This is a genomic window from Acinetobacter suaedae, from assembly GCF_008630915.1.
GTDB classification, from domain to species: Bacteria; Pseudomonadota; Gammaproteobacteria; order Pseudomonadales; family Moraxellaceae; genus Acinetobacter; species Acinetobacter suaedae.
Genome location: NZ_CP043909.1, coordinates 2,305,683 through 2,421,025, shown reverse-complemented (window position 1 = coordinate 2,421,025; position 115,343 = coordinate 2,305,683). Strand labels below are relative to the sequence as shown.

The 115,343-nt window shown below is 39.5% G+C and carries 93 protein-coding genes, 3 tRNA genes and 6 pseudogenes (2 of these 102 cut by a window edge); 64 read left to right on the top strand and 38 right to left on the bottom strand.

The genetic code is table 11. The annotated features are described in order from the left end of the window. Nucleotides 1–191, bottom strand: partial view of a LysR family transcriptional regulator gene (locus F2A31_RS11180; protein WP_150027791.1) — the 5' portion only. The gene continues 790 nt to the left of window position 1, outside the view; only the first 191 of its 981 coding nucleotides appear in the window; it begins with the start codon at nucleotides 189–191; its stop codon lies beyond the left edge, outside the window. 82 nt (nucleotides 192–273) lie between these two features. Between F2A31_RS11180 and F2A31_RS11175 the strand changes: the two genes are divergently transcribed. From F2A31_RS11175 to F2A31_RS11140, 8 genes are all read left to right on the top strand, one after another. Next, entirely contained in the window at nucleotides 274–1,530 is a 1,257-nt protein-coding gene (locus F2A31_RS11175; protein ID WP_150026441.1) for an acyl-CoA dehydrogenase family protein, read from the top strand. Then, nucleotides 1,530–2,591, top strand: coding sequence for a phosphotransferase family protein (locus tag F2A31_RS11170; RefSeq protein ID WP_150026440.1), 1,062 nt, complete (start codon nucleotides 1,530–1,532; stop codon nucleotides 2,589–2,591). The genes F2A31_RS11175 and F2A31_RS11170 overlap by 1 nt, the downstream gene beginning before the upstream one ends. 20 nt (nucleotides 2,592–2,611) lie before the next feature. Beyond that, entirely contained in the window at nucleotides 2,612–3,304 is a 693-nt protein-coding gene (locus F2A31_RS11165; RefSeq protein ID WP_150026439.1) for a histidine phosphatase family protein, read from the top strand. 85 nt (nucleotides 3,305–3,389) lie between these two features. Continuing rightward, nucleotides 3,390–4,154, top strand: a complete 765-nt coding sequence (locus F2A31_RS11160) for an SDR family oxidoreductase (protein WP_150026438.1) — start codon at nucleotides 3,390–3,392, stop codon at nucleotides 4,152–4,154. Nucleotides 4,155–4,254: 100 nt separating this feature from the next. Next, a complete protein-coding gene (locus tag F2A31_RS11155) occupies nucleotides 4,255–5,163 on the top strand; it encodes an SDR family NAD(P)-dependent oxidoreductase (protein WP_150026437.1) in 909 nt (302 codons plus the stop codon). 1 nt (nucleotide 5,164) lies between these two features. Further along, nucleotides 5,165–5,641, top strand: a complete 477-nt coding sequence (locus tag F2A31_RS11150; protein ID WP_150026436.1) for a MaoC family dehydratase — start codon at nucleotides 5,165–5,167, stop codon at nucleotides 5,639–5,641. A gap of 12 nt (nucleotides 5,642–5,653) precedes the next feature. Continuing rightward, a complete protein-coding gene (locus tag F2A31_RS11145; protein WP_150026435.1) occupies nucleotides 5,654–7,477 on the top strand; it encodes an acyl-CoA dehydrogenase in 1,824 nt (607 codons plus the stop codon). A 306-nt stretch (nucleotides 7,478–7,783) separates the two neighbouring features. After that, nucleotides 7,784–8,968 (top strand): acetyl-CoA C-acyltransferase, encoded by a 1,185-nt coding sequence (locus F2A31_RS11140; protein WP_150026434.1) that lies wholly within the window; start codon nucleotides 7,784–7,786, stop codon nucleotides 8,966–8,968. Between the two features lie 183 nt (nucleotides 8,969–9,151). On the opposite strand, the gene F2A31_RS11135 is transcribed toward F2A31_RS11140, so the two are convergent. The 5 genes from F2A31_RS11135 to F2A31_RS11115 form a co-directional block, all read right to left on the bottom strand. Then, entirely contained in the window at nucleotides 9,152–10,126 is a 975-nt protein-coding gene (locus F2A31_RS11135) for a hypothetical protein (protein ID WP_150026433.1), read from the bottom strand. Nucleotides 10,127–10,229: 103 nt separating this feature from the next. Then, entirely contained in the window at nucleotides 10,230–10,949 is a 720-nt protein-coding gene (locus F2A31_RS11130) for a TorF family putative porin (protein WP_150026432.1), read from the bottom strand. A 91-nt stretch (nucleotides 10,950–11,040) separates the two neighbouring features. Continuing rightward, a complete protein-coding gene (locus F2A31_RS11125; protein WP_150026431.1) occupies nucleotides 11,041–12,435 on the bottom strand; it encodes an MFS transporter in 1,395 nt (464 codons plus the stop codon). 143 nt (nucleotides 12,436–12,578) lie between these two features. Beyond that, the gene (locus F2A31_RS11120; protein WP_228715663.1) at nucleotides 12,579–12,932 is read right to left on the bottom strand and encodes a RidA family protein; all 354 of its coding nucleotides are present in this window, start codon (nucleotides 12,930–12,932) and stop codon (nucleotides 12,579–12,581) included. A 77-nt stretch (nucleotides 12,933–13,009) separates the two neighbouring features. After that, entirely contained in the window at nucleotides 13,010–13,852 is an 843-nt protein-coding gene (locus F2A31_RS11115; RefSeq protein ID WP_150026429.1) for a phytanoyl-CoA dioxygenase family protein, read from the bottom strand. Nucleotides 13,853–14,532: 680 nt separating this feature from the next. Between F2A31_RS11115 and F2A31_RS11110 the strand changes: the two genes are divergently transcribed. Both F2A31_RS11110 and F2A31_RS11105 read left to right on the top strand, forming a co-directional pair. Next, nucleotides 14,533–15,867: an NAD(P)/FAD-dependent oxidoreductase gene (locus F2A31_RS11110; RefSeq protein WP_215899252.1), complete on the top strand. Its 1,335-nt coding sequence runs from the start codon at nucleotides 14,533–14,535 to the stop codon at nucleotides 15,865–15,867. Between the two features lie 79 nt (nucleotides 15,868–15,946). Next, on the top strand, nucleotides 15,947–16,651 hold the full coding sequence (locus tag F2A31_RS11105) for a hypothetical protein (protein WP_150026428.1): 705 nt from the start codon (nucleotides 15,947–15,949) through the stop codon (nucleotides 16,649–16,651). 154 nt (nucleotides 16,652–16,805) lie between these two features. Here the strand turns inward: F2A31_RS11105 and F2A31_RS11100 are convergent, their stop codons facing one another. From F2A31_RS11100 to F2A31_RS11075, 5 genes are all read right to left on the bottom strand, one after another. After that, a complete protein-coding gene (locus tag F2A31_RS11100) occupies nucleotides 16,806–18,080 on the bottom strand; it encodes an NAD(P)/FAD-dependent oxidoreductase (RefSeq protein ID WP_150026427.1) in 1,275 nt (424 codons plus the stop codon). A 294-nt stretch (nucleotides 18,081–18,374) separates the two neighbouring features. After that, nucleotides 18,375–19,289 (bottom strand): alpha/beta hydrolase, encoded by a 915-nt coding sequence (locus F2A31_RS11090; RefSeq protein ID WP_150026426.1) that lies wholly within the window; start codon nucleotides 19,287–19,289, stop codon nucleotides 18,375–18,377. A gap of 81 nt (nucleotides 19,290–19,370) precedes the next feature. Beyond that, complete coding sequence (locus tag F2A31_RS11085) at nucleotides 19,371–20,912, bottom strand: flavin-containing monooxygenase (protein WP_150026425.1); 1,542 nt, start codon at nucleotides 20,910–20,912, stop codon at nucleotides 19,371–19,373. Nucleotides 20,913–20,917: 5 nt separating this feature from the next. Further along, nucleotides 20,918–22,225 (bottom strand): flavin monoamine oxidase family protein, encoded by a 1,308-nt coding sequence (locus F2A31_RS11080; RefSeq protein ID WP_150026424.1) that lies wholly within the window; start codon nucleotides 22,223–22,225, stop codon nucleotides 20,918–20,920. Continuing rightward, on the bottom strand, nucleotides 22,222–23,466 hold the full coding sequence (locus tag F2A31_RS11075) for a saccharopine dehydrogenase family protein (protein WP_150026423.1): 1,245 nt from the start codon (nucleotides 23,464–23,466) through the stop codon (nucleotides 22,222–22,224). The genes F2A31_RS11080 and F2A31_RS11075 overlap by 4 nt, the downstream gene beginning before the upstream one ends. Before the next feature lie 443 nt (nucleotides 23,467–23,909). On the opposite strand from F2A31_RS11075, the gene F2A31_RS11070 reads away from it, so the two are divergent. The 10 genes from F2A31_RS11070 (at nucleotide 23,910) to F2A31_RS11025 (ending at nucleotide 33,385) form a co-directional block, all read left to right on the top strand. Then, the gene (locus F2A31_RS11070; RefSeq protein WP_150026422.1) at nucleotides 23,910–24,515 is read left to right on the top strand and encodes a TetR/AcrR family transcriptional regulator; all 606 of its coding nucleotides are present in this window, start codon (nucleotides 23,910–23,912) and stop codon (nucleotides 24,513–24,515) included. 373 nt (nucleotides 24,516–24,888) lie between these two features. Beyond that, on the top strand, nucleotides 24,889–26,259 hold the full coding sequence (locus F2A31_RS11065; RefSeq protein ID WP_150026421.1) for an NAD(P)/FAD-dependent oxidoreductase: 1,371 nt from the start codon (nucleotides 24,889–24,891) through the stop codon (nucleotides 26,257–26,259). Next, nucleotides 26,246–26,935 carry a DUF4386 family protein gene (locus tag F2A31_RS11060; protein ID WP_150026420.1) on the top strand — a complete coding sequence of 230 codons (690 nt, stop codon included), beginning with the start codon at nucleotides 26,246–26,248 and terminating at the stop codon, nucleotides 26,933–26,935. The genes F2A31_RS11065 and F2A31_RS11060 overlap by 14 nt, the downstream gene beginning before the upstream one ends. Nucleotides 26,936–27,134: 199 nt before the next feature. Further along, the gene (locus F2A31_RS11055; RefSeq protein WP_407643279.1) at nucleotides 27,135–28,349 is read left to right on the top strand and encodes an outer membrane protein transport protein; all 1,215 of its coding nucleotides are present in this window, start codon (nucleotides 27,135–27,137) and stop codon (nucleotides 28,347–28,349) included. 301 nt (nucleotides 28,350–28,650) lie between these two features. Beyond that, entirely contained in the window at nucleotides 28,651–29,514 is an 864-nt protein-coding gene (locus tag F2A31_RS11050) for a metal-dependent hydrolase (RefSeq protein ID WP_113997583.1), read from the top strand. 38 nt (nucleotides 29,515–29,552) lie between these two features. Continuing rightward, nucleotides 29,553–29,993 carry a PaaI family thioesterase gene (locus tag F2A31_RS11045; RefSeq protein WP_005091296.1) on the top strand — a complete coding sequence of 147 codons (441 nt, stop codon included), beginning with the start codon at nucleotides 29,553–29,555 and terminating at the stop codon, nucleotides 29,991–29,993. Nucleotides 29,994–30,088: 95 nt separating this feature from the next. Next, nucleotides 30,089–31,237, top strand: coding sequence for a DUF6670 family protein (locus tag F2A31_RS11040; RefSeq protein WP_150026419.1), 1,149 nt, complete (start codon nucleotides 30,089–30,091; stop codon nucleotides 31,235–31,237). Between the two features lie 42 nt (nucleotides 31,238–31,279). Then, nucleotides 31,280–31,954 carry a glutathione S-transferase family protein gene (locus F2A31_RS11035; protein ID WP_150026418.1) on the top strand — a complete coding sequence of 225 codons (675 nt, stop codon included), beginning with the start codon at nucleotides 31,280–31,282 and terminating at the stop codon, nucleotides 31,952–31,954. Continuing rightward, on the top strand, nucleotides 31,951–32,691 hold the full coding sequence (locus tag F2A31_RS11030) for an SDR family NAD(P)-dependent oxidoreductase (protein ID WP_150026417.1): 741 nt from the start codon (nucleotides 31,951–31,953) through the stop codon (nucleotides 32,689–32,691). Before F2A31_RS11035 ends, F2A31_RS11030 begins: the two co-directional genes overlap by 4 nt. A 1-nt stretch (nucleotide 32,692) precedes the next feature. Beyond that, entirely contained in the window at nucleotides 32,693–33,385 is a 693-nt protein-coding gene (locus tag F2A31_RS11025) for a Rossmann-fold NAD(P)-binding domain-containing protein (protein ID WP_171490594.1), read from the top strand. A gap of 84 nt (nucleotides 33,386–33,469) precedes the next feature. Here F2A31_RS11025 and exaC read toward each other — a convergent pair whose 3' ends face one another. Beyond that, a complete protein-coding gene (gene exaC / locus F2A31_RS11020) occupies nucleotides 33,470–34,981 on the bottom strand; it encodes an acetaldehyde dehydrogenase ExaC (protein ID WP_005091291.1) in 1,512 nt (503 codons plus the stop codon). Nucleotides 34,982–35,121: 140 nt separating this feature from the next. Here exaC and F2A31_RS11015 point away from each other — a divergent pair, with 140 nt between their 5' ends. Further along, a complete protein-coding gene (locus F2A31_RS11015; protein WP_150026416.1) occupies nucleotides 35,122–36,303 on the top strand; it encodes a helix-turn-helix domain-containing protein in 1,182 nt (393 codons plus the stop codon). Between the two features lie 133 nt (nucleotides 36,304–36,436). On the opposite strand, the gene mdh is transcribed toward F2A31_RS11015, so the two are convergent. After that, entirely contained in the window at nucleotides 36,437–37,609 is a 1,173-nt protein-coding gene (mdh, locus tag F2A31_RS11010; protein ID WP_150026415.1) for an iron-dependent methanol dehydrogenase, read from the bottom strand. Nucleotides 37,610–37,996: 387 nt separating this feature from the next. On the opposite strand from mdh, the gene F2A31_RS11005 reads away from it, so the two are divergent. Continuing rightward, nucleotides 37,997–40,462 (top strand): acyl-CoA dehydrogenase, encoded by a 2,466-nt coding sequence (locus F2A31_RS11005; protein WP_150026414.1) that lies wholly within the window; start codon nucleotides 37,997–37,999, stop codon nucleotides 40,460–40,462. Between the two features lie 73 nt (nucleotides 40,463–40,535). On the opposite strand, the gene F2A31_RS11000 is transcribed toward F2A31_RS11005, so the two are convergent. Beyond that, nucleotides 40,536–40,958 carry an Lrp/AsnC family transcriptional regulator gene (locus F2A31_RS11000; RefSeq protein ID WP_004638267.1) on the bottom strand — a complete coding sequence of 141 codons (423 nt, stop codon included), beginning with the start codon at nucleotides 40,956–40,958 and terminating at the stop codon, nucleotides 40,536–40,538. A gap of 223 nt (nucleotides 40,959–41,181) precedes the next feature. On the opposite strand from F2A31_RS11000, the gene F2A31_RS10995 reads away from it, so the two are divergent. From F2A31_RS10995 to F2A31_RS10960, 8 genes and pseudogenes are all read left to right on the top strand, one after another. Beyond that, complete coding sequence (locus F2A31_RS10995; RefSeq protein ID WP_150026413.1) at nucleotides 41,182–42,456, top strand: Glu/Leu/Phe/Val family dehydrogenase; 1,275 nt, start codon at nucleotides 41,182–41,184, stop codon at nucleotides 42,454–42,456. Between the two features lie 80 nt (nucleotides 42,457–42,536). Next, on the top strand, nucleotides 42,537–43,742 hold the full coding sequence (locus F2A31_RS10990) for an aspartate aminotransferase family protein (protein WP_004638269.1): 1,206 nt from the start codon (nucleotides 42,537–42,539) through the stop codon (nucleotides 43,740–43,742). Nucleotides 43,743–43,763: 21 nt separating this feature from the next. Next, nucleotides 43,764–44,807 (top strand): arginine N-succinyltransferase, encoded by a 1,044-nt coding sequence (astA, locus tag F2A31_RS10985; RefSeq protein WP_150026412.1) that lies wholly within the window; start codon nucleotides 43,764–43,766, stop codon nucleotides 44,805–44,807. Further along, on the top strand, nucleotides 44,807–46,276 hold the full coding sequence (gene astD / locus F2A31_RS10980) for a succinylglutamate-semialdehyde dehydrogenase (RefSeq protein WP_150026411.1): 1,470 nt from the start codon (nucleotides 44,807–44,809) through the stop codon (nucleotides 46,274–46,276). Before astA ends, astD begins: the two co-directional genes overlap by 1 nt. 33 nt (nucleotides 46,277–46,309) lie before the next feature. Continuing rightward, a complete protein-coding gene (astB, locus tag F2A31_RS10975; protein ID WP_150026410.1) occupies nucleotides 46,310–47,650 on the top strand; it encodes an N-succinylarginine dihydrolase in 1,341 nt (446 codons plus the stop codon). A 95-nt stretch (nucleotides 47,651–47,745) separates the two neighbouring features. After that, complete coding sequence (gene astE, locus F2A31_RS10970) at nucleotides 47,746–48,720, top strand: succinylglutamate desuccinylase (protein ID WP_150026409.1); 975 nt, start codon at nucleotides 47,746–47,748, stop codon at nucleotides 48,718–48,720. Nucleotides 48,721–49,031: 311 nt separating this feature from the next. Beyond that, a pseudogene (locus F2A31_RS10965) lies at nucleotides 49,032–50,388 on the top strand (amino acid permease). A gap of 272 nt (nucleotides 50,389–50,660) precedes the next feature. Beyond that, nucleotides 50,661–52,366, top strand: a pseudogene (locus F2A31_RS10960) (NAD-dependent malic enzyme). Nucleotides 52,367–52,431: 65 nt separating this feature from the next. On the opposite strand, the gene F2A31_RS10955 reads toward F2A31_RS10960, so the two are convergent. Continuing rightward, nucleotides 52,432–53,247, bottom strand: a complete 816-nt coding sequence (locus F2A31_RS10955) for an IclR family transcriptional regulator domain-containing protein (RefSeq protein ID WP_150026408.1) — start codon at nucleotides 53,245–53,247, stop codon at nucleotides 52,432–52,434. A 140-nt stretch (nucleotides 53,248–53,387) separates the two neighbouring features. Between F2A31_RS10955 and pobA the strand changes: the two genes are divergently transcribed. Further along, nucleotides 53,388–54,602, top strand: a complete 1,215-nt coding sequence (gene pobA, locus F2A31_RS10950; protein WP_150026407.1) for a 4-hydroxybenzoate 3-monooxygenase — start codon at nucleotides 53,388–53,390, stop codon at nucleotides 54,600–54,602. Nucleotides 54,603–54,673: 71 nt separating this feature from the next. On the opposite strand, the gene F2A31_RS10945 is transcribed toward pobA, so the two are convergent. From F2A31_RS10945 to F2A31_RS10910, 8 genes are all read right to left on the bottom strand, one after another. Beyond that, complete coding sequence (locus tag F2A31_RS10945) at nucleotides 54,674–56,428, bottom strand: tannase/feruloyl esterase family alpha/beta hydrolase (RefSeq protein ID WP_150026406.1); 1,755 nt, start codon at nucleotides 56,426–56,428, stop codon at nucleotides 54,674–54,676. A gap of 33 nt (nucleotides 56,429–56,461) precedes the next feature. Continuing rightward, nucleotides 56,462–56,851: a PaaI family thioesterase gene (locus F2A31_RS10940; RefSeq protein WP_150026405.1), complete on the bottom strand. Its 390-nt coding sequence runs from the start codon at nucleotides 56,849–56,851 to the stop codon at nucleotides 56,462–56,464. Nucleotides 56,852–56,889: 38 nt separating this feature from the next. Beyond that, nucleotides 56,890–57,426 carry a DUF3237 domain-containing protein gene (locus tag F2A31_RS10935; protein ID WP_150026404.1) on the bottom strand — a complete coding sequence of 179 codons (537 nt, stop codon included), beginning with the start codon at nucleotides 57,424–57,426 and terminating at the stop codon, nucleotides 56,890–56,892. Nucleotides 57,427–57,483: 57 nt separating this feature from the next. Continuing rightward, the gene (locus F2A31_RS10930) at nucleotides 57,484–58,734 is read right to left on the bottom strand and encodes an OprD family porin (protein ID WP_215899251.1); all 1,251 of its coding nucleotides are present in this window, start codon (nucleotides 58,732–58,734) and stop codon (nucleotides 57,484–57,486) included. Between the two features lie 82 nt (nucleotides 58,735–58,816). Beyond that, nucleotides 58,817–59,956 carry an acyl-CoA dehydrogenase family protein gene (locus F2A31_RS10925; protein ID WP_150026403.1) on the bottom strand — a complete coding sequence of 380 codons (1,140 nt, stop codon included), beginning with the start codon at nucleotides 59,954–59,956 and terminating at the stop codon, nucleotides 58,817–58,819. Nucleotides 59,957–60,031: 75 nt separating this feature from the next. After that, nucleotides 60,032–61,918 (bottom strand): feruloyl-CoA synthase, encoded by a 1,887-nt coding sequence (locus F2A31_RS10920; protein ID WP_171490593.1) that lies wholly within the window; start codon nucleotides 61,916–61,918, stop codon nucleotides 60,032–60,034. 83 nt (nucleotides 61,919–62,001) lie between these two features. Further along, on the bottom strand, nucleotides 62,002–63,453 hold the full coding sequence (locus F2A31_RS10915) for an aldehyde dehydrogenase (protein WP_150026401.1): 1,452 nt from the start codon (nucleotides 63,451–63,453) through the stop codon (nucleotides 62,002–62,004). A 38-nt stretch (nucleotides 63,454–63,491) separates the two neighbouring features. Then, nucleotides 63,492–64,331, bottom strand: coding sequence for a p-hydroxycinnamoyl CoA hydratase/lyase (locus tag F2A31_RS10910; protein WP_171490592.1), 840 nt, complete (start codon nucleotides 64,329–64,331; stop codon nucleotides 63,492–63,494). A 260-nt stretch (nucleotides 64,332–64,591) separates the two neighbouring features. Between F2A31_RS10910 and mhpT the strand changes: the two are divergent. The 5 genes and pseudogenes from mhpT to F2A31_RS10885 all read left to right on the top strand — a co-directional run bounded on the left by mhpT (nucleotide 64,592) and on the right by F2A31_RS10885 (nucleotide 68,253). Beyond that, a pseudogene (mhpT, locus tag F2A31_RS10905) lies at nucleotides 64,592–65,825 on the top strand (3-(3-hydroxy-phenyl)propionate transporter MhpT). Nucleotides 65,826–65,895: 70 nt separating this feature from the next. Then, the gene (locus F2A31_RS10900) at nucleotides 65,896–66,351 is read left to right on the top strand and encodes a MarR family winged helix-turn-helix transcriptional regulator (protein ID WP_150026399.1); all 456 of its coding nucleotides are present in this window, start codon (nucleotides 65,896–65,898) and stop codon (nucleotides 66,349–66,351) included. Between the two features lie 148 nt (nucleotides 66,352–66,499). Then, the gene (locus tag F2A31_RS10895) at nucleotides 66,500–66,913 is read left to right on the top strand and encodes a J517_1871 family lipoprotein (RefSeq protein WP_171490667.1); all 414 of its coding nucleotides are present in this window, start codon (nucleotides 66,500–66,502) and stop codon (nucleotides 66,911–66,913) included. Nucleotides 66,914–66,983: 70 nt separating this feature from the next. After that, complete coding sequence (locus tag F2A31_RS10890; protein ID WP_150026398.1) at nucleotides 66,984–67,601, top strand: MarC family protein; 618 nt, start codon at nucleotides 66,984–66,986, stop codon at nucleotides 67,599–67,601. 135 nt (nucleotides 67,602–67,736) lie between these two features. Further along, nucleotides 67,737–68,253, top strand: a pseudogene (locus tag F2A31_RS10885) (acyl-CoA thioesterase). Between the two features lie 123 nt (nucleotides 68,254–68,376). Here the strand turns inward: F2A31_RS10885 and F2A31_RS10880 are convergent. Next, nucleotides 68,377–68,565, bottom strand: coding sequence for a hypothetical protein (locus F2A31_RS10880; protein WP_150026397.1), 189 nt, complete (start codon nucleotides 68,563–68,565; stop codon nucleotides 68,377–68,379). A gap of 576 nt (nucleotides 68,566–69,141) precedes the next feature. Here F2A31_RS10880 and F2A31_RS10875 point away from each other — a divergent pair. The 4 genes from F2A31_RS10875 (at nucleotide 69,142) to F2A31_RS10860 (ending at nucleotide 71,896) form a co-directional block, all read left to right on the top strand. Continuing rightward, a complete protein-coding gene (locus F2A31_RS10875) occupies nucleotides 69,142–70,158 on the top strand; it encodes a CobW family GTP-binding protein (RefSeq protein ID WP_150026396.1) in 1,017 nt (338 codons plus the stop codon). 60 nt (nucleotides 70,159–70,218) lie between these two features. After that, complete coding sequence (locus tag F2A31_RS10870; RefSeq protein ID WP_150026395.1) at nucleotides 70,219–70,749, top strand: YaeQ family protein; 531 nt, start codon at nucleotides 70,219–70,221, stop codon at nucleotides 70,747–70,749. 35 nt (nucleotides 70,750–70,784) lie between these two features. Next, entirely contained in the window at nucleotides 70,785–71,126 is a 342-nt protein-coding gene (locus tag F2A31_RS10865; RefSeq protein ID WP_150026394.1) for an FKBP-type peptidyl-prolyl cis-trans isomerase, read from the top strand. A gap of 374 nt (nucleotides 71,127–71,500) precedes the next feature. Next, entirely contained in the window at nucleotides 71,501–71,896 is a 396-nt protein-coding gene (locus F2A31_RS10860) for a hypothetical protein (RefSeq protein ID WP_150026393.1), read from the top strand. A gap of 66 nt (nucleotides 71,897–71,962) precedes the next feature. Here the strand turns inward: F2A31_RS10860 and F2A31_RS10855 are convergent. Next, a tRNA-Leu gene (locus F2A31_RS10855) sits at nucleotides 71,963–72,048 on the bottom strand. Between the two features lie 198 nt (nucleotides 72,049–72,246). Here F2A31_RS10855 and F2A31_RS10850 point away from each other — a divergent pair. Then, nucleotides 72,247–74,007, top strand: a complete 1,761-nt coding sequence (locus tag F2A31_RS10850; protein WP_150026392.1) for an alkaline phosphatase D family protein — start codon at nucleotides 72,247–72,249, stop codon at nucleotides 74,005–74,007. 119 nt (nucleotides 74,008–74,126) lie between these two features. Here F2A31_RS10850 and F2A31_RS10845 read toward each other — a convergent pair. After that, a tRNA-Leu gene (locus F2A31_RS10845) sits at nucleotides 74,127–74,212 on the bottom strand. Nucleotides 74,213–74,220: 8 nt separating this feature from the next. After that, a tRNA-Cys gene (locus F2A31_RS10840) sits at nucleotides 74,221–74,294 on the bottom strand. A gap of 152 nt (nucleotides 74,295–74,446) precedes the next feature. Between F2A31_RS10840 and folD the strand changes: the two genes are divergently transcribed. From folD to F2A31_RS10825, 3 genes are all read left to right on the top strand, one after another. Then, nucleotides 74,447–75,295, top strand: a complete 849-nt coding sequence (gene folD / locus F2A31_RS10835; RefSeq protein WP_125501931.1) for a bifunctional methylenetetrahydrofolate dehydrogenase/methenyltetrahydrofolate cyclohydrolase FolD — start codon at nucleotides 74,447–74,449, stop codon at nucleotides 75,293–75,295. Between the two features lie 50 nt (nucleotides 75,296–75,345). Further along, on the top strand, nucleotides 75,346–76,014 hold the full coding sequence (locus tag F2A31_RS10830) for a class I SAM-dependent methyltransferase (RefSeq protein WP_150026391.1): 669 nt from the start codon (nucleotides 75,346–75,348) through the stop codon (nucleotides 76,012–76,014). Nucleotides 76,015–76,173: 159 nt separating this feature from the next. Then, nucleotides 76,174–76,458: a GNAT family N-acetyltransferase gene (locus F2A31_RS10825; protein WP_150026390.1), complete on the top strand. Its 285-nt coding sequence runs from the start codon at nucleotides 76,174–76,176 to the stop codon at nucleotides 76,456–76,458. A gap of 55 nt (nucleotides 76,459–76,513) precedes the next feature. Here the strand turns inward: F2A31_RS10825 and F2A31_RS10820 are convergent, their stop codons facing one another. Continuing rightward, the gene (locus tag F2A31_RS10820) at nucleotides 76,514–76,936 is read right to left on the bottom strand and encodes a hypothetical protein (protein ID WP_150026389.1); all 423 of its coding nucleotides are present in this window, start codon (nucleotides 76,934–76,936) and stop codon (nucleotides 76,514–76,516) included. Between the two features lie 287 nt (nucleotides 76,937–77,223). On the opposite strand from F2A31_RS10820, the gene glpK reads away from it, so the two are divergent. The 3 genes from glpK to glpD all read left to right on the top strand — a co-directional run bounded on the left by glpK (nucleotide 77,224) and on the right by glpD (nucleotide 81,309). Beyond that, the gene (glpK, locus tag F2A31_RS10815) at nucleotides 77,224–78,738 is read left to right on the top strand and encodes a glycerol kinase GlpK (RefSeq protein WP_150026388.1); all 1,515 of its coding nucleotides are present in this window, start codon (nucleotides 77,224–77,226) and stop codon (nucleotides 78,736–78,738) included. Between the two features lie 52 nt (nucleotides 78,739–78,790). Then, nucleotides 78,791–79,549: a DeoR/GlpR family DNA-binding transcription regulator gene (locus tag F2A31_RS10810; RefSeq protein WP_005081720.1), complete on the top strand. Its 759-nt coding sequence runs from the start codon at nucleotides 78,791–78,793 to the stop codon at nucleotides 79,547–79,549. A 239-nt stretch (nucleotides 79,550–79,788) separates the two neighbouring features. Further along, complete coding sequence (glpD, locus tag F2A31_RS10805) at nucleotides 79,789–81,309, top strand: glycerol-3-phosphate dehydrogenase (protein WP_150026387.1); 1,521 nt, start codon at nucleotides 79,789–79,791, stop codon at nucleotides 81,307–81,309. Between the two features lie 45 nt (nucleotides 81,310–81,354). On the opposite strand, the gene F2A31_RS10800 is transcribed toward glpD, so the two are convergent. Then, nucleotides 81,355–83,532: a TonB-dependent siderophore receptor gene (locus tag F2A31_RS10800; protein WP_150026386.1), complete on the bottom strand. Its 2,178-nt coding sequence runs from the start codon at nucleotides 83,530–83,532 to the stop codon at nucleotides 81,355–81,357. Between the two features lie 380 nt (nucleotides 83,533–83,912). Here F2A31_RS10800 and F2A31_RS10795 point away from each other — a divergent pair, with 380 nt between their 5' ends. Genes F2A31_RS10795 through F2A31_RS10785 form a run of 3 tightly spaced genes read left to right on the top strand, consistent with a single transcriptional unit; the run spans nucleotide 83,913 to nucleotide 92,727 of the window. Next, complete coding sequence (locus tag F2A31_RS10795; protein ID WP_150026385.1) at nucleotides 83,913–85,679, top strand: ShlB/FhaC/HecB family hemolysin secretion/activation protein; 1,767 nt, start codon at nucleotides 83,913–83,915, stop codon at nucleotides 85,677–85,679. 45 nt (nucleotides 85,680–85,724) lie between these two features. After that, nucleotides 85,725–92,276 carry a two-partner secretion domain-containing protein gene (locus tag F2A31_RS10790; protein WP_150026384.1) on the top strand — a complete coding sequence of 2,184 codons (6,552 nt, stop codon included), beginning with the start codon at nucleotides 85,725–85,727 and terminating at the stop codon, nucleotides 92,274–92,276. A 1-nt stretch (nucleotide 92,277) separates the two neighbouring features. Further along, nucleotides 92,278–92,727, top strand: a complete 450-nt coding sequence (locus F2A31_RS10785) for a hypothetical protein (protein WP_150026383.1) — start codon at nucleotides 92,278–92,280, stop codon at nucleotides 92,725–92,727. A 414-nt stretch (nucleotides 92,728–93,141) separates the two neighbouring features. On the opposite strand, the gene F2A31_RS10780 is transcribed toward F2A31_RS10785, so the two are convergent. Next, nucleotides 93,142–94,971, bottom strand: a complete 1,830-nt coding sequence (locus F2A31_RS10780; RefSeq protein ID WP_150026382.1) for a phosphoenolpyruvate carboxykinase (GTP) — start codon at nucleotides 94,969–94,971, stop codon at nucleotides 93,142–93,144. A 397-nt stretch (nucleotides 94,972–95,368) separates the two neighbouring features. On the opposite strand from F2A31_RS10780, the gene F2A31_RS10775 reads away from it, so the two are divergent. From F2A31_RS10775 to groL, 4 genes are all read left to right on the top strand, one after another. After that, nucleotides 95,369–96,307, top strand: coding sequence for a diacylglycerol/lipid kinase family protein (locus F2A31_RS10775; RefSeq protein WP_150026381.1), 939 nt, complete (start codon nucleotides 95,369–95,371; stop codon nucleotides 96,305–96,307). Further along, complete coding sequence (locus F2A31_RS10770) at nucleotides 96,288–97,040, top strand: metallophosphoesterase family protein (protein ID WP_150026380.1); 753 nt, start codon at nucleotides 96,288–96,290, stop codon at nucleotides 97,038–97,040. Before F2A31_RS10775 ends, F2A31_RS10770 begins: the two co-directional genes overlap by 20 nt. 191 nt (nucleotides 97,041–97,231) lie before the next feature. Continuing rightward, entirely contained in the window at nucleotides 97,232–97,522 is a 291-nt protein-coding gene (locus F2A31_RS10765) for a co-chaperone GroES (RefSeq protein WP_150026379.1), read from the top strand. Between the two features lie 59 nt (nucleotides 97,523–97,581). Further along, on the top strand, nucleotides 97,582–99,216 hold the full coding sequence (gene groL, locus F2A31_RS10760) for a chaperonin GroEL (protein WP_150026378.1): 1,635 nt from the start codon (nucleotides 97,582–97,584) through the stop codon (nucleotides 99,214–99,216). A gap of 73 nt (nucleotides 99,217–99,289) precedes the next feature. Here groL and F2A31_RS10755 read toward each other — a convergent pair whose 3' ends face one another. After that, nucleotides 99,290–99,664: a diacylglycerol kinase gene (locus F2A31_RS10755; RefSeq protein WP_150027779.1), complete on the bottom strand. Its 375-nt coding sequence runs from the start codon at nucleotides 99,662–99,664 to the stop codon at nucleotides 99,290–99,292. Nucleotides 99,665–99,855: 191 nt separating this feature from the next. Between F2A31_RS10755 and F2A31_RS10750 the strand changes: the two genes are divergently transcribed. Together F2A31_RS10750 and epmA are read left to right on the top strand one after the other, a co-directional pair. Then, the gene (locus tag F2A31_RS10750; protein WP_150026377.1) at nucleotides 99,856–100,923 is read left to right on the top strand and encodes a 4-phosphoerythronate dehydrogenase; all 1,068 of its coding nucleotides are present in this window, start codon (nucleotides 99,856–99,858) and stop codon (nucleotides 100,921–100,923) included. Then, on the top strand, nucleotides 100,920–101,906 hold the full coding sequence (epmA, locus tag F2A31_RS10745) for an EF-P lysine aminoacylase EpmA (protein ID WP_150026376.1): 987 nt from the start codon (nucleotides 100,920–100,922) through the stop codon (nucleotides 101,904–101,906). Before F2A31_RS10750 ends, epmA begins: the two co-directional genes overlap by 4 nt. A gap of 21 nt (nucleotides 101,907–101,927) precedes the next feature. Here epmA and F2A31_RS15820 read toward each other — a convergent pair whose 3' ends face one another. Together F2A31_RS15820 and F2A31_RS10740 are read right to left on the bottom strand one after the other, a co-directional pair. Next, the gene (locus F2A31_RS15820) at nucleotides 101,928–102,092 is read right to left on the bottom strand and encodes a hypothetical protein (RefSeq protein WP_171490591.1); all 165 of its coding nucleotides are present in this window, start codon (nucleotides 102,090–102,092) and stop codon (nucleotides 101,928–101,930) included. 131 nt (nucleotides 102,093–102,223) lie between these two features. Next, the gene (locus F2A31_RS10740; RefSeq protein ID WP_150026375.1) at nucleotides 102,224–102,841 is read right to left on the bottom strand and encodes a rhomboid family intramembrane serine protease; all 618 of its coding nucleotides are present in this window, start codon (nucleotides 102,839–102,841) and stop codon (nucleotides 102,224–102,226) included. A 153-nt stretch (nucleotides 102,842–102,994) separates the two neighbouring features. Between F2A31_RS10740 and nfuA the strand changes: the two genes are divergently transcribed. Then, nucleotides 102,995–103,633: a Fe-S biogenesis protein NfuA gene (gene nfuA / locus F2A31_RS10735; RefSeq protein ID WP_004638320.1), complete on the top strand. Its 639-nt coding sequence runs from the start codon at nucleotides 102,995–102,997 to the stop codon at nucleotides 103,631–103,633. A gap of 183 nt (nucleotides 103,634–103,816) precedes the next feature. Continuing rightward, nucleotides 103,817–105,856 carry a ligand-gated channel protein gene (locus tag F2A31_RS10730; protein WP_150026374.1) on the top strand — a complete coding sequence of 680 codons (2,040 nt, stop codon included), beginning with the start codon at nucleotides 103,817–103,819 and terminating at the stop codon, nucleotides 105,854–105,856. Between the two features lie 31 nt (nucleotides 105,857–105,887). On the opposite strand, the gene F2A31_RS10725 is transcribed toward F2A31_RS10730, so the two are convergent. Together F2A31_RS10725 and F2A31_RS10720 are read right to left on the bottom strand one after the other, a co-directional pair. After that, nucleotides 105,888–106,895 (bottom strand): hypothetical protein, encoded by a 1,008-nt coding sequence (locus tag F2A31_RS10725; protein ID WP_150026373.1) that lies wholly within the window; start codon nucleotides 106,893–106,895, stop codon nucleotides 105,888–105,890. A gap of 24 nt (nucleotides 106,896–106,919) precedes the next feature. Beyond that, nucleotides 106,920–107,927, bottom strand: a complete 1,008-nt coding sequence (locus F2A31_RS10720; protein WP_150026372.1) for an alpha/beta fold hydrolase — start codon at nucleotides 107,925–107,927, stop codon at nucleotides 106,920–106,922. A 260-nt stretch (nucleotides 107,928–108,187) separates the two neighbouring features. Between F2A31_RS10720 and F2A31_RS10715 the strand changes: the two genes are divergently transcribed. Together F2A31_RS10715 and aac(6')-I are read left to right on the top strand one after the other, a co-directional pair. Further along, the gene (locus tag F2A31_RS10715; protein WP_150026371.1) at nucleotides 108,188–108,802 is read left to right on the top strand and encodes a carbonic anhydrase; all 615 of its coding nucleotides are present in this window, start codon (nucleotides 108,188–108,190) and stop codon (nucleotides 108,800–108,802) included. Between the two features lie 84 nt (nucleotides 108,803–108,886). Beyond that, entirely contained in the window at nucleotides 108,887–109,324 is a 438-nt protein-coding gene (aac(6')-I, locus tag F2A31_RS10710) for an AAC(6')-Ighjkrstuvwx family aminoglycoside N-acetyltransferase (protein ID WP_150026370.1), read from the top strand. A 21-nt stretch (nucleotides 109,325–109,345) separates the two neighbouring features. Here the strand turns inward: aac(6')-I and F2A31_RS10705 are convergent, their stop codons facing one another. Then, nucleotides 109,346–109,969, bottom strand: coding sequence for an arylesterase (locus F2A31_RS10705; protein ID WP_171490665.1), 624 nt, complete (start codon nucleotides 109,967–109,969; stop codon nucleotides 109,346–109,348). Between the two features lie 43 nt (nucleotides 109,970–110,012). Between F2A31_RS10705 and F2A31_RS10700 the strand changes: the two genes are divergently transcribed. The 3 genes and pseudogenes from F2A31_RS10700 to F2A31_RS10695 all read left to right on the top strand — a co-directional run. Further along, nucleotides 110,013–110,717, top strand: coding sequence for an ABC transporter ATP-binding protein (locus F2A31_RS10700; RefSeq protein ID WP_150026369.1), 705 nt, complete (start codon nucleotides 110,013–110,015; stop codon nucleotides 110,715–110,717). Beyond that, a pseudogene (locus tag F2A31_RS16000) lies at nucleotides 110,714–111,347 on the top strand (ABC transporter permease); the annotation flags it as partial. The gene F2A31_RS10700 and the pseudogene F2A31_RS16000, both read left to right, overlap by 4 nt. A gap of 77 nt (nucleotides 111,348–111,424) precedes the next feature. Further along, nucleotides 111,425–113,200 (top strand): annotated as a pseudogene (locus F2A31_RS10695) (ABC transporter permease); the annotation flags it as partial. An 81-nt stretch (nucleotides 113,201–113,281) separates the two neighbouring features. Here F2A31_RS10695 and F2A31_RS10690 read toward each other — a convergent pair. After that, a complete protein-coding gene (locus F2A31_RS10690; RefSeq protein ID WP_005081774.1) occupies nucleotides 113,282–113,710 on the bottom strand; it encodes a VOC family protein in 429 nt (142 codons plus the stop codon). Between the two features lie 261 nt (nucleotides 113,711–113,971). Beyond that, on the bottom strand, nucleotides 113,972–114,775 hold the full coding sequence (locus F2A31_RS10685; RefSeq protein ID WP_008940908.1) for a rhomboid family intramembrane serine protease: 804 nt from the start codon (nucleotides 114,773–114,775) through the stop codon (nucleotides 113,972–113,974). A 98-nt stretch (nucleotides 114,776–114,873) separates the two neighbouring features. On the opposite strand from F2A31_RS10685, the gene mtgA reads away from it, so the two are divergent. Continuing rightward, a protein-coding gene (gene mtgA / locus F2A31_RS10680; protein ID WP_150026367.1) for a monofunctional biosynthetic peptidoglycan transglycosylase crosses the window boundary here: on the top strand, nucleotides 114,874–115,343 show its 5' portion. The gene runs 202 nt beyond the window's last position; the window shows 470 of its 672 coding nt (coding positions 1–470); the start codon lies at nucleotides 114,874–114,876; the stop codon falls past the right edge of the window.

The following is a 115,343-nucleotide window of genomic DNA, read 5'->3' as shown; positions in this document are numbered from 1 at the left end:
TCCCGAATAAATAATGGATCGTCAAAATGCTCTCGTAAGCGAGATAGCGCATGGCTTACAGCGGGCTGGCTTAAAAATAGTTGTTCACTGGCTCTTGTTAGATTTCTTTCTTTATAAATCATTGCAAAAACACGAAATAAATTTAAATCAATCCGAGCAAGAGAAATCACTTTATCATTAAAATTGTGCATGATTAACCATAAAATCAATTCATTTTATTCATTATACAAAGTTGGGTACGCTAAGCAAATACCAAATAGCAGAGACAACAAAATGAATTTCGAGCTTAGTCGTAAGGGACAGGAATATTTAGAAAAAACCAAAAAGTTTATGGAAACAGAAATCGCACCGATTGAAGATGAGTTTTGGAAAGAAGTACATAATACATGTGATCCAAAGGATTGGACCACATGGAAATGGCCAGTAACATTAGAAGTATTAAAAGCAAAAGCAAAAAAAGCAGGTTTGTGGAATATGTTTCTGCCTGATGAAAAATTGGGAGTAGGATTGTGTATTCAAGAATATGCACACATAGCTGAACAGACTGGACGTAGTTTTTTAGCACCAATGGTTTTTAACTGTAGTGCTCCAGACACTGGAAATATGGAGGTGCTGTGGCGTTATGGGAGTGAGGCTCAAAAGAAAGAGTGGTTAGAACCATTATTGAAAGGAGAGATTCGTTCAGTATTTTGTATGACAGAACCAGAAGTTGCTTCAAGCGATGCAACTAATATGCAAGCTACCGCTATTGTTGAAGGGAACGAAATTGTTTTAAACGGACGTAAATGGTGGTCCTCTGGTTTAGGAGATCCTAATGCTAAAATTCTTATTTTTATGGCTCATACCCCTGATCCATCTAAAGGACATCATCAGCAACACTCAATGGTTTTAGTGCCAATAAATGTCCCAGGAGTGAAAATTGAAAGAATGCTGCCAATTTTTGGTGATATTGATGCTCCCCATGGACATGGTGAGGTTAGTTTTACGAATGTTCGTGTTCCAATTGAAAACTTTATTGGCGGACCAGGACAAGGATTTGCAATTGCTCAAGGGCGTCTAGGTCCTGGACGTATCCATCATTGTATGCGTTGTGTGGGGGCGGCAGAACGGGCTTTAGAGTTAATGATAGACCGTGGAATGTCTCGAGTTGCTTTTGGGAAACCTATTCTAGAGCTAGGTGGTAATAAAGAGAAAGTGGCGGATGCACGTATTGCAATTGCTCAAGCTCGTTTAATGACCTTATATGCTGCGTGGAAAATGGATACGGTTGGTAACACAGAAGCAATGACCGAAATTTCAGCCATAAAAGTCATCGCACCTAATGTAATGCAGCAAGTGATGGATATGGCTATACAAATTCATGGCGGCATGGGGGTTTCGGATGATACGCCTTTAGCCCGTTTTTTTGGAGCTGCCCGGACATTACGACTTGCAGATGGTCCTGATGAAGTACATAAAAGGGTCATTACAAGAATTGAATTAAAAAAACGTGGTTATGGTCAAAAAAATATTCCAGGGAAGGTTGCGTAATGTCAATGATTGATATTGGAGGACGAGTACGTCAAGGTGAGGAATTAGATATTCTTGCGGTTGAAGAATGGTTGAGAAAACAGAATATTGAATTATTCGGTGTTCCTGTTGTCACCCAGTATGCAGGCGGGGCCTCAAATTGGACGTATCGTATTCAATATGAAAATCGAGATTTAATTTTACGTCGCCCACCAGCAGGCACAAAAGCAAAGTCTGCACATGATATGGTTCGTGAATTTCGTGTGCAGAAAGCTCTTAAATCACAGTATCCTCTGGTTCCTAAAATGGTCGCTCTTTGTAATGATCAGAATGTCATTGGGTGTGATTTTTATTTAATGGATCGTATAGAAGGGATAATTCCAAGAGCCAATTTGCCAGAAGGAATAAACCTTGCTCCACGCAATATAAATAAATTGTGTATCAACGTCATTGATGCATTGATTGATTTGCATCAAGTCTCTTATCAGGGAACTGATTTGGAAACATTGGGAAAAGGAGAAGGATATTGTCGTCGTCAAGTGGAAGGTTGGGACAATCGATACGAAAAAGCACGTACGCCAGATGTTCCGAGTTTTGATTCGATTCGACAATGGCTTTTAAGTAATATTCCTGAAGATGTAAAAACATGCGTTATTCATAATGATTGGCGGTTTGATAACGTCATTTTGGATCCTAATAACCCGACTGAACTTATAGGCGTTTTAGATTGGGAGATGGCAACCTTAGGGGATCCTTTAATGGATTTAGGCTGTGCTTTAGCTTACTGGGTAGAAGAGGATGATAGTGTCACTTTGAAATCAATGCGAAGACAGCCGACCCATATGAAAGGCATGTTATCTCGCAAAGAAGTAGTGCAATATTATTTTGAAAAAACTGGTCTAAAAACAGACAACTGGAAGTTTTACGAGGTTTTTGGTTTATTCAGATTAGCGGTCATTGTTCAACAAATTTATTACCGTTTTTACCATAAAGAAACGCAGAATCCAGCTTTTAAGAATTTTGGAGTTTTTGTTGAAGCGATGTTCGTACGTTGTTTACAACTTACATGGCAATCACATTAACAAGGATAAGGAAATTAAACATGGCTTTAATTACACTTGTTCGGCATGGACAAGCCTCTTGGGGGGTGGAAAATTATGATCAATTATCAATCAAAGGAACGGAACAAGCTAGGGTTCTAGGTCGAGTTTTTGATAACCAAGCAAAGCCTTTTGATCGTGCTTGGAGAGGAGAGATGGAGAGGCATAAAGAAACAGCGCAATATTGCTTGGCAGAAATGCATTCACCTCTAATGGCGATCTCACATTCAGGCTTCAATGAGTTTGATCATGAGGAAATATTACTAAATTTAGACAAGAATAAATATGCAACGAAACAGGAACTTATGCATATCATCAAGAATTCTTCAAATCCCGTAAAAACAATGGGGATAATATTTTCTGAGGCGATGCAACGTTGGCAATCAGGATTTTATGATGCTGAATATGTTGAAACTTGGAAAGCATTTCAGCAACGTTGTATACAAGCATTTACTGAAATTGTGAATGACTCCAAAGGAAAAAATGTAGTTGTTTTTAGTTCTGGTGGCGTTATATCAGTAATTATCCAATCATTAATGGGATTAAGTGATCAAGCAACTTTTGAGTTGAATTGGTCAATGGTTAATTGTGGCGTTACCCAAATTTTAAGTGACAGTAAACGTCATAATATTTTAAGTATGAATGAACATCAGCATTTCCGTGAATATGGAGTTAATTTGCTAACTTGGCATTGATGCATTTCATTAAATTATATGGACATTTATATCGTTTAAGAACTGTTCGTAAATTTTATCAGAACACGAAATTAAGGAAGTAGACATGGCAACGAATCTTTTCGATTTAACGGGAAAAATAGCATTAGTTACTGGCGCTAGCCGAGGTATTGGTGAAGAAATTGCTAAGTTGTTAGCAGAACAAGGAGCACATGTAATCGTTTCAAGTCGCAAGATTGATGATTGTGAAAGAGTAGCTGAAGAGATTAATGCAAAAGGAGGAGCAGCTGAGGCTTTCGCATGCCATGTTGGGAAAATGGATGATATTTCAATAATTTTTGAACATATTCGCAATAAACATGGGCGACTCGATATTCTAGTGAATAATGCTGCCGCAAATCCATATTTTGGTCATGTTTTAGATACCGATTTAGCAGCTTATAACAAAACAGTTGAAGTTAATATTCGGGGTTATTTTTTCATGTCAATTGAAGCTGGAAAAATGATGAAGCAGCAAGGTGGTGGTGTGATAGTAAATACTGCATCAATAAATGGGTTACAACCTGGCGATAAGCAAGGGATTTACTCAATTACAAAAGCTGCTGTAATTAATATGACCAAGACCTTTGCAAAAGAATGTGGTCCGTTCGGTATACGTGTTAATGCGCTACTCCCAGGTTTCACAAAAACTAAATTTGCGGGTGCTTTGTTCAATGATCCTGAACTATATGAAAAATTAATGAGTGATATTCCATTACGCCGTCATGCTGAGCCTCGTGAAATGGCGGGAACCGTTTTATATCTTGTCTCTGATGCTTCAAGTTATACCAATGGGGAATGTATTGTTGTAGATGGTGGGTTAACCCTATAAAAATTAGTATATTTATATACTTTTTGACTATAGGAACTCATTTTTGAAACATAAGCGTTAATGATTTCAAAATATTGATAACTATTTTAAGGATGAACAAATGATTAATTTAAAGAATCGAGTAGCGATCGTGACAGGTGCTGGTGCAGGCTTAGGAAGAGAACATGCTTTATTACTAGCTCGTTTGGGTGCAAAAGTTGTTGTAAACGATTTAGGTAGCGATGTGAATGGAAATGGTGGTTCAACAGCAGCAGCTCAAAGGGTGGTTGACGAAATTATTAATGCTGGTGGAGAAGCTTTTGCAAATGGCGCATCAGTGACTGATGCTACTCAAGTAGAAGAGATGGTAAAGGAAACAATTGCTCGTTGGGGACGTGTAGATATTTTAGTGAATAATGCTGGAATTCTTCGTGATAAAACTTTTACTAAAATGTCTTTAGAGGATTTTCGAACAGTTGTGGACGTACATTTGATGGGAGCAGTCAATTGTACTAAAGCTGTATGGGATATTATGCGTGAGCAAAAATATGGCCGTATAGTCATGACAACATCTTCTTCAGGTTTATATGGAAATTTTGGTCAATCTAACTATAGCGCTGCAAAAATGGCTTTGGTTGGTTTGATGCAAACATTATCTCTCGAAGGTGAGAAGTATAATGTTCGAGTGAATTGTCTTGCTCCAACAGCCGCGACTCGTATGTTAGAAGGGCTTTTACCTGAAAAGTCTCTTAAGGCACTGGCCCCAGGTGCAGTCAGTCCAGCAGTAGCCGTACTTGTTAGTGAAGAAGCTCCTACAAGAATGATCCTATGTGCAGGAGCTGGGAGTTTTGAAGCGGCCCATATCACAATGACTCCAGGTATTTATATCGGGAATGATGAACAGACACCGCATGTACTGGCAGACAGATTAACTGAAGTCTCTGATCGTACAGGTGAGTTTATCCCGATGACAGGTTTTGCTCAGGGTAATCTCGAACTGAAAAAAGCTGGTTTACAAGTAGGGGAATAAAATGGTTGACGTTATTTCAAATAAAGATTCACTTTCAGTTGCACAACTTTTTGATTTGCAAGGCAGTATTGTTGGGGTTTCTGACTGGATTACCATTGACCAAGCATCAATTAATGCGTTTGCAGATGTGACTAAAGATTGGCAATACATCCATGTTGATGAAGATGCTGCACGCCAAAGTCCATTTGGTGGAACAATTGCACATGGATTTCTTACTTTATCTTTACTATCTGCAATGGCAGCAGATGCGATGCCTCCTATTAAAGATTTAGTTGCCTCCATTAACTATGGAATGAATAGTGTCCGTTTTATAAATCCTGTACGTAGTGGGAAAAGGGTGCGGGGACATTTTTCGCTAAAATCAATTGTAGAAAAGGCTTTTGGCCGTTATCAAATGACCCTTGAAGTAACGATTGAAATTGAAGATGAAACTAAACCAGCACTAGTAGCAGAGTGGCTATCGCTTCTAAATTTGTAGTAGGTGTATATCATGACAGATGAACTTCTCCTCTCGCGCAGTGACTTAGATTTTCTATTATTTGATTGGTTAAAAGTAGATTTACTAAATCAACGACCACGTTTTTCTGGACAGGATCGTTTTGATTACAATTCAGTTCTAAACGTTTATGAAAGTTTAGCAAAAGATCTATTTGCTCCGCATAATAAGAAAAACGATAGTAATGAACCCATGTTTGATGGGGAAAAAGTTACAGTAAATCCAGAAGTAAGTGTTGCTTTAAGTGCTTTCTCTGATGCTGGCTTAATGAGTGCTGCATTTCCTACCGAATGGAATGGAATGAGTTTACCTAGTACTGTTGAACGAGCAGGGATGGCGTATCTTTTAGCTGCAAATACAGGTACGGCTGGTTATGCCTTTTTGACAATAGCAAATGCGAATCTTTTAATTTCTCATGGAGAAAAAGATAAAGTTGCTCCTTATGTGAATGCAATGTCTGAAGGAAAATGTTTTGGGACGATGTGTTTATCTGAGCCACAAGCAGGATCTAGTTTAGCCGATATTCGTACACGTGCTGTACCTACGGATGATGGTAGATATCGTTTGTTTGGTAATAAAATGTGGATTTCTGCAGGAGATCATGATATTTCCGAAAATATCCTACATCTAGTTTTGGCTAAAATCCCCGATGAAAATGGACAAATTCCTGCAGGAGTGCAGGGAATTTCATTATTTGCAGTTCCTCGTAAAATCCTGAATGGAGATGGTCAGCCTAGTGAACGCAATGATGTTGTATTGGCTGGTATTAACCATAAGATGGGGAATCGAGGCACAGTAAATTGTGTATTAAATTTTGGTGAAGGTCGTTATAAACCTGAGGGTGAAGCTGGAGCATTAGGAGACATAATTGGCGAGCCTGGTAAAGGTTTGGCTTATATGTTTCACATGATGAATGAAGCTCGTATTTCAGTTGGATTGACCGCTGCTGCATTGGGTTATACAGGTTACTTGCATGCCCTTGATTATTCTAAAACGCGGTTACAAAGCCGTCCAAGAGGTGATCGTAATTTAAATTCGCCTCAGATACCAATTATACAGCATGCTGATGTGCGTCGAATGCTATTGGCCCAAAAGTCATATGCTTCAGGAGCTTTAGCTTTATGTCTTTATGCAGCCCGTCTTGTTGATGATATCCACTCCGTAGAAAATGAAGAAGAGCGTCACAATCTTAATGCTTTATTGGATTTACTTACACCTGTAGTGAAAAGTTGGTCTTCTGAGTGGGGGCTGGTGGCAAATGATTTAGCCATTCAGGTGCATGGAGGATATGGTTATACGCGCGAATACAATGTTGAGCAATTTTATCGAGATAATCGTCTTAACCCAATCCATGAAGGAACGTTCGGTATTCAAGCGCTAGATTTATTGGGGCGTAAAACACGCATAAATGATGGACTCTCTATACGACTACTCACTGAAAAAATTTCTGAGACAGTTCAGAAAGGGCTATTGATAGATAAATTATCTCATCATGCCCATAAATTAGATGCTGCATGGCAGGACATTCTTCAGGTGACTAAGAAATTGCATGATTTAGACAATGTCGAAATGCAATTAGCAAACGCCGCAAATTATTTAGAAGCTTTTGGACATTTGGTAGTTGGATGGTTATGGCTAGATCAGGCAGTAACTATTCATGAAACGATTGAAGGATCATCGGATAGCGATTTCTTAAATGGAAAACTAGCAGCCTGTGATTACTTTTTTGGTTGGGAAATGCCGAAAATATCCAGTTGGTTGGCAGTGCTGGATCCAGTGGAGACAACTCCATTGAATATGCCTGAGCAATGGTTTTAGGGGATGTTGATATTTTGGTTATGCACATAAAAGAGATATATTTTTTGTGGATAAGACATGGCGTCATTGCTAGCCCATTCTAGATAATGAAGTCACAGTCTATACAATAAAATATTTTTATTTTTAAAAGAGTAGTGCTTTAAAAGTTTATAAGTCTCGTTATAAAACGAGGTAATACATTCGTTTGCCTAAAATTTATAAAAGAGCTATGTAAACTTAACGATTACTTGTGTGTAGCCAAATATCTACAAAACCTAATTTCATTGCAATATTTTTTATTCATCTAATTTTTTACAAGGAAGATCCATGATTGATGCAGTAATTGTTTCAACAGCTCGTACGCCTATTGGAAAAGCATATCGCGGTGCATTCAATAATACACATTCTCCTACTATGTTAGGACATGCAATTAAGCATGCCGTAGAGCGAGCAGGAATTGAACCAGATCGCATTGAAGATGCTGTGATTGGTTCTGTTTTAAATGCTGGTACTGCTGGTAATAATATTGCGCGAAATGGCTTATTTGCTGCGGGCCTACCAGCAGTTATTGGCGCTCAAACAATTGACCGTCAATGCGCATCTGGTTTAATGGCAATAGCGACTGCTGCCAAACAGATCATGTATGATGGCATGCAGACGGTGATTGCAGGTGGACAGGAAAATATTTCTGCTGTGCAAAATCGTTATATGGAATGGGTTAAGGCTGAGATGGACCCAAATGTATTAGCGAATCAACCAACAGCTTACATGCCTATGTTGGAAACAGCAGAGTTTGTTTCACGTAAATATGGAATCTCGAGAGAAGTTCAAGATCAATATGCCTTAGAGTCGCAACTTCGTACTGCACGAGCTCAGGCCGCGGGGCTATTTGATAATGAGATTGTACCCATTACAACACAGATGATGGTAATGGATAAATTATCAGGGACGTCATCACTAAAAAAAATAACCTTGGGTCAGGATGAAGGAAACCGTCCCACGACTACATTGGAATCCTTAACTAATTTAGCGCCTGTTGTTGAAGGTGGTGTTATCACTGCTGGAAATGCGAGTCAATTATCAGATGGTGCAAGTGCTTGTGTGGTAATGAACGGCAAATTAGTAGAGCAACTCGGAATCGAACCGCTAGGTATATATCGCGGTATGACAGTAGTTGGCAATGCACCCGAGGAAATGGGGATTGGTCCTATTTATGCAATTCCTAAATTGCTTAAACAACATGGATTATCAGTAGACGATATTGGACTTTGGGAGCTAAATGAAGCGTTTGCTTGCCAAGCTTTGTATTGTCGTGATCACCTAGGGATTGATCCTAATAAATATAATGTTAATGGTGGAAGTATTTCAATTGGGCACCCTTATGGGATGACTGGATCTCGTTTAGTTGGGCATGCCTTACTTGAAGGGAAACGACGTGGTGTGAAGTATGTGGTCGTATCAATGTGTATTGGTGGAGGAATGGGAGCTGCGGGGTTATTTGAAGTTGCATGATGCCCAATGTACTGTTTGTATCAGTATTTACTAATGATACAAACAGTATTTTTATGCATAATATTTCAATAGCTTATCTTAACTTGATTTAATAGATTTTTTATTTAAATGGCTAACGAGATTAACTCGAAAGAATAAAAAAGCAGTCGAATCTTGACTGCTTTTTTAGAAAATATTTTAATTTTAAATAGACATTTTTACAGGCGTATGCAATCCACCTGGCAGAGATTGAATACCATGGACGGCTTGTACCAAACGAGCCGCCGTTCCTGGATAAGGATCACTTGGACGAACGGTATCTAGCTTGATCTTTGAACCGTCTCCTCCAGTAATAGTAATGGTTAAGGATGACGTGAATCCATGATAATTTGCTGGAAGACCTTTCCATACTAACTTAATTCGTTCTTTACCTTCATGTTGAACAATTGCAGCTTCATCAAAACCAATACGATCGCCAATTTTGACAGGGATACCAATCACGTCTGTTACAATATCAGATATGACGAAACCACCATTACGTTCAGGCACAGTCTCTAAACCTAAAGTTTCTGCGATCATTAAGGCTGATTCTTGTAATATTGCTCCAACAGGTCCAGCCATGCCTTGTTCTGGTGGTTTACCTACACCAATTTCATGAGCTAATACTCCATACCCCCAAGTGGTTATATCTGCATAAGACTCCCCAACGATTGAAACAGGAGCAGGGAGAGCACTTGCAAATAAGGCAGGGACGACGTCTAGCCAAAAACCAGGTAACATGCCAGTTCCGACAATGCGTGAACCTGTTTCAGATGTTCGCTGTTGAAGTTGACTATACAGTTCAGGATTTAAACGTAATTTTGGATGTGCAAAACATGCATGAACAAAATCAACACCAGCATCGGCACAAATTGACATCGCTTGATATAAAATTTCACCGGATAATCCTGTATATATCAAAACATCAAATGTTCCTGAACGAATTGTACTTTCAAGATCAGTCGTCGCTACAATGCCTGTGGGTTCATTGCCAGTCAGCGTACCAATATCCTGTCCATTATGTTCAGGGAAAAATACGATAGCACTGGTGAGTAGGTGTGGGCTATGCTTTAAAGCTTTAAGTACTTCAGAGGCGGCTTTGCCTGTACCATAAATTCCTACACGTTTAGCTAATGCCATAGTAGCTCCTTATTATTTCGGTTTTTAAGAAAATAAAATTTAGACTTTTATTTCGATGAAAGGAAACCAACCCCACTTAAGAGTTGGTTTCCTTTTTTATGAATTAAAATGTTTTCTTGATCCCAAAGACTGCCGTTGCAGAACATTTATCTCCAAACGCCATGATTTGAGTGCATTCTGAGTGGGTGAGGTCGGTATCCACATACGTTAAGGTAAAATCAACGCCTTTATATTTCTTACCTAATTCAATTTTACGGGTGCTATAGTTGTGACGAATTTTTCCGTCTTCGTTAACTAATTTCATGCCTAAGTCGTTATATCCATAACGCATATCGAGCCAGACATTCTTTGGAAAGTTATGTTTATAACCAATGTAACGATATTGAGCGTTTGAATGTTTTCCCCAATCATAATAATAATTGAAGAAAGCACCATATGCGTTTGCACTAATAAACCATTCAGTTACATTACCATCTGCCCAATTCGGTAATAGGGTTTGACCTATTGATGAATAAACATAGACTTTTTCAGAAAATGGGTGAAAATAACCCACGGTATAAGCTATCTCGTATTTTGCTGGTACAACATTGACATCATAATTGGAAACTTGTGCTGAAATATCCCAACCTGATTTGTGGGCAAGGGTTACAAGACCTTGTACGACAGGTTTACCGTCACTGAGATCAAAACCTGAACGGCGATATTCAGACATCGCTGTTGCTGTAAAATTGAGGTTTAAATCTTCATTAATCTCTACTGCTTGCACTAAAGTCGAGTGTGTAATACAGCTTAAAAAAATAAATGGTAGTGCTTTTTTTAACATGATTTTATCCTTAAATATCATTTGATTGAACGAATTAATCCTGCTCGCATTCTAGAGAATGCAAGCGTTTTGTTCATATTTTTGAAGTTGTTTATTTTCCGCTAATATCGGTCTGATTTACTGATTCAAGAGAGCGATTAGTAGTTAAAGGTCCAAAGAAGATAACGGGTAGGGCAAATACGATATAGATTGCCGCGGCTGTAAACATAACACCTTGCATTCCCGCTGTCGTAAAGAGCCATGCACCGAGAACACCTGAGACAGCACCTCCAAATCGACCTAAAGAAATAATAATGCCACTTCCCAATGCGCGTAGCTTCGTCGGTATGGTTTCTGGGATGTAGGTATAGTAAGCGTTAATGACCATTCCTGTAAGAATTGAAGCAAGTCCGCCTGCAGCAATTAATATCCAACTTGTATTGGAGATTCCTAAAGCTATGAGAGGAAATGCAGCTAATGCTGACATTGCTAAAATCATAGATTTTCGTTCAAAGCGATCTAATACCACCATCGCAATGAAAGGGGTTACGCAATAAATGACATTCCACATGAAGAAAATAGAATAAGCCTTCTCTTCGGAGTATTGCAAACCATAAACTAAAGAATAGATTCCCCAATTACCAAATAAATAATATGCTAAAGTTGAGCCAAAATAGCCTAGACCAACAATCGCAATCGTAAATAATACGGCTTTATTTTTTAATAAATCTGAAAAACATGCTTCTTTAGTCTCTTCAACTGTAATGACTTCAGGTGTTTTTAATTTTTTGTTATTTAAAATTGCCTTTTGTTCAAGCTTTACAATGAGGTCTTCTGCTTGTTTGTGTTTGTTTTTGGAAATATACCACCGTATAGATTCAGGTAAACAAAAACGGATTAAGGGTGCAATTAATAAGCCAGAACTACCTACATAGAAGAGATGACGCCAAGCATTACTTCCACTATTTGGCAAATAAAATAACGCTAGAGCAGCAGCAGCAACACCTGAAATAACAAAACCAAAAGTTACGATGGATAGAAACCGTCCGCGTGTATGACTTGGGAACATTTCAGCAATGTATACGAGTAAAACTGAAGTTGCTGCTTGTACACCAATACCAGTAATTACTCTGGAAAATAACATCATGTCATAGCTTTGTGATAAAGCGGTAATGAGTGAACCAATTGAATAAAGAATAGTTGCCCAGAAAATAACAGATCGTCGACCAAATTTATCTGATAAGCGCCCACCAATAAGTGCCCCAATAATCATGCCTACAAAGAACATACTAGCAATGAATCCAATTTGCTCTGTGGAATAATTTGTATGAGCTTTAATCACTGGTGCTGCATAAGCAAAAATTGCATTATCGTAATACTCAAGCATTAGATTGACTGCTAGTAAAGTAGCCCAGAAGTAATGTATACGCATTACGGGCAGTCGATCTAAACGTGCGAGTAACTCAGCCGATAATCTTGAACCAATATAATTGTCAGAACTACTCATATAGACTTAACTCCCTGTTAATTTATTGTTTTATGAGTGGCTGTGTAAATCTTAGAAATAGCAGTTTTTTTACTTAAAATTATGCAAAAAAACTGCGTCTAAGTGTTTATTGTTTCCTTACTTATAAAAAGCTTGTGAGAGAGTTAGTCCGAACCGCATCCTATGACGGCAACAACACGAATCTCGATTTTGAACTCAGGTCGAGCGAGTTGAGATACACCTACACCTGTCCAAGCAGGAAAGTTATTAGGTAAATATTGATCTTTTACCACAATGAATTCTGCTATTTCTCCTCGTTGATCAGTATGAAACGTCATAATCTCAACAATATCTGACATTGATGCACCAGCCGCTTCAAGTACTTCTTTGACATTCTCAAAGGCTTGTTTGGCTTGCTCTGTCATGGTTTTACCAATCACACCAGTTTCAATATGAGCACCGACACAACCAGAGACCCAAATCATGTCTCCAACACGGACTGCCGAGGAAAAGTGCAATTCATTGTAGTAACGCTCTTTGCGCAGGCCGGGGTTAATTAATTGTTTTTTCAAGATATAAATCCTTTTTAATATGGTTATACAAGTTGTTGGAAGATTGGTGATCTAAATGGATCGCCATCATTTAGCTTTGCCATTTCTTCTTTAAAAAGGGCACCATTACGTGCATAACGTTCACTTGACTCAGGTAAACAACGGAAAGTCGCGTCATCACCAAAAAAACGGAATACTAGAGTATGGCGAGTCGGGAAATCTTCATCTACGCCAGCTCCTCCATGGAGTGAGTGAGGATGCAGAAAAAGAACATCGCCAGGTTCAACTGCCCAAGACATTACATCCCATGAGTTAGGATCTTTTTCTAAGTCTTTATCAATGTGCGGTAATCGAGGTAAAGTTCCGTCATCATAAACTGGGTCAGTTGGATCATCTGCATTACTAAAACTTGCTCCATCGTATTGGATGCCATTTCGTGATCCACGAATAATCTCTAGAGAGTTTTTCTTTGGAACAGATTGGAAAGAAATCCATGCATTGCCCCAATGCTTTCCTGTCAAAGGCATAACAGAGGTATCTTGATGCCATGGTCCGCGACCACTTTTACCACCTTCTTTAGCAAATACTTCTTCAGCGTAATACCAGACATGTTCAGAACCCCATAGTTCTTGAAAAATCTTGCCAAAAGGTAGAGTTAGCATAAGCTGATCCAATTTTTCTTTAGCCTTTGGGTTAGCATTATCGATATGGGTTTGTAACTTTGTCCCTTCTAAAGCACGAAAATTAAATGGACCTGGATTTGCTACATTCCATTTAAAAGCTTCATAACAGGCTTCTAACTGTTCTTTTGTTAAACAGTTCTTAAAAAGAAATGCGCCGTCATTACGAAATGCTTCAATTTGTTCAGCTGTTGGTTTAATTTCCATAAAACTTTCCTTTTTTAGTACCAGAATGATAATTCAGTAAGTTGTTACTATTACGAATATAGATGAGTGTAAAATTGGTTTAGAACCGCTTCATTTCCCCATAATCCTTATTTGTAAATTGCAACAACTCCTCGTATCCTACTTTTCATTGAGGTTAACGGTTTTTTTTTAATGAATAAAATGAATTAAATAAATGATCAATTATGCATGAAATGAATTGTCCCTTAATATTGTTGTTTTTAGGTTTTTTTTAATTAAGTGATTGATAAATATATTTTATATTTATTGGGTGCGGAGTCTTTGTTACGTTGTGCAAATTCAGGAGGAGCATCACAACTTATTTAAAAAGGAAATCGTAAAATTAATTTTTGCAATCTAGGAACATCGCTAAGATATGAAGAGAGTAAACGGAATGGTACTTTTATTCTCTTAATAAGTATTGTTTATGATTAACTATTTATATAATTCATTTCGTTTATAAAAATAAATAAATTATTCTAAGAATGAAAAGAGGTTTTTTGTAGGTATTTAAAGCTATATTTCTGAAATTAAAACAAATGATGTGCGATCAAGGATATATTGTACTTGATTTTTCTTCATTATTAATTGAAAGAATACGCTCCTGTGTGTTTGTGATAACAGGAATTTAAAATGGAAATCTAGAGTAGTGGAAGTTAAAAATGATGATTGAGTTAAAACAAAAATATACGTCAATAGGGGGATGGGAAGAAGAACCTAAGCCTTTGCAATCCGCTCTTAATAAAGATATTAATGCCGATGTTGTCATCATTGGGGGAGGGTTAGCTGGTTTATGTGCTTCTTTAGAACTTGTTAAAAGTGGGTTAAAAGTCGTTGTCTTAGAAAAGGAATTTTCTGGTTTTGGTGCCAGTGGGCGAAATGCAGGTTATTTAGGGGGGGCACTAGGACTCAAGTATGATCTTTTTTTGAAAAAAACAGGAACAGAAGGTGCAAAGAACGTTGTTGATTTTTATGAAAAAGGCGTTGATTTTGCAGAAAACATTTTTAAAGAATATACAATTGATTGTGACTATATTCAATCAGGTCTCATAAGAGCTGCAATACATGAATCTCAGGAAAAATCAATTCGAAATGATATGAAACTCGGTGCTGAGTTAGGCTGTGAAACAGAGTTTTTAGATCACAATGAAATGCGTGCCCGAGGTATACCCCCAGCCTTTCTCTTTGGTAGCTATATCTCTAGAGGAGGAACTCTGAATCCTGGAAAATATATTCAAGGTTTGAGACGTGCAGCAATTCAAGCTGGTGTAGAGCTTTATGAAAATACACCTATGGTTTCATTTCACGAAGTTGATGGTACTGTAAAAGTTAAAAGCCCAAATGGGAGTGTAAGTGCGGCAAATCTAATATTGGCTAATAATGCTTATATGCCTCAACTCGGGTTGTTGCAAGATAGGACAGTACCATTACGTGTTTCAGCAATTGAGACAATGCCACTATCACCCACGCAATTAAATGCATTGGGTTGGTATAATAGAGAGGGTATTACCACAGCACACCATATCATGGAGAGTCATAGATTAACTGCACGAAATACACTGGTTTGTACAACAAAAAAATTACATTATGTCTATGGTTCTAAGACACCCAATGAACCTGATTTTGGACAATATCGAGCTTTAAAAATAGCAATACAGGATCGTTTTCCTATGTTAAAGGATATCTCGATTAAAAGCTGTTGGAGCGGATATATTAGTTATGCCAATGATGCCTTACCTGTCGTTGGTACGATGGGTAGGCATAAAAATATTTATTATGCTGCTGGATGTGCTGGACATGGGTTGGGGACTCAAGGAATGATTGGTAATTTCATCGCTAAAAAAATACTTGGTTACGAAGAATCTATGCTTACTTTCTTGATGGCGAATAAGACACCACGAACATTACCAGAGCCTTTACGGTGGTGTGTTTTAAATGGAGCGTTGTTTGCAGCTAGTCGATTAGACGAACAGGTTAATAGAAAAGCGAGAACATAAGTTTCAAAAGAATCGGTGGGCTGTACTTTATTGAATATTTAATTTCAGATGAAACTCATTGAATTTATAGGAAAAGATTATGTCAAGAACTCGAGTTTCTACGAAATTTTTTTCTACATATACGTGTTGTATAAATGAAAAATATTTGTCAGTGAGAAAAAACAGTAGTGATAGTTGGAATAAACCTGATTTTTCGGGCTTGATTTTTTCAGACAAGGTGAAATTTTTTGAGACTAAGTTTAAAAATAAAGCATTTGATCGTTTAATGTCTGCTGAATATCATTACTTCGAAAACGACCCTTTTTTTAATATTTTCTTATTAAATAATTTGATAGGGTTTAGATCTGTTACTACTCTTTTTTTGACTGAAGTTAACAAGGTTGTACTAAAAAGGCGATTATTTGAATTTAGCGAAAGTCAATTCGAGGATATTATTTTTTTTATTCTTTTGACCAAGTATGATCTTATAAGCTTCATGGTTGAAAGAGATAGGTTTGTAATTAAAAAAATTGATGATTTAGAGTATTACGATTTACTTCAAAAATATACTTTTCTCGTCAAGGATATTGTTGTTCGTGTGGATTGTTCTCAAATATTTGAAAAATATATGATGGTTTTCCTTAAAAAAGTTGCAGCGACTAATTTTAAGTTTAATCTCATTTTTTACGATTTACAGATAATGGAGCGCTTTATAAGCAATTGTCTTGTGATGAAGGTTTTGGGAGAAGAAATTAGCTTTACTAATATGCTTAATTTGCTAGGTTGTTTTCATAATCCTAACTGATTTTAGATTGACTTAGGGAAAACACTAAAAGTGTTAATAGTTGAAAATAACGTCCAAGATTTTAAAAATAAGTATTGAGTTTAGATGCTGAATTTAATTATAGCAGATGGAGAGATTAACTCCATCTGCTTGTTTTTTTGATAAGCGCAATTTACTAAAAAACTTTTTTAAGTAAATTCTTAGTAATAGAATCTTTTTGAGACATACGATAAGTATTTTTGACGCCATGAATATTAATTTGATGTATGCGATATAGAGCTTCATATGCTTTTCTCGCAAATGTCCCATAAATATTTAAGTTGCTGAACACTTCTCCAACAGCATGATCTTGGCTGAGGGAAATGATTGAGCCTTTATCTGAAAATTTGAATAAAGGTAATGGTTTGCCGATTAACCGTTGCTCTAGTGCTTGTGCCAAGAATTCTGCTTGTTGAGAAGCGACTTGTGCCCGTGCTCCTAAAGGCGGTTTTTTTGCATCTAACTGGCAGTGAGCACAATCTCCTAAAGCGAAAATATTGGGGTCGGTATAGGTTTGTAGTGTCGCGTAGACTTTTAATCTTCCAATGTTATCTTTTTCAAATCCATCCAGTTGCTCTATTGCTTCGGTGGCTTTGATTCCAGCAGTCCAAATTTTGAGATCTGCTGATATTTTTGAACCATCAGGAAAATATATGTTTTCTTTATCTACTTTTGAAACCCTATGATTTTTTAGGATTTGAACACCCATCTGAGATAATACTTTCTCCGCTTCATTGGAGATATCCTCTGATAGGGCAGATAAAATCCGATCAGATGCATCTATCAGTATGAATTGAATACTCAGTTGTTGTGTTTCTTTGAAATATGATTTAGCTAGAGTTTCCTTTAAATGTACTAGTTCGGTAATTAGTTCAACTCCAGTTGCGCCTCCACCAACGATTGCAACATTATAAGTTTGACTCAAATCTATGAATTTATTTCTGATATCAAGATACGTCGAAAATATATATTTATAGATACTTTCGGCTTCAGATTTAGTATCTAAAAAATAACAATTTTCTTTAACACCTGGGGTATTAAAGTCATTAGATCTAGAACCTAATGAAAGTATCAAAGTGTCATAAGAAAGTTCTTCTATTTTTTTTATGTTCGGATCTATCGTGCTTGTAATTTCTACGTGAATATTTTTTTTGTTTTTATCGATATCAGCAAGTGAACCTTGAGTAAAATTATACCCATGCTCATAGGAATGCATAATATAATTAACTTCATTGTCATTGATGTTTAGGGTGCTACTTGCAACTTCATGCAGTAATGGCTTCCATACATGTGTTAAGTTTTTATCTACTAAAAGTAGAGAAACTTCTTTTGATTTATGGAAGGTATCTGCCAATTTAGTCATTAATTCCAAACCACCAGCACCACCGCCGACAACAATAATTCGATGCATTATTCTTTCCAAAGAGTCAGATTTTCAATAGATATAAAAGGTATTCATGCATCTTTCAAAATAATGAAATAGATGCATGAACTTGATCTCGAAATTGTTTAAATAGGAAGGCCTCTTAGTTCTTTACGTAGAATCTTTCCTGACAGTGATTTAGGAATTGATTCGATAAAGTCTACGATCCGAATACGTTTATGAGGTGCCACTTTTGAAGCGATAAATGCCATGATTTCCTCTTTATCAATAGTGGGTTGAAGAACTATAACTGTGTAATCAATACTGATTGCTATATCGAGCTCAGTTATGACGTCTAGGTGCTAAAGTTTTGGTTAAAAAGTTTATCTGATCATTCAACAGTTTTTCTTGCCATGATCCACTGTAAAAATCAAAATGATCGATTGGATACTCAAGTAGCTCAACTTGTCCACTTGCTAAATCTGCGGACTTTCGGGCAGCATCAGGAGGAGCAACTTGATCATTTGAACCGACTTGTACGAGTAAAGGACACAATATTTGGTTGGCGAAAGTTATTGGGCGGTTTCGTGCAACTTCTAGAGCTGTACGAGCACAAACTTCATTTCGCCATGTAGGTCCAGCCATCGATTTATATCCAGCTTCTGCACCTGGTGTACTAATCATTGCAGCAGTACCAGGTTGTCCTACGATAGGAATGAGGTGGGATTTTTGACTGAACATTGAGTAAGCTAAATCTTTTAAACCATGGCCTACCGCAACAGTTAATTGTTTTAAACCACCATAACGACAGATTTGTGTAAGCGCAGCTAAGCCATCAGTTGCAGGATTCATTGAGACTACAGCAGATATTTTTTTGTCTTGGGCAGCAACCACCATGACATGTCCACCTGAGTAAGAAGTACCCCAAAGTGCGATACGGTTTCGATCTACATTGGGTAAGCTACGTACAGCCTCAATTGCAGCATGATAATCTTCACGTTGGTTTTTATATGAAACATTCTGTCGTGGAAAGCCACCAGAGTCTCCAAAACTACGATAATCAAATATAAATGTATCAAAACCTGCTTTGCTAAATGGTTCGGCAAAATGTAATAGTCCAGTATCTTTCGTACCTCCGAAGCCATTTGCCATAATAATGCACGGGTTTCCTCTGGAACTCTTATATTTATTGGATGTCGTCGGGATGTACCATGCGGAACATGTAATTCCTTTACTGGTAAATTTAATATTTTCCATAATGTTTACCTAAATATATTTTAGTCTCTCATTTAGACCTTGGACTGGGGTTAAATAAGAGACTGGAGTTTTGATTGAGTATTAAGCTTTGATCTTCAGTTCTTCCGTCGACGGCTCTGTAACGACAGTCAGCTTTTTCTTGGGCAAAATAGTAGTGAACTGTAATGCTTTATCAACGACAGAACCTTTATTCAGTCGTTCCAAATCAAACTTGTAATCGTGTTGAAGCGTCCAATTTCCTTCAGTTCCAGCCATAGGGAACTGTGCTAGACCACGTTGAACATAACCTGGGCTCAAATCCACAAAAGGAACACGTTTCATGTCTTTATTTAGAATAATAGGGGTAAATGTTCCGTATTTGTTTTCATCCATATAGTCAAGCAAACGGCAGAAGTGCTGCCATACTAGATCGACTTTTAAGGTCCATGCGATATTGGTATAACCAAATGCAAAAGCAAAATTTGGAATATCAGACAGCATCATGGATTTATAAATGGTGGTATCTGGATAATTGATTTTTTTACCATCAACAGTGAGTTGAATCTTGCTGAATGCCAGCATATTTAGACCTGTCGCGGTAATAATAATATCGGCTTCTAACACTTTTCCTGATTTTAGCAATATGCCTTCTTTGGTAAAGCGTTCAATATGATCAGTCACCACAGAGGCTTTTCCTGAAGAAATGGCTTTAAACATATCTCCATCTGGCACAACGCATAAGCGTTCATCCCATGGATTGTATTTAGGTGAGAAATGCGTTGCGACATCAAAATCTTTAGGCAATCTGCGTCGTACATCTGCGATGAGTAAACGGCGCATCACATCAGGAAAACGACGACTTAAGTTGAACATTCCACGACTAAGTGTAATATTTTTCTTCCGAATAATTTCATACGCACGTTGAGGAGAAAGGACTTTATTGAGTGCAACTGCAATAGGGTCGACACTTGGCATCGCGATCACATAGCTAGGTGATCGTTGCAACATCGTGATATGCCCAACATCTTTAGCCATAGCAGGAATTAGGGTCACTGCTGTCGCACCACTACCGATTACAACGACTTTTTTGCCTGAATAGTTGAGGTTCTCTGGCCAATGTTGAGGGTGGATGATTTGCCCTTGGAACTCTTCTGTTCCCTTAAACTCAGGGGTATAACCATTATTATAGTCATAATAACCTGTGCCCATGAGCAAGAAACGAGAGCGTAAGGTAGTCAAACCTTTTTGATCCTTTTGTTTGACTTTAACGGTCCAAAGACCTTCACTTGATGAGAACTCAGCACTGGTTACATAGCTACCAAATTGGATATGTTGATCAATACCATTTTCTGTAATGGTCTCATGCAAATAATCACAAATCATTTGCGCGCTACCGAAAGTCCTTTTTTCAGTCCACGGTTTAAAGCCAAATGCAAAAGACTGCATATCTGAATCTGAACGGATACCTGGGTAACGGAATAGACTCCATGTACCCCCGATATCATCACGACCTTCAAGTATGGTAAAGGTTGAGTTTGGTCTATATTTCTTTAAATGGTACGCGGCACTAATACCTGCAATCCCAGCACCAATAATAAGAACTTCTGTATCCAAAGGTTGGTTTAAAGCATTTTTTTTGTTCATGGTATTCACCCTGCTAATTTATGCGTCATCGCATGTGTAATGTTGGCAGCAGCTTCAATTCCGCTTTCTAAGGCACCTTCAATTCCCCCCATGGTCATTGTTGCGATGTCACCACCTGCAAAATAAATATTTCCATGTGGTTTACGGATGAGTGGTGCAGCACCTGTCAAATTTCCTGGACGGTGATGTATCCATGTCCCTTGTGCAAATGGGTCTTTTACCCAGTTATGTGATGCGACTTCAAGCACTTCAATGTCTGGCTTAAACATCTGTAAAGCTTCTTGAACAGCTTTAATATCATTCACATCGATACTGGATTCATCAGAAATAAAACAGACTAAAAGCGAGTCATCCCCATGTTCATATTCAACGCGAACGGTATTAATTGGGTTTTGCTCAACCGGTGCGAATGCAACAAAAGGTTCAACTTTTCCACGTGCACGCACCCATAACTTAGCTGTGCGCATCGGATGTTTTGCATTAATCATGTCTTGAATAGGTTTTTTGACTTCAGGTGTGATGCTAAGGTCTGACAAAACATTCAAAGGTAGGGCAACAAGTGCTTTTTTTACCATGATTTTTTCGCCAGATTGAGTGGTAATGACAACCTGTTCGCCTTGATCATCTATGGCTGTAACTGCTGTAGAAAGCCGTAACTCAGCATTTGAATCATTATGAATAGCTCTGACCAGTTTTTGTGTTCCACCTGCAATCGGCCAAGACCCTGCAACTTCAAAGAAAGCTCCCCAATTTCCAAAATAGGTGGCTGCCCAGAATAGGATTTGTGCAACACCTTGTTCGTCCCAAGAGTGAACCAGCGTGGATAATAAGCCATCTAAAACATCACGCTCATAAGTTGATAAATTTAACGCATTAAGACGATCTCTCAAGGTTTGCTGTTCTATCGTACTCGTATCAATTGCATTGATATCATAGGGAAGAGGGAAGCATTGGCGAGCATCATTAAAAAAAAGTGTTAGTAATGGTTCAGCAATCGCTGCATATTCAGCCTGTGTACCAGTATGTAATTTGCCGTCAGCAAACCAAACCGTTTTATCCACTTCTTTAGGCGGGTTTAAACCAATGCCATAGCGTTGCAACTCTCTCCAAATATAAGGCTGTGTCCAGTGTGCATACCCACCGCCAAATTCGACTTGGCGACCAAATGCCTCACCTGTATAGGTTCGCCCACCAATACGGTCACGTGCTTCTAATAACACAACCTTATGACCGGCATTACTTAAATCCCGTGCTGCAACGACGCCTGCACATCCAGCGCCAATTACAGCAACATCATAAATACTTTTACTCATAGTACGCTCTCCACGATCTCATCACGCGGTGTACCTACACGTTCGAGTGCGGTGTAGAAAGCTTCTGGTTCAGCCCAGTCTTCTGGCGCAAAAGTCCCACTACGTTTACCCGTTTCATCGAGTGCCAATACCATGAATGCAGCACAAGCGGTACCTGTAATCGATGCCATATCTTTAAACAAGTATGGATCTTGTGTTGCTGTTCCAGTGCGTCGAATTGCGACAGCTGGTCTGCCATTTTTGGTGCCATATACTCTCGCCAATAAACCACCTCTATATTGGTAAGTTTGTCCCACAGCTGATTTTGTTAAAAACTCAATCATGGCAGAGAGTGAAGATTCTTTACGTTTAACTTGGCCCATCATGCCGCTGATCGCAGCTTTCCATCCTTTGACCGAACCTAGTCTGTTGTTGAGCAAATCCTCAAGGAAATCCACACCTTCTTTGACTGTCATTTCGCCATTGTGAACTGCTAAACCAACACCTCGTCCTAGTCCGTTAAATGGTGCTGGATCAAGACCACCAAGACAGCGGATACGTTTAGCATTCGGATATTTACGTGGCAAAGTAACTGGCTCTGGATGTGCAGTTTCATATAGAAGGATGTCAGTATTGCCGCCTAGAGGGGCATAACCAATCTCAACAAAAGTTTCATGATTGACACGTTTCCCATTTTCCCAAGTTATACAATCCCCAGCAGTAATATGAAGAAAATGCTCAAGTACGGCACGTCCAATTCCTGGGCGTTCATCGCCGACTAGCCAACAGCAATCAATGTTTTCAACAGTATCAAGCTGATTTGCAGCATCCACAACTAATACATTTGCCATACCTGGAGAAGCACCACAGCCAACATAAATTGGAATACCTGCCTCTTGGGCTTTCTTATGCAGAGTAAGTGCATGTTCAGTACTTTCAACATCATCGTCAAAATCTAAATAAGGGACTTTTGCGGCAAGACATGCTTCAATCACAGGTGCAGAGGTTCGAATGTAAGGACCAGCACCAAGTACGACCAAATCTGCACCATTAACCACGGTTTGTAGGTTTTCCTTGTCATACAAATCTAGGCGTTGTGTTGTTGCTAGACCTTGAGGAAGTTTTTCAACAAGATTTGCAAGTAATTCAGGACGAATGTCACAGAGTACAAGCTCCCAATCACCTTCGGCTTTGGCAAAACGTTCGATTGCTAGACGACACATTTCACCTGCTGCACCAATAAATACAATACGACGACTCATATAAATTCTCCTGAAATACGGCAACCATGCCGATGATGTTTTTTGTTTATGTCCATGATTCCATCGTCCTTGGAATAAACGTTTTTTGCGTTTCATTTTGCTGAATGACATTGCGAGAGAAACGCCATGGATTATTATTAATCCAACAATTACACAATGTCAATGACACAATGTAATTGTTTATTTTGGCATTAAAAAACAAATGTTTAGTATTTTTTTGCTAAATAGGGAGGAATAAATTAAGCGAGGTTTTATTTAAATACTTAATATAAATCAGGTGGTTGTTCAATATATGAGTAATATTATTCAAATAATGGATTTGTGTATTTTCATAAAAAAATTTGAGAAGAATGGAATAAATGAGCTGTTTTCAGTGAACGGACTTGTTTGCTGAAGATTGATTGCTCTACACTTACATCGTGTTAATGAAGATAAAGATATTTATGACTGCGCAACGTAGACGACCAAAGCATGATCCTAAAGAATCAGAGCGAGAAATTTTAAATGCTGCTGAAAAGTTTTTAAGTGAACGTCCTTTTCGTGAACTGAATGTTGATGAGGTGATGAAGCTTACTGGACTTAAGCGCCCAGCTTTTTATGTACATTTTCGTGATAAATACGATTTAGCCTTATGTGTTGTTCAGGATATTGGACAAGAGTTATTTACATTAGCTAATCATTGGTTAAAGGGAAATAATTTCCCTGAGGATTCTCTTCAAGCTTTAGAAGGGATTGTCAATGTTTATCAGAAACATGGTGCAGTTTTACGAGCTTTATCCGATGCTGCGGTAGCAGATGAGCGAGTCGAGCAAATTTATCGAAACTTGATACAGGATTTTATTACTGCCACAGCTCGTCACATATGTGAAGAACAGGAGAGTGGTCGTATCAGAAAAGATATGAATGTTGAGGAAACTGCTCGCGCTTTGGTCTGGTTAGAAGAACGCTATTTATCAGAAGCATTTGGTCGTACAACTCAAGCAGATCCTAAAATTGTTGTTCAGGTGCTGCATAACATTTGGCTTTCTACGCTTTATGGAACGTACTAGTATTTAAATATACGATAAATTTTGAATGATTAAAGGGATTTTTCATTCATTGTTTAATTTATATAAAGATTTATCACTTTGATATTAAAAAGATAATATTTTATTTTAATCTTGCTCTCTTTCTGAAACTAACCCATTCAAAGCTTAATGCTCTTAATTAATTACACTATGTCATTGACATGGTGTAATTGTTGTCACAATATATATTCAGCTCTCGTGTTTTTGTACGTAATGCTAAAGAACAAATGACATTTTCTCAGGGAAGAGATCATGTGAGCTGTTTGCAATTCATATCTGTTTTTAGAGAGATGAATACATTGAGGTGTTGCTATGTGCACTGAGCAAAATCGAATATCAAAGGAAGGAGCATTAGATGAATAATATTCCACATGCAAACAAATCATTCTGGCTGGCTCATTCAGGAGAATATACGCCCTCACTCCCTTTAAAAGGGAGTATCGATGTTGATGTTGTGATCATCGGTGGCGGATTCACTGGATTATCTACTGCCTACCATATACGAAAAGCCGATTCTTCTGCATCAGTCGCTGTTCTTGAAGGTGAATGTGTAGCGTTTGGTGCCTCGGGCCGTACATCTGGTTGGGTTGTGCCTGTACCTGTATTAGACCCTACTACCGCTAAAGTGTTGTATGGAAAAGAAAGGTTAACTGAACTTCAAAATTTCGCTTGGGATGGTCTGGATTATGTCCAAGATCTGATCAAACGTGAAAATATGGACAGTGACTTTGAAATGCCTGGTGTGACATTTACGACATTTCGTGGTCATGAAAAAAGATTAGAACAATTTACCAAATACTGGCACGATCAGCCGCGTTCTAAAGATAGCGTTTTTCTCGATAGAGCAGCTGTAAGTGAGGCACTAAACAGTGACGCGTTTTCAGGTGGGTGTCGAATGCCTCATTCTGGGCAAGTTAACCCTGTAAAGCATTCACGTGAGTTAAAGCGAATTGCAGAATCGGCTGGCGCACAAATTTTTGAACAAACACCAGTACTGGATATCGAAGATAAAGAAAGTTTCTTTATTCTGAAAACGCCAGAAGGTGAGGTGAGAGCCAAGCACATTGTATTAGGAACCAATGGTTTTACGCATTTATTACCACCCGAATTAGGTCTTAAACGCGCACAACTTCCAATGTTTGTTTATCAACTCATTACTGAACCTTTAACTGATGCCGATTGGAAAGCATTGGGATGGAAACAGGGACAGTTTTATGACAAGACGACCTATTGCCCTCCGACATGTAGAACCACGGTAGATGGACGTTTGCAATTTAACCTATGTGATATCTATGTCGGTAAAGGGCGGTCTATGGACGAAGCTCAGAAAGTGCAGTTTTACGATGCAGCTGAGCGAATGTACAAAAAGATCTTTCCTGCATTTCAGAAATTAAAAGTTGCTCAACGTTGGAGTGGGGCGTGTTCGATTCCTTTTGATGTCAGATCTCAAGTCGGTACTCTACATAATGGGCGTATTTCCTACGCGTATGGATATAGTGGTGCAGGTGTCATGATGTCACAAAATTATGGTCGAGTTTTAGCTGATCTCGCACTGCAACGTAAAACTGAGCTGACAGAGCATTGGTTTGTAGCGACTGAAGAAAAAGGACATGCCAAATTAAAGCGTTTTCCTTTAATACCAGGACTTATTGCTGCGTTACGGACTTATTTTGAATATGAGAGAGTATCTGCACTTTCTAGGAGAAGACGCCTTGGACTCGATTAAACAACAAGACGATGGGCGAGTATTTACAGCGTGGATTGCTTTAATCGGTACAGTGATGGCGGCCACCTGTTTACTTTGCTTTCTTGCAGTTACAGGTTTTGATTTGCACCAAATATTTAAACCTGAGTTTGCATTAACTTTGTCAGCAAAAGATCAAGCACTTTTCAGAACATCCATGATTGTCGATTGTTTTGGCTTCTATCTCCCCTTTTTGGTGGTGGGTGTATACCTGTGGCGTAAATTTCGTCCATCTGGAGGATTATTATCCGATACCGCAATTTTATTCCTTGTGATTTCAACCATGTTAGGGATAACGGGTGCAGTTTTACAAGCATCAGTATTAGGTTTCCTCTCTGAAACTTATTTAACCGGCGATCAGGCTGCTCAACAAGCTGCTGGAGTGGTGTGGGCGACAATTTCTCAAGGTTCTCAAAATGGCCTATGGCCAATGGAAGGACCGACAATTGGATTTTGGGCGATCATCAATGGATTACTTTTGAGAAAACACAACTCAGCATTAGGCTTACCGTTGATTCTTGTTGGACTAGGTTATGTCTCATTTGCTGCACTGCTTTTCTCAGGTTTCCCACAAGCCGCTTTATTGCTTGAACTCTTCTTATTACCACTCCAAGTGGTGTGGTTAGGTATTTTTGGATTGAGCTTATTGCGAAGATAGAACGAGAAAATTTTAGAGTCATATAGTGATGTATGACTCTAAGAAAATAAGTATTTTAATGTTTAGGGATAAAACAATGAAAAAAGATATAGGTATGGGTAAAGCATCAACTCAATCAATGGATGCAGTTTTAACATGTACAGATAGTACTCAAATGCCAGAGAGTAGTTCACTGAAGTTAAATCCGATCTTACTTGGGATGCTTAGCATATTCTTCAGCAGTATGAGCCATGCTTCAGCTCTTGAACAATCTGGACAATCTATCCTGCCATTTTTAGAAGATGGGAATTATGCAGAAATCAATTTATTTGCGGTGGATTCCTCTGTCTCAGGTGTAGTCAAAGACCGTCCTGATTTAGTCCGAGAAAACCAGAGTCGTGATACGGGTGATATTGCACAAAGCACCCAATTTTATACCGCTGCGATCAAGTTACAATTAACAGATCAATTGAGTTTTGGCGTACTTTATGACCAGCCTTTTGCAGCGAAAGTTGCCTACCCGCAACGTTCAAATAACAGTTATTTTGATAATGACTTTTCTCAACAGGGAACTTCTGTAAAAGTTGACTCTCAAAGTATCAGCATGATATTCGGTTATTCACCTGTAAATAATTTTCAGGTGTATGGTGGACCTGTTTATCAAGAGATCAAAGGTCAGGTTGCGCTTAGAGGTAACGCCTATACTGAAGCCTATAACGGATATAATGCAAATTTCAAAAGACAAGGTGAAGTCGGTTGGCTAGTCGGGGGAAGTTATCAAATCCCAGAGATCGCACTCAAAGCAGCGGTTACCTATCGTTCGAAAATTAAATATAGTGTTCAAGTCGATGAAGATATGCTGGGTGAACCACTTCAGTTGACAGCATCAGAGAAAACCAAATTAGAAACCCCTCAATCATTAAACATCGACTTTCAAACTGGTGTTGCTGAAAAGACACTTGCGTATATGAATTTAAGATGGGTGAATTGGAAAAAGTTTGATACGAGTCCAGCACAGTTTACAGCACTCTCAAAAATCATTATGGAAGAAGCCACGGAAGGTGCCTATACCAAAGGTTTTAAATTAGATGCCTATCAGAAGGACCAATATAGTGCGACGATCGGTGTTGGTCATCAACTGACTGAAAAATGGGGTATTGCGACTGATGTCAGTTGGGATTCGGGAACAGGGAATCCTGCTTCGACACTTGGACCCGTAAAAGGATCTTGGTCGCTTGGTTTGGGTGCTCAGTTTAACCCTGCACCGAACTACTTTATTGCTGCGGGGATGAAATATTACTGGTTGGGAGATGCGAAGTCTGAAGACGGCACTTATTACTTACCTATAGAAGGAATAAAACCGATTGCAGAGCAAGCTGAGTTTAAAAATAATCATGCAATTGCTTATGGTCTGAAAATTGGTTATCGCTTCTAGTTGATTTGGGACAGCTCATTAGGGCTGTTCCTATTTTATATTACTTCATAATTTTTAATAAATTTTTCTGTATTGATCTTTTAAAGGTATTAAATATCTTTTGATAAAATCAGTTTTACGCCGAAATCATAGACTAAATTTTAGTCTCTTATCTTTTGAGGAATGAGACAGTCATTTCAGGACAAGTTGCTTGTTTAAGATATGAACGACATTGACAAGATCACCCTACATAGCTATTTTGCTTTATAAGTTCTTTTTTGGAACTTGTTAATTTGAGCTAAAACTCTTGAGGTGAACAGTAATGTCGTCAGTGTTGAAAGAAAAATCAAAGCAAAAAACACCTGCATCATTTCCAGTACGTCGTATGGACTATGAGTTTCAGGATATGCCTAAGTATTGGTGTAATAACGAGCCAACTTTTACGCATTATTTCACTGGCTTATCTACGCTATTTCCAGAAGGTGAGTCCTATTTCGTTCGTTCAGTTCGAGCTTTAAGAGCTGAGGTTAAAAATAATGAGCAGCTTGATCGTGATATTGGAGCTTTCATTGGTCAGGAGGCAATGCATTCCAAAGAGCACCATGCCTTTCATCAGAGTGCGCAGCAATATGGTTTAGACCCTGAATCATTAGAAAAAATGACAGGTATTGTTCTAAAAGCGATTGAACGTACTTTTCCTAAAAAGTGGAATTTATTGGTCACCGTTGGTCTAGAACACTACACCGCCGTTTTGGTGGTGGAAATGATGAAAGACGTGAACGAATTAATGACAGATGAAACCATCCGCAATTTATGGTTATGGCATAGTGTTGAAGAAACTGAACATAAAGCAGTTGCCTATGATATGTATGAATATCTGTATGGTAAGGGTTTAGATGCTTATATTCCTCGTATTGCTATTTTTACCTTTAGTTTAGCCATGATTACGGTGATGTCGACGCTATATCAGGTAGTACTTTTAAAACGTGATCGTCAATTATTCAATTTAAATTCTTGGCGTAAATTTATGCATCATGGTAGAGAAAAATATAAAGTTTTTATTCCAAAATTTTTAGATTATTACCGCTTTGATTTTCATCCGAATGATACAGATGAATCTGAAATCGTGGCGCAAACCAAAATAAAAATTGGTTTGTCTCCAGAACAATCAACCTTTATTCATTAAAAAAAATCTTTAGTTTTTTCATCAGATAGGTAACAGGTATGAATCCATCAAATATGACTGGTTTAGAACTTATGCAAGCATTTCAACAAGGCTTAGTACCCGCACCGGGTATTGCGAAAACCATGGGGATGGACGGTGTTGGAGAGGTTGAGTTTGGTCGCATTGTTTTTATTGCGACCGCAGATGAACGTCATACCAATCCACTAGGTGGTGTGCATGGTGGCTTCGCTGCGACTGTATTGGACTCGGTCACAGGATGTGCAACACATACGGTGCTTGCAGCAGGTGAAGGATACGGCACGACTGATTTAGCGATCAAAATGTGCCGTCCGATGCCCTTTAATAAAAAGTTAATTGCTGAAGGTAAGGTCATCAATGTGGGAAAGAATTTGGTGATTTCAGAAGGTTATCTTCGCGATGAAGAAGGTAAATTGTATGCTCATGCGACAGCGACCAATATGATTATTCGTCAAAAATAATCAATAAAAAGAAGGTTTAAAAACCTTCTTTTTCAATTTTAGCAATGTAATTGTTCAATGAGAAATAAAGCGTTTTTGATAAATTGAGAATAAAAATGATGTCTAAACAAATTCAATCAGATGTTCCCGTTACGATCACAGGGCGAATGCTGCCAAATAGTCGTAAAACTAATCATGGGCTTAAAGATCATGCCATCGGTTTATTGACAAAGGGTGTCGGGCGCATCATGGGTGTTGCTCGTCCGAATCAAAATATTCCATATCCGAGTCCAGATTTTTATCAAGCCATTAATAATCCTTTTCCATTTAAAGGCACTCATTTTGGCATCATGATTGCTGATTTGCCTGCACCACATTACTTTTTAAGTTTTGCTTCGATTCTTGGCATGCTTGGAATAAAAGTGGTGGATGCTGATGCTTATGTTGACCCCAAAGACGGACCACTCAATACAGCGGTTTTGGTTCATGGTACTGCGCTAGCAAATAAAAATGCTTTTTCGAGCTATTCGATTCAGCACGATATGCAATTCGATCCACAACATAATTTAATTAGATTTGGTGACAATGCAGAAATATTTGGACAGTATCCTCATTTTCGATTGATAAGTCGCAGGGAGGATTTTGCTGTTGATTTAAAGCTTACAGCCACAGGTGCAAATTCTTGGTTTGCTCACAGCGCGATTTACCAGCACATGAGCCTGTTGATGAATTATGAGGGTGAAATTACCTATCAGGATCAGACGCAAAAGGTATCAGGTTTAGCCACATGGGAACATTGGAAAGCACCTTCATTGGCTTATCCATTGAATAAAACCATTCCAAAATGGTTGAAGATCCCAGCAGATTTCTTTACCTATCAAGTTTTGACGATTGATGCAACCACACAGCTCTTGTTGGGTTATGTCACTATTTTAGACCATTCAGTTGCAGCATTTGCGATGTTAAGACAAGCAGATGGAACAGCAGTTCATTTAGATGCAGACGTACATTTTGAAGTCTTGAGTTTACAAGCCGAAGCCGCGCAGGGGCAAGACGGCAGCTTAATGAGTTTGCCTGAAACATTTAGATGGCAAGTCATCGATAAGCATAAAAACTTACTTTTCGATATCCATGCTACTGTCGATACGCCAATGCTTTTTGGTCTAGCGACGGGCTATGTTGGTGGATATCACTGGCATGGTAGTAGATCAGGAGTTGCTACGCAGGGGCGTGGTTATATTGAGTATATTGATCGGCGTGACTAATCTGATCGTGATTAAAACATCAAGCCAAAGGAAAGAAAAATAATGGTTACTTTACATCAGTGGGAAATTTCACCTTTTTGTCAAAAAGTAGCAAGAATGTTGAAATTTAAAGGGATTGAATTTGAAACCATCAATTATAACGGTGTGTTGGGGGCTAAGGTTCCAATGTTGAGTAAGGTCGGGAAAGTACCTGTACTGGATATTAATGGACAGCGGATTCAAGACAGTACCCGTATCGCACGTTATTTGGATGACACTTATCCTGACTTCCCACGTCTTTATCCGCTAGATCCGATACAAAAAGCTTATGCTGAGTTGTGGGAAGACTGGGCAGATGAATTATTGTATTTCTATGAGATCCACTTTCGAGTGAGTGATGCTGATGCTTTAGATCATGCTGTAGCAATCAGTGCGCAAGGTCGTCCGAAGCATGAAGTGATTTTGATGAAACCCTTATTGAAGTCCGCACTCAGTTTTCAACTGAAAATGCAAGGTACCGGACGTATGGCAAAAGCCGATATTGAAGCAGAGTTTATTCGTCATTTAGAACGTATAGAACTGGTACTGAGTGCTACGGGTTGGTTAGTCGGGGATCAAAAAACAGTGGCCGACATTGCAGTTGCTTCACAGCTTTTAGAGATTGTCCGAACCAGTAAAGTGTGGGGAGCAAAAATTAACAGCTATTCTAATATTGCAGCTTGGATCAAACAGATATGAGTACGCGAGTCGCTGTTGTCGTTGGAGTCGGGGCAGAGCAAGGGATTGGGGCTGCTATATCACGACGTTTTGCTCAATCGGGGTTAAAGGTTTATGTGGTAGGACGAACGCTCAATAAATTACAAGCAGTGACTCAAACGATTGCTGAGCAAGGTGGGAGTGCTGTCGCTTATTGTTTAGATGCAGAAAATGATCAACAGATTCAATCTTTATTCGATATGATCATTGCAAATAATGAACTGCTAGAAGTTGTTGCTCATAATGTAGGTGGCAATATTCCATCCTTGTTTTTAAAAACGCAGTTGTCCTTTTTCTCAAAAATGTGGCGCTCGACTTTTTTGTCTGCTTATTTGGTTTCGCAGTCTTGTTTGAAGATTTTTGAACAGCAACAAAAAGGAACTCTGATTTTCACAGGTGCGAGTGCATCAATGCGTGGTAAACCGTTTTTCGCTGCTTTTACCATGGGTAAATCAGCATTACGTGCTTATGCACTTAATTTAGCAAGTCTGTATAAGTCGAAAAATATACATATTGCACATGTAATCGTAGATGGCATGGTCGATGGAGATCGGGTCAATAAAGCCTTATTCGGACTTGGACGTTTAGCAAGATTAACGCGTGGTACAGGCGGCTTAAATATTGAGGCAATTGCAGATAATTATTTAATGCTGTATCAGCAAAGCAATGATTTATGGACATATGAATTAGATTTACGCCCGTATCAGGAGCGCTTTTAAAATGATGAATAAGCTAGGACGATTATTTAAATCATCACAAAATGCTCAACGTTGTATGGTGGTCTTTGGTGAAAATATTGAGTTGTTGAGCCAAGCCATTATCAATCTTGATTCAGATCATTCATTACATATTTTTCAAGTGACACATGATCCATCTCAGCACGATTTAAAGATTATCAGTTCTGAAAATCAAAGCACAATTATTCGATTGAATGTCTTGCTGAGTGGCTCATTAAAAAGTTTAGTCAAATATATTCAACAACAGGGCTATAAGATTGAATTATGTATTATCCAGCCGAAGTTTGGGTGTACTGATCATATCAATACTGTATCTTCTGAAATGATTGAAAACTATTGGCAAGTTACAGGTCTAAATGCAGCCAGTGTTTCGCAAGCTATGATTGCAAACATGCTTAAACAGCAACCTGGAACAGTGATTTTCCTTGGTGCAAGATCAATGGGTGCGGAAAAGAAAGCAGATTTATTGACGATGAGTATGTTTGCCAGTATTCGAGCCTTATCACAGTCATTGGCAAGAGAGTTTCATCCTAAAGGAATTCATGTGGCTTACTGCACATTAGAAAAATGGGATGATCAGGATCAAAAGTTGATGCAATCGATTGCTCAAGTGTGTTGGCATTTACATCAACAACCGAAATCCACTTGGTCACAGGAACTCAGTTTGACGAGTTAATTGGCGGCGAAAATTATAATTGACCTATGAAAAGAGCAAATGTGAAATAACATTTGCTCTTTTTTTGAGGAATGAAATGGATAATTAGAAGAATCCAGCAGGTTTGGTTGAGTAGCTCACCAAAAGATTCTTGGTTTGTTGATAATGATCTAACATCATGCGGTGGTTTTCACGACCAATGCCTGATTTTTTATATCCACCGAATGCCGCATGTGCAGGATAAATATGATAGCAGTTGGTCCATACACGACCTGCTTCTACCGCACGACCTGCGCGATATGAGGTATGTGCAGAACGTGCCCAAACACCTGCACCCAGACCATAGATAGTTTCATTTGCGATTTTAATGGCTTCATCAAAGTCTTTAAATGTCGTTACTGAAAGCACAGGACCAAAAATTTCTTCTTGGAAAATTTGCATACTGTTATGACCTTTAAACACTGTTGGTTCGATATAGAAACCCTCACCGACTTCTTGTCTCGCACTACCACCTGTCAACAGCTCAGCACCTTCTTCACGCCCTGTACTGATGCAGCGTAAAATTTTCTCTTGTTGTTCAAGGGAAGCTTGAGCACCAATCATGGTTTCAGTATCTAAAGGATGTCCTACCTTGATTCGCTTGACGCGCTCAATGGCTTTTTCTAAAAATGCATCTGCAATGCTTTCTTGAACCAAGGCACGAGATGGGCAGGTACATACTTCACCTTGGTTTAGGGCAAACATGGCAAAGCCTTCTAGCGCTTTATCCAAGAAATCATCTTCTTTATCCATAATATCTTCAAAGAAAATATTCGGAGATTTACCACCCAGTTCGAGTGTCACGGGAATAATGTTTTCTGTCGCATATTGCATAATCAACTGTCCAACTTGAGTTGAACCTGTAAATGCAATTTTAGCGATACGAGGACTGGTTGCGAGAGGACGACCGACTTCAGCACCATAGCCATTGATGACGTTCAACACACCTGCTGGTAAAAGATCTTGAATGAGTTCGAGGACCAATAAAATTCCAACTGGAGTTTGTTCCGCAGGTTTTAAAACCACGCAATTTCCTGCTGCAAGCGCAGGAGCAAGTTTCCAAGCTGCCATCAAAATCGGGAAGTTCCATGGGATAATTTGACCGACCACACCCAACGGCTCATGGAAATGATAGGCAATGGTATCTTCATCAATTTCTGAAATGCCGCCTTCTTGTGCGCGGATACATCCTGCAAAATAACGGAAATGATCAATTGCCAATGGAATGTCCGCTGCTAGTGTTTCACGAACAGGTTTTCCATTGTCCCAAGTCTCTGCTACCGCAAGCATTTCAAGGTTTGCTTCCATGCGATCAGCAATTTTAAGTAAGATATTTGAACGGAATGTTGGAGAGCTTTTATTCCATTCTGCTTTAGCTTTGTGTGCTGCATCTAGTGCCAGTTCAATGTCTTCGACAGAAGAGCGGGGTATCTTTGTAAACACTTTGCCATCGACAGGCGAAACGTTATCGAAGTATTCTCCTCTAGTAGGAGCGACCCATTGACCACCAATGAAATTTTCATACTGTGGTTTAAACTGGACTTTTGAATTAGGTTGATTCGGATCGATGTAACGCATATAAATATTCCTTTGCTTATAATTGATCTTAAGCATCTACAGCTTTGGTATAAGGTACTTTTGTACGCTATTTCACTAGGATAGATCGGTGAAGGTTGGAGAAAGGTTGGAAACCATGCTCAAGTGTGAGGGATACACAAATGTTTACAAAACAAGAGCTAATACGGCAAAGACAGTCTATTGATCAGTTAAAGCAACAAAATAGTTTGTCTCCCCAAAGCGCTGAGAAATTAGAGCAGAGTATTGCGAGTTCTTGGCAGCGATCTGTATCGTCTTCAATTCCGAAAGAGCGTCTTGCAGCACCTTTACTTAGTCAAAATAAGAAAAATTCAAGTAGTTTGGATAAGGCTTTAAATGCTTGTGCTAACGAGTTAAGTCATATTGCAGCGCAGTCATCGATGGTGATCGCTGTGGGGGATGTTGGAAGTACCATTATATGGACAGCTTCAAGTACGCAAATGCAAAGTGCTGCTGAAAAGGTGCATTTCATTGCAGGTGGGCAATGGGCAGAGGAGGTCGTCGGTACCAACGCCTTAGCGTTATCGCTTAAAACGCAACAATCCAGTTGTGTGTTTTCAAATGAACATTATATGGAGTCGATTCATGATTGGGTTTGTTATGCCGCGCCGATCATTGATCCGTATTCTAAGCAAGTCTTAGGTGTAGTGGATTTATCAACCACTTGGAAAAAACATAATAGTTTAGGCGTATTAGCTGTTGAACGTTGCGCCTCGATTATTCAAACGGCACTGATCGAACAGCAACGACAACATTTATACATTCGTGCTTTTTCGACACCGCAGATTTTCTTTAATGGTAAATCGCTGGTTCTTACGCCACGCCAAATTGAGATTTTGGCAATATTGGTATTGTGTCCAAATGGCTTAAATCTAGAAAAATTGCATCAAGCTTTATATGGTGAACGTAAAGTGAGTATCGGCACTTTAAAAGCTGAAATGTCGCAACTGAGAGATATCTTAGGCGGAATGCTAGGTTCAAGACCATACCGTTTATTGGCTGATGTAGAAGCAGATTTTCTTTTGGCTGAACAAGCACTTGATTCTGGATATGTGGCTTCTGCATTGCAGTTATATAAAGGTGTTTTTCTCGCTAAAACTGAAAGCCCATTTTTATGTGCATGGCGAGATTGTTTAGAGTCGCGTTTAAGTGATGCGATCTTTAAAACCACAGAAACGGATTTATTATTGAAACACGTGGCTCATTTTCCTGAAGCAATCGATGCCGTTGAGCGTTTAATGGAGTTATTGCCGGCAGAGCATCCTGCGCATTTATCATTGAATAAGTTTAAAGATCTATTTTGAAATCATATTGCTTAAAATTAAGTGCTTGAATAGAGTAGTCAATTATAAAAAATGGGAATATAACCAATTTTATATTCCCATAAAAAGTAAGCCAATTGTGGGAGTGCTTTGGCTCACTTTGGGGAGGAAAGTGTTATAAAGCTGCTTTGAAAATCTCAACCACTTGGGCATGTGTGGCTTTGCGTGGGTTGGTTAGCATACAGGCATCTTTTTGTGCATTTTCTGCCATGATTGCAAGATCTTCGGTTTTTACACCAAGCTCAGTTAAGCCAGAAGGAATACCAATCGAAGCGGAGAGTTCTCGAATTGCATCAATTGCAGCGTATGCTGCTTCAGTTTCAGTAAAACCGTCTGTATTGACGCCCATCAATTCTGCAATTTTTGCATAACGATCTTGGCAAGCAATGAGGTTGAATTCGCAAACATGAGGTAAAAGCACTGCATTGCATACGCCGTGTGGAAGATTATAGAAACCACCTAGTTGATGTGCCATTGCATGAACATAACCGAGAGAAGCATTGTTAAACGCCATACCTGCTAAGTATTGTGCGTAACTCATCGCATCACGTGCTTCAATATTTTCACCATTGGCAACAGCAGGGCGTAACCATTGACTAATCATGGTGATGGCTTTCTCTGCACAAGCATCGGTAATCGGATTTGCAGCGGTAGAAACATAAGCTTCGACAGCATGTGTTAAGGCATCCATCCCTGTTGCAGCAGTTAAGCCTGCTGGTTTAGCAACCATGAGCTTAGGATCATCGATTGCGATTAGTGGTGTACAACGCCAATCGACAATTGCCATTTTGACATGGGTGTCAGTATTGGTAATGATACAGAAACGAGTCATTTCAGATGCTGTTCCCGCTGTGGTATTGATTGCAATAAGTGGCGTCATTGGCACGGTACTTTTATCAATACCTTCATAATCACGAATATGCCCACCACCAGCGGTGACTAAGCCAATGCCTTTGGCGCAGTCATGTGAAGAGCCGCCGCCAAGAGAAACAATAAAATCACAACCATTGTCGTTATATGCTTGTACACCATTATGGACATTAATATCGGTTGGGTTAGGTTCAGCACCTGAAAAGATATGACTATCTACATCTGCATCTTTTAAATATTCTGAAATTGGTGCCGCTACACCAAATTTAAATAAGCCTTCATCGGTGACAATGAGTGCTTTTTTGGCACCAAGATTTTGAGCTTTAATTCCAATTTCTTTGGCACAGCCAGGTCCAAAAAGTGAGACGCAAGGGATATAAAAACCGTTAGTTTGATCTGCAATATTTTTAAAAGCCATGGAGCGATTCCTTCTTCCATAATCCATTGTTTATTATTCAGTGATTTCATCACTGTAGGCTTAGTATGCAAGGGTTGAAAATTTTTCCTACCTACCAAATACCTACCAAACGATATTTGTAGTTAAAATATTGAATTTATTTAGATGTTTTAATGTTTTTGAGCGTTGAAATAGGTTGCATTGAAAAGTTAATGATTATGCAACAAAGCCTTTCATCTCTGTGTGGTTGTGTAATATTTAGTAGCTTATCCTGAAAATAATAAAACGCACTGTACAATCAAATTTCACTCTTTTTTCACACTGAACTTAATACGTTTAAAAAAATAGTAAAGCATAAATATTTAATCACATTTCCTCTTAATTCAAGTTGAAGCCAAAGGAGTAACCATGACTCTATTATTGATATTGCTTAGCTTGTTGATTCAGTTTGCTGTGTTGTGGGCTGTATTTTATTTCAAACTTAATCAAACAATTGGCAGCCTTGTTTCTATTGTGACTGCCATCATCTGTGCTGTTTTTATTACGTTGTGGAGTTTATTGATTGGGATACCAATTATCCTAATAAGTACCGTCATACTAATTCCTGTATTGCGTGAAACACTAATTAGTCGTCCTGCATTTGATCTTCTTTCAAATGCGATGCCAAGTATGAGTACGACTGAAAGAGAGGCACTGGATGCAGGTACCAGTTGGTGGGAAAAAGAGCTATTTATGGGGGAGCCTGATTGGGAGAAATTTGATCAATATCCTTATCCAAAGCTTTCAACTGAAGAACAATCTTTTTTAGACAATGAAGTTGAGCAACTGTGTTCAATGCTAGATGAATGGCAAATTCATCATCACCAAAAAGATTTGCCGCTAGAAGTTTGGCAATTTATTAAAGATAAAGGGTTTCTCGGTTTAATTATTCCAAGAACATTTGGTGGTAAAGAATTCTCTGCTTTTGCACAAAGTCGCATCATGAGTAAGATTGCGTCACGATCCTTAACCGCAGCAGTAAGCTGTATGGTCCCTAACTCTTTGGGTCCAGGCGAGCTGTTGTTGCACTACGGAACCACTGAACAGAAACAGCGTTATTTACCGGGCTTAGCTGATGGTACAGAAGTACCTTGTTTTGGTTTAACTAGTCCTGAAGCGGGTTCTGACGCAGGTGCAATCCCAGATACAGGTATCGTGTGTTATGGAAACCATGATGGTCAAGAAGTCCTTGGTTTAAAAATGAATTTTTCTAAACGCTGGATTACTTTGGCTCCAATTGCAACCGTGATAGGTCTGGCGTTTAAGCTCTACGATCCAGATGGATTATTGGGAGATAAAAACAAAGTTGAATATGGAATTACGTGTGCCTTAATTCCTTCCAGCCATGAAGGAATTAAAATCGGGGCAAGACATCATCCCGGTGCTCCTTTTATGAATGGTACGGTTGAAGGGACTGATATCTTTATCCCGATCGATTGGATTATTGGTGGTCAAGAGAATGCCGGTAAAGGCTGGCGTATGTTGATGGAGTGTCTCGGTGTTGGACGCGGCATTTCACTGCCTGCATTAGCGACGGCTGCAGGGGAGATGGGTTATCTTTTAGTAGGAGCATTTGCGAGTATCCGACAACAATTTAAAATCGCCGTCGGGCATTTTGAGGGCGTACAAGAAGCGACCAGTGATATTGCCAGTGATGCTTATATGCTCGAATCATTTAGATATCTAGTGACATGTGGACTCAATCAGGGCGGAACGCCAGCAGTAATGACTGCCATGGCGAAGTATTACGCTACGGAAACCATGAGAAAAGTGATTAATCATGGTATGGATGTGGTCGGCGGTCGTGCAATTCAGCTTGGACCACGTAACTTCCTTGCGTTGACCTATCAGTCTATTCCAGTGGCTATCACGGTTGAAGGTGCCAATATTTTGACACGCTCATTGATGATTTTTGGTCAAGGTTCGATGAGATGTCATCCATACTTGTTTGAAGAATTGCAATTGTTGCAATCAGAAGATAAAGCGGCGGCACTTAAACAATTTAGTCCATTGTTGTTTAAGCATTTGGCTTATACCTTTAATCGTGGTGCTAAAGCGGTGGCATTTGCTATCACGGGAGGATCTCGTGAAGGCTCTAAGCAAGCTGACGATTTTTCAAAACCGTATTATGCGGTGATCAATCGAATGAGTGCTGATTTTGCACTGACCGCAGATATGGCATTGGGTATTTTAGCTGGTGATTTGAAACGTAAAGAAATGCTTTCTGGACGCTTGGCGGATATCCATTCACATCTATTTATTGCGACAGCGATTTTAAAATACTATGAAAATGGTCAACGCACAGCGTCTGATCAAAAACATGCTGAATTGGCATTGAATAAAGCCTTGTTTAATGCACAGGAAGCATTTTTCGGATTCTATGATAATTTCCCAATGAAAATTGCCGCGAAGTTGGTGAAATTGGTATGTTTCCCATTTGGTCGCCCAATTGCTAAACCATCTGATCAGTTGAAGCAGGACGTAGCTCAATTGCTGTTACAGGAAACGCCATTTAGAGCAGAGCTGAAAAAACATGTGTATTACAACACGGATGAAAGCGACGTGATGGGACGTATGGAGTCTACTTTCCAAATGTTGTTAGCAATACAGCCACTTTGGAATAAGTTTAAAAAAGCAGAATCCAAAGATCAGTTTAAAGGGCTGTCATTTGAGGAGCATATTGCAGATGCCGTTGCTGTCGGTTTTATTAATACCACAGAGGCAGAACAGCTGTTGAAATACAATGCTAAACGTTATGACAGTATGCTGACGGATGTTTTTGATGAACATTTAGAAAAGGATCTACCCTTAGAAAATCCACATTTAAAAACTTAGTCTAAATTAACATTGGAGCTACCAAGCCGTTTGATGCCATATCGTATCAAGCGGCTTTTCACTTGATAAGGATTTAAGTTTTATACGTAGAAAGTAAAATACTGGTTTCACTATTGTAAATCCCTGAAATATTTCGGATTCGTTCGAGTGCCTTATCGAAGTTGATTAAACTGTCAGATTCTAACTCGACCAAAATGTCCCATTTACCATTGGTGGTATGTAAGCGTTCAACGGCGGATTCTAAACGTAGTTCACGAATCACAGCTTGGGCTTTGGTGCCTTCGACCATAATACTCATCCATGCTCGAATCACATTTCTTTCAGCATTTGGGCGAAAACGGATGGTATAGCCCGTAATCACACCAGTAGATTCCATATATTCAATACGCTTTTGCACAGTTGCCCGTGAGACACGTGCTTTAGCCGCCAAGTCGGTAATAGACATACGCGCATTGTCTTTTAGTAATCCTAGAATAATATGATCTATATTGTTCATTTTGATATTTTCTATGTGCAAATTGATAAAAATTAATTCATTTTAATCATTAAAAGCAATTTTGTGAATCAATTTGATTCTTAATAATAATGAGTATATGAAGCCCAAAACATTTTTGGCGTGATGTGGCTGCGCAGAATGTGCATCAGGGATGAAAGGGCAGGAAACCCTAAATGAAAAGGGAATCTGTAAAAACAGGGATAATTGATTAATTAAGGAATAGATGATGTCTTTATCATATACGGATCAAAATAGCGGTGCTTGGCAAACTTATCTCACTCAAATTGATCGAGTGGCGCCATATATTGACGCAGATCTAAGCAATTTTATTAATACGCTAAAAACGCCTAAGCGTACATTAATTGTTGATGTTCCTATTGTCATGGATGATGGCTCGATCCGTCATTTCGAAGGTTATCGTGTTCAACACAATTTATCTCGCGGTCCGGGAAAAGGTGGTATTCGTTATCATCAAGATGTTGAGCTCAATGAAGTCATGGCCTTATCTGCATGGATGACCATTAAAACCGCCGTACTTAATCTCCCATTTGGTGGTGCAAAAGGTGGTATCCGTGTCAATCCAAAAGAATTGTCTCCGCGTGAGTTAGAGCGTTTAACTCGCCGTTTTACCAGTGAAATCAGTCCAATCATTGGTCCTCAAATTGATATTCCAGCGCCAGATGTTGGTACCAATGCCAACATTATGGGTTGGATGATGGACACCTATTCAAGTATTAAAGGTCATACAGTTACAGGTGTAGTGACGGGAAAACCTGTGCATTTAGGTGGTTCTTTAGGTCGTGTACGTGCGACAGGTCGTGGTGTATTTGTGACTGGTTTAGAGGTTGCAAAGCGTATTGGCTTAACGATTGAAGGTACCAAAGTTGCTGTACAAGGCTTTGGTAATGTGGGTAATGAAGCCGCTTATTTATTTAGCCATGCTGGTGCAAAAGTGGTGTGTGTACAAGACCACACAGGCACGATTTTTAATGCAGATGGTTTAAATGTAAAAGCATTACAAAAGCATGTCACTGAGCATGGTGGTGTGATGGGATTTGCTGAGGCAACAGTCATTTCGAATGATGAGTTCTGGAATGTCGATATGGACATTCTGATTCCTGCGGCATTAGAAGGCCAGATTACAGTTGAGCGTGCTCAGAAACTAAAAGCCAAAATCGTATTGGAAGGTGCCAATGGTCCAACCTATCCAGAAGCAGATGATGTGTTTATCACACGAAATATTGTCGTGGTCCCAGATGTGATTTGTAACGCTGGTGGTGTGACCGTCAGTTATTTCGAATGGGTTCAAGACATGGCGAGTTATTTCTGGACCGAAGATGAAATCAATGAACGCCTCGATAAATTAATGATTCAAGCAACGGCAGATGTTTGGGAAATCGCACAGCATAAGGCATGTAGTTTACGTACCGCTGCTTATATTTTGGCATGTGAGCGTATTTTAAAAGCGCGTAAAGAACGCGGTATTTTCCCAGGTTAATAAATTTAGTACATCAGCTTAAAACTGGGCTGTGATATTTAAAAACAGCCCAATGATCAAACAGGAAGTGAGTAAATAAAATGAGTAATGTCACGATTACACGTAGCAACTTTAATGACTGGATGGTTCCGGTTTTTGCACCAGCAAATTTCATTTTAGTGCGTGGTGAAGGCTCTCGTCTGTGGGATCAAAATGATAAAGAATATGTTGATTTTGCAGGTGGAATTGCCGTCAATGCATTAGGACATGCACATCCTGTGGCAGTCAACGCCTTAACTGAACAAGCACAGAAGCTTTGGCATATTGGCAATGGCTATACCAATGAACCAGTTTTACGCCTTGCGAAACAATTAGTGGATAGTACCTTTGCAGATAAAGTATTTTTCTGTAACTCTGGTGCAGAAGCCAACGAAGCCGCATTAAAACTGGCTCGAAAAATTGGTTTGCTCAGTGGCAATCCTAACAAAAAGAATATCGTTGCATTTAAAAATGCTTTTCACGGTCGTACCTTATTTACCGTTACCGCTGGCGGTCAACCGAAATATTCACAAGATTTTGCGCCATTGCCTGAAGGTATTGAACATACCGCATTCAATGATTTAGAAGCTGCGAAAGCAGTGATTAATGAAAATACCTGTGCGGTGATTGTTGAACCAATCCAAGGTGAGGGTGGTGTTGTTCCTGCTGATCTTGAGTTCTTAAAAGGTCTACGTACGCTGTGTGATGAAAAAGGTGCAGTGCTGATTTTTGATGAAGTACAAACTGGTGTTGGTCGTACAGGTTCGCTCTACGCTTATATGAATACAGGGGTAACGCCAGATATTTTAACCACCGCAAAAGCATTGGGTGGTGGTTTCCCAATTGGTGCCATGATTACAACAGATAAATACGCCAATATGTATGCGGTGGGTGATCACGGTACAACCTACGGCGGTAATCCATTGGCCTGTGCTGTTGCTGGCGCTGTATTTGAGTTCATCAATACGCCTGAAGTCCTAGAGGGCGTGAAACAACGTCATCAATATTTCGTAGATGCATTAAATAAATTGAATGCTGAATATGATTTGTTCAAGGAAATTCGTGGTCAAGGCTTATTGATTGGTTGCGTTCTTAAAGATGAATATGCAGGTAAAGCAAAAAACATCGTGACCTTGGCAGGTGAAGAAGGTCTTTTAGCACTCGTTGCTGGCGCAGATGTGGTGCGTTTTACGCCATCATTGATTATCTCTCAGCAAGATATTGATGAAGGTCTAAGTCGTTTTGCTCGTGCTTTAGCACGTCTTTAATCTATTTGTGAGCATCTAACCATGATGATTGTTAGACATGCAGCGCATCGGGACTTAGATGATATTTATCGTTTAGCGCAACGAGCAGGAGAGACAGGCATTGGTCTGACCTCCTTGCCACGTAATAAAGAGATCTTGGCCGAACGTATTACACGGACAACCCGTACTTTGGCTGGTTTAGCTGAAAAGTCAGATGAGAGCTATTTATTTGTACTTGAGGATACCAGTCTACAAAAAATTGTGGGAGTGAGTGCGATTGAAGTTGCGGTGGGTTTAAATGAACCATTCTATAACTTCCGTGTGGCAACACAGGTGCATGCCTCGAAAACCTTAAATGTATATAAGGCCTTAGACACGCTCTTTTTAAGTAATGATCATACGGGTTGTAGTGAGCTGTGTACGTTATTCCTTGATCCTGATTATCGAAAAAATCAAAACGGTAAGTTTCTTTCTAAGGTTCGTTTTCTATTTATTGCCGCATTTCAGTCACATTTTAAAGCAAGATTGATTGCGGAGATGCGTGGTTATTCTGATCAAAATGGATATTCACCATTTTGGAATGCTTTGGGATATCACTTCTTTAATATGGATTTTGCGACCGCAGATTATTTGAGTGGCATTGGACAAAAAGTTTTTATTGCTGAGTTAATGCCAAGATTTCCAGTGTATGTGGATTTATTACCGGCTGAAGCTCGTGCAGTCATTGCGGAAGTTCATCCTCAAACCCTTCCTGCTGCGAAAGTATTGATGTCAGAAGGGCTTCAATATCAAGGCTATGTCGATATTTTTGATGCGGGGCCAACCTTAGAGGCCAATACTGCCGATCTACGTGCAGTCAAAGAAAGTCGTTTACTCACAGTCAAAATCACTGAGCAAATTGAAACGACAGATATTCACTATTTGGTTGCCAATGACCAATACCAAGATTATTGCGTGCTGTTGATCAATAACTGCGTCTCAGAGGGCGATACTTTAATGGTCACACCAGCACAAGCTCAAGCACTCCATGTTAGAGAACAGGACGAAGTGCGAGTTTTAGCATTAGATAAAATGGAGAATCACTAATGTCACAAGGTGCATTATTAATCAATGGTGCTTGGGTACAGGGAAAAGGTACAAGCTTTATTAAAACCAATCCTGTGAGCAATCAACAGATTTGGGCGGGTCACGAAGCCAATGTTGTTGATGTTGATACAGCGTGTGCGGCAGCAAGAGACGCTTTCCCTACATGGGCACGACTTGGATTAGAGCAACGTATTGCCATTATTGAACGTTTTGCGAGTTTACTTGAACAAAATAAAAATCAACTGGCTCAAGTGATTAGTCAAGAAACCAGTAAACCACTTTGGGAAACCTTGACTGAAGTCCAATCGATGATTGGGAAAGTCGCGATTTCAATTCGTGCTTATCATCAACGTACGGGTTTTAGTGAAACTGAAATGCCAGATGGCATCGCATCATTGCGTCATCGTCCTCATGGCGTACTCGCTGTATTTGGTCCCTATAATTTCCCTGGGCATCTCCCGAATGGTCATATCGTACCTGCATTAATTGCGGGTAATACGGTGGTATTTAAGCCAAGTGAACTTACGCCATGGACAGCAGAAGAAACTGCAAAATTGTGGCAACAGGCTGGATTACCAAAGGGTGTGCTCAATCTCGTACAAGGTGGTCGCGCTACAGGTGAGGCATTAGCTGCTGCTGAGCAAATTGACGGTTTACTGTTTACAGGTAGCGCCAACACAGGCTATCACTTGCATAAACAAATGGCAGGTGCACCTGAAAAAATTCTAGCCCTTGAGATGGGCGGCAATAATGCCTTAATCATTGATGAAGCAACGGATATTGATGCAGTGGTGAATCTAGCCATTCAATCTGCTTTTGTGTCTGCGGGACAACGTTGTACCTGTGCACGTCGTATTATTGTGAAACATGGCGTCAATGGCGATGCATTTATTCAACGTTTTGTTGAAGTCGCAAAAAACTTAGTGATCGGTGCTTGGGATGCAGAACCACAACCATTTATGGGTGGGGTAATCTCAGCGCATGCTGCAGATCAGATGATGGCAGCCCAAAGCAAACTGATTGCTTTAGGAGCAAAGCCATTACTTGAAATGACCCGTCCTCAAGCTGACAGTTCATTACTTACCGCTGGCATCTTAGATGTGAGCGAGGTAAATGCAATCCCAGATGATGAATACTTTGGTCCATTGACAACGATCTATCGTTATCACGATTTTGATGAAGCACTCAAAATAGCGAATAACACACGTTTTGGTTTGGCTGTCGGTTTGGTTTCACCTGATCGAGAGTTATTTGATCGTGTGCTGATCGAAGCACGCGCTGGCATCGTGAACTGGAATAAACCATTAACGGGTGCTTCTAGTGCTGCACCATTTGGCGGTGTCGGTGCATCTGGTAACCATCGTGCAAGTGCATTTTATGCAGCAGATTATAGTGCGTGGCCGATGGCTTCACTGGAAAGTGATCACGTTACACTACCTTCAAAATTATCACCGGGCATTGTGCTCTAAGTTCAATCGTGCCGTGACGATAGGGAGAAAAAAATGTCAGGTTATGAAATCAATTTTGATGGTTTAGTTGGACCGACCCACCACTATGCAGGCTTATCTTTTGGTAATGTTGCATCGACCAAAAACCGCAATAACGCATCGAATCCGAAATTAGCTGCCAAGCAAGGCTTAAAGAAAATGAAAGCCCTTGCGGATTTAGGGCTTAAGCAAGGGGTGTTTGCACCACAAGAGCGTCCACATGTTCCAACCTTACGCCGTTTAGGTTTTACTGGTAGTGATATTGAGGTGATTGCACAAGCAATGCGAACAGCACCTGCATTGTTATCTTCACTCAGTTCAGCATCTTCTATGTGGACTGCAAACTCATGCACCGTGTCACCATCGGCTGATAGCGCGGATGGACGTGTACATTTTACAGCCGCAAATCTAAATAATAAGTTCCATCGCTCAATTGAGCATCATACGACAACGCGAATTCTTAAAGCGATGTTCGATAATGATATATATTTCGCGCATCATGACGCCTTACCAGATGCAGCACTATTTGGTGATGAGGGTGCAGCCAATCATAACCGTCTAGGCGGTGGATATGAGCAAGCTGGCATTCAAGTTTTTGTTTACGGACAGCAACAACTCGGTGGTACGGTTGCGCCGAAGAAATTCCCTGCACGTCAAACCCGTGAAGCGAGTGAGGCGATTGCACGTTTACATCGTTTAGATGCAAAACGGACGATATTTATTCAACAGAATCCTGACGTGATTGATCAAGGTGTATTTCATAACGATGTGATTGCGGTCAGCAACCAACAGGTACTTTTCCATCATCAACATGCGTTTTTGAATCAAACACAAGCCTTGGATGAAATTCGCCAGAAAATGGCAGGGATTGAGCAAGAATTTATCTCGATCGAAGTCCCTGAAAACCGTGTGACAGTTGAGGATGCTGTTGCGACATATTTATTCAATAGCCAAATTTTGACACGCGCAGATGGTGGGATGAGTATCGTTGTACCTGAAGAGTCTCGTCAAAACAAAGCGGTTTGGAGCTATTTGAATGACATGATTCAGATGGGCACGCCTATTGATGACATCAAGGTGTTTGATCTGCGTGAAAGTATGCGTAATGGCGGTGGACCAGCATGTTTGCGTTTACGTGTTGCGGTCAATCAAAAAGAGTTAGCAGCAGTTAATCCAAATTTATTTATGAATGACGACCTGTTTAAAACACTCAATCAATGGGTAGATCAACATTATCGTGATGAATTAACGCAGGATGATTTAGCAGATCCAAGTTTGTTGATTGAGAGTCGTACAGCATTAGATGAATTAACCAAAATTTTAGGTTTAGGTTCTGTTTATCACTTTCAACGCTAATCTTCGTAGTTAAAAGATTGATATGGATTTTCCTCAAATCCGAATGCTCACCATGGTATTGGATTTGAGGTGGTTAAACGAGGGAGTGATGGCATATGGTTGATCTACTAGAGTTGACTCTTGCGCAGCAAACACCTGAACACACTCAAGGTGAAACAGCTGAATTTACTTGGCAATGGCTAGGTGAAGGGGTGTTGGTCTGCACGCCTAAAACACACTATAACAAAGCCATCATACTGTCTGCTGGTGTGCATGGGAATGAAACGGCACCGATTGAATTACTTGCAAAGATGATTCAAGACTTGTTTGCATGTCGTTTGCGTTTAACAGAACGGGTACTTTTTGTTTTTGGCAATACGCAAGCGATTCGCAAAGGTGTGCGTTATTTAGAAAATGATATGAACCGCATGTTTTGTGGTGCTTATCAGCAATTAACGATGGATGTTGAAACCCAACGGGCTGCATTGCTAGAGCAAGTTACAACGCAATTTTTTCAACAAAGCAATGTTGATGCCCAACGCTATCATTATGATTTGCATACTGCAATTCGAGCTTCATTACTTCCTGTCTTTGCTTTATTTCCTTATCAAACGCAACCTTACGATGATTTTCTGATTGAAAGTCTCAATGCTGCAGATCTTGATGCTTTGGTCTATCACAATGCTGTGGGTAAAACCTTTACACATTTTACTGCTGAGCATTTCCATGCAGCGAGCAGTACTTTGGAGTTGGGTAAGGCCAAAGCATTTGGTCAAAATGACTTAGCTGAGTTTTCAGCGATCGATCAGGTACTTCGCGCAATTCTATCCAGTGAAGTGCTGCCATCACGGCAAAAAAAGACTATTCGCCAATTTAAAGTTGTGGATTCAATTTTAAAACAAAGCGAGAACTTTCAACTACAGCTCGATGCAGGTGCCCCTAATTTTTCAACCTTTCAAAAAGGCGATGTAATCGCGACTCAAGTGGCTGGAAATTATATTGCACACGATCAGCAAGTTTGGATTTTATTTCCAAATCCAAACGTGAAAGTTGGATTAAGGGCTGGGCTCATCCTCAAAGAAATGATGTAGATAAAAAACAGTCTTCATATTTAAAGCGGTTCAAGGAAATGATGTACATGGAGTTTGAATATGGATATTCAGTAGAAACAAATAATTGAAAAGTGAAGGATTCTCTCAATCATCCTTTTTAAAAATCGAAACAGCAAGGACAAGTTGTCATAAGAATACAATTGGAGTAATTGTGTATGAGTAATAACAATGAGAAGACATTTCTGACAGGAGATGTCTTGAGTGGGGACTATGCACCCCAGCAAGAGTCATCTCAGCAATCGAATGTTTCATCATCTGGTGTGGTGGTTGGACAACCATTAAAACGTGCTATGACCAAGCGCCATTTGGTGATGCTCTCATTAGGTGGCGCGATTGGAACAGGACTGTTTCTTGGATCGGGAGATGTCATTTCTCAAGCTGGGCCGTTTGGGGCTGTTTTAGCTTACTTACTCGGTGGTGTTATTGCCTATATGGTGATGTTATGTCTAGGTGAGTTAGCTGTACACATGCCTGTTTCTGGGGCATTTGGTGAATATGCTCGCACCTATATTGGTCCGGGTACAGGTTACATGGTGACTTGGTTGTATTGGTTGACATGGACTGCCACCCTCGGTACAGAATTTACTGCTGCAGCATTGCTTATGCAGGAGTGGTTTCCTTCAATTTCGATGTGGATTTGGACGCTCATATTTGCAGGTTTAGTTTTTGGGTTAAATGTGAGTTCGACTCGTTTTTTTGCTGAGTCAGAATTTTGGTTATCGCTTGTTAAAGTATTGACGATTATTTGTTTCATTGGTTTAGGGCTTGTGGCGATCTTTGGTTTTATTCCTTATCAAGGTCATGAGTCAGCACCATTGTTTTAGTAAATTGACGGAACATGGTTGGTTTCCTCAAGGTATTTTTCCAATTTTTGCCACGATGCTGATCGTTAATTTTGCCTTTTCAGGAACTGAGTTGATTGGTGTCGCAGCGGGAGAAGCTGAGAATCCAGCTAAAACGGTCCCGAAAGCAATCAATGCTGCAATTTGGCGTTTACTGATTTTCTTTGTGGGTACGATTGTGGTGATTTGTGCCTTACTTCCATTTGAAATGGCAGGCCTCAATGCCAGTGGTATTAGCAGCAGCCCATTCGTTACGGTATTTAATTTTATTGGGATCCCGTATGCCGAAGATATTATTCGTTTTGTGATTATTACCGCATTACTTTCTGCAGCAAACTCAGGGTTATTTGCTGCATCTCGCATGATGTGGTCGCTCTCCATTCAAAAACAATTACCTAAAGTGTTTTCTACGCTCACTGCTTCGGGTACACCGATTATTGCGATTGTGGTCACCATGTTCGGTGCAATTCCTGGACTATTATCAGAGCATTTCGCACCAGAAACGATTTTTAAGAACTTGTTGGGTGTCGCTGCATTTACCATGGTTGTGGTATGGATTACGATTTGTATTAGTCAATTTAACTTCCGTCGACAATGGATCAAATCAGGTAAAACCGTTAAGGATCTGAAATTTGCTGCGCCATTGTTTCCTTTGACACCGATTTTAGGTGGCGTATTCTGCGTGATTACCTGCTTGAGTATGGTGGCTGATCCATCAATGCAAGTTGGTTTTGTCTGCTGTCTATTATTCATCATTGCATGTTATGCAAGTTACTATTTCTTTTATAAGGATAAATTGTCTTAAATGACACCATTATACTGAAGTACGTATACGTGAGATAAGATTTTAACGTATGCGTACTTTGAGTATGGGGCTCTTGTATCATTGTAACCTCATTTCAGTCTTTATTTTGTCATACTATTTAGCCTCTAAATAATGATGCATTTTATATACAACCAGATAAATACAGTTTCCGAGCTTGATTAGTGTAAAATTATTACAAGGCCAGAGTTCAGTGATGGATGGACTTGAGCAATGAAGATTTGACATTTGACGGTAAAGTGAAAGAGTACGGTATGACAGTAAGTCCAATTAAAATCAAAAAACCTTTGTATATCCCTTATGCTGGAAACGCGCTTTTAGAATTACCTTTGTTAAATAAAGGTTCTGCTTTTACTGAAGACGAACGTGAACGATTTAATTTACATGGTTTGATCCCTAACAATATTGAAAATATTGAAGAACAAACACAGCGGTCGTATCAGCAATATCTTTCTTTTGGGAATGACTTGAATAAACATATTTATTTAAGAAACATCCAAGATACCAATGAAACACTTTTTTTTTATAATTTATTGAGTCAACATCTAGATGAAATGTTGCCAATTATCTATACGCCAACCGTAGGTGAGGCATGCCAACGTTTTTCAGACATTTATCGTCGTCATCGAGGTATTTTTATTTCGTATGGTGAGAAAGAATATATCGATCAGATTATTCATAATGTGAATAAGCGTAATGTTAAAGTCATCGTAATCACGGATGGTGAGCGCATTCTCGGTTTGGGAGATCAAGGTATCGGTGGCATGGGGATTCCGATTGGAAAGCTGTCGCTATATACCGCATGTGGTGGAATTAGTCCTGCTTATACACTGCCCATCACCATTGATGTGGGGACCAATAACCAAGCATTGTTAAATGACCCGATTTATATGGGACTAAAAAGTCCGCGGATTACAGGTGAGGAATATTACCAATTTGTAGAAAAAATTATTTCTGCAATTCGTAAACGCTGGCCGAACGTGCTTATCCAGTTTGAAGATTTTGCACAACATAATGCGATGCCTTTACTTAATCAGTATCGTGATAGGATTTGTTGCTTTAATGATGATATTCAAGGTACAGCAGCAGTTACCGTTGCGACATTGATAGCGGCCTCACGTGCTCAGGGGAAACAACTTAAAGATCAGACCATTACCTTTGTTGGTGCAGGTTCAGCAGGTTGTGGTATTGCTGAACATATAGTAAGACAAATGATCGATGAAGGCTTAAGCGACCATGAGGCACGTTCACGTATCTTCATGGTAGATCGTTTGGGTTTGATGACTGATCAACAAGAAAATCTATTAGATTTCCAGAAAAAAATTGGCAACTCCAGTCGCTGCGATTCAATCATGGGAAGGGTTGAGTGACAATATTGCCTTATTGGATGTGGTGAAGAATGCTAAGCCAAGTATTTTGATTGGCGTATCAGGACAGGCTGGATTATTTAGTGAAGAAGTGATTAAGACTTTAGCTAAATATTATAAGCATCCAATTGTCTTGCCGTTGTCGAATCCAACTTCCCAAGTTGAAGCGCAACCAAAAGATATTATTGAATGGACACAGGGTTCAGCGATTGTAGCAACAGGTAGTCCGTTTTGCTCCTGTGTATTATGAAGGCAAACCTTATTCGATCGCACAATGTAATAACTCGTATATTTTCCCTGGGATCGGTCTCGGCGTGATTGCTTGTGGAGCGACACATATTAGCGACTCAATGTTGATGGCAGCAAGTACTGCTTTGGCGGATTGTTCTCCTCGACTGAAAAACCCAACAGCTGATTTATTGCCAAATATTAATGATATTCAACAGGTTTCAAAGTTTATCGCCTTTAAAGTAGCAAAAGCAGCGATGGCAGATGGCTTAGCTGTTCCGATGAGTAATGATCTACTCAAGACAGTGATCGATGATAATTTTTGGATACCCGAATACCGTCATTATCGTCGAGTAACCTTCTAATCCTTTTTTAAATAGAAAATGACCTCCAAAAGGAGGTCATTTTTTAATGCTTCCTTCTCAATAATTTAAACCATACTCCTCAATTCATTTGCTGTGTTATGCAATAGCGGAAGGACATGTTGAATTAAATAATCTTCTTGGACACGATTGGTCTGTGACATGCAGTTTAATGCTGCAATCGCTTGACCTTGAGCATTGAGAACAGGGACAGCAATCGCGATCACGCCGAGCTCATGTTCTTCTTTGGACAAACAATAATCCGAGCTTGCAATGTGTTGTAAACGTTCCAAGAATGCAGCTTCATTTGTTTCTGTGAATGCAGTTAAACGTTTTAATCCGTATTTCTGTACCCAATTTTTTTGCTGTTCTTGTGATAAAGCCGCTAATAAAACCTTACCTGTTGATGTGGCATGTGCAGGCAAACGGTGCCCAAGATGCATTCCAAAAGGGCTGACTCTGAGATTATCTTGCTGAGGTAAATAACTACGTGCGATGGGAACAACTTCATTTTCATCCAAAACAACGATGGAAAAAGTTAGTGTTGTCTGTGCACATAAGAGATTTAAAAAAGATTGGGTAATTTTAGGTAAATGTGCGGAGCTTAAATATGAACTTGAAAAGCGTAAAACCCGATGCGTAAGCCAATAATAATGTTCATCAGTCTCTAAATATCCTAGATATTTTAAAGTCTTTAAATACCGTCTTGCTGCTGTTCGGCTAATACCTGTACGTTCAGCGACTTGTGTGACGTTTAACCGCTGGCGATCTACACCAAAAGCTTCTAATAAACTTAGGCCTTTACCTAAGCCCGCAATATAGTCTTCTTGCCGAATTTGCTCATTTAAATAGGGATGCTGCAAATAATCATTTGGGTGAGGCATTTGAACTTCCTTGTTCTAGATCAGTTTTGTCCGAATATCGGACATACATAATGATATGCGGTTAATTTCGATTTTCATATATAGATGCTGTACCACGCAAGCAGTAATTTAAAAGATAAGGAATTTGCAAGGATGTGGTTATGGAAATCGTTAAAACGAAAGTTGCAATTATTGGTTCTGGACCTGCGGGTTTATTACTCGGACAGCTTTTATATAAAGCGGGTATTCATCATGTGATCATTGAACAACGCAGTGCTGAGTATGTCGCATCTCGTATTCGTGCAGGTATTTTAGAGCAAGTATCTGTTGATTTATTAGAACAAGCTGGTGTCGATCAGAATCTAAAGGCAAAAGGATTACCACACTCAGGTATTGAGATTTTAACCAATGGAAAAAAACATCGTGTTGATTTGTCTTCATTGACTGAAGGAAAACAAGTCACGGTCTATGGTCAAACAGAAGTGACCAAAGATTTAATGCAAGCACGTGAACATGCTGAACTAACCTCATTTTATGAGGCGGAACAAGTACAAGTTGATGACTTCTACAGCAAACCTAAAGTTACATTCCATTATCACGGAAAAGACTATCAAATAGAATGTGACTTCATTGCAGGTTGTGATGGCTATCATGGTGTTTGTCGTGCCAGTGTGCCAGAAGATAAAATTAAGACCTTTGAAAAAGTGTATCCATTTGGCTGGCTAGGCGTTTTAGCTGATGTACCCCCAGTTGCGGATGAGCTGATATATGTGCAATCTGAACGCGGTTTTGCTTTGTGTAGTATGCGTTCAGAAACACGTAGCCGTTACTACTTACAAGTACCACTGACAGATCATGTTGAGGATTGGTCTGATGAGCGATTTTGGGAAGAGTTGAAACGCCGTTTAGATCCTGAAAGTCGTGAAAAGCTTGTCACAGGGGTATCGATTGAGAAAAGTATTGCACCTTTGCGTAGTTTTGTGACAGAGCCGATGCGCTTCGGTCAATTATTCTTAGCAGGAGATGCCGCTCACATTGTACCTCCTACCGGAGCTAAAGGATTAAATCTGGCTGCTTCGGACATTGCTTATTTATCGAGTGCATTGATTGAGTATTATCATGAAGGTTCGGAGCAAGGGATCAATGAATACTCTGAAAAATGTTTGCAACGAGTGTGGAAAGCAGAACGATTTTCTTGGTGGATGACCCATCTACTGCATCGTTTTGAAACCGAAAGTGAATTTGACCATAAAATTAAACAGGCTGAATTAAGCTACATATTAACTTCTCAAGCAGGGCAGACCACTTTGGCTGAGAATTATGTTGGTTTGCCGTATGAGATTAGACCTTTGAACAATCTTCAGCCAGTAGGGTAGTTTCAGAGACAAAAAGAGAGCATGTATGCTCTCTTTATATTTTTTATTCAAGACTAAAACTTAAATCAGTTTTATGGTTTACAACTAAAGTTTTCGGCTTTTTCACTATCACCTTGACCATTGTAGCGAGCAATCAGTGGGTAAGGACAAAGTGGACGAGTACGATCAGGTGCCCAGTCTGGCGGAAGTTCAGCATTCACTTGACCACTTGGGTTACCTGTGCCGCGTGCAGTCGCAATGATTTTGTCAGGTACTTGCCCATATTCCACCCAGTTGACCAAAGCAGTCAATGCATCAAATTGGTCGGTCGCAATGCCATCACGGGTATGGTTCATGCCCGGAATCCTAAAGAAACGTGCAAATTCAGGTGCTGTACCTTTTGCATCATTTTTATAGCGTTGGAGCAGTTGATCGTACCAATTCTGAGTGTCATCCACCGAGAAAACGCCGTCTGCTGTGCCTTGCACCACAATCATTTTTCCACCGTGATTACGGAGTTTATCCAGATTAAGTTCATCGGGTGGCATCATGAATGACATCGAACTTTCTGTGTACACCTCATTGGTCGCTGATAGTTTTGGATAGTCGATATCGAAGTTAAAATTAAAGGCAAATTGTCTAGAATTTTGCATCACTGTTGGATCAGGTGGAACCTGAAAAATAATACCGACTGCAACGGGATCTCGTGCTGTTCCCACCGAAGATTCGAATTTCCAGCTTGCCCAGTTACTGCCGACTAAACCAGGGTCGAAAGGCTGGGTTGCATAGAGCGCTTGTCCAGCAGAGTTTACAGGGCCACGGTAAATTTTGACTAATACATCAATTTGTTCGGTACTTAAACAAGTACCATCTCTTGTGCTTGAGCAAACGGGTACATGCTGATGAATATCAAAAGCCGTACGGCAAGCCTCGACATCTTGGACCAAGCCATCTGCAACACCGTCTAAGGCATCGCATCGATCTAAAATCGCTTTTGCTAATACTTTACGCTCTGAAAGGATAAGGGCGGTACTTAGGTCATTTTCATCTGTTGCGACACGACGGAGTTGCTGCGCTGTATAGAGTTGAGCTGCGGCTGCACGAGGTAAATGAAAACCCGGTGTGCTTGCTAAAATTCCATCATATTGATCGCCTAAACGAGTTGCGGCAATCATGGCATGACGCCCGCCATTAGATGTACCGCCTGCATAGGAGCGGTCTGGAAATTTACCATATGCTGTTTTAATTAGATTTTTTGCCATAGGTGTAAGCTTGGTAATCGCACCATAGCCGTAGTTAATTCTAGCTTGAGGGTCTAAACCGAACATTGGATTTTGTGAGGCATTATGTCCAGCATCGGAAGAAATGACCGCAAAACCATCATGTAGCGCATTGGTCAGTGGACCACTGCTACCAACTTGACCCGTTGCAGGGACTAAATTACCATCAGTTCCGCCATTCCCTTGATAGAGAAAACGGCCGTTCCAATCAACAGGTAGACGCATTTCAAAACCAATTTGATAGGTTTGTCCATCCACGGGGCTTACACGTTGCTCCATATAGCCTTGGACTAAACAATGAGCGCCAATTGGCTTATGGGCGACAGTCAAAGTGCCTGCTTCTTGAAGCGTAGCTGAGCTAATGACCGTATTGTTGTACTGAAATCCGAGTAAGTCTGAACAGCTTCCTGTTATTTTTGCACCCACAGCAGGGGACAGCTGCGGTGGTTTGTTTGTTGAGGGAACCGTTGTGTCATCATTATCACTTCCACAGCCTGTCAAAGCGCCAAGCATGGCAAGTGTCAATGCGGAGCGGGTTAACAATCGTTTATTGTTAGAATCATTCATTTATTCATATCCTTATTGAATGAATGCTCGAGATTAGTCTAAAACCAGAAAATTCGCTGTGCTTCGAGCAATCATTTTGTTGTTTTGCCAGGCTTCACTTTCGAGATTCAGCACAGTTTTGCCTTGTTTAATGAATCGGCATTTGGTAATGATTCTGCCTACAGCACAGGGTCTTAAAAAATCCATGGTCAAGTTAATAGTTGTGGCGGGTTTATGATCATTGGCGAAATATGCAAAAAGTCCCATCACGTCGTCGAGCATGGCGCAGATCATGCCACCTTCAACGGTGCCGCGTGGATTGGTAAAGCTTTCTAGCGCCGTGTAGTGGATGGTGAGTTCAGTGTTTTTTTCATTCCAATGGATATTATGTCCACCCAAATGGTGATGGATGGGTGGTAAGTGTTCTAAAGTTTTCTGATCCATAATGAAGGGTCCATCCTTTGTAAGTGTTATAAAAATTATTATTTCAGCGTATAGGCATCATAAATAACCGCTTTACCCAAGCGCATTGCACTACCTACTGCAACGGTTTGATTAAGCCATGCATATTTAGGTGAGCTGGTTTCAAACTGCATGGTAATTTTGAAATAATAGTTTTTCGGGTCGACATCTTTGCCTTGAGCAAGCTGTTTTAGCGTTTCTGCCGAGCCGTGTCGATAACCTTTGGTTTGAAGATAAATGAGTGCACCGTCGTCGGTTTCTAATAAATATCGTGTATCAATAATTGCCAGTCCTTTGCCATCAACAATTTGCCAATCTGCACCATTATTTAAAATGCGGCCCTTAAGTGATTTCCCTTCGAATGTCCCACCTGTAATGGGAATAATTCGGCGTTTGCCTGCGTCAGTGGTTGTACCTAATTCCCAAACAGGGGCATTTAGATCAACACTAAATTTTGCCAAAGGCTCAAGGTGAATAGGTGGGGGACTATATTGCGTTTCGGCGTGAGTCAGGCCAATGAGACTAATTCCGCAGAGTAATGTTGCAACTTTCTTCATGATGAATTTTCCTAAATAAAAAGAGGTTCTATTTGTGATAGAACCCTTTGTTGTGAATTATTTAAATTTCCATGTGTAGTCAATGTTGATACGGGTTTCATTTACAGGTTTGATATTGGCAGTAGAAAGCATGTTGTTGTCATACATTGCATAACGCGCCCGCACTCCCAAATTTTTTAACCAGCCACTCTGAACGGTGTAGCCTAAATCAAAGTCTGTTTCGCGCTCTTTTAGATTGGTTCCACCTAAGTTGGGTGCATAAATATTACGACCTGTGGTGTAACGGGTCATGAAACGTAAACCTGGTACATAATCTTTAAAGTCATATTCATAACGGAAGCTATAGGCTTTTTCTTTTGGATTTAAAAACTCGCCCGGCCATGTATCAATGAGTAGCCCGGTTTCACCTCCAGTCAAATATGGAAATGCGGTATCGCCGTGATGCTGAAAGGTTCCAAAAATAAATTTGTGGTTTTGATGTTTAAGTTCGAAATGTGCATGATAAAGATCATTATCGACTAAACCTGCTTTTGCTTGTCCATCATCGCGACTGCGGTAATAGCGTAATTGTGAACTAAGATTGGTGGCATCATTAATTTGATATTGATGTAAGGCTCCGAACATAACTTGGTTATAAAGATCATCAACGTCCATGTAAAAAGCAGTCAGCTTAATTGTAGGGTGCAATTGATAATCACCACCTGCATAAAATAATTGATCTGTTTCAGCACTTTTAAATCGTCCATTTACCCCTGAAATTTTCATTTTTTCATGATTAGTGGAATCACGATGGTTGACGCGATTAATGTAAGCTGCTTGTAAGTCAAAATCTTGAAGGTCTTTGGATTCAATTGAGAGACCACGGTAGGTCTGTGGCAATAAACGGGCAGGTGAAGCAACTAGAACAGGGTTCATCGGTCTTAAGGTACCAACTTTAAGTTCAGTTTGGCTCATTTTAGCTTTTGCTGTGACACCAATTTGTCCGTAAGAGTCAGCAGGTTCATTGGTGACCGTATTTCTAAGTAAATTGCCTGTACCTGCATGTTCGGCATCGGCATCGAGTTTAAAGCCTGCTGTTGCAAGAATATCTAGCCCAAAACCAATGGTTCCCTCGGTGTAGCCCGAGTTTGCTTTGAGAATAAATCCTTGTGTCCAATCTTTTGCGGCAGGATATTTTGACTCTTCTTGATAGTCACGATCGAAATAAAAATTTCGTGTGGTCAGTTCTACTGTACTGTTATCAATGAAGTTACCTGCATAGACTGAACTTGTGAGCATTAAGGTGGAGTAGATCCATAATTTTGACATGGTATTTCTTCCTGAAAATAGTATTGTTGTTTTTCAACAGGGCTGGGTTGTTCTGTTTGCCTTGTTTCGTTTTTAAATCGAATTATTTTCCAAGTAGTTCTCGGGCGACGATTTCCTTCATGATTTCGTTGGTTCCTCCATAAATTTTTTGTACCCGTGCATCCACAAAAAAGCGTGAAATCGGATATTCCTGCATGTAACCGTAGCCGCCAAAAAGCTGAAGTAATTGATCAATCACTTCACATTGGACATCAGTGATAAAGCATTTTAGTGCGGCAACTTGGGTCACGCTTAACTGGTGTTGTTGATACAGCGCTGCACATTGATCTACAAAAGCTTGAGCGGCTTTTACTTTAATTTGCGCGTTTGCGAGTACAAACCGTGTGTTTTGCATTTGGCTTAAAGGTTGTCCGAAAGCTTTACGCTCTAATACATAGTCTTTAGTCAGTTCGATGGCACCTAAAATTGACCCCAAAGCCATCATGGAAATACTTAAACGTTCGCGTGGTAACTCTTGCATTAAATAAGCAAAGCCTTGTCCTTCTTCACCCAAACGTTGAGTTGTAGGTACACAAACATCATCAAAAAACAGTTCGGCTGTATCTTGGGCATGGAGTCCAATTTTTTGTAAAGAGCGGCCTTTTTTAACACCTTCTAAAGAGGCATCGACTAATAAAATTGAAATGCCTTTTGCTTTCGCTTGAGGGGCAGTTTTAGCCACCAAAACAATTAGGTCAGCATGCAAACCATTTGAAATAAACGTTTTTGAACCATTCACACGATATTGGTCATTTTCTAAAATGGCTTGAGTGCGTATAGCCTGTAAGTCTGAACCCGCATTGGCTTCTGTCATGGCAATTGCAGTGACGACTTCACCTGTCACCATTTTGGGTAGCCAATAACGTTTTTGTTCTTCAGTTCCAATATTTTGCAGATAAGGAGAGACCAGCTCATTTTGCCCGCCAATGGCAACTGCCAAAGATGCAAAGCCTGCTTGAGCAGTTTCTTGAACCAGCATGAGAGAGTAATGAACAGGAGCGCCGTAACCACCATATTCCTCGGGTACATCGACGCATAAAAAGCCATTTTCCCCAAGACAAAGCCATAGATCACGTGGGATAAGGCCATCGTGTTCCCATTGTTCATAATAAGGAGCAACCTGTTCTTTTAAGAATCTGCGGTAGCTATCCCGAAAGAGTTCAAATTCTGTATCGTGTGGCATGTTGAACCTTTTTTTAGGCAAAAGTGAGGCTAAGGCCCAAACCGAAGTTTGAGCTTCCTTTTTTATTTCAATTGCTTATTGCTTTAAGGTGGGTACCCGAATAATCAGCGGGTTTTCGGCCTGTTTTTGATAAAGTTCGTCAATTAAAGCAGCACGACGTTTTGTAATATTGCTTTGATTGAGGTTACCTTTATCGGTTACTTCGCCTGCATCGAGTTGAGGTGGCTCAGTCATTAAATAAAGCATGGAGACGGTATTTGAACTGCCAGTCGCATCTTTATTAAAAGTTGTTAAAAATTGGCGGAACCATTGTTGGACTTTCGGATGCCGTAGTATCTCGGTTGAAGAATGTTCGCCCAGTTTCAGACCTGCATATTGGGCACATGCTTCTAATTTCGGAAAAATCAGAAAACCAACAGCATTCAGGTTTGATCCTGTAATGCAAACATCTTGAACCAATAAATTACCTTGAATCAGTACTTTGTTGCGTAGTGTACCCACATTGACGAAAGTACCCGTATTGAGTTTGAAGTCTTCGGCAATTCGTCCGTCGTACATCAGTCCTTTAGTCGGATCATTAACATCGACTAAACGAACCGCATCACCTGTATGGAAAAAGCCTTCCTCATCAAATACAGTGCTTTGCTGGTCTGCTTTTAAGCGCCAATAGCCTTTCATGACGTGTTTGCCACGAACACAGAACTCAAGTTTGTCACCACATGGCACTAGCTTAATTTCGCATCCCGGAGCAGGGTAGCCAATAAAGCCAGCCATCACGCGTGGACCAGTGGTAAAAGCACAAGATGGTGCAGTTTCAGTCATACCCAATCCACTCATAATGCGGATTTTTTCTCCGCAATGATGCTGAGCAATTTTATCGAGTCTGTTCCAGCCCGCTTCTGAAAGCGCTGCACCTGCAAAGAATAAAATTTTAACTTTGGCAAAAAAGCGATTTCTTAATTCTTCATCTTTTTCTAATGCTTCGGTGAGTTCTTCCCAACCTTTTGGCACATTTAAGTAAACGGTAGGAGAAATTTCTTTGAGATTACGGATGGTTTCGTCAAATTTTCCGGCAATGGGTTTGCCATCATCAATGTAAATGGTACCGCCGTTATAAAGTGCGATACCGACATTGTGACTGCCGCCAAAGGTGTGGTGCCAAGACAGCCAGTCGAGTAGGACCGGTGGCGTTTCTTCAAACTCAGGAAAAGTCTGCAATAACATTTGCTGATTCACACACAACATTAAATGCGTGGTCGGTACAGCTTTAGGGAGTTTGGTTGAACCCGAGGTAAATAGAAATTTGGCAATCTGGTTTTCATCAAGCGTCTGATAAAACTCTTGAACATTTGAAACAGGCGTATCTAATAGTGACTGAAAAGATGTGCAGATCTGATCGCCGATAATTCCTTTATTGGTCACTACTTCAATGTCAGGTGTAATACAGGCCTGAATGGCTTTGCCAAAGGCTTGACCATCACAAGCATAGACCATGCCTGGGGTAAGTACTTCAAACACATGTTTAAGTTTACCAAAATCTTGCGAGACTAGAGAGTAGGCGGGGGAAATAGCCGAGAAAGGCACACCTGCTAGCATGGCGCCCATTGAGAGTGTCAAATGTTCGAGATCATTGCCACTTAAAATGACCAGCGGTCTTTCTTGGCTTAAATCACGATCATGTAAAGCCTGAGCAATGTGCCATGCACGCTGTAAAACTTCTGCATAACTTAGTTTGACCCATTCACCTTGAGCATTGCGTTTTGCAGCAAAAATATGGTCAGGTTTGGTTTGTGCAAAATGAATTAACCGATCTGTCAGTTTCTGTGGATACGGTTTTAATTGCTCTTTTGGGCTAATATAGAGCATGTCATCTTTATGGTGATAATGAATATCATGTCGCCCTAATTTTACGAACCGTTCGCGGTCTTGTGATTGAGTGGCATTCATCTGCATTTCTTTCACTCCATGGAAAGCGCATCACTGCGCTTTATTTTTTGCATCATGCAATTTTTATTTAATATGTTTTTGTGTCCGCATTAGCCTGATTAGATTGGATAATGACGTGATTGAGTTTGAATCGTAATCCAGCGTAAATCGGTAAATTCAGCAATAGACGCTTTACTACCAAATCGTCCGTAACCACTTGATTTTGTTCCTCCAAATGGCATTTGTGCTTCGTCATGTACGGTTGCACCGTTAATGTGACAAATACCCGAATCAATTTGTTTGGCCACGTCTAATGCTTGTGAAATATTCTGGCTAAACACTGCCGAAGAAAGACCATACTCGCTGTCATTTGCCAATGCTACTCCTTCTTCAATGCTTGAAAAGCGCTGAACTGTGCAAACAGGACCAAATGATTCTTCACGGTAAAGCAGCATGTCAGGCTTAATATTGAGTACCAATGTCGGTTGCATGGTGGTGTCTTCAATGTTAATGCCTAAAGGTAAGTCAGCCCCTTTGTTTTGGGCATCTTCCAACAAATGCTGAATACGGTTTGCAGCACGGCGACTTTCTAAAACACCCAGCACATTGTCTTTTGATGTTGGATGACCTGCTTGAATAGAGCGGGTTTTCTCGATCAATTTTTCAATAAATTGGTCGGCAATATCGTCTTGAACCAAAACACGTTCAGTCGACATACAGATTTGCCCTTGATTAAAGAATGCGCCAAAAGCAACAGCATTTACGGCTTCATTAATGTCTGCGTCATTTAAAACCACGGCAGGGGCCTTACCACCCAATTCAAGTAAAACAGGTTTTAAATATTTAGCCGCAGTCTCGGCAATAATTTTTCCGACTTTGGTTGAACCGGTAAAATTAATGCGCTTCACCGCTGGATGAGACACTAAACGCTCCACAATTTGTGGTGCATCTTCGGCGGCATGCGTAATCACATTCACGACACCTTCACCCAAACCTGCTTCATGTAACACTTCACCAATCAAACGTTGGGTTGCTGGACAAGCCTCCGATGCTTTTAATACAACTGTATTACCACAAGCCAGCGGCATGGCAAGCGCACGAGTTGCCAAAATGACTGGGGCGTTCCATGGTGCAATGCCAACAATGACACCGCAAGGCACCCGCACACCCATCGCAAGATTGCCCGGCACATCGGACGGAATCAGGCTTCCGTCCATTTGTGTGGTCATGGCTGCTGCTTCACGTAACATATTGGCAGCAATATGAACGTTAAACCCATACCATGTGGCAGTTGAACCTGTTTCTTGCATTCCAGTTTGAATGAATTGCTCAGTTTTCTGATCCATTAAATCAGCTGCTTTTAACAAGCGTAAACGGCGTTCGGTCGGCGAGAGTTTCGACCAGACCTTAAACGCTTTTTGTGCCGAATCGATTGCACGATCAACATCTTCCAAAGTTGCAGCAGCGGCTTTGCTCGCTACTGATCCATCAATGGGACTGATACGCTCAAAAGTTGCTTGATCTGATGCATCAACAGATTGACCGTGAATAAGTAACTGTACATTTTGCATGGGTTGTGTCCTTACATTGCCATTAGAAAAATCAAGAGTTAACCAGTACGCTTGTAACTTTGTAAACCAGGTTTAATTGATTTTTCATCTAAAAATTGTTTCAGACCTTGTTGACGACCATTTTCGGTATCGCGGTGGATACATTGATCTAGCTTGGCATATAAGTAATCTTCATTTTGATCCCATGTCAGTTCACGGCAGCGTTTAAAGCCATTTTTAGCAGTACGAAGAACTACAGGGTTTTTCTCAAGTAAACAATTTGCAAGTTCTGTTACTTCAGCTTTTAGCTGTGCCAAAGGTACACTTTTGTTGACTAATCCCATAGTTTCTGCTTCTTTGCCACTAAAGGTTTTACCTGTCATGATGTAGTACAAAGATGCTCGATGGCCTACGGTATCCGCCATTGCTTTACTGACAAGGTTACCCGGTGGGATACCCCAGTTGATTTCAGATAAACCAAAGGTTGCTTCGTCAGCTGCAATTGCAAGGTCGCACGCTACTAATGGTGAGAACCCACCTCCAAAGCACCAGCCGTTAACCATGGCAATGGTTGGTTTTGAATACATACGAAGAAGTTGCCACTGCCAGCGACATGAGTCACGGCGGATACGTTCTTGAAAAATCTCTGGTTGAGTGTCAACTTCACGGAAATATTCCTTCAAGTCCATACCGGCTGTCCAAGAGTCTCCAGCACCTGTGAGTACTACGACTTTAGCATCTTGATCAAGCTCGAGAGCCTCAAGCACATCAATCATTTCACGGTTAAGTGTTGGACTCATGGCATTCTTTTTTTCTGGGCGATTAAACGTAACCCATGCGATTCCATTTTCAATATTAACTTCTACGGTTTCCCAGCGATTTTCATATGTCATGGTCATACTCCTTGAAATGACATTAGCGTGTTCTGTGATTTAATTTAATATCAGTTAAACTTACATTCAAGTCTTTTTTAATATTTTGATGATATATTTTTTAATGTTATGAATTTTATAATAATTTTGATTTTTTACTATTTTTAATTGAAACAAATTAAAAAATATATTGCATTTTTGATAAGTTTAACTGATATTTTTAGGGTGTTTAATAAACAATACACAAAAAGGCTGAATGGATAGATTGGTCGAAAAAGGACAAGGTAATGGAAAAAGTATTTGGACAATCGGGCAGTGCAAAAATCACCTTACTGCTCTGTTTTGCAATCGCAATTTTTGAAGGTTTTGATCTTCAATCGATGGGTGTTGCTGCACCACGTATGCGTGCGGAATTTATGTTAGACAATGCTCAAATGGCTTGGGCATTTAGTGCTGCAATTCTTGGAACACTTCCAGGTGCAATTTTGGGTGGTCGATTAGCAGATATTGTAGGTAGAAAAAAAATTCTGATCTTAAGCATTTTATTATTTGGAATTATGTCGTTACTCACAGCTTTTGCGGCTGATTATAATTTACTATTGCTGATTCGCTTTTTAACTGGTTTGGGGATGGGCGGTGCGTTACCTATTATGATTACCATGGCATCTGAGGCTGTGTCAGATCAATATAAGGGAACAGCAGTCAGTGTGATGTATAGTGGTATTCCTTTTGGAGGGTTACTCACTTCAATTGTAGCCATGTTATTGGCAGGGGATAGTGAATGGCGGCATATTTTTTATATTGGGGGAATTGCTCCCATTCTATTGATTCCTTTGATTATTAAGTATTTACCAGAATCAAGTGATTACTTAAAGCGAAAAACACAACATCAAACCACTATTCCATTTTTTGAGGTACTATTTGCAAAAGAACGTCGTATGTCTACGATTCAGATATGGATTAGTTTCTTTTGTACACTGGTTGTATTGTACTTCTTACTGAATTGGTTGCCATTGTTGATGGGCGCCCAAGGTCTGTCAAAGTTCGAAGCCAATTATGTTCAAATGGGTTATAACATCGGCGGAATTTTTGGATCGATCTTAATGGGCATGATGCTCGATAAGCTACGTATGAGCTTTGTGATTAAATTAATTTATACTGGCATTTTACTGTCATTATGCTGTTTATCTATTTCTCCAACAGTTGCTTTACTTGTCCTTTCAGCAGTGGGATGTGGTCTATTCATTGTCGGGTGGACAGTCTGCTTTATATGGTCTAGCTGCGATGTATTATCCAACTGAAATGCGTGGTACTGGGGTTGGCTCAGCAGTTGCGATTGGTCGAATAGGTTCGTTTGCAGGACCTTTGATGGCAGGTTTTCTATTATCACTTGGTCAAAGTTCAACGATCGTGATTGGTGCAAGTATCCCTGTTATTCTTATTGCCGCGATTTCTGCTTTGTTACTTGTCAAGAAGCCTAAACAGCCTGTACATTTAGCACAAAGCACGAGTGCTCAGTAAGTTGCGATTTTAATAAAGTATGAGGCTTTGGCTTCATACTTTTTCTATTTTTTATGATGAATTATGAGTTATGGCACGTTCAAATACAGCTCCAACAACAATTCAAGATCAACCTAGATTAAGCTATATGATCGCCCGTGTTGATCGTATTATTAGTAAACATTTAACAGAGCAATTAAAACCATTGGACATTAGTCTGCCACAGTTTACAGCATTATCTGTGTTGGCATCTAAGCGTAATTTATCTAATGCTAAGCTTGCTGAACGTTCCTTCATTAAACCCCAATCGGCAAATAAAATTCTTCAGGATTTATTTAGTAATGGATGGATTGAAAAAACGCCAGATCCGACTCATGGGCGTCGTATTTTGGTGACACTGACGGATCAGGGGCTAAATAAGTTACATGAGTGCAATATTGTGGTTGAAAAAATCGAAGAGCAAATGCTGCAAGGTATTGATATAAACTTAGCTTATTTGATTCGAAATAACTTAGAACAGATGGTAAGTAATTTAAAAAATGGATGAATAAACAACTTATGATTTGAGTAACTTTAAAACTGCATTGCAAGAACAGTTACACATCCCATACCCGGTGTATACATACCCTACAATTTATACCGCTTTCGGCTATGGGAAAATAATTGTAATTGTTTGCTTTTTTATTATTTGGGTGTTGGTTGTGAAGTATATTTTTTTATCAAGTATTTTGTTTTTTGGACTTGTCGGCTGTACTTCGATTACGACAATGTCATCTGAGCAATTTAATCAACTTAGCACGACACAACTTCCATTTTCTGGCAATTGGTCAGGGCAAGTCGGAGAAGCATCCACTGTTTTGCATTTAAATCGTCAAGGTCATGGCAAACTTTGTATAGATAATAGCAAAGAAGTTATGTCGTACCGAGTGAAGTTAGTGAATGATGTACTTTATAGTGATCAGGGACTAAAGTTTAATGTGAAAGAAATCAAAGCCTCTCAGGCTACGTTGCATATGCGTATGTTGGGTTTAGGTGTAACATTTGAATTAAATAAAGATGATGCATTAAAAAATGCGACATCAAACTGTAAGACATTTATAAGTGCTTAAACCCTTAAATTTCAATTTGTCTATTTAAACCTAAAACCATTTAACCTTTGCTGCCAATAAAGAGTTATCTATGTTTTCTGCACACGTTCATGCATTTGCTTTATTTTTCTCATTGCTAAATCCTTTCTTGATGAGTGTCTATATGGTGGGGATGATTCGCAATACAGATGCTAAAGTTTTTAATAAGGCTCTGATTCAAGGGAGTTTTATTGCCTTAGCCGTTTTTATTCTGTTTGCGTGGGGCGGGGAAAGTATTTTTAGCCGTTATTTGAATGTACGTTTTGAGTCATTCCAGATTTTTGGTGGACTGATTTTCTTGGTTATTGGTTACCGTTATGTGTTCCAAGGTGCAGAAACAATAGGTGAAATGCGTGGGGCGCCTGAACATCTTGCTGGAACCATTGCGATGCCATTTATGATTGGTCCTGGAACCATTAGTGCTGCGGTGGTTACAGGGGTTACTGTACCTTTCATCAGCGCGGTTGCTGTGATTACACTCACCTTATTCCTCACATGTAGTATTTTGATTATAATGAAATATGGGCATGATCATTTACGATATAAACATGCCAAATACATAGACCGCTATTTTGATATTGTTGGTCGTTTATCTGCATTGCTGATTGGTACGATCGCAGTAGATATGATTGTTAATGGCGTTACAGGTCTTATTCAATCAACACAATAAAATATAGATAATTGAAACATCGATTTTACGGATTAAATTGAGAGACTAAATCAATGAAGTTTAGTCTCTCTTTCTACTATTTATGGCGCATAATAGATAATAAGAAATAAAGCTTTAATTAGTGAGTCTTTGTCTATGTGTCCATCGGATCAAATGAATCAAATCCCTGATGATCAATCAGAACTCACGATGTCAGTACTGATGACGCCTGACATGGCAAATTTTTCAGGTAATGTGCATGGTGGCGCAATTCTAAAATTGTTAGATCAAGTTGCGTATGCTTGTGCAAGTCGTTATTCAGGAAGCTATGTTGTTACATTATCAGTAGATAAAGTTAATTTTAAAAGAACCTATTTATGTTGGTGAGCTGGTCACATTTTTAGCCAGTATCAATCATGTTGGTCGTACCTCTATGGAGGTTGGTATTCGTGTAGAAGCACAAAATATTCAAAATCGTACGATTCGACATACCAATACCTGTTATTTCACAATGGTAGCAGTCGATGAAGAGCGTAAACCGAAGCAGGTTCCGCCTTTAAACTTAAATACGGATTGGAAACGTTGTCGTTTTGAAGCCGCAGAACAACGTAAAGAAATACGTTTACAAGAAGTTCATCAACCATCATGCAGTATTTTTAAATCTTCTTCTTAAGTCACAAGCATAAAAAAGATCGAACCGCAGCATGGTTCGATCTTTTTTTATTTATTATGAAATAGGGTCAAATCATAATAAACCGATTTAAAAGTAGAGGTAACTTTTAAAATCTATAGAATATTAGTTTGCAACTGGTGCTGATGCTGGAGCAGCTTCGCTGGTTGCATCAGTAGCTGGTTGTTCTTGAGTAGAAACAACAACACGCTCGTCAGTTTGAGCTTCAGTTTGCACTTCATCAGCAGTTGCAGCAAAAGTTGTAGCCGCAGCAAGTGTAAGTGTAGTTGCAAGAACAGTTTTGATAAGTTTCATTGTTGGCATCCTTAATTTCAGTTTCATTAAAAAACAACCTAATTTGTAGATCTGCCACAAATCTAGGTATGTGCTCCATGCTATGTGCCAAAGTTCATTGCGGCAATGCCCTTAACAATCTATTACGCTGATCTTAACAATTTGCAATGATAAAAGCCTTTATGTACAGGAACTGTAAATCCCGAGCAAATAATTCGGGATTAAAATGTATGGAAATATGTTTTTTTGGATAAAATTTAAACTGATTCTTTACGTAGATTAAACATTACAAGCGAGTTAATAAAATTAGCTTAATTGAATAATTCATTTATATTTGTATTTTAAATAAGAATAATAGATTGTTAATGTGATTTATATCACTTTATCACTTTATCACTTTATCACTTTATCACTTTATCACTTTATCACTTTATCACTTTATCACTTTATCACTTTATCACTTTATCACTTTATCACTTTATCACTTTATCACTTATAAATGAGTTTTTGTCTAAATTTTAATAATTATAAGGTAGAAATTTAATTTCTACATTTTCCCCATTACAATGCTTTCAGTTTTTTATTCTTGAGTATGTCGTGAAAATTATTGCTCGCAAAGCAGTTCCAACTCATATTATTTCTGGTTTTTTAGGAGCTGGTAAGACCACGCTATTACAGCATTTATTGACCCAAAAGCCGAAAAATGAAGTTTGGGCGATCCTCATGAATGAGTTTGGGCAAATTGGCGTGGATCAACAACTGATTACGCAGCAGGCGGGTTATGCTGTCAAGGAATTATTAGGGGGCTGTTTATGTTGTAGCAGTCAGTTGCCTATGCAGATTGCGTTATCCCGTTTACTAAGTGAAAGTAAACCAGATCGGCTATTTATTGAACCAACAGGATTAGGGCATCCAGCACAACTTTTGGAACAACTGACGGAGCAACATTGGCACAGTAGCTTGGATATGCGAGCATTGGTAGTTGTGGTTGATGGTAGTCGTCTGCATGATAAATCATGGGTGCAACAGCATCTCTATACTGACCAATTAAAGGCTGCACAAGTCGTTGTGCTTTCACACAAAGATTGTATGAAAGATGATGATCAGCAAGCCTATATTCAATTAAAACAAGAATATCAAACTTATGTGCAGTCCTGGATTGAAGCTGAAAATGGGCAAGTTTCACTTTTACAGCTTGATTTACCTTTAGTGCCAGTGCAACGAAAAATTCAGCCTTTACTGCATCAACAAATGACTCAAAAAAATGAGGGTGAGATGCAAGAAATCAAACAGCTCCCTTATCATTATGTTGAAACAGCTCAAGGTTATACCGTAGCAGGGTGGAAGCTGCCGAAACGCTGGCAATTCAAGTTTTATGATGTGTTAGATCTATTATGTACACAACAGGATTGGATTCGAATCAAGGCAATTTTTTATACCGATCAGGGCTGGAAAAGTTTTAATTTTAATCCTGAGCAATTCAATTATAAATCTACAGAAGAAAGTATTGATAATCGAATCGAAGTAATTATTCAGGATTCAGTTCAACATGATTGGTTATTATTTGAAACGCAGTTGTTGGCTTGTCGCGTAGATGGCTTAGAATCAATATGAATCTCCGCATTTGTTGAGCAAAATAGAGTATGCTTAGCGCCAAATTTGAGGACATGATTCATGGCGCTAAAAGCAACGATATATAAGGCAGATCTTAATATTGCCAATATGGATGATCACATTTACGCGGATTATCAACTAACACTTGCTCAACATCCTTCAGAAACCATCGAACGTTTAATGGTTCGTATTTTGGCTTATGCTCGTTATGCTGATGAGGAATTAGAATTTACCAAAGATCTATTTGAAACAGATGAGCCTGCTTTATGGCAGAAGGACTTAACGGGTTTATTAGAAAAATGGATTGAAGTAGGTTGTCCTTCTGAAGATAAAGTCAAAAAGGCAAGTGCACGATGCAAACGTGTTGCGGTTGTTACCTATGGAAGCCAAGCGCAAGATTGGTGGCAAAAAAACACTAAAATCAAAACATTGACGAATGTTGAGGTTTGGCAATTAGCACCAGAAACCAGTGAAGCTTTAGAGAAATTGTGCGAGCGAACGATGCAATTGCAACTCAATATTATGGATGGAGAGTGGACATTGTTAAGTGACAAAGGTCAAGTCGACATTCAGTGGCAACAATTGCAATAATTTTCGATAGTATTAATGTCGTTTGGAGAGATGAAATGAGTGCAGAGTTACAGATTATTGATCTGAAAGTTGGTGAAGGTAAAGAAGCCGTCAAGGGGGCATTGATTACCACGCACTATACAGGATGGTTGGAAGATGGAACACAATTCGATTCCTCACTTGATCGTGGAAATTACTTTGAAACAGTAATTGGCACTGGGCGTGTAATCAAAGGTTGGGATCAAGGCATTATGGGAATGCGTGTCGGTGGTAAGCGTAAATTGATTGTGCCTGCACATCTAGCTTATGGTGAGCGCAAGATAGGAAAAATTATTCCAGCAAATTCCAATCTAATTTTTGAAATTGAGCTTTTTGATGTGAAAACACGCGACGAATAGTTTGTCTGTAAGTATATAATCATCATGTGATTTAGGTCGATCTTGATGCTAAATCACATTAAAAATCATAAAGATAATTTTATAAATTTAGTCATAATCGTATCATCATAAATCGTTTGATTTTAAATAACTTTTCTTTTATCTGATTTTTATCCTAGCCTAAGAAAAAAAGATTGATTCTATAAAATTGGCTATATATCTTTGAGATTAAAGAGCAAATTTTAAAATGATAATGACTTGCCAAATAATGAGTTAGGATCTTTCTAAAATTGCTCATAAAGTTGCGGTCAGAGGGGGGATAAACTCTGAAGGCGACTTAAATTATAAAAATGCTGTACTAAGTAATAAAAAATTTTGAATGGGTAGAACAATATATGAATGATTATTTGGATATGACTGCATCTGAATTATTGAGAGAATTACATCACTTCTTCTTGATTGATACTTATGATGGTGCTGAAACAGGTTTTTGGGTGAATGAAAAAGCTTTTGTTGACAAACACTATTGGTTGGATGGTGAGCATAAAGTCGAAATTGTGAGAGAACAAAGTGCAAGCCATTTACATGCTCCACATAGTTATCGAATTACCTTATTGAATCAGGATGAGGGTGATGTTGTTTTATTAAACTATGATGGGGTAAACAAAAAGGTACTTACTTTTCGGCGCGGTGAGTGGGTAAATCGCATGTATAAATATTTTTATCAAAAAGAACGCCATTATTTACAGCAGCTTGCTGAGCATCCCAATTTTCAAGTGATTGATTATTAAATTTTAGGCATAAAAAAACCAGCTTAGGCTGGAATTTTTTAGCACCAAACTTCACTTATTGAAGAATGGTGCCCGAGGCCAGACTCGAACTGGCACGCTTTGTGGGCGGGGGATTTTAAATCCCCTGTGTCTACCGATTTCACCACTCGGGCATGTGCGCAATAATAGAGGACACTTTAAAACTTGGCAAGTGCAAAACTGATTGTTTGCTTTCTTTTCAATCAATTCATGTGTTTATCGGATAAAACTAAGCTGATTTTCATCATTTATTCATCAAATTGAGATCAAAGCTTCATATCAAAGACTTATTTTTAGCTATTTGTAGTGATAAAAACTAAGGTAGCTATCCAATGACAGCAAAAATTTCACGACGGGAACTGATTCAAAAAAGTTTATTTGGTTTTGGGGCTTTATCTTTATCTGCCAGTTTTACAGGATGTAATAATAGTTCAGATAAAGAAACCCATGTGCTGAAAGTCAGTTTTGATCATGGTGTTGCAAGTGGGGATCCATTACATGACCGTGTCATTTTATGGACTCGATTAACACCGAATGATGCGAGCGCACGTTTACAAGTGACTTGGCAGATTGCATTAGATCGACAGTTTAAACAAATCATCAAGAGCGATAAAGTGATCACTACAGCATATGATGACTTTACGGTAAAAGTTGATGCGGCGGGTTTGAAAGCGGACCAAAGTTATTTTTATCGCTTTATTTTTGGCGACAAGATTTCTCCTGTTGGGCAAACCAAGACTTTAGCTGTAAATACCTCAAAAGTAAGTTTTGCAGTGTGTTCTTGTTCTAACTATCCAGCAGGTTATTTCTATGTTTATCGTGAGATAGCAAAGCAAAACGTCGATGTGGTTATTCATCTTGGTGATTATATTTATGAATATGGTGCAGGTGGCTATGCTTATGAGAATGCTGCTGAATTAGGACGAACTTTGGCAGATGATAATAATCAGGAAATTATCAAATTAGATGATTATCGCAAACGTTATGCTTTATATCGTCAAGATCCAGACCTACAAGCAGCACATCAACGTCATCCATTCATCGTGGTTTGGGATGACCATGAGTTAGCGAATGATACATGGAAAGATGGTGCAGAGAATCATCAAGAAAATGAAGGTTCATTCTTAGAACGTAAATTGGCAGCCTTACAAGCCTATTTTGAATGGATGCCAATTCGTCCAATTGATGGTCAACAGGTTAAAATTTATCGACAGTTTGATTTTGGTCATTTAGTACAACTGACGATGTTGGATACGCGTATTATTGCGCGTGATGAACAGTTGGATTATGCAAATTACATTACAGCTTCGGGCTTGGATGTTGCAAAATTTCAAGCTGATCTAATTGATCGTACTCGTACTTTAATGGGATATGATCAGCGAGATTGGTTGCTTGGAAAACTACAGCAATCTACAGCAACATGGAATGTATTAGGCCAACAGATTTTAATGAGTAAAATGCTGATTCCAGCTGAGTTGTTACTTTCATTGGCCGAGATTACTTCTGGTCAGCCAAGCATGGATACATTAGTAAAGATGCAAACGCAGATCAAAGAATTAGTCACGTTAAAAATGCGTTTAAAACAAGGTGATCCAAGCCTTACTGTACAAGAGAAAGCACGTGTCCTTACCGTTGCTCCTTATAATTTAGATGCATGGGATGGTTATTTTGCTGAGCGGGAAATGCTGTATGGTACTTTGGCACAATTAAAAAAGAAAATTGTTGTGTTAGCAGGGGATACGCACAATGCATGGTCGTCTAATTTATATAGTCAAGATGGCGCTTTTGTTGGTGTTGAACTGGCCACTAGTTCTGTATCTTCACCAGGTATGGAAAAGTATCTCAATATTCCGACGGATCAATTACAACAATTTGAATCAGCGTTTACGACTTTAATCGATGAGTTGAACTACTGTAATTTAAACCAGCGTGGTTATTTGATGGTTGAGTTTGATGAAGCAAAAGTTCACTCAGAATGGATTTTCGTTGATTCAATTAAAAAAACGGAATATCAACTTGATACTGCTAGACAATATCGGTTGGATCTAGATGTGGACTTGTTGCCGATTGCACCGAAACAGCAAGTCGCATAATGAATGGAATCGAAAAGCCAAGTCATTGTACTTGGCTTTTTTTGATTTAATAAATTTCAGGCATAAAAAAACCAGCTTACGCTGGAATTTTTTAGCACCAAACCTCACTTACTGAAGAATGGTGCCCGAGGCCAGACTCGAACTGGCACGCTTTGTGGGCGGGGGATTTTAAATCCCCTGTGTCTACCGATTTCACCACTCGGGCTTTACCAATGGAGGCGGAGGTCGGAATCGAACCGGCGTACACGGAGTTGCAGTCCGCTGCATGACCACTCTGCCACCCCGCCATCTCTTGGTGATGCACATATTAGCAATCTTTAGAAAAAAAACAATAGTGTTTATAGCGAATATGCACATAAAAACAACATCTAAAAGAATATTGGCTAAATTATCATGTATTATTTACGCTATTGATTGATACCCACTTTGGAGATGCGCTGTGGCATTGGTTTTAGACGGTCGTGCATTGGCAACACAAATCGAAGCTGATTTGTTAGTACGTGTAGAAGCATTAAAAGCAAAATCGGGACGTACCCCAATCTTAGCAACAATCTTGGTTGGTGATGATGGTGCATCTGCAACTTATGTACGTATGAAAGGTAATGCGTGCCGCCGTGTTGGAATGGATTCACTTAAAGTAGAGCTTCCAAAAGAAACCACTACAGAACAATTATTAGCTGAAATTGAAAAATTAAATGCAAATCCTGATGTGCACGGTATTTTGCTTCAACATCCTGTTCCAGAACAAATTGATGAAAGAGCATGTTTCGATGCAATTTCATTGGAAAAAGATGTCGACGGCGTAACCTGTTTAGGTTTTGGTCGTATGGCGATGGGTGAGTCTGCTTATGGTTCAGCAACGCCAGCAGGTATCATGACCATTTTGCAAGAAAACAAGATTGAAATCGCGGGTAAACATGCGGTTGTTGTTGGTCGTTCAGCGATTTTAGGTAAACCAATGGCAATGATGCTATTACAAGCCAATGCTACCGTGACCATTTGTCATTCACGTACTCAAAACCTTCCAGAGTTAGTGAAACAAGCGGACATTATTGTGGGGGCAGTTGGTAAAGCTGAATTGATTCAAAAAGACTGGATTAAACAAGGCGCGGTTGTGGTTGATGCTGGTTTCCATCCACGTGATGGTGGTGGTGTGGGGGATATTCAATTGGTGGGTATTGAAGATGTTGCTTCAGCATACACACCAGTACCAGGTGGTGTGGGGCCGATGACGATTACCACGTTGATTCGCCAAACAGTAGAAGCTGCTGAGAAGGCTTTAGGTTAATATTTTGACCCCTCTAATATAGAGGGGTTTTTTTCAAGAATTAAAGAACGATGAGCTGTACATTTCAATTTGCGAAAGCGCCTGAGCAATTGCTAAAAGCACTACATGAAGTTATTCCAAATACTGATTTATTGGTTCAACAACTGCCAGAAACTCCAATTTCCTTATGGTTGATTCCACCTGTATTTCCTACTGATCGCTTAGACGATGAGGTTATTCGACGAATTTGGAATGAGACACCGTATTGGATCTTTTGCTGGGCTTCAGGGTTGGCGATGGCGCAATGGTTACTTGCTGAACCGCATCATGTAAAAGATAAGGTGGTATTGGATTTTGGTGCTGGCTCAGGTGTAGTTGCAATTGCAGCGAAAATGGCGGGTGCAAAACGTGTCATTTGCTGTGACATTGATCAAGTGAGCTTAGCGTCATGTCGTGAAAATGCATTACTGAATAATGTCGAACTTGAATATTTAGATGATCTGTATAAATCTGAAAAAGTCGATGTCTTGCTTGCAGCTGATGTTCTTTACGATCAGTGTAATCGCTTCTTTTTGGATGAGTTTTTAAAGTTCGCACCTGAAGTCTGGGTTGCGGACAGCCGAGTGAAAAATTTTAGCCATCCTCACTATATTAAGTTGGATGAGCGGAGCGCAACAACATGGCCTGACTTAGATGAGGCCAAAGAATTTAGAAATGTGAGTTTTTATCGAACTAAGTAACTAGCTTCAATTGATTTTCTTCTTCAAAAATTAATTGTCATCATTTGCTTTAAAAAATATCAAAACTCAACACAATCCTATGATATCGCATGTTAAAACATAAAGTGGTTCATCTCTTTAGATGACATCAAATAAAACGAAATAGAAAAGGAGAGCGGTATGGGAATTCAGCAAACAGATGATAGTAAGCACGGAGTTTTTAAACTATTTGATGGTGATGTAATTGCTGGTGAAATGGCTTATACATGGGCGGGTGAAGAAATGCTTATTATTGACCATACCGATGTGAATGAGAATTTCCGAGGACAAGGTGTTGGTCGTCAACTCCTTGATGCATTAGTTGAGTTTGTGCGTCAGCGTCAGGTCAAAGTTATTCCGCTATGTCCTTTTGCAAAATCTGTATTTGATAAAGATCCATCTATTTGTGATGTTCTAAAAGTATAAATGAAAATGGATGTAGTCATCTGTGAACTGCCTACATCCATTTTTATCGGTGGAATTATGAACAAGTGTAGCGAACAACAGTTAGCGTTGTTGGTTTAGCTTCAAGCGCCTGACGAGTTGCATAACCTTCAGTATTATTAAAATCAGGTGAGTTTGATAGACCAAAAGTTGCGCGACTGTTTCCTAGTTGGACACCATATTGTTCTTGCTTGGTTGGATTCATGATTTCGTTGGTACTCAGGATGTTGAGTTTGTAATTTTTTTCTACGCCGAGAACTTGTTTGCAAGCATGCTGAAGTTTCTTTTCATCTACATTGGCGTTGCCACGGGCAGAAAGTGTATATGCAATAGTAGCGGAAGTTGCTGTTTTATCTTCAATTTGATAACCCTTTTCACCATTATATTGATGTGAGGTGCTTTGACATGCAGCAATTAAAAGTGTACCGCTTACAATAAAAAATAAATTAATTTTTTTCATTTCAATCGTCCTGTTATTTCTGGTTTTAGTATCGCATAAAATGATTTTTGAATTGTTAGGAATCTTTAAAAGTTCTGCGTTTCGTCAATTTTATATTCAAATTTAAAGAAAGAATTTTCGTTTACGAACAATTTTGCATATAATCTGCCGAGTTTTTAATTTAATGCAAAAGTCATTGCTTTATTGCGATATTGCTACCCGTTTTTCGGGCGTTTAATTTATTGCTCAAATAGGAGCTGTTGATGTCCAACAAATCCTAAAATAAGGCAGGTCTGGTTAGGTATGTCATGATCTCTACAGATAGTCAAAAAAAATATGTTGTTGCATTTGACCAAGGTACAACGAGTTCACGTGCAATCGTATTGGATCACGATGCGAATGTCATCACTATTGCTCAGCGTGAGTTTACGCAAATTTACCCACAACCAGGTTGGGTTGAGCATGATCCTATGGAAATCTGGGCGACTCAAAGCGCAGTTTGGGTTGAAGCCTTAGCACAAGCGAGCATTTCTAGTGATGAAATTGCCGCGATCGGGATTACCAACCAACGTGAAACTACGGTCATTTGGGATAAAAAAACAGGTAAGCCGATCTATAATGCGATTGTATGGCAAAGCCGACAAAGCAATGAAATTTGCAATCAACTACGTCAGGATGGTTGGCAAGATTATGTGCGAAAAGTAACAGGACTAGTTATTGATCCTTATTTTTCGGCCACTAAAATCAAGTGGATTCTTGATCGTGTTGAAGGTAGTCGTGAGCGTGCAGAACGTGGAGAGCTTTTATTCGGTACGATCGATACATGGTTAATTTGGAAATTAACCAATGGTCAAGTACATGTCACAGACTATACCAATGCCTCTCGTACGATGTTATTCAACATTGAAACTTTGCAGTGGGATGGCAAGCTTCTTGAAGCTTTAGATATTCCTAAGGCAATGTTGCCTGAAGTGCGTAGTTCTTCTGAGGTGTATGGCTATACGCATACCATTAGTGGTCAGGAAATTGGTATTCCAATTGCAGGTATTGCAGGTGATCAACAAGCTGCATTGTTTGGGCAGATGTGTGTTGAAGTTGGTCAAGCCAAAAATACCTATGGGACAGGTTGTTTCTTACTCATGAACACTGGTGAGCGTATGGTTCAATCAGATCATGGCTTGTTGACGACGATCGCTTGTGGTGCAAAAGGTGAAGTGAACTATGCGCTAGAGGGAGCTGTTTTTAATGGCGGTTCTTGTGTGCAGTGGTTACGTGATGAGTTAAAAGCGATTAATGATTCACATGACTCTGAGTATTATGCAACCAAAGTTAAAGATAGTAACGGGGTATATGTGGTACCCGCATTTACTGGATTGGGTGCACCGTACTGGGATCCAACTGCTCGTGGTGCAATTTTGGGCATTACTCGTGGTGTGAGTATTGAACATATCATCCGTGCAACTTTAGAATCTATTGCGTATCAGACGCGTGATGTTTTGGATGCAATGCAACAAGATTCGGGTGAGAAATTACGAACCTTACGTGTAGATGGTGGGGTCACTGCAAATAACTTCTTAATGCAGTTCCAGGCAGATATTTTATCCACCTCTGTAGAGCGTCCTGCGATGAAAGAAACTACAGGAATGGGCGCAGCATTTTTAGCGGGTCTTGCTGTCGGTTTTTGGTCGGATTTAAACGAGTTAAAGCGTAGAATGACGATTGAAAATACTTTCACGCCAGCATGTACACAGGAAGAAACTGAAAAACTCTACACTGGCTGGCTAAAAGCTGTAGGTCGTACCCGTGATTGGGCTGAGGATTAAGCACAACAATCACTGAGTCATATTGATTTAAAATAGCATAGGATGGATGAGCATGAGCTTGATACTACGCCAACAAAAAACCCTTGAGCTTGTACGGGAACGTGGCTATATCAGTATTGAAGAGCTTGCTCAATATTTCGATGTGACACCACAGACGATTCGTCGTGATATTAATCAATTGGCTGATGAAGGCTTGCTGCGTCGCTATCATGGCGGCGCAGCACATGATTCAACGGTGGAAAACACGGAATATACCACCCGTGTTGGTTACATGCTTGAAGAAAAGAGAACTATTGCAGAGGCTGTGGCGGCGGCTGTACCCGACCATGCTTCGTTGTTTATTAACATCGGGACAACCACAGAAGCCATTGCACATGCATTGTTAAACCACACTGGACTAAAAATTATCACCAATAATTTAAATGTCGCGAAGATTTTGAGTACTAAAGAAGATTTTGAGGTATTGATCGCCAGTGGGCGTGTTCGTCCAGACGGAGGGGTGATTGGTCAAGCAACCGCTGACTTTTTTAAACAGTTCAAGGCTGATTATGCTTTAGTGGGGATTAGTGGAATAGAAGAAGATGGCACATTGTTAGATTTCGATTTTCAAGAAGTCTGTGTATCACAAGAAATTATCTCAAGTGCTCGTCAGGTTTTTCTCGCAGCAGACAGTAGTAAGTTTGGTCGAAATGCAATGATTCGTTTAGGATCATTAAAACAAGTTGATTGCATTTTTACGGATCAACAACCCAATGAGCAATATATGAAAATGATCCAAGAATTAGACGTTGGTTTGATTATTGCGAAATAGATTTCATTTTCGAAAAACAACGTACCAAATTCTAATAAAAATTATTTAAAATCAATTGTATTTTCTTGTTTAGTGGAATGTCTGAGACATTCCACGGCTTTCACTTAATTTTCATTTGAATAATTCAATACACAAAACGTCGATTAGTTTACGTTTTTGTGGCTATTTTATATTGTTAATTTTCATTTTATATGTTTAAATTTTCATTATTGAACAATAATGAAAATTTGCGGTGATTTATGCAAACTTCTCCTCAGTCAAGTGACAAAATTTATGACCTTGCCATCATTGGTGGTGGGATCAATGGTGTGGGTATTGCTGTTGATGCTGCTGGGCGTGGTTTATCGGTATTTTTATGTGAAAAAGATGATTTGGCGAGCCATACTTCATCTGCGAGTAGTAAGCTGATTCACGGTGGTTTGCGTTACCTTGAACATAAAGAGTTTCGTTTGGTGCGTGAAGCATTAGCTGAGCGTGAAGTGTTGCTCAATAAAGCGCCACACATTATTCGCCCAATGCGTTTTATTATGCCTCATCGTCCACATTTACGCCCAGCATGGCTGATTCGTACGGGCTTATTCTTTTATGATCATTTAGGTAAGCGTGAAAAATTATTGGGTTCAAATAATGTCTACTTTAAAGATGATAGTCCGTTAAACACAGCGATTACACGTGGTTTTGAATATTCAGACTGTGCAGTAGATGATTCACGTTTAGTTGTTTTGAATGCAATGCATGCACGTGAAAAAGGGGCAGAAATTGTAACGCGTACCCGTTGTTTATCTGCTCGACGTGAAGGACAAATTTGGATTGTCGATTTGGAAAATGCAGAAGGGCAATTTCAAATTAAAGCGAAGGCTTTGGTGAATGCTGCAGGTCCTTGGGTCGCACAGTTTATTAAACAGGATTTACAGCTAAAATCTCCTTATGGTATTCGTTTGATTCAAGGTAGTCACATCATCGTACCGAAGCTTTATGAGGGTGATAAAGCTTTCATTATGCAAAATGATGACCGCCGTATTGTCTTTGCAATTCCATATTTGGATCAATACACCATGATTGGTACCACCGACCATGAGTATGAAGGTGATCCAGCTCAAGTGAAAATTACTCAAGCTGAGATTGATTATCTCATTGAGGTGAGTAATGCGCATTTTAAAAAGCAACTTACCCAAGCTGATATTATCTCAACTTTCGCTGGGGTGCGCCCATTATGTGACGATGAGTCAGATAATCCATCTGCGGTGACACGTGACTATACGTTAGCCTTATCAAAAGAAGCTGCGGAGCAAGCGCCATTACTTTCGGTATTTGGTGGAAAGTTAACGACTTATCGTAAGCTTGCTGAGTCTGCAATGTTGCAACTGAAAGCATTTTTCCCAGCGATGAAAGGCAGTTGGACTGCAACGGAAACTTTGCCGGGCGGTGAAAAGATGGTGTCGGTTGAGCAGTTAGCTAATGAAATCCGCGCGCAAATCTCCGATGCTTCAGAAGCTTTGGCGAAACGTTGGGCGGGAGCCTATGGCTCGCGTATTTGGAATATTTTAGGTGAAGCAAGTTCGGTTAAGCAGCTTGGTCAACATTTTGGTCAGGGCTTATATGTGAGAGAAGTGGACTATTTGTGGCGTTTCGAATGGGTAACGACCAGTGAAGATCTTCTTTGGAGACGCTCTAAGCTTGGTTTAAGCATGACTAATGATGAAGTCGCATCATTGGATGCATATTTAAAAACTAAAAATCAGGCACCTAACGCTGCTTAAAATATTAACCCCTTATCCTAGTATTAAGATAAGGGGTTAAATTTATTAATATTTAAACTTAAGCGCAACGCTATAGTTTGCAGGTTCTCCGTAGAATGCTTGACTATAAGTGAAGCTATTTAAATAATTTTTATCAGTGACATTATTTGCATTGGCCTGAACGGTGAAATGTTGGTTCACTTCATAGCTTGCCATTAGATTTAGTAAAGCATAATCACTTTGTTTCAAATACGCCGATTTTACATTGTCAAAAATCGAGGTTTTCCCTTGCCATTGCAGTCCTGCGCCAACTTTTAGTTTTGGTAGTTGAGCAGGTGTATAGGTGGTCAGTAGATTAAAGGTTTGAGTCGGATTATAAGTTCTCGCAGCCCCACCATTTTTTAGATCTTGTAAACTAAATTGAGCATAACCAAGAGAGACGTTGACTTGATCGGTTAATTGTCCTGCCAAACCAACTTCGACACCTTGTGAACGTAAATCACTAATCCCAACTTTTCGATTTAAAGGATGTCCGTCACTTGAGCGCAGAGGATAATTATTTTCTTCTGTTCTAAATATCGCCAAGGTTCCTGTTAGTTTGTCATCTAACCACGCACTTTTAATCCCAACTTCATAGCTTTTACCTTCGATTGGATCGGCAACTTTTCCTGTGGCTTCATTCACAGAAGTTTGAGGGCGAAAGATCGAGGTGTAACTCATATAACCTATATATTCAGGGCTAAAGTTATAGGTAATCCCTGCATAAGGCGAAAGCTTACTTTCATCGTAATTCATTGGTGAGGTGTAGCTATAACCCTCACTTTTTGCTTTAACGTAGTTGGCGCCAAGTGTCACTTTGAGATCATCATTGAGGTGAAGACGTGTGGCTGCATAAATAGATTCATTACGTTGGCTGTAGTCAGCTTGTTTGACGAAATCTGACCAAGTGACATGCTTTGGTGTCCAGCTTGCCCAATTGGTTGTATAAGGTGTAACTGAGATTTGTCCGTTGTATTCAGAGCTTACATGATTGATATTGCTGTCATGTAGCGTACCTTGCTTTTGGTGGTCAACTTGATCACTTTTAGAAAAGGTATAACCAATGATTGCTTCATGCTCTCGATTAAATAGGTCAAATTTGCCTTGAAGATTAAAATCAGCAGTGTGTAGTTTATTATTCTCTAAATAACCATTTGGTGTTAATGAAACTCCTGAGCCGTCTGCGTTTGGATAGCCATAATAGTATAAAAGCTGGCTTTCACGATCTTTTTCATTGTAGTTATAGCTTAGGTTAGCAGACCATGTATCTAGGAATTTTTGTTTTAGTTCGATAAATGCATTTCTAGAAGTGTTGTCCCAATATGCCCAATCTGGATTGGGGTTAAATGAGCGATCATAACTGAGTTGTTTGCCAGAACTATCCATGAGTGGGATCGCACCCCAGTTGTTGGCATTTGGTTTATTTTTTTCTTGACTGGCACCAATGGTGAGAAGGGTAGAGTCAGTAATATCTGCTTCTATAACACCTACAATTCCATTTTTTTCTGAGGAATAACGATCGAGATGTGAGTCACCTGTTTGTTGGAAGCCAGCCAATCTTGCACGTATATGATCATTTAAACGACCAGAAGCATCTGCTTCATAGCGTTGCGTGTCCCACGAACCATAGCTAAGAGAGCTGCTGGCTTGAAACTCTTTGGTTGGGCGCTTTCGAACGTAGTTGATGGTTGCACTTGGATCACCAAAAGCATTGGTTAAAGCATTTGCGCCTTTAACGACTTCAATACGATCATAAAAATAACTGTCAGGATTAGTATCTGTGGTATTCCAATTGGTTAATGGGAAACCAACACCATCAATTAATATATTTGAAATTTCGAATCCGCGAGCCATATATACGGCGCGTTCCGTTTCGAGCGCATTGACTGTTACGCCAGGGGTATTATTTAAAATATCTCGTGTTGAGGTTAAACCAAAGTCTTCGATCTGTTGGCGAGTGATGACATTGATGGTTTGAGGGGTTTCTTTGGCTGCGATATTGAGCTTGGTCGCACTTGAGCTATTTTTAATCGTATAGGATTTGGTGCTTTCAGAATCCGAATTTTCTTCCTGAGTCGCTTTGACTTGAATGGTTGGGAGTTGCTGTGATACTTCATCTGCTGCAAAGCTGTAGGGGCTAATGCTGACTAAGCTTGATAGCGCAAGAAAAAGTGAGTTTCGTTTGAAGGAGAGGGTCGAGCTCATATTTACAACCGTGTAAATGAGAAATATTATTATTATAATTATCGTTAAAAATGTTTTGTTTTGCAATTTTTTTGTTATGAAGTTTTGGGATATACGGGTGAAATCCAAATATTAAGTTGGGATTTACAAGATATAGAAGATGGAAAATTGAAAGAGGAATATTGATTTTTATCAAAAGTTAAATATAAGTAATTAATATTAAATATTTCTTAACAATATCAGGCATGCTTAAAAAATTAAATAAACATAATAATCAGCAAATTAGAATTTATTATTAATTTTTTAAATATATTGATGATAACAATTCTTGTTAAGGTTGAGTGAATAATGTATATTCCGTTTCAGTTTGTAACATTACATAACATTCTGTATATTTGAATATGAATAAAACAATTCGTTTTTATGCTGCATGTGTAGCATCTATCCCTCTCTCTGCGATCGCTGCTGACTTAAAGTCTCCCCCGAGTCCAGAACAAATCTCTACATTGGAAGTCGTTCGGCAGGATCAGCGTTTACATGAATTAAAGCAACAATTACTTGAGCAAAACATTCAGCTCACACCAAAACCAGCCAAGGATCATCAAAGCTTACAATCGATTGTTGTTGCAGAAAGCCCATGTTTTAAAATCAACCAACTCAGTTTAGATATTACAAACAATCAGGATCAGAGATACAGCCCAAAAGACTTCGACTTTGTCATCAAAGCATTAAGTGATCCCAAAAAAGGAATTTTGGGACAGTGCATTGGCACGCAAAGCCTACAAAACTTGGTGAAATTTGCACAGAATGAAGTGCTTAAGAAAGGCTACCTCACCACGCAAGTCATTGCTCCTCAACAAGACTTAAATACGGGCATTTTAGAATTACAGCTTGAACTAGGGCGATTGCATCAGTTCATTCAAAAAGATGCCGAGCCATCAAAATTAGAACTCTCCGCTGCGTTACCTTTTAAAGAAAATGATGTCCTTAATCTACGGCAGTTTGATCAAGGCTTAGAAAATTTAAAACGAGCAACCAATCGACGTTTAGACCTTCAAATTGTGCCAACAAATGATGAACACCATGAACATCGCGGCTATAGTGATGTATTGATTTCTGCTGAACCTTTACAAAAACTGAATTTTAATATCGGGCTTGATGACTCGGGCACTAAAAGTACAGGAAAATATATTGGTAATGTTGGGATTGGGGTAAACAGTCCATTTCATCTCAACGATGCATTCAATCTAAACTTTAGTCATTCACTAGATAACTTGCATCGTGACCGCAACCAAAACTTCTTTGCGAGCTATCAACTCCCATTTCGTAACTATGATGTGAGTGTTAGTTTTAACCAGTCAGAATACGAACAATATGTTGCAGGCTATAACCAACCAATTTTATATAGCGGAAAAAACCAACAAAGCAATCTTACTGTATCTCGTCTTTTAAGCCGTGGTAGTCACTATAAGACGAGTGTATATAGCAAAATCTATCATAAGCGTAGCCAAAACTTTATTGACGACATTGAAGTAGGCGTACAACGACGTCAAACCTCAGGCTGGAATGCAGGATTACAACACCGTCAATATGTAGGGGCTGGCACTGTAGATGTAGGGCTGGACTATCGGCATGGTACGGGTGCTTTTAATGCCAAACTTGCCGCAGAAGAACAAATTAGAGATATCAATGGAGAGCAGCGCCCTGCCGAAGGATATTCAAGAGCACCTTTATGGAGTGCGGACCTACGCCTTAACTATCCTTTACTGATTTTAGATCATCCCGCTCAATACCGTTTGAACTGGAAAGGGCAATACGCACCCAAGATTTTAGTCCCACAGGATCGCTTCTATATTGGCGGTCGATACAGTGTTAGAGGCTTTGATGGTGATGTCATGCTCTCAGGAGATAACGGACATTACCTACAACAGGAAATGAGCTTTGGAACAGCGATTCCCAATACCCAATTCTATTTGGGTATTGATCAAGGCTGGGTCAATGGACGCAATAGTATTGCGGGGAAACGACACCTCATAGGCAGTGTATTTGGACTACGTAGTTATTCTCGAGGGGTGTATTTAGATGCCTTTGCAGGACATGGGCTAGTTGCACCAAAAACCTTAGCAAAAGATTGGGTTACAGGCTTTAGCCTTAGTTATTCGTACTAAACCATATTTTTACTTATTTAATATTCAACTTATAGCAGAATTGACATGAACAAAAATCGTTACCGTATTATTTATAACAAAGCTCGTCAAATGTTTATGGCTGTTGCAGAAAATGCAAAAAGCCAAAGCAAAGCATCGGGTCAAAGTACTAACTCGACCACAACTAGCTCTGAAGAATCATTCCATCAGCTTTGGCATGTCAAGGCTTTGGTTGCCAGTATGAGCATATGGATGCCACTTTCATCGGTTTATGCAGGCATGGTAGCAGACACTGGCGCACCAGCTGCGAACCGACCTGTGATTGGGGTTGGACAAAATTCACAAAAACAAAATGTACCTGTCATTAATATTCAAACACCGAACAAAAGCGGTGTATCACACAACATTTATAAAGAGTTTGATGTCCCAACGCAGGGTGCAGTGCTCAACAACAGCCGTACAGGTGCTGCCTCAAGCATTGTGGGGAGTGTTGGTGCTAACCCATACTTACAAACAGGTGAAGCCCGCCTGATTTTAAATGAAGTCAACTCAGCACGCGCGAGCCAATTTGAAGGTAACCTTGAAATTGCGGGTCAACGCGCTGATTTGATTATTGCAAACCCATCGGGGATTAATGTTAAAGGTGGTGGTTTTATTAATGCCAATCGAGCCACTTTAACGACTGGTAAGCCGCAGTTCAATGCGGATGGTTCGATCAAACAATTTGTGATCGACCAAGGTAAGATCACCATTTCTGCAAATACAGGTTCACAGCTTGGCTTGGGTGGGGCAAATAACAACGCCAACTATCTTGATATTTATACCAGAGCTTTAGAACTCAATGCACAACTCCATGCTGAACAAGACATTCAGGTGGTGACAGGTGCTAATACCATTAGTGCAGATCTCACACAAATTCAGAATAAAACCTCAACTGCGGCGGCACCAACCGTTGCCATCGATGTCAAAGCATTGGGTGGCATGTATGCCAATAACATCTATCTTGTGGGTACAGAAAAAGGACTAGGGGTTAATAATGCGGGCACCCTACAAGCGGTAAATAATCTTGTGGTCACCAGTGCAGGAAAGATTGAACATACAGGAAGCATCAGTTCAACCAGTAAGACTCAAGGTTTGGTCAGTGTTTCGACTACAGGCACGGGGACAGCCGCTGATATTAATTCAGCAGGGACGATTAGTAGCTTTGGTTTGCTAAGTCTAGACTCTGGAAATGATATCAATATTAAAGCTAAAGATGTGACTTTGAATTATGAAGGTGTTGCATCTTCACCTTTGATCGTTAGTGCGGAAGGCAATGTTAATGTGGCTGATTCAGCCAAGATCAGAAATATGGGGGCAACAGGTGACCTCTATATTGATGCTACAAACATCAATTTAGCTGCGAACTCAGAACTTAGAAGCAATCGAGGATCAGCACACATCCAAGCCCAAAAGGACTTTACGTCAAACAAAGCAGGGTTGGTAGCGGCTAAAGATTTAACTATTAGTGCGAATAATCATCTCAATCTTACCGATACACGCTTACATGCATCAACAGGCAATATTCAATTACAGTCCAGCTCAAAAGAAACGGCGTTAAATAAAATCACGGTTCAAGGTGGAAGTGTTAGCGCAGCAAAAGAGTTTGCAATTTATGCAGACAAAGACATCACCCTAAACAATATCGATTTTATTAAGAAAGCAAATAGTAGCCAAGCTCAAGTCAACAGTATTAATGCCTATGCAGGCAATAATTTAAGTTTTACCACTGCAAATCAAGAATTTCCGTATACGGCTGGGAAAATTCAACTGGGTGCAGGCAATCAGTTGAGATTAGAAGGTAAGGATAAAAACTCTAAGTTATCAGGAGGTGGCGGGTTAAAACTTTCTGGGAAAAATGTTACCACTAAAAATATTTATATGACGGGTTCTGGGGCGAATGGTGTTGATATTGTGAGTGATGGTGGCAATATCTTACTTGATCAAGGAAGTCGACTCTGGGCAAATACAGGTGATATAAACATTAATGCCTTAAATGGCAGTATTACTGCAAATAGCCTACAAGTAGGTACTTTAGGTAAGGCATCACTACTTGCTAGTAAAAATGTCATCTTAGCTGCAAACAAAGTTGAAACCGCTGTAACGGGCACAGATGCTAAAAATATCACCTATACCCCAAGTAAAATCTCCGCAGAGAAAGGTATTCAGATCGCATCAATTGATAACGGATATCTACGTTTAAACACCATAAATTTAGATGCTAAAAATGGTGATATCCAGTTAGATGCAAAAGGCAATATTAGTCTAGTGCGCTCAGATGTAATTACTCAACAACAAAAGGCAGATGGAAGTTTTAGTCCTAACAAAACTTATTTATGGAGTGAGTTAAACGGTAAAAATATCCTGATCAATAGTGGTGCAAGTAACAGTTTACATTGGGGTAATTTAAACGCCACAGGGAACATCCAAGCGCAAGCAAAAGGCACACAGTTCTTATATGGTATGAACCTTAAGAGTGGTGCAAACACAACTTTACATGCTGATGGACGTCAGACCTTGCATTATGTTACAGCTCAGTCTGCGGGGCATACAGCATTGAGCACTAAAGATAGGCTGCATTTGAGTTCAAGTATAGTCGCTGCTGACGGTACGACAAACTGGGGGGTGGGTAATACCGTCAAGCTACAAGCTGATGGTGTGCTTTCATTAGTTAGTGGTGCTGGTCAGTATCTACAAAATACAGACCTTAAAGGTGGTGCTGTGCTGATTGAAAGCGGTTCTGGCTTTGATGTGAATAAGAATGTCAAAGTGACAGCTACAGGCTCACCGCTATTGAATAATGACAAGGACCTAAAAAAACTCAATGGTAATTTAAGTATTCAAACCAACGATAATTTAACCATTGATCCTAAGTTACTGACACTGAGTGCGGTGGGTGATTATGATCTGATGAGTAAAAAAGGTGACTTAACACTTATTGGACATGGTGGGACTAAGGGTAATGGTAGTGAGCAAGTCGTTAAGCTTAACACCGCCAATGGTGGAATCAATCTTGCTGGTCAAAAAGTGGAGTTGCAGGGAACGCAATTAAATGCTGCTAAAGATATCTCGATTGTATCGACTGATGGTGATTTGATTATAGATGGCGTGAAGAATACGTTGACAAGTCAGCCATCAACAAAACATATCAATGATTTAAGTGAAAGAAAGGATTATTTAGATCAAGAATATACCGCATTGCGTAACGATGAAAATTATAAAAGAATGATGTATTTAGTGAACCATGAATACACAACAAAAAATGGAGTGATTGGTGCATTAAACGAAATAAAATTATTGGTAGAGAAATTAAACGAAAGATATTTAATTACCGTCACTCCGTATGGGGATGGACTTACTACTCGTATTGACCTTGCCAATCGTCGGACAATGTATATTACAGATGTAACTGTTGCCCAACCTTATAAACAAGAATTTGAAGATATCAAACAAACAATTGCGATTTTAGGTAAAAATGTAACTGGCTACGAACACCTAGGCGCAACCCTGACGAGCACTATAGGTAATATCAATCTCGCGTCAAACAAAGGTTTAAGTATTAGTGGTTCAACTATTGATGCTCAAAGAGGTGCTGTTCTAATTGAAGCAGCAGGAACATTGGCAAATGAAGAATATCAAATTCAGGGTGAATTTAAGAGCGATATAAAAAATAGTGTTAAACAAGGAAAAATTAAGGGAAGCATCATTATCGATGCCACCCAAGATTCTTACGAAATTGGTCAAGTGACCAACACTGATTATAATTGGCGTAGCCCTGTAAATGCGACCACGATCAACGGTGATAAAGGCGTTAAAATCAAAGCCGCAGGCAAAAGCGCGACAGATAATTTGATCTTACAAGGCGTAGGGATTACATCGAATAATGGTAATGTCGATATTGAAGCCTATAAGAATATTATTTTTGATGTAGCTGTTGAAAACGCTTATGACAAGAGTAAGAAAACAGAAACTAAACGCAAATGGTATGGCAAGAAAAAGACCACAACCACGATAAAAACGGCTGAACGTGTTGGTGGAGTATCGGTCGATATTGATGCAAAAAATATCAATATTACAAGTGAAGAGGCGAAAAAGGCTGATGATAAAGAAACTGGAACCCATCGTACCAGTATCGACATGTATTCGAGTCAGTTAACGGCGCATGGCGGTAAAGTTAAGATTTTAGCGGGTGGAGATATCAATCTTTTAACTGCTGATAATCTCTCTAAAGATACCCTCGATATCAGTAAAAGTAACTCGTGGATGGGTATTAAACTCAATAAATCTAAATATACCAGCACTCGAAATATTAAATCAGAACTACCTGCTGTTTTAGAAGCAAGTTATATCGGTGCTCAAGCCGATGGCAATATTGTTTTAAAAGGTACTGAGTTTAATTATTTGGAAGGTGCGGACATACAAGCTGGTCAGGAAATTTATCTGCTTGGTGCATCGAAACTTGTAGAAGCAACAAAGACTAAAACAAGTAACAGTGTGGTTTGGCAATCAATGCAAGACCAAGGGTCGATTACTGAAACATCGAAGTTACCTACCTTTAATGGACCTGTTGCACCGAAGTTTGTTGGTAGTTTAACTGTTCAAGTGCCTGTTGCCAAAAGAACAGCTAACCAAAAAGAGTTGATAGCAGAAATTGAAAAACTCGCTAAGACACCTGGAAATGCGTACCTCAAATCTCTAGTTGATAACAAAGATCAAAAAGTAAACTGGGAACAAATCCTTTTAACCAATGAAGATTGGGATTATAAGTCTCAAGGCTTAACTGCGGCTGGTGCCGCTATTTTAGCGATTGTGATTGCGGCAGTAACAGCTGGTGCTGGGGCAGCGGCTCTTGGGACAACAGCTACAGTTTCGTCTGCGACAACAATTACTGTCGGAGGCACACAAGTAGCGATTGCAGCTGGGGGAACGATTACTACATTTGGTGGAAGTATTATTGGCTATACAGCCGCATCAGGTGCAGCAGCAGTATTTAGTACCGCAGGGGCAATGATTAATGCAGGATTGACTGCTTTAGCGACACAAGCTTCTATTAGTGCGGTAAATAATGGTGGAGATTTAACTAAGGTTCTCAAGGAGTTGGGAAGTAAAGACTCAGTCAAGAGTTTAGTAACAACGGTCGTTACTGTTGGCATTATGGATTCTATTGGTGCAAGTTTTGATATTAAACTTAAAGACATGCCTCAGCTAGAAAAAATGGCAAATGGATTTGTTCAAGGTGTTAGTTCTAATATCATAAGTAGTACCGTACAAGGTCAAAGTTTATCAGATAGTCTTGAGAAAGCATTATTAGCAGGACTTGCGTCATCATTACAAGGTGGGCTTTCAGGCGAAATTAAGCAACTGGAAGACATAAACTATCTTTTGCATAAAATTGCTCATGCAGCGGCTGGTTGTTTAGCTGGAGCATTACAGAAAAGTTGTGAAGCAGGTGCTATTGGTGCTGTTGTCGGAGAAATGGCAGCTGATCTAGTTCCTCGAAGCAAAGAGCTCAAAGATATGACACCGCAAGAGCGGGATGCATATAATAAAAAGGTTGTAGCAACCGCACAACTTATAGCGGGGACAGTATCTGCTTATAGTGGCTATGATGTGAATACTGCTGCAAATAGTGCGGCGGTAGCGGTAACAAACAATTATTTAACCAGTAAAGAGGTTAATGAACTCAAAGCTGAACTTGATAAGTGCACGGATAACCAGTGCAAGACAAATGCATTTATGAAGTATAAAGTAGTTAGTGATGCCAATGATGCGGCATTAAGAGCTGCGTGTAGTGGCTTAGGGTTAAATAGCAATGCTTGTACAGGACATATTAATGCATTGCTAGATGGTTTGTCTCAAGCACAAAATGTGAAGTTAAAAAGTCAATATATGGCATTTAATAGTCTGGGTAAATTTGACAATACCGTCCAATTAAAAGCAGATGCGATAAAAGCCACTAATATTTTTACAACTTGGGCAAACACGAATTGTGGTAGTGGTGTAAGTGAGGCTGTTTGTAAAAGTAGATATGATGCGTTAGATGTAAAACGAAAAGAAGAATTACAAAATGCGCTTGATGTCATTGCGTGGATGCCTGTAGCAGGCAATGCAATGAGTATGGCGGATAGCTTTAAAGTATTATTAACTGGCACAGGTATAGCTGGTTTAGAACAAAACCGATTACTGGCCGCAGCCAATATTGTATCGGCAGGATTCGGGAATCGGGTAACTCGAACGCATAATGCTACAAATGTTGTTAATCATGCGCCAAGATTGAAGCCAAGAATAGAAAATGGTAATTCAAAAGAAGGATGGCAACATATAGATGAGAGACATATATCTGGTACAAGTGCAAAAGGTGCTGGAGATTTATTTGTAAAAGGAACAACGAGAAGCCAAATAGAGGAAGCATCAACTCAACTTGTTCTGAGTGGTACTCGAATATCAGACCCATCATCAAGACTACAGACATATGAAAAACGGATAGTTATTAATGGACAGCGGGATAGGGTTCGAGTTGTTGTTGACTCACATGATAAGAATCGTGTTATTACAATATTCCCAGTACGGAGCGAATAATATGTTGGATATAGAATGTGTTTTTGATGAGAATACTGATCTATCAGGTCTAGATTTGGGGCATTTACGGATTACTAATGACGGAAAAGAAATTATAAATTCTATAGATTTAGGCAATAGTGGTGAAATGATGATATTTTTATCATTACCATTATTACTTTATGGTCTAGAAAGCTTACTACGTGGCAAGAGTAAGGAGTTCGAGTTTATTGGGGTAGATTCGTCTAAATTTATTATTGAATTTAAGATTGATGAAAAAAGATATATTAAAGTTTTTTATCAAAAGGAAATGGTTTTTTGTGGTGAGATTAAAAGAGTAGTATCTGAATTTTATTTTGCATGTAAATCTACATGGGATAAATATAGTCGAATTTTACCAGAAGATGATATGTGTAGAGACGATATAGAGTTATATTTAACGAGATTATATAGTGTTTTGAAAAGTAGTTGATAGCCCTTATGCCAACCTCCTATTGCACCAGTTGATTTGAAGATAACATATAAATCAGGGTGCATTAGGAGCAAACCATGCCAAAGAATCCTATCGCTGACCCCACAAATTCAACCTCATCCAGAACTGGAAAGACGTTCACGTCGAACCTTCAGCACTTTTATCTTGTACTAATTGATGATATATCATTTGGGGTTAATGAGTTGTCTAAATGGTATCAGGATTATATAGGGTTTTAGAAATAATTTTCAGTTCCATTTTTCGATATTAAACTTGTAATCTTAAAAAGCTGCTTCTCGATGCAGCTTTTTATTTAACATTAATTTGTAAAATAAATATGGTCTAATATAAATTTTCAAATCACCAGACAACAAAAAAAGGTCGCCGAAGCGACCTTTTTATGTCATTTAATTATTAAGCAGATTTAACCGCATTTAATAATTCATTTTGACGATCTTTAAGTGCTTGAGGTAAACGATCACCAAGTTTAGTAAATAACTCAGTGTGGCTTTCAAGTTCTTTGATCCATTGGTCTTTGTCTTGTGCTGTAACAGTTTCGAATTGCTCTTTAGAGAAGTCGATACCAGTCCAGTTCAATTGTTCGTAAGTTGGAACGTAACCGATTGGTGTTTCAGTCGCTTCAGCACGACCTTCACAACGATCAATGATCCACTCAAGAACACGCATGTTTTGACCGAAACCAGGCCATACGAAGTTGCCTTCAGCATCACGACGGAACCAGTTTACATTGAAGATTTTTGGTAATTTGTTACCAGCAGCTTCTGCTTTAGCACCAACTTCTTGACCAAGTTGTAACCAATGACCGAAGTAATCAGCCATGTTATAACCAGCGAAAGGAAGCATCGCAAATGGATCACGACGAACGATACCTTGTTGACCAACAGCAGCAGCAGTTGTTTCAGAACCCATAGTTGCAGCTTTATACACGCCATCAACCCAATCAAAAGCTTCTGATACTAAAGGCACTGTGTCCGCACGGCGACCACCGAAGATGAATGCTGAGATCGGCACACCTGCTGGATTTTCCCAGTCAGCGTCGATAGAAGGGCATTGACCTGCTGAAACTGTGAAACGCGCATTTGGATGAGCAGCTTTGTCTTCACCAGTATGCGGTTGACCTTTCCAGTTGGTAAGGTTCGCTGGAACTTCTTTAGAAAGACCTTCCCACCATACTTCGCCGTTATCAGTTACAGCAACGTTCGTATAGATCACATCTTTGTGAAGTGTTGCCATACAGTTCGGATTAGTCTTGGTATTTGTACCAGGTGCAACACCGAAGAAACCAGCTTCTGGGTTGATTGCATATAAACGACCGTCTTCACCCGGTTTGATCCAAGCGATATCGTCACCTACAGTCTCAATCTTCCAACCTTCATAACCTGCTGGTGGAATTAACATTGCAAAGTTAGTTTTACCACAAGCAGAAGGGAATGCCGCTGCGATGTAGTGTTTTTCACCTTGTGGGTTTGTTACACCCAAAATCAGCATGTGCTCAGCTAACCAGCCTTGTTCACGACCCATTGCAGATGCAATACGTAAAGCTAAGCATTTTTTACCAAGTAAAGCGTTACCACCATAACCAGAACCGTAAGACCAGATTTCACGAGTTTCTGGGTAATGCACGATATATTTTTCACTGTTGCAAGGCCAAGCAACATCTTTTTGACCGTCTTTTAGCGGTGCTGCAACTGTATGTACGCAAGGTACAAATTCACCGTCTGTACCAAGCACGTCATAAACTGCTTTACCCATACGTGCCATTTTCTTCATTGATACAGCAACGTAAGGTGAGTCTGTAAGTTCGATACCGATATGAGCGATATGGCTACCTAAAGGACCCATTGAGAATGGAACCACGTACATGGTACGACCTTCCATTGAACCATCAAATAAGCCATTTAATTTTGTACGCATCTCAGCAGGAGCAACCCAGTTATTGGTCGCACCAGCATCTTCTTGGTTTTGTGAGCAAATATAAGTACGGTCTTCAACACGAGCAACGTCAGAAGGATCAGAATTTGCAAGATAAGAACCAGGATGTTTTTCTTGGTTAAGTTTTTGCATGGTGCCGTTAGCGATCATCAAGTCGATAAGACGTTGATATTCTTCTTCGCTTCCGTCACACCACTCGATTTTTGCTGGTTTGGTTAATTTTGCAATTTCTTCCACCCATGCAATTAGCTTAGGGTGACGAACGAATTCTGGTGCGTTCACTTGGGTCATGGTGATGCCTTTTTAAAGTGTGTACAACGTACAAATTCTATCTACTGGATGGCAGTAAAATAGATGAAGTAAAAAAAGTGGCTGTATTAAAGCATAAAATCGAAAAAAAAATAAGACCAATGAATGTTGTAGTGTATTGACTCTAAATACACTATTGTGTTGTAAGTTGTTGTTTTTAATAATCTGCTTATTTTTTTTGATCTTTATTTGAATTTTTTATATGTGTTATTTTTATCAAAAATTATTTTAAATAACAATGATGTATGATTGTTAAGGATACTTGAGAATTATTATTGATTAAATGAATGATGTTCATTCAAAATTTACATAAACAAGCTTTTATTTGTTGATTTTGTGAACAAAAATAGGGCTAATAATCGTCTTAAGTTTAATCTGTATGAGCTTAAAATTACGCCCTCTTTCGATCATTTATAATCAAAAATCAGGATTTCATGCGTCACAACAAAGTGAAGAATATGAACAGCTGATGACCTACTGGACGCAACAGGGGTTCGAAATTCAGGTATTTGAATTGAATCAACATGCCAGTTTTGATGACATGATGTCGGAGATTTTGGTGAGACATCAGCAAACTGACTTTCGAGGTGTAGTGGTCGCAGCAGGTGGAGATGGTACCTTAAATGCTGTTGCTCAGCGTTTAATGTATACGGATATTCCGATAGGTATTATGCCATTAGGTACATTTAACTATGTTGCCCGTGCTCTACATATTCCAATTAATGTTGTCCAAGCTGCTGAAATTATTGCTACGGGAAAGGTACATGACGTGCATGTGGCCAAAATCAATGATCATATTTATTTGAATAATGCGAGCTTGGGTTTATATCCTTTATTTATTAAAAAGCGTGAATTGTATAATCAACGTTTAGGCCGTTTTCCTTTACATGCTTACACATCAGGGTTAGACGTGCTCCTGCGTGAACATAAGTCACTCAAACTTTCAGTTACTGTAGATGGTCAGAAATATCCGGTGACGACACCTCTCATTTTTTTTGGTAATAATCAGCTTCAGCTCAGTGATATGAAATTAAGAATTGCTGAGTGCGCAGCAAATGGAAAACTTGCTGGTGTTGTTGTTGCGAAAAGTGACCGTCTCAGTTTATTAAAAATGTTATGGAAATTGATTCAAGGTAAAATTGATCAGGCTTCTGATGTTTATACATTCTGTGCTGAGCAAATCGAGGTAGGGTGTAAAAAAATGCAGCTAACAGTTGCCATAGATGGAGAACTGGTAGAAATGCAAAGTCCATTAAGATTCTCAGTAGAAAAATCCGCATTGAAAGTGATGGTTCCGAATGTTACTACATCTATCTGATCTGCATTTTGGAACAGAGCGAGAGGTTTGTATTGAGGCAATTCACCAATTTTGTCAGCAACACCGCCCTGAAGTGGTGGTTGTAAGTGGTGATTTAACTCAGCGAGCACGTTATCAACAGTTTTATGCATGTGTGCAGTTTTTAAATTCGCTATCTATTCCTTATTTGGTGGTACCTGGGAATCATGATATTCCGCTATACCACGTCTGGAATCGTTTTTTTTCTCCATTTTTACGTTATCAAATGTTTTTTGGCAGTTTGGAGAAGACTTTAGAGACAGAGCATTTCTATATTGTTGGAATGAATAGTATTCGTAGGCGATACCATACGCGAGGACACATTTCTTATGACCAGATCAATGAAACCTATGAAAAATTAAAAAATGCGCCATCGGGTAAGATTAAGTTAGGGGTTTTTCATCAACCTTTTTATACTTTTCCAGATGATCATGGCGGTAAGGATTGTCCTGTTTTAGGGAAAATTGCATTACAGAAATGGGGTGGAACTGGATTATTTGGTTTGTTGCATGGGCATTTACACAAAGTTGCAGTGCATGATTTAAATCAAATTTTCAATTTAGGGTTTGATCATCCGATTCTTGATATTCATGCAGGTACAGCGATATCGAATCGGGTACGTTTTGGCTTGCCGAATAGTTTTAATGTGATTTTAAGCAATGGTGTGATTGAACATTACTACTTTAATGAAGATAAAAAACAGTTTGAAAAGTAGCGTAAACAGGTCAAATGTTTGATTCAGGTTCGTGATGTTTGAAAAAAGATCAAAAAGTCGAAATTTTTTTTAATTTTCCCCTTGAAGCCTTTTTTTTTAACCCCACAAAAGTGGCATATCAAAATTTTGTTGATTGCTACTGGAGTAGCAATGCAAATTAATCAAAAAGACTAAGTCTGATGGAGTTAAATATGAGCAACATTCGTCCATTACATGATCGCGTAGTGATTCGTCGCGTAGAAGAAGAAACCAAAACTGCTGGTGGTATTTTACTTCCTGGTTCTGCTGCTGAAAAACCATCGCAAGGTGAGGTGATTGCAGTAGGTAATGGTCAGATCACTGACAATGGCGTTCGTGCTTTAGACGTTAAAGTTGGAGACAAAGTATTATTCGGTACTTATGCGGGTACAACTGTGAAAGTAGATGGTGAAGAACTATTAATTATGAAAGAGTCGGATATCTTAGCTGTGCTTGAAGGCTAATCGACACATAACTCAAATTTATTATCAGATTCAGTATTTAAAAAGATCCGGAGTTTAACATGTCAGCTAAAGACGTAAAATTTGGTGATTCAGCTCGCTCAAAAATGATTGCAGGTGTGAACGTACTTGCAGATGCAGTAAAAGTAACTTTAGGCCCTAAAGGTCGTAATGTTGTTATCGATCGTTCTTTCGGTGCACCGCACATCACTAAAGATGGTGTAACCGTTGCAAAAGAAATTTCTTTAAAAGACAAGTTTGAAAACATGGGTGCTCAACTTGTTCGTGAAGTATCGAGTAAAACAAATGACATCGCAGGTGATGGTACAACAACTGCAACTGTACTTGCTCAAGCAATTTTAAATGAAGGGATCAAATCAGTAACGGCTGGTATGAACCCAATGGATTTAAAACGTGGTATTGATATCGCAGTGAAAACTGTAGTTGAAAATATCCGTGCCAATGCAAAACCTGCTGATGACTTTAAAGCGATTGAACAAGTTGGTTCGATCTCTGCAAACTCTGATACCACTGTTGGTAAATTAATTGCACAAGCAATGGAAAAAGTGGGTAAAGAAGGTGTTATCACTGTTGAGGAAGGTTCTGGCTTCGAAGACGCTTTAGACGTTGTTGAAGGTATGCAGTTTGACCGCGGTTATATCTCTCCGTATTTCGCGAACAAGCAAGATACGTTAACTGCTGAACTTGAAAACCCATTCATTCTTCTTGTTGACAAGAAAATTAGCAATATCCGTGAATTAATCACCGTATTAGAAGCCGTTGCTAAAACTGGCAAACCGCTTTTAATTATTGCTGAAGATGTTGAAGGTGAAGCGCTTGCAACATTAGTTGTGAACAACATGCGCGGTATTATCAAAGTATGTGCAGTGAAAGCACCTGGTTTTGGTGATCGCCGTAAAGCAATGCTCCAAGATATTGCGATCTTAACTGGCGGTACTGTGATTTCAGAAGAAATCGGTATGGCGCTTGATCAAACAACACTTGAACACTTAGGTACGGCACACAAAGTAACAGTATCTAAAGAAAATACTGTGATTGTTGATGGTGCTGGTAATGCTGCTCAAATCGCTGAGCGTGTTCAACAGATTCGTGCTCAAATCGAAGAGTCTACTTCTGAATATGACAAAGAAAAACTTCAAGAACGTGTTGCTAAATTAGCAGGCGGTGTTGCAGTAATTAAAATCGGTGCTGCAACTGAAGTTGAAATGAAAGAGAAGAAAGACCGTGTAGATGATGCACTTCATGCGACTCGTGCAGCAGTTGAAGAAGGTGTTGTTGCTGGTGGTGGTGTTGCACTTGTACGTGCCGTAAACGTATTAGATGGCTTGAAAGGTGCGAACGAAGATCAAACTGCAGGTATCAATATCTTACGTCGTGCGATTGAAGCACCACTTCGTCAAATCGTTGCGAACGCTGGGGATGAGCCATCAGTTGTAATCAATGCGGTTAAAGGTGGTGAAGGTAACTTTGGTTATAACGCTGCAACTGGCGAATATGGTGACATGTTGGAGATGGGTATCCTTGACCCAGCTAAAGTAACACGTTCAGCACTTGAACATGCAGCTTCTGTTGCTGGTTTAATGTTGACAACGGAATGTATGATCACTGATATCCCAGAAGACAAACCAGCTGCTCCAGACATGGGCGGTATGGGTGGTATGGGCGGAATGATGTAACAGCGCATCTTCGTCTAGATCAAAAAAGTCCCTGCATCTGCAGGGACTTTTTTATATGGAATATACTGGATGTTTAGCGAAATAAAATAATTATCCAAGTAAAAAAGATAATGGCTAAAGAAACGAACTGAGCTGCGCTCCCCATATCTTTTGCATTTTTAGATAATTCATGCTTTTCAAGTGAAATACGGTCCACAACAGCTTCAATGGCTGAATTAAATAATTCGACAATAATTGCCAACAAACAGACAGCAACCATCAGTGCCTGCTCCAAGGCAGATACATGGATAAAAAAGCTGGCAGGAATCAAAATTAAATTAAGCAAAATAATTTGTCTAAAAGCAGCTTCATGGTTAAATGCAGCTTTAAAGCCAGCAAGCGAATAGCCTGTGGCATTTAGGATGCGTTTGATACCATTTTTGCCTTTATAGGGAGAATAAGGCGTCATAATTGAACTTACAGAAAATAATATGCTGACATTATAAAAGTAAAAAAACGATCTAGAATTGGCAATAAGTTGCATGGGCATTCCAAAATCGTTGTCTTTCGCGCCAATTTTACTCGAACATTCAGATTTGATTTGTTAATTTCTTCGATGCTTAGGATAATAAGCCCAGAGAAAATTATGGAATAGACTGCATGAAAATTGTCGCAGATGAAAACTTGGCATTTACCGATTATTTTTTTGCGGAATTTGCAGAAATACAGCATCGAGCAGGACGTACGTTAACGCATGCAGATGTTCGGGATGCGGACGCTTTATTGGTTCGCTCAGTGACGAAGGTCAATCATGCTTTAATTGATCAAACTAAAATTCAATTTGTGGGCAGTGCCACAATTGGAACAGACCATCTAGATATTCAAACTTTAGAAAAGCAAAATATCTCATGGAACAATGCTGCTGGTTGTAATGCTCAGGCTGTTGCAGAATATGTCATTACCGCCTTATTGCACTTAGATATTGAATTATTAGAAAAAGATGCCGATTTTACTTTAGGGATTGTTGGTTTAGGTAATGTGGGTAGTCGACTGGCGGTGATGGCACAACTGCTGGGGTGGAATGTGATCGGTTACGATCCTTATGTGCAACTTAATGACATTGAAAATGTTTCTTTTGATACGTTGTTAGCGCGTGCAGATGCGATTTCAATTCATGTCCCTTTAACTTTAACGGGTGAATATCCAACGCAGCACTTGTTCAATCAAGCGACTTTAGCAGCAATGAAACCTTCAGCCATTCTAATCAACAGCGCGCGTGGTCCTGTGATTCAGCAATCGGCATTGATGACAGATATGATGAAAACCAAGCATCAAGTTGTGCTGGATGTATTTGAGTTTGAACCTGAGATTCCTCAAGATTTATTAGATCTATTAGCTTTAGCGACGCCTCATATTGCTGGCTATAGTTTGGAAGGGAAGGCACGAGGTACACAGATGATTTATGATGCTTTTTGCCAAAAATTTGGTTACACCGCATCGAAGCGATTTGAAAGTCAGTTACCGAGTGTTGAACCATATTTCAAGCAGCAGGATGTAAAACAGGTACTTCAGCAGCATTTGATACAGATTTATAATATTGCTGAAGATGACAGACAATTAAGAGCTTGCGTGCAGCATGGCAAAGTTGATCAGCAGGCATTCGATTTACTGAGAAAGAATTATCCATTACGCCGTGAATGGGCCGCACATGGTGGACCAAAGGCATGAGTCAAGATGAAATGAAAAGCTATCAACCGACGTGTTCTATTGAAGCTCTAAAAGCGCGTGCCGAGATGTATAAAAAAATTCGCCAGTTTTTTGCAGAGCGAAATGTTTTGGAAGTCGAAACACCTATTTTGTCCCAAGCAGGGGTAACTGATGTACATTTGGCATCGGTACAAGTACAGCGCCATATTCATGGAAAATTAAATACCCAATACTTACAGACTTCTCCTGAATTTCCAATGAAGCGTTTGTTGGCAAGTGGAAGTGGGCCAATCTACCAAATCTGTAAAGTATTTCGTGATGATGAACATGGGCGTAAGCACAATAGTGAATTTACCATGTTGGAGTGGTATCGACCTAATTTAGATCTAAAAGGATTAATGTACGAAACAGCCGATTTATTAGAAGTTTGTTTGGCTCATCGCTTTGGTGATATTCGTCCAATTGTTTTGAGTTATAAGCATGCATTTCAAGACCGTTTAGATATTAATCCTTTGCAGGCCAGTTTAAAACAACTTAAAGATACTGCGAATCGCGTAGGTCTCAATCTTGATTTGGGTGATGATCGACTGGGCTATATGGACTTATTATTCTCACATTTCGTTGAACCAAGTCTAGGTTTCGACACGCCTGTATTTTTAACTGATTTCCCACCTGAAATGGCTTCACTGGCAAAAGTAAAACAGGATGAGGATGGTGAGTCGGTCGCAGCACGTTTTGAGGTGTATATCGAAGGTTTGGAACTCGCAAATGCTTATGATGAACTCTTAGATGCTGATGTATTGGAAGAGCGTTTTGCCGCCGATAATCAAGAGCGCAGGCTTCAAGGTTTAACTATTATGCCAACAGATCAATATTTATTGGCTGCACTACCGAAGATGCCTGAATGTTCTGGGATTGCATTAGGTATTGATCGTTTATTGATGGTGGCGATGAATCAAATGAATATTGATAAAGTCATCGCCTTTCCAGCAGAAATTGCATGATTATCTTACGATCAATGGCTATTAGCAGCGACCTTTTTTCGCTTGACCTGGAGGGCAGAAGTCACCATGTCGTCCATAGTGTGGGTGATCTGGATCAATAACTACACTGCCATGCGGGGTGTGTACGGCACAAGCTGAAAGGCTCAATGTAAATAGCATGCAAAGGTAGAGTGAAATTTTTTTCATATCTGCACATCCTGTATATTTAATTCTTATACTGAAACTTTAAAGTGAACTAAGATTTTTTACTAGTTTATTTTTTTAAATTGTTGGTGATGTGAAAACAAACCTCCGAGGAGGTCTGTTTTCACAATCAGTTAGAATGGTAGTTTAGTTAACTGATTCAGGAAATGTGGAACGACACGTGGTTCTAAAATGATGGTCACAATGACACCATAGGCAGCTCCCCAAAGGTGGGCGCTGTGATTAATGTTACTATTGCCACGTTTGCCAGACCATACACTATATGCCACATATAAAATGGCAAAAATAATGGCAGGAACAGGGATAAAGAAGACGAAAATCAAGTTCCAAGGTTGGAACAAGATATAGGCAAAGAGTACTGCTGAAACAGCACCAGATGCTCCTAGGCTTGCCCAACGTGCATCATGTCGATGTTTTAGATAGCTCGGTAAAATTGCAACAATGAGACCACCCAAATAAAATAAGACAAACCCCATGTCATAGAAAAACTGGCGATAAAAACTTTCAATGATATTGCCAAAGAAGAAAAGGGTGATCATATTGAATAGTAAATGCATACCATCAGCATGAACAAAACCATGCGTAATAAAACGATCATATTGACCACGTTGCATTGCTGGCGGCCAGAAAATAAGTCGGTTCATTACACGTTGATTGGAGAATGCGAGTAAAGAAATCGCGACTGTGATCAAAATCAGGGTCACAGTATGATTAAAGGGTAGATGTAACATAAACGTTTCAAATTGATCAGTGTCTAAGCAATAATGCCATTAAAAACTTAATAAACAATGATCTTGCATAGAATTCCTACAAAAATGGTTGATTTTTTTTCATTACCCTCCATCTTCAGTTAATATAACGACATCAGCTTGAGGATTATTGTTATGTCGACTGAGAACACCAACACTGCTGTCGCAGAAGAAATTCCAAACCTTTTGATTACTCCCTCTGCACAAGAGTATTTAAGTGATTTATTAGCAAAACAAAATACTCCAGGGATTGGCGTTCGTGTTTTTGTAGAGAATCCGGGTACTCCACGTGCTGAATGTTGTATGGCATATAGTGCACCAGAAGAAGTTATACCAACAGATTACAAACAGGACTATCCTGATTTCCCTGCTTATGTAGATGCACCATCGATTCCATATTTAGTTGATGCGGTGATTGACTACAATAAAGATCGTTTTGGTGGTCAATTAACGTTCCGTGCACCAAACTCCAAGGTACCTCGTGTAGGTCCAGATGCTTCGATTGAAGAACGCATCACTTATATCTTGCAATCTGAGATTAACCCAGGTCTAGCAGGGCACGGCGGTAACTGTAGCCTCGTCGAAGTTCAAGAAGATGCTGAGCATGGGCTTACTGCTGTATTGAAGTTTGGTGGAGGTTGCCAGGGTTGTTCGGCGATTGATGTAACCTTAAAACAAGGTGTAGAAACGACGCTGCGTCAACATATTCCAGAGTTACAGCGTGTGGTTGACCAAACAGACCATACACAAGCAGAAGGTGCTTATTTTAAGTAAGCTTGCATGTAAATATAAGAAAATGTAATTAAATAGCCTCATTCACTGAGGCTATTTTTTTGTAAACTTTAACTGTATTTAATGATAGTAATTATCATTAATATTTACAATTGTATCCAAGATTGTTACCATGATATGTGAAATATCTACTTTTAAATAACATGTTAATTTATTGGAATTTGTATGTCTAAACAATCGACTCTCTCACTGCTATCTTTATCAGTCCTTATCGGAATGTCTTCAATTGGTAATGCTTCAGCAAATGAGATTGAGGTAACTGCAAGTAATAAAAGTGAAAATTACAATAAAAATGTGACTCAACTTGATACGATCGTTGTGACTGCGAGTGGATTTGAACAAGACATAAAAAAAGCTGCGGCTTCTATTTCGGTTCTAACGCAAGAAGAAATTAATAAAAAAGCTTATCGTGATGTAACAGATGCTTTGAAAGATGTGCCTGGGGTCGTGGTTACAGGTGGAGGTAGTTCAAGTGATATTAGTATTCGTGGTATGGGGAGTGCATACACTGTCATTATGGTAAATGGCAAAAAAGTAAATACGCGTTCAGTACGACCAAATAGCGATAATTCAGGGATTGAACAGGGATGGTTACCTAATATTGGCGCGATTGAGCGTATTGAAGTGATTCGTGGACCAATGTCAGGTTTATATGGTTCAGATGCTATGGGTGGTGTAATAAATATTATTACCAAAAAAGATGCGATTGAGTGGACTGGATCTATCAAGTTAGATACGACATTACAAGAAAACTCTGATTCAGGTAATCTTTATCAAACCAATGCTTATATTGCAGGTCCTTTGATCGCCAATCTTTTATCATTTAAAGCCAATGGACTATATTCTCAGCGTGATGAAGATGATATCTATGGTGGTTACAGCAAACAAAAAATTCGTGCGGGAGGCGCCGCATTTAGTTTGACACCAAATGATAATCATACAATTGATTTGGAATACCAGCGCTCTATTCAAGCTCGTAATGCGACGGTTGGAAAAAGTATTTCTCCTATACAAACAGGTCGAAACCCTCCAGTAAATTCGTTTGTTGATTATTATCGTACAGAATATAGTTTAACGCATCGTGGTCAGCTTGGTGCCGTAGAAACGCATTCATATATCCAACGTGAAGAAAATGATAATCCATCACGCAATATGGAAGCGACAAACACGACTTTTAATACCATCAATAAAATTAATTTTGACCAGCATAGTTTGAGCTTTGGTGGGATGTATTTAAAAGAAGAATTAGATGATCAAGGTAATCAATTAAGTGTGGGCGGTGCTAAACCAGTTTCACATCTAGATCGTTATAGTTGGGCATTATTTGCTGAAAATGCTTGGAACATTGTGGATGATTTCACTTTAACTAGTTCCATTCGCCTAGATAAAGATGAAAAGTTTGGCGAACATTGGAGTCCAAAAGTTTATGGAGTTTGGGGGCTAAATGATAATTGGGTCATTAAAGGTGGTGTATCGACAGGTTATAAAACACCAGCACTTCGCGCAACGGTTGCAGAATGGGGGCAAGCGACAGGTGGAAGTCAAAGTAATGGTGTGATTGTTGGAAATCCAAATCTTAAGCCTGAAAAAAGTGTGAACTATGAGGTTTCATTTAATTGGGACAATTTAGATAATCTCACAGCAGGATTAACGCTTTTTAATAGTGAGTTTAAGGATAAAATTACTGAAATTAGAACATGTCAAAGCGATTCTGGTACTAGAGGCTGTGATTGGTTAGGTGAAAAGTTTGACTTTGTTAGCTTGCGAGAAAATGTTGATAAAGCCAATATGCGAGGGGCTGAAGCGACTTTAGGCTGGAAAGTCCTACCCAATGTAAACTTAAGTGCAAATTATACCTTCACCGATACCGAACAAAAGAGTGGTGTAAATAAAGGTAAACCTTTAAACGAAATGCCTAAGCATATGTTTAATACCACAGCCGATTGGGAGATCAATGATCAGTTTTCTAGTTGGGGACGAGTTAATTACCGTAGCAAAACTTCGGATTATTTAAGTCGGACAGCGATGGCGAAAGGCAAACCTGCCTATACCATGGTTGATGTTGGATTGAACTATAAACCAACACAAAATATCGCAGTTGCAGCAGGGGTCTACAATCTATTTGATAAAGAAATTGATAAAGATACCTATAATTATGTATTAGATGGACGCCGTTATAATTTAGGTGTGACTTATAGTTTCTAAGATATAAACTCAAGGATAGGGCTGTAGCGCCTTATCCTTGTAATTTAAAAATCTCAGAAACTTGCTCTGAATAATAAAATTTTTCTAGATAAGTACGGGCACGTTGTCTTAAATAACCTGTTTGGATCACTTGTTCTAAAACAGGCACTAACAAATCATTTAATTCTTTCTGAATCAAATCTTCATCAATGTTGAGATCACGAAGCAACAGATCAAAAGTTCGTTCTTGATTTCGTGCATACCATGCATAAACGCCATCATGGACTTGTTGTTTCAAATAGTCGGTTTGACGAATGTGATCCCAAATCTCATGTCCCATAGCCACAGTACGAGGTAAATCTTGTACCTCGATATAGTTGCGTAAAACTGACAATGGCATTACTTTGATTTTATGCCAAATATTCGCTTGAAAGTGATAGAGCTTGTCATCATTGAAGTGTTGATTTAACACTTTCTCACTCATTTGGCTGATTTTTAAAATATTCTTCTGTAAGTAGTGCCCAATGGTGTTGTTTAGGTTTGAATCCGTCACGGTTTCTAAAACTGACTTTCCCATTTTCATAAACTGCCCCACACCAGGGACACGTTTAGACATAACTGAGTTGTCTAAATAATCTTGAATAGAGTGTTGGATGAGTTGTGTAATCAGTGCAGAAAACGCAGGATTATTCACAACAGTTTTGATTAATCGTTGGCGGTGTCCGCTTTTACTTGCGATGTATTGTGCGATGGAATCAATGGTTAAAACCGGGATAACATCCTCAATTGGAGTTTCATCATTGACCGGATGAATTAGTGCAAAACGGATATGCTCTGCAATCTGCTCAATTAAAAATGAACTTGCAGGTGTGGCTAAGATCTGTTTTTCGATTAAATCAAAGATTTGTTCAAATGACCAAATGTGTTGCAACTGCTGTAAGCGCAACCAATGATAGAACAGTTTAAACTCATGTTGAACAGTTTCTGTTTGAGCAAACTCCTGATCAAGAAAATCGAGTTGTGCATCAATTAATTGTTCTATCATTGGATGTTTTTGCATAGGGTTTAAATTACACCTCTGAGTTTATGGTGATGAAGCGGCTGCAGGCTTTTGCGCCTGAATTTTGCTTAAAAATGGTAGATACTGTTGAACAACCAATTGATCTGCTTCCAGAATTGGCATGTGCCCCACATTTTCTAAAATCACAGGTGCTTGTGCATTTTTCAATAATGACTTTAATTCTGGCGCAACTTCAACATTAATAATTTTATCTTGTTTGCCCCATAAAATAAGCGTTGGAGCATCGATGGCCCGTGCGAGCAAAGCAAAAGAGTCAGGCGTGTATAATTTATTTAGCGCAATCACTTGATCAACCATTTTTTTGGTCTGTTCAACTTGTCCGATCATCATGCGTTCTTGAGCTTGTGCAATTTCTTTTGGAATAAAAGGTGGGGCATACATGGCTTGTTGCATCAGGAAATTAAAATCTCCTTTTTTACTCACCACCATATTTCTTATTTGATTTGGATCTTTTAGATAAGGCGTGGTTGCTGAACGGTAAACTCCCGCTGCATTAATGAGAAAGAGACTTTTGGTTTCAAATGGATATTGACCTGCATAGAGCATGGCGACGGACCCACCGAGTGAGTGACCCGCAATATGTGCTGGCCCTGTTAGGTTGGCAGCCTCAATAAAGCGACGTAGCTTTTCCGTTACGTTCGGAACAGAGTAGTCAAAATCTTTGGGAACTTGTGTTTCACCGCTGGCTGGCAAGTCTGGAATGATGACATGGTAATTTGCTGTTAATGCTTGAGCAACACGATTCCAGTTATCACGACTACCCGCCAAACCATGAATTAAAACAATAATCGGTTTACCGCTTTGACCACCTTCACTATATGACCAAGTGATATCACCAACTTTCAAGGTTTTGGTTTGTAGACCAGCCCATGAGCGTTCTTGTTGAAGTAGGTTTTGGAAACTCATTTCAATTTCAGCGGCATGTGTTGTATTTATGGTTGCCGTTAAACTCAGTGCCAATAATGCTGCAGTAAGTGTTTTAGCTATGGGTAACGAAAATGGGATATTCATCTTTGCTCAGTCCTTGATCTATTTTAAACCAATTGATTATTGAGGATGTTGCTCAGTGAGTCATTTGCATAATCTACAGGTGTATGGAAATTCTTGCCAATGAAATCAGCATTTTTAAGCTATTTTTATGATCAAAGGTATGTTCCTTAGTCGATGCAGTTTCTATTTTTGTCAGTGACATTCAACTTAGCGCAGATTAAACTAAGGTGTTGTTGATTTTCAGCTCCTATTTCTCATGTTTACCATAGATGGATATACACATGCTCACTGCCAAAGAAACTCTAGAACGTTTAAAAGCTGGTAATGCTCGTTTTGTGAAAGGGGAAGCAACCCAACAAAAATTGCTCACTCACCAAGAGCGTGCCGAGATGGCAAGTGAACAAAATCCTTTTGCGATTATTTTGGGTTGTTCAGATTCACGTGTGCCTGCTGAAATGGTGTTTGACCAAGGTTTAGGCGACTTATTCGTGATACGTGTTGCAGGTAATATTGTTGCACCATCACAGGTGGGGAGTGTGGAATTTGCAGCTGAACGATATGATTGCGCTGTGGTTGTTGTCTTAGGACATAGTCATTGTGGTGCAATCCAAGCAACAATTGATACTTTAAAACATCCGGATCAAGCACCGTCTTCTAATTTGATGTCGATTGTTAACCGAGTACGTCCTTCTGTTGAAATTCTGATGCAAACTGAATTAAAGGATGATTTGAAAAAGCTGTCTGCACATGCTGTGCGTTCAAATGTTTTCGCGTCTGTGAACCAGCTACGCCATGGTTCAGCTGTATTAGAGAGCCTAATTGAAAAAGGTAAAATGATTGTTGTAGGTGCAGAGTACTCACTAGAAACAGGCGAAGTCACATTCTTTGATTTTTAAATCATATCCATGGCTAACTATTTAAGTTAGCCATGTTTCCGCTGTTATTTTCAAGATGTTGATGAGCATAGTGGTGGTTATTTCATGAATATTAAACCAGCATCAGAAGCTTCTCTCAAAGATTGGTTAGAATTAAGAAATAAATTATGGAGTGATTCTGAGGCTTCTCATTTACAAGAGATGCATCAACTATTGGCTGAAAAATATGCCTTACAATTATTGGCCTATTCCAATCACCAAGCCATTGCGATGTTAGAGGCTTCTATTCGGTTTGAATATGTGAATGGAACTGAGACTTCTCCTGTCGGTTTTTTGGAAGGTATTTACGTACTTCCAGCGTATCGTCGCTCTGGCGTTGCAACGATGCTTATTCGACAGGCCGAAGTGTGGGCAAAACAATTTTCTTGTACTGAGTTTGCATCTGATGCGGCATTGGACAATGTAATTAGTCACGCTATGCATCGTTCATTAGGTTTTCAAGAAACTGAAAAAGTCGTTTATTTTAGTAAAAAAATAGATTAATCCAACTTGAGATGTAGTTATTTATAACGCTCCTCGAATATAAGGATAAGCCAAGTTAAGCATGATCGGTTGTGCTTTGGCATTTGGATGAATTTGATCGTTTTGCATCAAACTTTTATTGCCCGCCACACCTTCAAGAAAAAACGGTAGCAGTTTAATACGGTATTGTTGGCTTACAACTTTATAATTATTTTCAAAAGCACGGCTATAGGCTGTACCATAATTTGGTGGTATTTTCATACCAAACAGTAAAACAGTGGCCTTTTGTTTCTGACTCAGTTGTACCAATTGAGCTAAATTTTTTTGAATCATTTGTGGTGGTTGCCCACGTAATCCATCATTTCCACCCAGTTCAATAACGACAACTTCAGGTTGATAGGTTTGCAAGAGTTTGGGTAATCGTGCGAGTGCACCACTTGTTGTTTCTCCACTTACGCTTGCATTGACCACCTTATGCTGTTTCGGATAGTGTTGGTCTAAGCGTTGCTGGAGTAAGTGAACCCAACCTTGTTTAGGTTCAATACCATAGCCCGCACTCAGACTGTCACCTAAAATTAAAATCGTCTTTGCTGAAACCAACGTTGGAAATAAAAAAACGCCAATAATGATCAATGGTTTCGATATCGACAAAATTACTTTAGAAATCTGCATAACCGTAATTAATTTGCTCAACAGGATACGTGACATCATGCCACAACCGATTATTTCTGCTCAAAAAGTTACACAAAATATCCAAATTAATCAGCAAAGTTTAACGATCCTAAGAGAGATTGATCTTGAGGTTTATCAGGGTGAACAAATTGCGATTACTGGGCGTTCAGGTTCAGGTAAGTCAACACTGTTAGGTATTTTAGCAACTTTGGATCGACCAAGTAGTGGCGAGTTATGGGTATGTGGACAAGCCGTTCATACGCTTACAGAAGAGCAACGTGCGCAGGTTCGATTAGAAAATATTGGCTTTGTATTTCAGTCCTTTCAATTATTACCCCAGTTGAGTGCTTTAGAAAATGTGATGTTGCCGTTACGTTTACAGCCAAACTTTAATTTTAAGCAAGCAGAACAAAAAGCTTTGACATGGTTAGAGCGTGTTGGACTTGTGCGTCAAGCTCAACAAACACCGAAAGTATTATCGGGTGGTGAACAACAACGTGTTGCGATTGCTCGTGCTTTGATCGCAGAACCGAAGATTATTTTTGCCGATGAACCAACAGGCAATCTTGATGGTCAAACTGCGGAAGAGATTGAGCAGCTTTTGTTTGATTTGAATAAGGCGCTTGGAACGACTTTAGTTTTAGTCACGCATGATCAAAATCTAGCCGCAATGTGTCAACGACATGTACGACTTGTCGATGGTCAAGTTCAGGATGTGATCAAAGTCGGGGAAGGGGTATGAATTCAATTGTAAAACCCTTACTTCTACAGAGCTTTCGTACAGGTGGATTGTATCTGTTGATCATTGCTTTATCTCTCGCGATCAGCGCTACGACCGCATTAAAATTTAGTAACACACAGGTACAGAATGCAGTCACGCTACAAGCAGCTGAGATGCTTGGCGCAGATTTAGTGTTATCTGACCATGAGCCGATTCAGGAAAGTTGGCAACAACAGGCTGAAAAACTAGATCTCAAGCAGTCTACTGTAACGGTCTTTGGTTCTATGGCACATACGGATGATCAGTTTGTGATGGTGAATGTTAAAGCCGTCGATGAAAATTTTCCTTTACGAGGGAAATTAGAGATTTCACCAGTGGCACAGACGATTCAGTCGGGACAAGTGTGGCTAAGTCCTCGAGCAATGGACTTATTACAGGTAAAGATCGGGGATCAGGTTGCGATTGCAGATGGCCAGTTTAAGGTCACAGGGCAGATTGAACACGATTCGAATCAAGAACTTGGTTTTTCTGGTTTTTCACCGACTGTGATCATTCATCAAACTGATATTGCTAAAACCAATGCTGTTCAAGTGGGAAGCCGCATAGAATATCGTTTGCTTATGGCTGGAACACCGGCGCAGGTCAACACATTTCAACAACAGTTTGAACTGCAAAACAAGCAAGATCATCCTGAGGTTCAAACAGATGATCCTACCATGTCGAACCAAGAGACGAGTTCTTTAAAATTGCGAGATGCGAGTCAATCCAATACGCGATTGATGAAACCAATTGAAAATTTGGATACCTTCTTACAACTTGCTAATTTGTTGACAATTTTATTATGCGGTATTGCCATTGCCTTAACCAGTCAACGTTATGTACAACAAAACCAAGATCATATTGCATTGTTACGTTGTATGGGTGCAAGTAAGAAACAAATCATTGTGGCTTATTGTGTGCTACTCGCAGTGGTCAGTGCCTTATCGATTATGGTCGGAAGTTTGATTGGTGTTGGTTTGGGTTATGGATTGTTGCAGTTAATGTTGCAGTTGATACCGCAATTACAATTGAGTTTTGCTATAGGTGATTTGTTTTATGCCTTACCGGTCGCTATTTTTACCAGTGTGATGGTGCTGATTGGTTTTATTTTGCCAAGTATTTGGGAGTTGCTAAACACACCTCCAATTCGAGTGATTCGACAGCAAGAACGTTCGCGTAAATCCTATGTTGCAATGTTTGCGGTAGGAGTGACGAGCTTAGTTATTTTTAGTTTGGTTTTGAGTGATAACTTGACGCTAAGTTTATTGGTATTGACCGCAATCTTGTTCTTGTGTGCTGTACTTTATGTACTGATTTGGCTGTTATTAAAAGCGATCAAACAGCTTAAACATCCAATCTCTGCCTATGTACGGATTCCTCATCAAACCGCTTTGCAAATTACAGCTTTGGCCTTGGGGTTAAGTTTAATAACAGTGCTCAGTGTTTTAAGAACCGATTTATTACAACGATGGCAACAGCAATTGCCTGAAGGTACACCCAATCAGTTTGTTTATGGTTTACCACCTTTTGATATGCCTCTGCTAAAACAGCAAATTGAACAAAATGGTTGGCAATCCACACCACTTTATCCAAATATTCGGGGACGATTGATCGCAAAAAATGGTGAGGCATTTTCTCCGGAATTGGTTGAGCAAAATAACGCGTTACGCCGTGAACTCAATTTAACTCAAACGACAGATTTTCCGGATGACAATGTCATTACAAGTGGTGAGCATGTTTTTACGAAAACACATCAAGTTTCTGTCGAAGAAAAGCTAGCTGCTGAATTAGGTATCCAGATCGGCGATGAACTCAGTTTTAGTTTGCCTGAAGGAACGTTGCAAGCCACAGTGATCAATCTCAGAACTGTTGAGTGGGAGAGCTTTAGTCCAAATTTCTTCTTTATTTTTTCGCCAAATAGCATGGATGAAAATGCAGGTAGTTATCTGGGGAGTTTTTACGTACCTCCTACGGACCAAGTCAAAATGGTGTCCTTAATTCAACAGTTTTCAAATACCGTGTTTATTGATGTGGGACGCGTTTTGGATGAAGTGAAAAGACTGATGAATGTGTTGGTGCAAATTGTCACGGTATTGGCAATGTTGGTGGGACTATCTGGTTTACTGGTGTTGATTGCCTGTCTAAATGTACTGATGGATGAGCGACGTAAAGAAGTCGCGTTGATGCGCTCATTTGGAATTGCTAAAAATAAATTGAAACGGATGCTCAGTTTAGAGATCGGTTATATTGGTGCATTGGCTGGTGTGGTAGCCTGTCTTTTTGCTGAGGTGATTAGTGCGATTGCCAGTTATAAAATGCAAATGGCGATCCAATGGCACCCTGAGATTTGGTTAATTCTGCCGTTGAGTATGCTGTTGGTTTGTACCTTGATTGGACGTTATCGCCTAAGCTATTTATGTGATATTCCACCTTTGCAGAGCTTGAGGGAAATCAATCAATCTTAAAAATTATGTAATGATTTAGATGCAAGATATTCTGTTATTTTGCATCTAAACCCTAATCTGCTTTAAAAAAACTTCGTTTGATCAACAATCCGAGGGTGGCATAATCTGTGGATTCCAGACAATTTCCCAAAGGTGACCATTCGGATCAAGAAAGTATCCTGCGTAACCGCCATAAAAAGTATTTTGGGCTTGTTTCACGATGACAGCACCTGCTTTTTTCGCAGTTTCCATAATTTCATCAACTTCATTTTTATTGCTGACATTATGTCCAATCGACATGGCGGTTGAACTAATGGGTTGCTGAATTAATCCTGCATCAATCGCGAGATCTTCTTGAGCAAAGATTGCGAGTTTTAGTCCGCGTTGAAGATCAAAGAAAGCAACAGCGCCATGTTCAAACTCCTGACCTACAATACCTTCTGTTTGCAGCCCAAGACCATCACGGTAGAAAATAAGCGATTGTTCTAGATCGGTAACGCCAAGCGTTAAAATGGAAATGTGTGGTTTCATCTTTGTGCCCCTTTTGATGTCATAGATGTACCTACATGAAGTGAGTACATTATTCGTCATGGGCCGTTAGTCGAATAACGGAAGAACTCGTATCAACGAGGGAATGGGCCAACCGTCCCAAACCTAATCTGTTTTTGACAAAAAAAGCATAATAAATGGATGGATTTTAGTCAATATTGAAAGGGTAGTATGTAAATGAATGGATTAAATTGGGCGGTGATTTGTTTGAGATGATCGCCCAATTTAATTGTTTAAGCGATTTTAATTGAGTTTATTTTGAATCAAAATCTCATACCATAACGGATGTAGTGTTTGACCTAATGCTGTGCAGTAAACGTAAAATCCATATAGCAATAGTGTTGCAATCAGGACAGCTCCAAGTTGGAACATTATTTTTTTCCCAGTTTTTTGGCTGAGATACCATGCGGTTGCTAAAACAGCCCCCATGAGCATCCCACCGATATGGGCAGCATTATTAATCCCTGAAACTGTGAAGCCGAATATGAGGTTAATTGCCATAATGAATAGCAAAGATTTCTTATCTAAGAGGAAGCGTTGTCGTGGCAACACCGGTAAGACGGAAATAATGGTAAGGGCTGCACCTAATCCCATCACTGCACCAGAAGCACCAGCACTGATTTTAGGTAAATATTTAGGATCAAAATGCTGTAGTAATTGATAACCATCTAGGATACTGAGATAGCTCGATAGAACGCTCCCCATCAACCCCGCAAGGAAATAAAGTGCAATATAGTAGCGACGACCAAACAGTTGCTCAGCGATACTGCCAAAAATGTATAATGCCCACATATTCAGCATGAGATGGATCATTCCGAAATGGAAAAACATGCTGCTGAAAAGCCGTTCTGGCTGACCTAAAAAGGTCAGTGGTGTGAAATCTGCCCCCCAAGCAATTGCATCAACAGGGGAAGGGTCGGTAATATCGACGCCTGTGAGGATTTGCCAGCCAAATAGGCTCACGTTGACAGCAATCAAAGCTGCAGTAAACCACCAAGTATGTACGTGTAATTTTTGAGTAATTTGTGGTGGTGTTGTTTCAGTCATGTACTTAAATGAGTTGCTGTAATGAAAAATAGCTTAGCATGAATCGAAGGTTTGTAGATACGACGCAGACTTTTTGCACCTAGGAGTGATGCATTTAAATGAAAGCCTTATTCGCGCGTATAGTGATGCTGATCATCGGCGTGATCTTACTGATTCAGTTGTGGATTTTTAGTAGTCTTGCTTGGTGGCGCACTCATCCTGTCAATACCACCATGTTTATGCGTTTAGATTACTGGTCCGATCTAAAACCGATTCAACATCATTGGCGTGACTATGATGAAATTAGTGATAATTTCAAACATGCAGTTCTGGCGGGTGAGGATGCCAAATTTATTCATCATCATGGTTTCGACTGGGCTGGGATTCAGCATGCTTTAGAGCGTAATAATAAAAAAGGTGAAGTTGTGGCGGGGGGGTCGACGATTTCACAACAATTAGCGAAAAATTTATTCCTCTACAATAAACGTTCATTTGTGCGTAAAGGACAAGAAGCCATCGCAACATGGATGATGGAACGTATGTGGTCAAAACGTAGAATTTTAGAAGTGTATATGAACTCTGTTGAGTT

Coding starts and splice junctions, on each gene's coding strand:
- F2A31_RS11155 (WP_150026437.1), top strand. CDS start 4,255: ATGATTAATTTAAAGAATCGAGTAGCGATCGTGACAGGTGCTGGTGCA.
- F2A31_RS10825 (WP_150026390.1), top strand. CDS start 76,174: ATGGGAATTCAGCAAACAGATGATAGTAAGCACGGAGTTTTTAAACTA.
- F2A31_RS11055 (WP_407643279.1), top strand. CDS start 27,135: ATGCTTAGCATATTCTTCAGCAGTATGAGCCATGCTTCAGCTCTTGAA.
- F2A31_RS10780 (WP_150026382.1), bottom strand. CDS start 94,971: ATGACCCAAGTGAACGCACCAGAATTCGTTCGTCACCCTAAGCTAATT.
- astE (WP_150026409.1), top strand. CDS start 47,746: ATGGTTGATCTACTAGAGTTGACTCTTGCGCAGCAAACACCTGAACAC.
- F2A31_RS10770 (WP_150026380.1), top strand. CDS start 96,288: ATGTTACTACATCTATCTGATCTGCATTTTGGAACAGAGCGAGAGGTT.
- F2A31_RS10800 (WP_150026386.1), bottom strand. CDS start 83,532: ATGAGCTCGACCCTCTCCTTCAAACGAAACTCACTTTTTCTTGCGCTA.
- F2A31_RS10925 (WP_150026403.1), bottom strand. CDS start 59,956: ATGCCACACGATACAGAATTTGAACTCTTTCGGGATAGCTACCGCAGA.
- F2A31_RS11160 (WP_150026438.1), top strand. CDS start 3,390: ATGGCAACGAATCTTTTCGATTTAACGGGAAAAATAGCATTAGTTACT.
- F2A31_RS11135 (WP_150026433.1), bottom strand. CDS start 10,126: ATGGCATTAGCTAAACGTGTAGGAATTTATGGTACAGGCAAAGCCGCC.
- F2A31_RS11050 (WP_113997583.1), top strand. CDS start 28,651: ATGTCGTCAGTGTTGAAAGAAAAATCAAAGCAAAAAACACCTGCATCA.
- F2A31_RS11070 (WP_150026422.1), top strand. CDS start 23,910: ATGACTGCGCAACGTAGACGACCAAAGCATGATCCTAAAGAATCAGAG.
- F2A31_RS11115 (WP_150026429.1), bottom strand. CDS start 13,852: ATGGAAATTAAACCAACAGCTGAACAAATTGAAGCATTTCGTAATGAC.
- F2A31_RS10740 (WP_150026375.1), bottom strand. CDS start 102,841: ATGTTACATCTACCCTTTAATCATACTGTGACCCTGATTTTGATCACA.
- F2A31_RS10995 (WP_150026413.1), top strand. CDS start 41,182: ATGATGTCTTTATCATATACGGATCAAAATAGCGGTGCTTGGCAAACT.
- F2A31_RS10730 (WP_150026374.1), top strand. CDS start 103,817: ATGTCTAAACAATCGACTCTCTCACTGCTATCTTTATCAGTCCTTATC.
- F2A31_RS11015 (WP_150026416.1), top strand. CDS start 35,122: ATGTTTACAAAACAAGAGCTAATACGGCAAAGACAGTCTATTGATCAG.
- F2A31_RS10955 (WP_150026408.1), bottom strand. CDS start 53,247: ATGCCTCACCCAAATGATTATTTGCAGCATCCCTATTTAAATGAGCAA.
- astB (WP_150026410.1), top strand. CDS start 46,310: ATGTCAGGTTATGAAATCAATTTTGATGGTTTAGTTGGACCGACCCAC.
- F2A31_RS10910 (WP_171490592.1), bottom strand. CDS start 64,331: ATGACCATGACATATGAAAATCGCTGGGAAACCGTAGAAGTTAATATT.
- F2A31_RS10930 (WP_215899251.1), bottom strand. CDS start 58,734: ATGTCAAAATTATGGATCTACTCCACCTTAATGCTCACAAGTTCAGTC.
- F2A31_RS10880 (WP_150026397.1), bottom strand. CDS start 68,565: ATGAAACTTATCAAAACTGTTCTTGCAACTACACTTACACTTGCTGCG.
- F2A31_RS10915 (WP_150026401.1), bottom strand. CDS start 63,453: ATGCAAAATGTACAGTTACTTATTCACGGTCAATCTGTTGATGCATCA.
- glpK (WP_150026388.1), top strand. CDS start 77,224: ATGATCTCTACAGATAGTCAAAAAAAATATGTTGTTGCATTTGACCAA.
- F2A31_RS10945 (WP_150026406.1), bottom strand. CDS start 56,428: ATGAATGATTCTAACAATAAACGATTGTTAACCCGCTCCGCATTGACA.
- F2A31_RS11005 (WP_150026414.1), top strand. CDS start 37,997: ATGACTCTATTATTGATATTGCTTAGCTTGTTGATTCAGTTTGCTGTG.
- F2A31_RS10940 (WP_150026405.1), bottom strand. CDS start 56,851: ATGGATCAGAAAACTTTAGAACACTTACCACCCATCCATCACCATTTG.
- F2A31_RS10690 (WP_005081774.1), bottom strand. CDS start 113,710: ATGAAACCACACATTTCCATTTTAACGCTTGGCGTTACCGATCTAGAA.
- F2A31_RS11150 (WP_150026436.1), top strand. CDS start 5,165: ATGGTTGACGTTATTTCAAATAAAGATTCACTTTCAGTTGCACAACTT.
- F2A31_RS11080 (WP_150026424.1), bottom strand. CDS start 22,225: ATGAGTAAAAGTATTTATGATGTTGCTGTAATTGGCGCTGGATGTGCA.
- F2A31_RS10870 (WP_150026395.1), top strand. CDS start 70,219: ATGGCGCTAAAAGCAACGATATATAAGGCAGATCTTAATATTGCCAAT.
- F2A31_RS10900 (WP_150026399.1), top strand. CDS start 65,896: ATGGCACGTTCAAATACAGCTCCAACAACAATTCAAGATCAACCTAGA.
- F2A31_RS11090 (WP_150026426.1), bottom strand. CDS start 19,289: ATGGAAAATATTAAATTTACCAGTAAAGGAATTACATGTTCCGCATGG.
- F2A31_RS10785 (WP_150026383.1), top strand. CDS start 92,278: ATGTTGGATATAGAATGTGTTTTTGATGAGAATACTGATCTATCAGGT.
- F2A31_RS10795 (WP_150026385.1), top strand. CDS start 83,913: ATGAATAAAACAATTCGTTTTTATGCTGCATGTGTAGCATCTATCCCT.
- F2A31_RS10850 (WP_150026392.1), top strand. CDS start 72,247: ATGACAGCAAAAATTTCACGACGGGAACTGATTCAAAAAAGTTTATTT.
- F2A31_RS11075 (WP_150026423.1), bottom strand. CDS start 23,466: ATGAGTCGTCGTATTGTATTTATTGGTGCAGCAGGTGAAATGTGTCGT.
- F2A31_RS10935 (WP_150026404.1), bottom strand. CDS start 57,426: ATGAAGAAAGTTGCAACATTACTCTGCGGAATTAGTCTCATTGGCCTG.
- F2A31_RS11085 (WP_150026425.1), bottom strand. CDS start 20,912: ATGAACAAAAAAAATGCTTTAAACCAACCTTTGGATACAGAAGTTCTT.
- F2A31_RS10865 (WP_150026394.1), top strand. CDS start 70,785: ATGAGTGCAGAGTTACAGATTATTGATCTGAAAGTTGGTGAAGGTAAA.
- nfuA (WP_004638320.1), top strand. CDS start 102,995: ATGTCGACTGAGAACACCAACACTGCTGTCGCAGAAGAAATTCCAAAC.
- F2A31_RS10830 (WP_150026391.1), top strand. CDS start 75,346: ATGAGCTGTACATTTCAATTTGCGAAAGCGCCTGAGCAATTGCTAAAA.
- F2A31_RS10755 (WP_150027779.1), bottom strand. CDS start 99,664: ATGACGCCTTATTCTCCCTATAAAGGCAAAAATGGTATCAAACGCATC.
- F2A31_RS10990 (WP_004638269.1), top strand. CDS start 42,537: ATGAGTAATGTCACGATTACACGTAGCAACTTTAATGACTGGATGGTT.
- exaC (WP_005091291.1), bottom strand. CDS start 34,981: ATGCGTTACATCGATCCGAATCAACCTAATTCAAAAGTCCAGTTTAAA.
- F2A31_RS11130 (WP_150026432.1), bottom strand. CDS start 10,949: ATGTTAAAAAAAGCACTACCATTTATTTTTTTAAGCTGTATTACACAC.
- F2A31_RS10765 (WP_150026379.1), top strand. CDS start 97,232: ATGAGCAACATTCGTCCATTACATGATCGCGTAGTGATTCGTCGCGTA.
- F2A31_RS11140 (WP_150026434.1), top strand. CDS start 7,784: ATGATTGATGCAGTAATTGTTTCAACAGCTCGTACGCCTATTGGAAAA.
- F2A31_RS10890 (WP_150026398.1), top strand. CDS start 66,984: ATGTTTTCTGCACACGTTCATGCATTTGCTTTATTTTTCTCATTGCTA.
- astD (WP_150026411.1), top strand. CDS start 44,807: ATGTCACAAGGTGCATTATTAATCAATGGTGCTTGGGTACAGGGAAAA.
- pobA (WP_150026407.1), top strand. CDS start 53,388: ATGGAAATCGTTAAAACGAAAGTTGCAATTATTGGTTCTGGACCTGCG.
- F2A31_RS11110 (WP_215899252.1), top strand. CDS start 14,533: ATGATGATTGAGTTAAAACAAAAATATACGTCAATAGGGGGATGGGAA.
- F2A31_RS11035 (WP_150026418.1), top strand. CDS start 31,280: ATGGTTACTTTACATCAGTGGGAAATTTCACCTTTTTGTCAAAAAGTA.
- F2A31_RS11125 (WP_150026431.1), bottom strand. CDS start 12,435: ATGAGTAGTTCTGACAATTATATTGGTTCAAGATTATCGGCTGAGTTA.
- F2A31_RS15820 (WP_171490591.1), bottom strand. CDS start 102,092: ATGAAAAAAATTTCACTCTACCTTTGCATGCTATTTACATTGAGCCTT.
- F2A31_RS11065 (WP_150026421.1), top strand. CDS start 24,889: ATGAATAATATTCCACATGCAAACAAATCATTCTGGCTGGCTCATTCA.
- F2A31_RS11170 (WP_150026440.1), top strand. CDS start 1,530: ATGTCAATGATTGATATTGGAGGACGAGTACGTCAAGGTGAGGAATTA.
- F2A31_RS10685 (WP_008940908.1), bottom strand. CDS start 114,775: ATGACTGAAACAACACCACCACAAATTACTCAAAAATTACACGTACAT.
- F2A31_RS10820 (WP_150026389.1), bottom strand. CDS start 76,936: ATGAAAAAAATTAATTTATTTTTTATTGTAAGCGGTACACTTTTAATT.
- F2A31_RS11030 (WP_150026417.1), top strand. CDS start 31,951: ATGAGTACGCGAGTCGCTGTTGTCGTTGGAGTCGGGGCAGAGCAAGGG.
- F2A31_RS10725 (WP_150026373.1), bottom strand. CDS start 106,895: ATGCAAAAACATCCAATGATAGAACAATTAATTGATGCACAACTCGAT.
- F2A31_RS11165 (WP_150026439.1), top strand. CDS start 2,612: ATGGCTTTAATTACACTTGTTCGGCATGGACAAGCCTCTTGGGGGGTG.
- groL (WP_150026378.1), top strand. CDS start 97,582: ATGTCAGCTAAAGACGTAAAATTTGGTGATTCAGCTCGCTCAAAAATG.
- F2A31_RS11025 (WP_171490594.1), top strand. CDS start 32,693: ATGATGAATAAGCTAGGACGATTATTTAAATCATCACAAAATGCTCAA.
- F2A31_RS11105 (WP_150026428.1), top strand. CDS start 15,947: ATGTCAAGAACTCGAGTTTCTACGAAATTTTTTTCTACATATACGTGT.
- glpD (WP_150026387.1), top strand. CDS start 79,789: ATGCAAACTTCTCCTCAGTCAAGTGACAAAATTTATGACCTTGCCATC.
- F2A31_RS11175 (WP_150026441.1), top strand. CDS start 274: ATGAATTTCGAGCTTAGTCGTAAGGGACAGGAATATTTAGAAAAAACC.
- epmA (WP_150026376.1), top strand. CDS start 100,920: ATGAGTCAAGATGAAATGAAAAGCTATCAACCGACGTGTTCTATTGAA.
- F2A31_RS11040 (WP_150026419.1), top strand. CDS start 30,089: ATGATGTCTAAACAAATTCAATCAGATGTTCCCGTTACGATCACAGGG.
- F2A31_RS10775 (WP_150026381.1), top strand. CDS start 95,369: ATGAGCTTAAAATTACGCCCTCTTTCGATCATTTATAATCAAAAATCA.
- astA (WP_150026412.1), top strand. CDS start 43,764: ATGATGATTGTTAGACATGCAGCGCATCGGGACTTAGATGATATTTAT.
- F2A31_RS10720 (WP_150026372.1), bottom strand. CDS start 107,927: ATGAATATCCCATTTTCGTTACCCATAGCTAAAACACTTACTGCAGCA.
- F2A31_RS10810 (WP_005081720.1), top strand. CDS start 78,791: ATGAGCTTGATACTACGCCAACAAAAAACCCTTGAGCTTGTACGGGAA.
- F2A31_RS10715 (WP_150026371.1), top strand. CDS start 108,188: ATGCTCACTGCCAAAGAAACTCTAGAACGTTTAAAAGCTGGTAATGCT.
- F2A31_RS11045 (WP_005091296.1), top strand. CDS start 29,553: ATGAATCCATCAAATATGACTGGTTTAGAACTTATGCAAGCATTTCAA.
- F2A31_RS10790 (WP_150026384.1), top strand. CDS start 85,725: ATGAACAAAAATCGTTACCGTATTATTTATAACAAAGCTCGTCAAATG.
- F2A31_RS11100 (WP_150026427.1), bottom strand. CDS start 18,080: ATGCATCGAATTATTGTTGTCGGCGGTGGTGCTGGTGGTTTGGAATTA.
- F2A31_RS11000 (WP_004638267.1), bottom strand. CDS start 40,958: ATGAACAATATAGATCATATTATTCTAGGATTACTAAAAGACAATGCG.
- F2A31_RS11145 (WP_150026435.1), top strand. CDS start 5,654: ATGACAGATGAACTTCTCCTCTCGCGCAGTGACTTAGATTTTCTATTA.
- mdh (WP_150026415.1), bottom strand. CDS start 37,609: ATGGCTTTTAAAAATATTGCAGATCAAACTAACGGTTTTTATATCCCT.
- F2A31_RS10750 (WP_150026377.1), top strand. CDS start 99,856: ATGAAAATTGTCGCAGATGAAAACTTGGCATTTACCGATTATTTTTTT.
- F2A31_RS10700 (WP_150026369.1), top strand. CDS start 110,013: ATGCCACAACCGATTATTTCTGCTCAAAAAGTTACACAAAATATCCAA.
- F2A31_RS10860 (WP_150026393.1), top strand. CDS start 71,501: ATGAATGATTATTTGGATATGACTGCATCTGAATTATTGAGAGAATTA.